This is a genomic window from Stenotrophomonas sp. STEN225 (assembly GCF_056756445.1).
Genome location: NZ_JBRRBV010000019.1, coordinates 1 through 83,237 on the forward strand (window position 1 = coordinate 1; position 83,237 = coordinate 83,237).

76 protein-coding genes are annotated in these 83,237 nt (G+C 66.9%); 34 read left to right on the forward strand and 42 right to left on the reverse strand.

Features of this window, described 5'->3' with window-relative positions:
- Positions 1 to 144 precede the first annotated feature (144 nt).
- A complete protein-coding gene (locus ACVOJ1_RS16285) occupies positions 145 to 1,143 on the reverse strand; it encodes a polyprenyl synthetase family protein (protein WP_065174563.1) in 999 nt (332 codons plus the stop codon).
- A 215-nt stretch (positions 1,144 to 1,358) separates the two neighbouring features.
- On the opposite strand from ACVOJ1_RS16285, the gene ACVOJ1_RS16290 reads away from it, so the two are divergent.
- Entirely contained in the window at positions 1,359 to 2,972 is a 1,614-nt protein-coding gene (locus tag ACVOJ1_RS16290; protein ID WP_065174564.1) for an alpha-glucosidase family protein, read from the forward strand.
- Positions 2,973 to 3,220: 248 nt separating this feature from the next.
- Here the strand turns inward: ACVOJ1_RS16290 and ACVOJ1_RS16295 are convergent, their stop codons facing one another.
- Together ACVOJ1_RS16295 and ACVOJ1_RS16300 are read right to left on the reverse strand one after the other, a co-directional pair.
- The gene (locus ACVOJ1_RS16295; protein WP_346480649.1) at positions 3,221 to 5,977 is read right to left on the reverse strand and encodes a TonB-dependent receptor; all 2,757 of its coding nucleotides are present in this window, start codon (positions 5,975 to 5,977) and stop codon (positions 3,221 to 3,223) included.
- A 225-nt stretch (positions 5,978 to 6,202) separates the two neighbouring features.
- A complete protein-coding gene (locus tag ACVOJ1_RS16300; RefSeq protein WP_346480650.1) occupies positions 6,203 to 8,257 on the reverse strand; it encodes a glycoside hydrolase family 97 protein in 2,055 nt (684 codons plus the stop codon).
- A gap of 237 nt (positions 8,258 to 8,494) precedes the next feature.
- On the opposite strand from ACVOJ1_RS16300, the gene ACVOJ1_RS16305 reads away from it, so the two are divergent.
- From ACVOJ1_RS16305 to ACVOJ1_RS16320, 4 genes are all read left to right on the forward strand, one after another.
- On the forward strand, positions 8,495 to 10,687 hold the full coding sequence (locus ACVOJ1_RS16305; protein WP_346480651.1) for a glucosidase family protein: 2,193 nt from the start codon (positions 8,495 to 8,497) through the stop codon (positions 10,685 to 10,687).
- The gene (locus ACVOJ1_RS16310) at positions 10,684 to 12,171 is read left to right on the forward strand and encodes an MFS transporter (RefSeq protein WP_164151764.1); all 1,488 of its coding nucleotides are present in this window, start codon (positions 10,684 to 10,686) and stop codon (positions 12,169 to 12,171) included. Before ACVOJ1_RS16305 ends, ACVOJ1_RS16310 begins: the two co-directional genes overlap by 4 nt.
- Positions 12,171 to 13,892 carry an alpha-amylase family glycosyl hydrolase gene (locus ACVOJ1_RS16315; protein WP_481558716.1) on the forward strand — a complete coding sequence of 574 codons (1,722 nt, stop codon included), beginning with the start codon at positions 12,171 to 12,173 and terminating at the stop codon, positions 13,890 to 13,892. Before ACVOJ1_RS16310 ends, ACVOJ1_RS16315 begins: the two co-directional genes overlap by 1 nt.
- Before the next feature lie 151 nt (positions 13,893 to 14,043).
- The gene (locus ACVOJ1_RS16320) at positions 14,044 to 14,430 is read left to right on the forward strand and encodes an SseB family protein (protein ID WP_053516683.1); all 387 of its coding nucleotides are present in this window, start codon (positions 14,044 to 14,046) and stop codon (positions 14,428 to 14,430) included.
- A gap of 101 nt (positions 14,431 to 14,531) precedes the next feature.
- Here ACVOJ1_RS16320 and ACVOJ1_RS16325 read toward each other — a convergent pair whose 3' ends face one another.
- Entirely contained in the window at positions 14,532 to 15,563 is a 1,032-nt protein-coding gene (locus ACVOJ1_RS16325) for a LacI family DNA-binding transcriptional regulator (RefSeq protein WP_053516684.1), read from the reverse strand.
- Positions 15,564 to 15,878: 315 nt separating this feature from the next.
- On the opposite strand from ACVOJ1_RS16325, the gene ACVOJ1_RS16330 reads away from it, so the two are divergent.
- The 5 genes from ACVOJ1_RS16330 to ACVOJ1_RS16350 all read left to right on the forward strand — a co-directional run bounded on the left by ACVOJ1_RS16330 (position 15,879) and on the right by ACVOJ1_RS16350 (position 20,587).
- Positions 15,879 to 16,418 (forward strand): single-stranded DNA-binding protein, encoded by a 540-nt coding sequence (locus tag ACVOJ1_RS16330; RefSeq protein WP_197571102.1) that lies wholly within the window; start codon positions 15,879 to 15,881, stop codon positions 16,416 to 16,418.
- Positions 16,419 to 16,619: 201 nt separating this feature from the next.
- Complete coding sequence (locus ACVOJ1_RS16335; RefSeq protein WP_180875414.1) at positions 16,620 to 17,510, forward strand: hydroxypyruvate isomerase family protein; 891 nt, start codon at positions 16,620 to 16,622, stop codon at positions 17,508 to 17,510.
- Between the two features lie 29 nt (positions 17,511 to 17,539).
- Entirely contained in the window at positions 17,540 to 19,225 is a 1,686-nt protein-coding gene (locus ACVOJ1_RS16340) for a GMC oxidoreductase (protein ID WP_111186020.1), read from the forward strand.
- Positions 19,225 to 19,800 (forward strand): gluconate 2-dehydrogenase subunit 3 family protein, encoded by a 576-nt coding sequence (locus tag ACVOJ1_RS16345; protein WP_346480652.1) that lies wholly within the window; start codon positions 19,225 to 19,227, stop codon positions 19,798 to 19,800. Before ACVOJ1_RS16340 ends, ACVOJ1_RS16345 begins: the two co-directional genes overlap by 1 nt.
- Before the next feature lie 43 nt (positions 19,801 to 19,843).
- Positions 19,844 to 20,587: a 3-keto-disaccharide hydrolase gene (locus tag ACVOJ1_RS16350; RefSeq protein ID WP_065182393.1), complete on the forward strand. Its 744-nt coding sequence runs from the start codon at positions 19,844 to 19,846 to the stop codon at positions 20,585 to 20,587.
- 13 nt (positions 20,588 to 20,600) lie between these two features.
- On the opposite strand, the gene ACVOJ1_RS16355 is transcribed toward ACVOJ1_RS16350, so the two are convergent.
- Genes ACVOJ1_RS16355 through ACVOJ1_RS16375 form a run of 5 tightly spaced genes read right to left on the reverse strand, consistent with a single transcriptional unit; the run spans position 20,601 to position 25,236 of the window.
- On the reverse strand, positions 20,601 to 20,897 hold the full coding sequence (locus tag ACVOJ1_RS16355) for a c-type cytochrome (protein ID WP_053516691.1): 297 nt from the start codon (positions 20,895 to 20,897) through the stop codon (positions 20,601 to 20,603).
- Between the two features lie 18 nt (positions 20,898 to 20,915).
- Positions 20,916 to 21,782, reverse strand: a complete 867-nt coding sequence (locus tag ACVOJ1_RS16360) for a sugar phosphate isomerase/epimerase family protein (protein WP_346480653.1) — start codon at positions 21,780 to 21,782, stop codon at positions 20,916 to 20,918.
- Positions 21,783 to 21,801: 19 nt separating this feature from the next.
- Complete coding sequence (locus ACVOJ1_RS16365) at positions 21,802 to 22,926, reverse strand: Gfo/Idh/MocA family protein (RefSeq protein ID WP_346480654.1); 1,125 nt, start codon at positions 22,924 to 22,926, stop codon at positions 21,802 to 21,804.
- Positions 22,927 to 22,938: 12 nt separating this feature from the next.
- Positions 22,939 to 24,156, reverse strand: a complete 1,218-nt coding sequence (locus ACVOJ1_RS16370) for a nucleoside permease (protein ID WP_346480655.1) — start codon at positions 24,154 to 24,156, stop codon at positions 22,939 to 22,941.
- 27 nt (positions 24,157 to 24,183) lie between these two features.
- Entirely contained in the window at positions 24,184 to 25,236 is a 1,053-nt protein-coding gene (locus tag ACVOJ1_RS16375; protein ID WP_065174573.1) for a sugar phosphate isomerase/epimerase family protein, read from the reverse strand.
- Between the two features lie 95 nt (positions 25,237 to 25,331).
- Between ACVOJ1_RS16375 and ACVOJ1_RS16380 the strand changes: the two genes are divergently transcribed.
- From ACVOJ1_RS16380 to ACVOJ1_RS16400, 5 genes are all read left to right on the forward strand, one after another.
- Positions 25,332 to 26,339: a LacI family DNA-binding transcriptional regulator gene (locus ACVOJ1_RS16380; protein WP_279942309.1), complete on the forward strand. Its 1,008-nt coding sequence runs from the start codon at positions 25,332 to 25,334 to the stop codon at positions 26,337 to 26,339.
- A gap of 142 nt (positions 26,340 to 26,481) precedes the next feature.
- On the forward strand, positions 26,482 to 27,507 hold the full coding sequence (locus ACVOJ1_RS16385) for an AI-2E family transporter (RefSeq protein ID WP_322522849.1): 1,026 nt from the start codon (positions 26,482 to 26,484) through the stop codon (positions 27,505 to 27,507).
- 101 nt (positions 27,508 to 27,608) lie between these two features.
- A complete protein-coding gene (locus ACVOJ1_RS16390; RefSeq protein ID WP_346480656.1) occupies positions 27,609 to 29,339 on the forward strand; it encodes a GGDEF domain-containing protein in 1,731 nt (576 codons plus the stop codon).
- 127 nt (positions 29,340 to 29,466) lie between these two features.
- Positions 29,467 to 29,589 carry a hypothetical protein gene (locus ACVOJ1_RS16395; protein ID WP_258391157.1) on the forward strand — a complete coding sequence of 41 codons (123 nt, stop codon included), beginning with the start codon at positions 29,467 to 29,469 and terminating at the stop codon, positions 29,587 to 29,589.
- A gap of 14 nt (positions 29,590 to 29,603) precedes the next feature.
- The gene (locus ACVOJ1_RS16400; protein WP_346480657.1) at positions 29,604 to 30,104 is read left to right on the forward strand and encodes a GNAT family N-acetyltransferase; all 501 of its coding nucleotides are present in this window, start codon (positions 29,604 to 29,606) and stop codon (positions 30,102 to 30,104) included.
- Positions 30,105 to 30,188: 84 nt separating this feature from the next.
- On the opposite strand, the gene ACVOJ1_RS16405 is transcribed toward ACVOJ1_RS16400, so the two are convergent.
- The gene (locus ACVOJ1_RS16405; protein WP_262219203.1) at positions 30,189 to 31,568 is read right to left on the reverse strand and encodes a DUF2867 domain-containing protein; all 1,380 of its coding nucleotides are present in this window, start codon (positions 31,566 to 31,568) and stop codon (positions 30,189 to 30,191) included.
- 11 nt (positions 31,569 to 31,579) lie between these two features.
- Positions 31,580 to 31,897: an ArsR/SmtB family transcription factor gene (locus ACVOJ1_RS16410; RefSeq protein WP_196768758.1), complete on the reverse strand. Its 318-nt coding sequence runs from the start codon at positions 31,895 to 31,897 to the stop codon at positions 31,580 to 31,582.
- Positions 31,898 to 32,156: 259 nt separating this feature from the next.
- Between ACVOJ1_RS16410 and ACVOJ1_RS16415 the strand changes: the two genes are divergently transcribed.
- The 5 genes from ACVOJ1_RS16415 (at position 32,157) to ACVOJ1_RS16435 (ending at position 37,080) form a co-directional block, all read left to right on the forward strand.
- The gene (locus ACVOJ1_RS16415; protein ID WP_065174736.1) at positions 32,157 to 32,624 is read left to right on the forward strand and encodes a DUF2975 domain-containing protein; all 468 of its coding nucleotides are present in this window, start codon (positions 32,157 to 32,159) and stop codon (positions 32,622 to 32,624) included.
- Between the two features lie 13 nt (positions 32,625 to 32,637).
- Positions 32,638 to 32,862 carry a helix-turn-helix domain-containing protein gene (locus ACVOJ1_RS16420; RefSeq protein ID WP_065174577.1) on the forward strand — a complete coding sequence of 75 codons (225 nt, stop codon included), beginning with the start codon at positions 32,638 to 32,640 and terminating at the stop codon, positions 32,860 to 32,862.
- Positions 32,863 to 32,906: 44 nt separating this feature from the next.
- A complete protein-coding gene (locus ACVOJ1_RS16425) occupies positions 32,907 to 34,445 on the forward strand; it encodes a TerC family protein (RefSeq protein WP_065174578.1) in 1,539 nt (512 codons plus the stop codon).
- A gap of 111 nt (positions 34,446 to 34,556) precedes the next feature.
- The gene (locus ACVOJ1_RS16430; RefSeq protein WP_346480658.1) at positions 34,557 to 35,684 is read left to right on the forward strand and encodes a metallophosphoesterase; all 1,128 of its coding nucleotides are present in this window, start codon (positions 34,557 to 34,559) and stop codon (positions 35,682 to 35,684) included.
- A gap of 115 nt (positions 35,685 to 35,799) precedes the next feature.
- Positions 35,800 to 37,080 (forward strand): MFS transporter, encoded by a 1,281-nt coding sequence (locus tag ACVOJ1_RS16435; RefSeq protein WP_065182383.1) that lies wholly within the window; start codon positions 35,800 to 35,802, stop codon positions 37,078 to 37,080.
- 4 nt (positions 37,081 to 37,084) lie between these two features.
- On the opposite strand, the gene ACVOJ1_RS16440 is transcribed toward ACVOJ1_RS16435, so the two are convergent.
- Positions 37,085 to 38,032, reverse strand: a complete 948-nt coding sequence (locus ACVOJ1_RS16440; RefSeq protein ID WP_065174581.1) for a nucleoside hydrolase — start codon at positions 38,030 to 38,032, stop codon at positions 37,085 to 37,087.
- Between the two features lie 152 nt (positions 38,033 to 38,184).
- Between ACVOJ1_RS16440 and ACVOJ1_RS16445 the strand changes: the two genes are divergently transcribed.
- Positions 38,185 to 38,481: a hypothetical protein gene (locus tag ACVOJ1_RS16445; protein ID WP_065174582.1), complete on the forward strand. Its 297-nt coding sequence runs from the start codon at positions 38,185 to 38,187 to the stop codon at positions 38,479 to 38,481.
- A 65-nt stretch (positions 38,482 to 38,546) separates the two neighbouring features.
- Here ACVOJ1_RS16445 and ACVOJ1_RS16450 read toward each other — a convergent pair whose 3' ends face one another.
- The 11 genes from ACVOJ1_RS16450 to mqo form a co-directional block, all read right to left on the reverse strand.
- A complete protein-coding gene (locus ACVOJ1_RS16450; protein WP_065174583.1) occupies positions 38,547 to 39,266 on the reverse strand; it encodes a GntR family transcriptional regulator in 720 nt (239 codons plus the stop codon).
- A 59-nt stretch (positions 39,267 to 39,325) separates the two neighbouring features.
- Positions 39,326 to 40,681 (reverse strand): SLC13 family permease, encoded by a 1,356-nt coding sequence (locus ACVOJ1_RS16455; protein ID WP_053516216.1) that lies wholly within the window; start codon positions 40,679 to 40,681, stop codon positions 39,326 to 39,328.
- 106 nt (positions 40,682 to 40,787) lie between these two features.
- Complete coding sequence (mdcH, locus tag ACVOJ1_RS16460; protein ID WP_346480659.1) at positions 40,788 to 41,708, reverse strand: malonate decarboxylase subunit epsilon; 921 nt, start codon at positions 41,706 to 41,708, stop codon at positions 40,788 to 40,790.
- Positions 41,705 to 42,562, reverse strand: coding sequence for a triphosphoribosyl-dephospho-CoA synthase MdcB (mdcB, locus tag ACVOJ1_RS16465; RefSeq protein WP_262100219.1), 858 nt, complete (start codon positions 42,560 to 42,562; stop codon positions 41,705 to 41,707). Before mdcB ends, mdcH begins: the two co-directional genes overlap by 4 nt.
- Complete coding sequence (gene mdcG, locus ACVOJ1_RS16470; RefSeq protein ID WP_346480660.1) at positions 42,559 to 43,200, reverse strand: malonate decarboxylase holo-[acyl-carrier-protein] synthase; 642 nt, start codon at positions 43,198 to 43,200, stop codon at positions 42,559 to 42,561. Before mdcG ends, mdcB begins: the two co-directional genes overlap by 4 nt.
- Positions 43,193 to 43,903 (reverse strand): biotin-independent malonate decarboxylase subunit gamma, encoded by a 711-nt coding sequence (gene mdcE / locus ACVOJ1_RS16475; protein WP_053516205.1) that lies wholly within the window; start codon positions 43,901 to 43,903, stop codon positions 43,193 to 43,195. The genes mdcG and mdcE overlap by 8 nt, the downstream gene beginning before the upstream one ends.
- Positions 43,900 to 44,808, reverse strand: coding sequence for a biotin-independent malonate decarboxylase subunit beta (locus tag ACVOJ1_RS16480; RefSeq protein WP_053516203.1), 909 nt, complete (start codon positions 44,806 to 44,808; stop codon positions 43,900 to 43,902). Before ACVOJ1_RS16480 ends, mdcE begins: the two co-directional genes overlap by 4 nt.
- Positions 44,805 to 45,125: a malonate decarboxylase acyl carrier protein gene (gene mdcC / locus ACVOJ1_RS16485; RefSeq protein ID WP_053516201.1), complete on the reverse strand. Its 321-nt coding sequence runs from the start codon at positions 45,123 to 45,125 to the stop codon at positions 44,805 to 44,807. Before mdcC ends, ACVOJ1_RS16480 begins: the two co-directional genes overlap by 4 nt.
- 10 nt (positions 45,126 to 45,135) lie before the next feature.
- Positions 45,136 to 46,779 carry a malonate decarboxylase subunit alpha gene (gene mdcA, locus ACVOJ1_RS16490; protein WP_346480661.1) on the reverse strand — a complete coding sequence of 548 codons (1,644 nt, stop codon included), beginning with the start codon at positions 46,777 to 46,779 and terminating at the stop codon, positions 45,136 to 45,138.
- Positions 46,780 to 46,910: 131 nt separating this feature from the next.
- Positions 46,911 to 49,100, reverse strand: coding sequence for a TonB-dependent siderophore receptor (locus ACVOJ1_RS16495; RefSeq protein ID WP_283218922.1), 2,190 nt, complete (start codon positions 49,098 to 49,100; stop codon positions 46,911 to 46,913).
- A gap of 266 nt (positions 49,101 to 49,366) precedes the next feature.
- Entirely contained in the window at positions 49,367 to 51,058 is a 1,692-nt protein-coding gene (mqo, locus tag ACVOJ1_RS16500) for a malate dehydrogenase (quinone) (RefSeq protein ID WP_346480662.1), read from the reverse strand.
- Positions 51,059 to 51,272: 214 nt separating this feature from the next.
- On the opposite strand from mqo, the gene ACVOJ1_RS16505 reads away from it, so the two are divergent.
- Positions 51,273 to 52,388 carry a PAAR domain-containing protein gene (locus ACVOJ1_RS16505; RefSeq protein WP_346480663.1) on the forward strand — a complete coding sequence of 372 codons (1,116 nt, stop codon included), beginning with the start codon at positions 51,273 to 51,275 and terminating at the stop codon, positions 52,386 to 52,388.
- 65 nt (positions 52,389 to 52,453) lie between these two features.
- On the forward strand, positions 52,454 to 52,861 hold the full coding sequence (locus ACVOJ1_RS16510; RefSeq protein ID WP_346480664.1) for a hypothetical protein: 408 nt from the start codon (positions 52,454 to 52,456) through the stop codon (positions 52,859 to 52,861).
- Between the two features lie 27 nt (positions 52,862 to 52,888).
- Here ACVOJ1_RS16510 and ACVOJ1_RS16515 read toward each other — a convergent pair whose 3' ends face one another.
- From ACVOJ1_RS16515 to ACVOJ1_RS16525, 3 genes are all read right to left on the reverse strand, one after another.
- Complete coding sequence (locus ACVOJ1_RS16515; protein ID WP_065182375.1) at positions 52,889 to 53,335, reverse strand: GNAT family N-acetyltransferase; 447 nt, start codon at positions 53,333 to 53,335, stop codon at positions 52,889 to 52,891.
- A gap of 44 nt (positions 53,336 to 53,379) precedes the next feature.
- A complete protein-coding gene (locus tag ACVOJ1_RS16520; protein ID WP_346480665.1) occupies positions 53,380 to 53,964 on the reverse strand; it encodes a hypothetical protein in 585 nt (194 codons plus the stop codon).
- A gap of 67 nt (positions 53,965 to 54,031) precedes the next feature.
- Positions 54,032 to 54,937, reverse strand: coding sequence for a LysR family transcriptional regulator ArgP (locus ACVOJ1_RS16525; RefSeq protein ID WP_053516191.1), 906 nt, complete (start codon positions 54,935 to 54,937; stop codon positions 54,032 to 54,034).
- Between the two features lie 138 nt (positions 54,938 to 55,075).
- Here ACVOJ1_RS16525 and ACVOJ1_RS16530 point away from each other — a divergent pair, with 138 nt between their 5' ends.
- The gene (locus tag ACVOJ1_RS16530; RefSeq protein WP_053516190.1) at positions 55,076 to 55,711 is read left to right on the forward strand and encodes a LysE/ArgO family amino acid transporter; all 636 of its coding nucleotides are present in this window, start codon (positions 55,076 to 55,078) and stop codon (positions 55,709 to 55,711) included.
- A gap of 162 nt (positions 55,712 to 55,873) precedes the next feature.
- A complete protein-coding gene (locus ACVOJ1_RS16535) occupies positions 55,874 to 57,862 on the forward strand; it encodes a prolyl oligopeptidase family serine peptidase (RefSeq protein ID WP_197600829.1) in 1,989 nt (662 codons plus the stop codon).
- A gap of 45 nt (positions 57,863 to 57,907) precedes the next feature.
- On the opposite strand, the gene ACVOJ1_RS16540 is transcribed toward ACVOJ1_RS16535, so the two are convergent.
- On the reverse strand, positions 57,908 to 59,662 hold the full coding sequence (locus ACVOJ1_RS16540; protein WP_346480666.1) for a peptide MFS transporter: 1,755 nt from the start codon (positions 59,660 to 59,662) through the stop codon (positions 57,908 to 57,910).
- 88 nt (positions 59,663 to 59,750) lie between these two features.
- A complete protein-coding gene (locus tag ACVOJ1_RS16545) occupies positions 59,751 to 60,899 on the reverse strand; it encodes an acetyltransferase domain-containing protein (RefSeq protein WP_346480667.1) in 1,149 nt (382 codons plus the stop codon).
- 200 nt (positions 60,900 to 61,099) lie between these two features.
- Between ACVOJ1_RS16545 and ACVOJ1_RS16550 the strand changes: the two genes are divergently transcribed.
- The 3 genes from ACVOJ1_RS16550 to ACVOJ1_RS16560 all read left to right on the forward strand — a co-directional run bounded on the left by ACVOJ1_RS16550 (position 61,100) and on the right by ACVOJ1_RS16560 (position 66,747).
- Positions 61,100 to 63,064 (forward strand): OPT family oligopeptide transporter, encoded by a 1,965-nt coding sequence (locus ACVOJ1_RS16550; protein ID WP_053516183.1) that lies wholly within the window; start codon positions 61,100 to 61,102, stop codon positions 63,062 to 63,064.
- Between the two features lie 232 nt (positions 63,065 to 63,296).
- A complete protein-coding gene (locus tag ACVOJ1_RS16555; protein WP_065182372.1) occupies positions 63,297 to 65,375 on the forward strand; it encodes an alpha/beta hydrolase family protein in 2,079 nt (692 codons plus the stop codon).
- Between the two features lie 127 nt (positions 65,376 to 65,502).
- Positions 65,503 to 66,747, forward strand: a complete 1,245-nt coding sequence (locus ACVOJ1_RS16560; protein WP_053516181.1) for a DUF819 family protein — start codon at positions 65,503 to 65,505, stop codon at positions 66,745 to 66,747.
- Positions 66,748 to 66,941: 194 nt separating this feature from the next.
- Here ACVOJ1_RS16560 and ACVOJ1_RS16565 read toward each other — a convergent pair whose 3' ends face one another.
- From ACVOJ1_RS16565 to ACVOJ1_RS16585, 5 genes are read right to left on the reverse strand one after another with little or no spacing between them, the layout of a single operon-like run.
- Entirely contained in the window at positions 66,942 to 67,421 is a 480-nt protein-coding gene (locus ACVOJ1_RS16565) for a hypothetical protein (protein ID WP_111186566.1), read from the reverse strand.
- A 47-nt stretch (positions 67,422 to 67,468) separates the two neighbouring features.
- Complete coding sequence (minE, locus tag ACVOJ1_RS16570; RefSeq protein ID WP_053516176.1) at positions 67,469 to 67,729, reverse strand: cell division topological specificity factor MinE; 261 nt, start codon at positions 67,727 to 67,729, stop codon at positions 67,469 to 67,471.
- 2 nt (positions 67,730 to 67,731) lie between these two features.
- Complete coding sequence (minD, locus tag ACVOJ1_RS16575) at positions 67,732 to 68,541, reverse strand: septum site-determining protein MinD (protein WP_053516174.1); 810 nt, start codon at positions 68,539 to 68,541, stop codon at positions 67,732 to 67,734.
- A gap of 37 nt (positions 68,542 to 68,578) precedes the next feature.
- Positions 68,579 to 69,427: a septum site-determining protein MinC gene (gene minC / locus ACVOJ1_RS16580; protein ID WP_053516171.1), complete on the reverse strand. Its 849-nt coding sequence runs from the start codon at positions 69,425 to 69,427 to the stop codon at positions 68,579 to 68,581.
- On the reverse strand, positions 69,373 to 69,969 hold the full coding sequence (locus ACVOJ1_RS16585; RefSeq protein WP_053516169.1) for a GNAT family N-acetyltransferase: 597 nt from the start codon (positions 69,967 to 69,969) through the stop codon (positions 69,373 to 69,375). The genes minC and ACVOJ1_RS16585 overlap by 55 nt, the downstream gene beginning before the upstream one ends.
- A 138-nt stretch (positions 69,970 to 70,107) precedes the next feature.
- On the opposite strand from ACVOJ1_RS16585, the gene ACVOJ1_RS16590 reads away from it, so the two are divergent.
- From ACVOJ1_RS16590 to ACVOJ1_RS16605, 4 genes are all read left to right on the forward strand, one after another.
- Complete coding sequence (locus tag ACVOJ1_RS16590; RefSeq protein WP_053516166.1) at positions 70,108 to 71,310, forward strand: sensor histidine kinase; 1,203 nt, start codon at positions 70,108 to 70,110, stop codon at positions 71,308 to 71,310.
- On the forward strand, positions 71,310 to 71,951 hold the full coding sequence (locus ACVOJ1_RS16595; protein WP_053516165.1) for a response regulator: 642 nt from the start codon (positions 71,310 to 71,312) through the stop codon (positions 71,949 to 71,951). Before ACVOJ1_RS16590 ends, ACVOJ1_RS16595 begins: the two co-directional genes overlap by 1 nt.
- Positions 71,952 to 72,184: 233 nt before the next feature.
- A complete protein-coding gene (locus tag ACVOJ1_RS16600; RefSeq protein WP_053516163.1) occupies positions 72,185 to 73,258 on the forward strand; it encodes a polyketide cyclase in 1,074 nt (357 codons plus the stop codon).
- 108 nt (positions 73,259 to 73,366) lie between these two features.
- Positions 73,367 to 73,738 carry a DUF423 domain-containing protein gene (locus ACVOJ1_RS16605; RefSeq protein WP_065182368.1) on the forward strand — a complete coding sequence of 124 codons (372 nt, stop codon included), beginning with the start codon at positions 73,367 to 73,369 and terminating at the stop codon, positions 73,736 to 73,738.
- Between the two features lie 19 nt (positions 73,739 to 73,757).
- Here the strand turns inward: ACVOJ1_RS16605 and ACVOJ1_RS16610 are convergent, their stop codons facing one another.
- The 6 genes from ACVOJ1_RS16610 to ACVOJ1_RS16635 are packed head-to-tail and all read right to left on the reverse strand — an operon-like array spanning position 73,758 to position 77,741.
- Positions 73,758 to 74,567 carry a M15 family metallopeptidase gene (locus ACVOJ1_RS16610; protein WP_128989322.1) on the reverse strand — a complete coding sequence of 270 codons (810 nt, stop codon included), beginning with the start codon at positions 74,565 to 74,567 and terminating at the stop codon, positions 73,758 to 73,760.
- Between the two features lie 9 nt (positions 74,568 to 74,576).
- On the reverse strand, positions 74,577 to 75,170 hold the full coding sequence (locus ACVOJ1_RS16615; protein ID WP_283220054.1) for a PH domain-containing protein: 594 nt from the start codon (positions 75,168 to 75,170) through the stop codon (positions 74,577 to 74,579).
- Entirely contained in the window at positions 75,167 to 76,456 is a 1,290-nt protein-coding gene (locus tag ACVOJ1_RS16620; protein WP_346480668.1) for an alpha/beta hydrolase, read from the reverse strand. The genes ACVOJ1_RS16615 and ACVOJ1_RS16620 overlap by 4 nt, the downstream gene beginning before the upstream one ends.
- 2 nt (positions 76,457 to 76,458) lie before the next feature.
- Positions 76,459 to 76,638 (reverse strand): DUF4177 domain-containing protein, encoded by a 180-nt coding sequence (locus ACVOJ1_RS16625; protein WP_053516154.1) that lies wholly within the window; start codon positions 76,636 to 76,638, stop codon positions 76,459 to 76,461.
- Complete coding sequence (locus tag ACVOJ1_RS16630; RefSeq protein WP_053516152.1) at positions 76,635 to 76,814, reverse strand: type II toxin-antitoxin system antitoxin; 180 nt, start codon at positions 76,812 to 76,814, stop codon at positions 76,635 to 76,637. The genes ACVOJ1_RS16625 and ACVOJ1_RS16630 overlap by 4 nt, the downstream gene beginning before the upstream one ends.
- Positions 76,815 to 76,859: 45 nt before the next feature.
- A complete protein-coding gene (locus ACVOJ1_RS16635; protein WP_053516150.1) occupies positions 76,860 to 77,741 on the reverse strand; it encodes an SPFH domain-containing protein in 882 nt (293 codons plus the stop codon).
- Positions 77,742 to 77,871: 130 nt separating this feature from the next.
- Here ACVOJ1_RS16635 and purT point away from each other — a divergent pair, with 130 nt between their 5' ends.
- On the forward strand, positions 77,872 to 79,059 hold the full coding sequence (gene purT / locus ACVOJ1_RS16640; protein ID WP_053516148.1) for a formate-dependent phosphoribosylglycinamide formyltransferase: 1,188 nt from the start codon (positions 77,872 to 77,874) through the stop codon (positions 79,057 to 79,059).
- A gap of 66 nt (positions 79,060 to 79,125) precedes the next feature.
- Here the strand turns inward: purT and ACVOJ1_RS16645 are convergent, their stop codons facing one another.
- Together ACVOJ1_RS16645 and ACVOJ1_RS16650 are read right to left on the reverse strand one after the other, a co-directional pair.
- Complete coding sequence (locus ACVOJ1_RS16645) at positions 79,126 to 80,331, reverse strand: endonuclease/exonuclease/phosphatase family protein (protein ID WP_111186571.1); 1,206 nt, start codon at positions 80,329 to 80,331, stop codon at positions 79,126 to 79,128.
- Between the two features lie 38 nt (positions 80,332 to 80,369).
- Positions 80,370 to 81,125: an arginyltransferase gene (locus ACVOJ1_RS16650; RefSeq protein ID WP_180875430.1), complete on the reverse strand. Its 756-nt coding sequence runs from the start codon at positions 81,123 to 81,125 to the stop codon at positions 80,370 to 80,372.
- A gap of 155 nt (positions 81,126 to 81,280) precedes the next feature.
- Here ACVOJ1_RS16650 and ACVOJ1_RS16655 point away from each other — a divergent pair, with 155 nt between their 5' ends.
- On the forward strand, positions 81,281 to 81,844 hold the full coding sequence (locus tag ACVOJ1_RS16655; protein WP_065182363.1) for an EF-hand domain-containing protein: 564 nt from the start codon (positions 81,281 to 81,283) through the stop codon (positions 81,842 to 81,844).
- 50 nt (positions 81,845 to 81,894) lie between these two features.
- On the opposite strand, the gene ACVOJ1_RS16660 is transcribed toward ACVOJ1_RS16655, so the two are convergent.
- Positions 81,895 to 83,112 (reverse strand): RNA polymerase sigma factor, encoded by a 1,218-nt coding sequence (locus ACVOJ1_RS16660; RefSeq protein ID WP_346480669.1) that lies wholly within the window; start codon positions 83,110 to 83,112, stop codon positions 81,895 to 81,897.
- Positions 83,113 to 83,237 lie beyond the last annotated feature (125 nt).

Here is an 83,237-nt window from a genome sequence, read left to right on the forward strand (position 1 = left end):
GCGCCGGGCCATGCCCGGCGAGCGCGGCGGCATCAGGTAGCGCCGGGCCATGCCCGGCGAGCGCGGCGGCATCAGGTAGCGCCGGGCCATGCCCGGCGAGCGCAGCGGCATCAGGTAGCGCCGGGCGATGCCCGGCGAGCGCGGTCAATGCGTGCGCTGCACCGCGTAGCGGGCCAGTCCACGCAGAGCGGCGACGGCATCATTGTCGCCCAGCCCGTCGAGCGCACGCTCGGCGCGCTCTGCGTATTCCTCGGCCCGGCGACGACTGTAGTCCAGGCCGCCGGTGGCGTGGATCGCGGCCAGCACTTCCGGCATTGCCGACGCATCGCCTTCCTGCACGATGGTGCGCAGGCGCTCGCGGGTGGCGTCGTCGGAGTGGGCCATGGCATGGATCAGCGGCAGCGTTGCCTTGCCTTCGGCGAGGTCGTCGCCCAGATTCTTGCCCAGCTCCTCGGCGTTGGCCGAGTAATCCAGCACGTCATCGGCGATCTGGAAGGCGTAGCCCAGATGCATGCCGTAGTCGTACAGCGCCTGCTGGGTGGCTTCGTCCACGCCGCTGGCCAGCGCGCCCAGGCGGGTGCCGGCAGCGAACAGCACGGCGGTCTTGCGCTCGATCACGCGCAGGTAGGCCGCTTCGTCGGTATCCGGGTTATGCACGTGCAGCAGCTGCAGCACTTCGCCTTCGGCGATGCGATTGGTGGTGTCGGCCAAGATCCGCATCACCGGCATGCGGTCCAGCTCGACCATCAGCTGGAAACTGCGCGAGTACAGGAAGTCGCCAACCAGCACGCTCGGTGCGTTGCCCCACAGGGCATTGGCGGTGCTGCGGCCGCGCCGCAGGCTGGATTCGTCCACTACGTCATCGTGCAGCAGGGTGGAGGTGTGGATGAACTCGATGATCGCCGCCAGCTGGTGGTGCTCGGGGCCGGCATGGCCGACCGCATGACCGGCCAGCATCACCAGCATCGGCCGCAGGCGCTTGCCGCCGGCGGAAATGATGTGGTCCGCGATCTGGTTGATCAGCACGACGTCCGAGGACAGCCGGCGCCGGATCAGGGCGTCGACGGCGGCCATGTCGGCCGCAGCAAGCGACTGGATCTGGGGCAGGCCCAGGGCGGGGCGGGTGTCTTCGGTGATGGTCATGCGATCAGGCTTTCAGGCTCGTCGATGATTATAGGCGCTGCCCGTGAATTCGGGCGCAAACCGGCCTGCGGGTCTGATCGCCCCGGCCGTCCGTGACTGCCTGGCGTGAATACGTATGCAGGTGGCGCCATCCCCGGGGAGGCACCGCTAAGCTTGCGGGACTTGGTTTTCGGCCCGCTTCCGGCGGGTCCCGCATGCCCGGAGGGGGGCTGTCGATGTCGCACTATCCATGGTGGCGCGGAGCCGTCATCTACCAGATCTATCCGCGCAGTTTCCTTGACGCCAACGGCGACGGGGTCGGTGACCTGCCAGGGATCATCCAGCGCCTGGACCACATCGCCACGCTGGGTGTGGATGCCATCTGGATCTCGCCGTTCTTCAAGTCGCCGATGGCCGACTTCGGCTATGACATCGCCGATTACCGCGACGTCGACCCGCTGTTCGGCAGCCTGGAGGACTTCGACCGCCTGCTGGCCAAGGCCCACGGCCTGGGGCTGAAGGTGATGATCGACCAGGTCCTCAGCCATACCTCGATCGAGCACGCGTGGTTCCGCGAGAGCCGCCAGGATCGCAGCAATCCGAAGGCCGACTGGTACGTCTGGGCCGACCCGCGTGAGGACGGCACGCCGCCCAACAACTGGCTGTCGCTGTTCGGCGGCTGCGCCTGGCAGTGGGAACCGCGCCGCGAACAGTACTATCTGCACAATTTCCTGGTCGACCAGCCGGACCTGAACTTCCACAACCCGCAGGTGCAGCAGGCCACGCTGGACAACGTGCGGTTCTGGCTGGACCGTGGCGTGGATGGCTTCCGCCTGGATGCGATCAACTTCTGCTTCCATGACGCGCAGCTGCGCGACAACCCGGCCAAGCCCGCTGACAAGCGCGTTGGCCGCGGCTTCAGCCCGGACAACCCGTACGCATACCAGTACCACTACTTCAACAACACGCAGCCGGAGAACCTGCCGTTCCTGGAGCGGCTGCGCGCGCTGCTCGACCAGTACCCCGGTGCGGTCAGCCTGGGCGAGATCTCCTCGGAGGATTCGCTGGCCACCACCGCCGAGTACACCCGCGATGGCCGCCTGCACATGGGTTACAGCTTTGAACTGCTGGTGGACGACTACAGCGCGGCCTACATCCGCGAGACTGTCTCGCGCCTGGAAGCCGCGATGACTGAAGGCTGGCCGTGCTGGGCGGTGTCCAATCACGATGTGGAGCGCGCGGTCACCCGCTGGGGCGGCCATCCGGCCGATCCGCGCCTGGCGCGCATGCTGGTGGCGCTGCTGAGTTGCCTGCGCGGCTCGGTCTGCCTGTACCAGGGCGAGGAACTGGGCCTGGCCGAGGCCGAGGTGCCGTTCGAGGCGCTGCAGGATCCCTACGGCATCACCTTCTGGCCGAACTTCAAGGGCCGCGATGGCTGCCGCACTCCGATGCCGTGGACGGATGCGCCACTGGCCGGTTTCACTACCGGCCAGCCGTGGTTGCCGATTCCGGCCGGGCACCGGGCAGCGGCCGTCGCGGTGCAGGACGCTGACCCGCAGTCGGTGCTGGCGGCCTTCCGGGCATTCCTGGGCTGGCGTCGCCATCAGCCCGTCCTGCAGCATGGCAGCATCCGGTTCCTTGACAGCAGTGAGCCAGTGCTGCTGTTCGAGCGTATGCTTGCAGATGAAACCCTCCTGCTGGCCTTCAACCTGTCGGGCGAGGCGGTGACCCATCCGCTGCCGGCCGGCCGTTGGCAGCAGATGGATGTGCCGGGCCCGGATGCGGGCACGGTGCAGGGTGGCGAACTCCAGCTGCCGCCGCGTGCGGTGTTCTGCGCACGACGCAGCTGATCAATTTCTCCGGTGGCGGTACTTGCGGGGACGGGGCCGAAGCGCCCCGTCCCTTTTTTATGGGCCGTGCCGTGGCTGGCGGACCCCGCCCAAAAGAAAACCCGCTGCTTAGGCGCAGCGGGTTTCCGGTCATGCCTGCGGTCCTCGCCGCCGGGCATGGCCCGGCGCTACCGATGGAGCGGTTGCCGGGCAGCGTCCGGCATTCGATGGGCGGTTGCCGGCCCGGGGCCGGCATTGCCCGGTGAGGGTCAGAACTTGTAGTTCACACCCAGCACGTAGGTGCGGCCCCACTCGATGTATTCCAGCGGGCGATCCTTGGTGCCGGCGTAGGTGCGGTACGGCTCGTTGGTCAGGTTGCTTCCCTGCAGCAGCAGGGTCAGCCCGCGCAGGGCGCTGCTGTCGCTGAAGGTGTAGCTGATCTGTGCATCGGTCACGTTCTCGCCCACCACATAACGCAGGGTGCGGTTGCCGTTGAAGTTGCCGATCTCACCGATGAAGTCCGAACGACGGCGCTGGCTCACGCGGGCCTCGAAACCATTGCGCTCGAAGTACGCGGTGAAGTTGTACACACGCTTGGACAGGCCCGGCAGGCTGATGGGATCGGTACCCACGCTGGAGGCGCTTTCCGGGTCGAGGATCTTGATGTCGCTGTCGTTGAACGTGGCACTGGCCTGCACGCCGAAGTCGCGCAGGCTGTCGGTGAGCATCTCCAGCGGGAACGAACCGGTCAGCTCGAGGCCGCGCAGGGTACCGCCCTCACCGTTCACCGGCGTGGAGAAGGTGCCGGTCGGCAGCACGGGCACCACCATGCCCGGCGGCGGCACGTAGTTGCCGAGCAGCCCGCTGAAGTCGTAGTTGTCCACCGACTGCGTGTAGACGTAGCTCTTCAGGTCCTTGTAGAAGATCGCCGCAGCGACGTAGGCCTTCTCGCCGAAGTACTTCTCATAGGACAGATCCAGCGCGGTGGCGCGCCACGGGTCCAGCCGCGGATTGCCGCCGCTGCCGCCGGGGCGACCGGTGGAGGTATCCACGCCGAACTCCAGGCCGGCGCGCATCTGGTCCACGCGTGGGCGCGCGACCTGCTTGGCTGCCGCGAAGCGCAGGGTCTGTTCGTGCGGGAACATGAATGCCAGATTCAGGCTCGGCAGCCAGTCGTTGTACTTGCGACCGTCGGAGTAGGGCTGCACGTTGCTGCCGGCGGGCTGCGACGCGTCCCAGTAGCGGGAGTCCGAACTCTGATCGGTGCGCTGCATCTGCACGCCGATGTTGCCGCGCACGCCGACCACGCCGATGTCGGTGTTGATGTTCAGGCGCGCCCAGGCGGTGGTGATCTTCTCCTGCACCGTCCACGACTTGGGAATCAGGTAGTCCAGGTTGTCGACCGGATCGAAGGTCATGTAGCGGGCGACCGCCGCCGGCACGTTCCAGGCCGGGATGGTACCGAGGCCGGCAAAGCCCAGGTTCACCGGGTCGTACTGCAGGTCCGCCGCGATGTTGGCATCGCCCTGGGCACCGAGCAGGATGTTGCCCTCGGACTGGGTCTTGACCTTGCGGCGATCGGCATAGTTCACGCCGATGTCCAGGTCCGGTGCCCACGACGCCATCGCTTCGGGCAGGGCGATGGTCGCCGCCAGCTTGCCGCCCTTCAGGCGATCTTCCACCTTCGGCACCTTGCCGTAGCCGGACCCATAGATGGTGTTGGTCAGGAACAGGGCATCGGGATTGGAGTAGTTCAGCCCCGGGCTGATCTGCGAGAAGCCGTTCTGGCGGATCTGCACGCCGACCGTATCCAGCTGCGGCATGGGCGTGAGCTGCAGATTGTTCTCCAGGTTCAGCTCGTCACGCGTGGCCTTGGAGTAGTTCAGGTCGGCGACCAGCTTGACGCTGCCGAAGTTGAATTCGTTGTTCCAGCCGAACGCGTCGATCTTGTCCTTGCGCTTGTTGTACATGCCGCGCACCAGCGGGTACACGCCGCTGGCGGTACCGCCGGTGAAGGTGCCATCGGCGTTGATCTGCGGATTGCTGATCAGCAGGCCCGGCAGGTAATTGCCGTTGTAGTTGCTGAGGTTCAGTTCGAACTGGTTGGCGGTGTCGATCTGCTCGGCTTCGGTGTGGAACGCATCGAAGGTGCTGCTCCAGCTGTTGTTGGGCCGGAACTGGATCGTGGCCATCACGCCATCGCGCTTGTTGTTGCCGGTACGGCGCAGCGCCTTGATGCCGTCGGAGAAATAGGTGCCTGCAGCAACGCCGGGACGTTTTCCGTCCGTGGTGTACTGGGTGGTCCACGGCTCGTACAGGCCGACCTGGTTTTCCTGGATCGGGTTGTCGCTGTGCGCGTAACCGATGGCGATGCCCAGGGTCTTGTCGAAGAACTGGTCGATGTAGCTGGCGCTGAAGCGGTTGCCGAACTCATCGACGTTGGCCGCATCGCCGAGCGAGCTCTTCTGCAGGCGCCCGCTGACGGCGATCACCCGGTCGGGGAAGCTGAGCGGACGGGCGGTCTGCATGTCGATGGTGCCCGACAGGCCCTGGCCGACCAGTGCCGCATCGGGCGTCTTGTACACCGTCACGCCGTTGACCAGCTCGGATGGATACTGGTCGAACTCGACGCCACGGTTGTCGCCGGTGCTGACGACCTCACGGCCGTTGAGCAGGGTGGTGGCGAAGTCCGGTGACAGGCCGCGCACGCTGATCACCTGTGCACGCCCGGCGACGCGCTGCGCGGCCAGGCCGGGCAGCCGCGAGATGGATTCGGCAATGCTGACGTCGGGCAGCTTGCCGATGTCCTCGGCGGAGATCGCTTCCACCACCGAGGTGGCGTCCTGCTTGATCGCGATCGCGTTCTCGATGCCGCGGCGGATACCGGTGACCTGCACCGTATCCAGGTTGGTGGCGGCGGTGCCGGCCGGCGTGGTGGTGCTCTGCGTGGTCTGTGCCGCCGCCAGTGACGGCGCCAGGACAACGGCCAGCGCGATGCTCAGCGCGCTGCGCTTGTGGTTCAACATTTTCCCCTCCCAGGCAATGTTGTTGTTCATTTCGAGGTCGTTCCGGCAACGCCGTGAACGTGCGACGCGGTGGCCGCTGTCGTCGCCGCTATGGTAGGCAGCGGGTTCTCCGCGGGAATCACCCTGCATACGTATTCAATGACGTTTGCAGGGTTGTAATCGCTTTCAGATCCCCGCCACGGTAGCGCCGGGCCATGCCCGGCGAACATCACGCGGGGGCATCCATCACTCCAATGGCGTGAACCGAATGGCCTGCCCGCCGCCCGGCGCCAGCATCAGGGGCAGTGCATCGGCGCTGGTCACTTCACGCGTCTGCCGCGTGAACGCGAACGGATTGCTGCGGTAGTCCGCACCGTCGCCATCGCGATAGATTTCCGCGCGGTAGCGCACGCCCGGCTCCAGGAAGCCCAGCGACACCGGCAGCACGCGGCCATGCTCGTCGGTGATGCTGCCCAGGAACCAGTCACGGCTGTTGCGGTCGCGGCGCACGATCGTCACGTAGTCGCCCACTTCACCATCGAGCACGCGGCTCTGCTCCCAGTCCACCGCCACGTCTTCGATGAAGCGGAACGCCTCCCGATGCTGCAGGTAGTGTTCGGGCAGATCGGCGGCCATCTGGATCGGGCTGTACAGCACCACGTACAGCGCCAGCTGACGTGCCAGGGTACTGGGGATGGCCTGGCCGTGGCGGCCCTTCAGGCTGAGGATGCCGGGGGTGTAATCCATCGGTCCGGCCAGCATCCGGGTGAACACCAGATTGACTTCGTGTTCGGGCGGGTTCGGCGGCTGGCCCCAGGCGTTGTACTCCATGCCGCGCGCGCCTTCGCGGGAGATCCAGTTGGGATAGGTGCGGCGCAGGCCGGTGTCCTTGATCGGCTCGTGCGGATTCACCGACAGGTGCCGGCGCGCGGCTTCCTGCACGACATGCAGGTGGTGGCGCGCCATGAACTGGCCGTCGTGCCACTCTCGCCACAGCGGGCCACCCGACGGGTTGCGGCGGTCGACCTGGCCGTCGTCGCAGACGTAGCCGGTCTTGAACTGGTCCACGCCCAGCCGCGCATACAGGTCCAGCGCGGCGTCGAGCTGCGCCTCATAGTGTTCGATGGCACAGCCGGTTTCATGGTGGCCGATCAGGTGCACGCCCTTCTTCAGTCCATATGCCGAAAGCGCTTCAATGTCGAAATCGGGCGTGGCGCGAGTGAAGTCGAAGTCGTAGCCATTGCCCACCCACATGCCGTCCCAGCCGGGATTCCAGCCCTCCACCAGGACGCCACGGAAGCCGTGCGCGGCGGCGAAATCGATCACCTTCCTGGTCTTGGCGGTGGTCGCCGCATGCTTCGGTCCGGTCGCCCAGCTTTCGTTGTCCAGGTGCATCGACCACCACACGCCCAGGTACTTGGCCGGCTTCACCCAGCTCACATCGCCCAGTGCATTGGGCTCGTTGAGATTGAGGATCAGGTCGGACTCGACCAGGCTGCCGGCGCGGTCGGCGATCTGCAGCGTGCGCCAGGGCGTGACGAAGGGCAGGGCACGGCGCACCTTCCACCCTTCGGCCGAGGGCGAGAGCTGCGCGCGCAGGCGCTGGCCGTCGGTGCGGCGCAGCCACATGCCGGCGTAGTCCACCAGCGCAGCCTCATGGATCGCAACGTGCAGGCCATCGCGGCTGCGCAGCGTCATCGGCGTGTGCACCAGCGGGATCTCGCGCAGCGGCGTGCGCTGGTAGAGATACTCGTAGTGGATCGGTTCGCCGGCGGGGATCCACCATGCTGTGGAGTCTGCCGCGATGGCGAATTCGGTCAGCTCGTCATCGATGATCGCTTCGCGCAGGTTCGGTTGCTCAGGGAACACATAGCGGAAGCCCAGGCCGTCGTCGTAGACGCGGAACACCACATCCAGCCGGCGCTTGCTGCCGGTGGTTTCGGCCAGCTGCACGGTCAGCTCGTTGAAATGGTTGCGGGTGAGGCGGCGTTCCCCCCACGGCTGTTCCCACGTCTCGTCGACGCTGCGCCGTTGCTGCCCGAGCAGGATGAAATCCCGGTCCAGGCGGCCATCGCGCAGTTCGAAGCCAAGCCTGGAATCCTCCACCACGGCTTCACCGAAGCGCTCCACCCGGTAGCGGGCGGTGCCGCCGTCCAGCACCAGGCTGACCTTGAGCACGTCGCCGGGCGATTGGACGCTGGTGATCTGGGGGGCGGCCTGCGCCAGCGTGGCCAGGCCCAGCAGCGCAACGCCCATGATTCGCGCGAACACCGCACGTACAACACTGGATGACATCGGCATTTCCCCTCCCAAGGCGCCGTTGGCAGACCCGGACCATAAGCCAGCCCGGCGGGCGTACTGCTGCGTCGGTGCATGAATACGTATGCAGCTGGACGCAGGCGACAGCCCCGCGTCTACCATGGGCCCAAGGCACCTTGAGGGAGGTGCCGCGCCCGCGCGCCGGTCACGGCTGCGCGGACCTATAAACGGTGCAGAGAGGGAGGGAGGTCGACGGGCGCAAGCCGGTCTGCCGCTTCGATGCTGAAGATCATTTGCCTGACCGCTGCCCTGGGGGCAGCGCTGGGGACGACCGCGCATGCGGCCGACCTGGAATTCGACGGCCGCCATGCGCGCGCCGAAGCGTCTGCCAAGGGCAGCTTTGTGCTGCACACGCCGAACGGCGCTGTGCCGATTGCCGCCACGCCGATGCGCAGCCAGACCGGAAGCGTGATGTTCGACGCGCTGTTCGCGCTGGCCCAGCAGGAGATGGCGCAGGACCGGGTCGATGCGATCCGCGACCCCGCCTTTGACGAAGGACGGCCGGTGCCATGCGACTGCTTCCAGACCGGTGCCCGCTGGCCCTACGTGTGGACCCGCGATGTCAGCTTCGCCGCCGACCTGGCGTTGGCGCGGCTGGATCCGCAGCGCACGCGTCAGTCGCTGCAGTTCAAGTTGTCGGCTGCCCGTGATGGGCGCACGCCCGGCCTGTTCGTCGCGCAGGATACCGGCTCCGGCGGCAGCTGGCCGATCAGCAGCGACCGTGTGGTGTGGTTCCTGGCCGCACGCCACCTGCTGGATGATCCTGCTTTTGCCGAACAGGTCTGGCAGGCGCTGCAGGGCACGCTGGCACAGGACCGGGCGATGGTGTTCGACTCACAGATGGGCCTCTATCGCGGCGAGACCTCGTTCCTCGACTGGCGTGAACAGACGTATCCGGACTGGACCCGGGAGAACGTGCGCTTCATCGGTGATTCCTACGCGCTGTCCACCAACGTCCTGCACTACCAGGCACTGCGGCTGGCAGAGCAGATGGCCGCGCAGCGGGGCGATGATCGCCGTGCGCAGTACAAGGCGTGGGCCGATGAACTGGCGGTACGGATCGATGCGCGCTTCTGGCGCGACGACATGGGCCAGTACATGAGCTACATCGGTGAGGCGGCGCATCCGGTGCCCTACGCCAAGGTCGACCTGCTGGGCCTGTCGCTGGGCATCCTGGCCGACGTGCTGCCCGAGGCGCGGGCGCGCCGCGCGCTGGCGAACTACCCGATGGGGCCGGCCGGCAGCCCGGTGGTGTGGCCACAGGAAGCCCAGCAGCCGATCTACCACAACCGTGCGATCTGGCCGTTCGTCAGTGCGTATTCGCTGCGTGCTGCGCGACAGCTGGACGACGCGCCGCGCATCGCCGCCGAGATCCGCTCGCTGATGCAGGGGGCGGCACTGGCTGGTTCCAACATGGAAAACTACGAGCTGGTCAGCCAGTCCGTGCATGTGGACGAAGGCGCGCTGAGCGGGCCGGTGGTCAATTCAGAGCGCCAGCTGTGGTCGGTGGCCGGCTATCTGGCCATGGTCACCGAAGGCGTGTTCGGCGTGCAGGACGATGGCCGCGTGCAGCCCAAGCTGCCGGCCGCGCTGGTGCCGGAACTGTTCGGCACACATCCCCGTATCACGTTGGAAGCCAACGGCAAGCGCTATGTGCTGGAGCGCCCGCAGAACGTGGGCGATGGCCTGCTGGTGGCCGGCAGAACCACCACGCGTGGCAGCACCACGACGGTGCAGCTGGTCGCCGCCCCGGCAGCAACCGGTTTCGCTGCCACGACTGCGGAGGCCAACGTGCGTGCGCCGGCCACGCCGGTTGCGCCGCAGGCCCTGCGCAAGGGCGCGGGCTGGAACGTTCCGGTGGCAGCCGATCAGGTGCTGTGGAAGGATGGCAAGGCGGTCACCGACAGCAAGGGCGTGGCGCGCATCAGCGACGATGGCCTACAGCATTGCCTCAGCCTGACCCGGCGCGAAGGCACGTTGGAATCGCTGCACAGCCCGATGCTCTGCGTCGGTCCGCAGCAGGTGCTGAAGGGCGAGGAACGCTGGCAGTTCACCTCGGCCAAGGCCGGGCAGGTGCGCCTGCGCCTGCAGTACCGCAACCCGAACGGGCCGATCAACACCGGCGTCACGGCTGCGGTCAAGCAACTGGTGCTGCAGTGCCCGGGCCAGCCATCGCAGCGGCATACGGTTGCGATGCCGCACAGCGTGGCCGTGCAGGACTCGACCTCGGCAACGTTCGCTGTGCCCAAGGGGCCGTGCACGGTCGTGCTTGAAGAAGGCTTCAACATGAGCGCACTCGAGCATTTCGCGCACTACACCGGCGGAAAGGGCGGGCGCGAAGGCGTGCTCAACCAGGCGCAGGTGAAGGCGCTGACGCTGGCGCCGGTCGTCACGGCGGAGGACGCACGATGAACCGCCCTGCCAAACCGCAGCTGTCGTTCTGGCAGATCTGGAACATGTGTTTCGGCTTCCTCGGCATCCAGTTCGGTTTTGCCCTGCAGAACGCCAACGCCAGCCGCATCTTCGAGACGCTTGGCGCGGACATGGAGTCGGTGCCCGGGCTGTGGATCGCCGCACCGTTGACCGGCCTGCTGGTGCAACCGGTGATCGGTTATCTCTCCGACCGCACGTGGACGCGCTGGGGCCGGCGTCGCCCGTTCTTCATGATCGGCGCGGTGCTGACCACGCTGGCCCTGCTGGTCATGCCCAACTCACCTGCCTTGTGGATCGCGGCGGGCACGTTGTGGGTGCTGGATGCTTCGATCAACGTATCAATGGAGCCGTTCCGGGCCTTCGTGGGCGACCAGCTGGCACCGCGCCAGCGACCGGCCGGTTACGCGATGCAGAGCTTCTTCATCGGTGTCGGTGCCATCGTCGCCAGCTTCCTGCCATTCATCCTGGCCCACTTCGGCGTGGCCAACACAGCCGCTGCCGGCGAGGTGCCGGATACGGTGCGCTATGCGTTCTATTTCGGTGCGGCAGTGCTGCTGGCGGCGATCACCTGGACCGTGGTCAGTACCCGCGAGTATTCACCGGCAGAACTGGCCGGGTTCGAAGACGCCGAGCCGCCGGCGCACCATGCCGCCGCCGCTGCGAGTGGCCCCGCACCGTGGGCGCAGGTGGCGTTGTGGCTGGGGGCGGGCGTGCTGCTGGCCGCTGTGATCGCCGCGCGCCAGGGCGACAGGATGCTCTACGTGCTGGCGGGTCTCTGCGCGGGCTATGGTGTGCTTCTTGCGCTGGCCCGTACGCTGCCGCGGGCGCACATGCTGGCGGCGATCGTGGGTGATCTGCGGGCGATGCCGGTGACCATGCGCCGGTTGGCCTGGGTGCAGTTCTTCTCGTGGTTTGCGTTGTTTGCGATGTGGATCTACACCACCGCAGCGGTGGCCGGCACGCATTTCGGTTCCACCGACCCGCAGTCGGCGGCGTACAACGAGGGTGCCAACTGGGTCGGTGTGCTGTTCGGCGCCTATAACGGCTTCGCCGCACTGGCCGCCTTGCTGATCCCGCCGATGGTGCGCGCCATCGGCTTGCGCTGGAGCCACCTGGTGAACCTCTGGCTCGGCGGGCTGGGTCTGATCTCGCTGATGTTCATCAAGGATCCCACCTGGCTGCTGCTGTCCATGGCTGGCGTTGGCTTCGCCTGGGCCTCGATCCTGTCGCTGCCGTACGCCCTGCTGTCCGACAGCGTGCCGGCGGCGAAGATGGGCATCTACATGGGCCTGTTCAATTTCTTCATCGTCATTCCGCAGCTGGTCGCGGCCAGCGCGCTGGGCTTCGCACTGCGCGAGTGGCTGGGCGGAAATCCCCTGCACGTGCTGGTGCTGGGTGGAGTGAGTCTGTTCATTGCCGGGCTGTGCGTGCTTCGCGTGCCGGCCCATCAGGAGAGTGCGTGATGCATGTGTATTCCAGAATGTCGCTGGGGCTGTCGCTGGCCCTGCTCGCCACGGCGGTACAGGCCGCATCGCGCCCGGACTACGTGGGCACGCTCGAACCGTTCGCCAGCGATGCCGTGTACTTCGTGGTGACCGATCGTTTCGTCAACGGTGATCCGTCCAACGATCATCGCGATCAGGGGGGCAGCCACCGCACGTTCGACATTCCGGTGCCCTGCCCGGACAAGGTGGACGGCAACATCGGCTACCTCGGCGGCGACTTCAGGGGCGTGCTCGACAACGCCGACTACATCCGTCAGCTCGGCTTCGGTGCGGTGTGGATCACGCCGATCGTCGACAATCCGGATGAGGCGTTCACCGGCAGCAAGCCGATCAGCTGCACCAGCACGCTGACCGACCGCGGCAAGACCGGCTACCACGGTTACTGGGGCATCAACTTCTACAAACTCGACGAGCACCTGCCCAGCAAGGACCTGGACTTTGCAGGCCTGACCAAGGGCCTGCATGGTGCCGGCCTGAAGGTGGTGCTGGACATCGTCGGCAACCACGGTTCGCCGGCCTGGACCATGCCGACGCGGCAGCCGCAGTTCGGCCAGATCTTCGACAAGGATGGAAAGCTGATCGCCGACCACCAGAACCTGCCCCCGCAGAAGCTGGATCCAAAGCACAACCCGCTGCATGCGTTCTACAACACCATCGGTCCGGTCGACAGCAAGGATGGCTCGATCTTCGATGGCAACCTGGCCGAGCTGTCCGACTTCAACCAGAACAACCCGGCGGTGATGGACTACCTCGTCGGCGCGTACCTGCAGTGGACCGCGCAGGGCGTGGACGCACTGCGCATCGATACCATCGGCTGGCTGCCGCACCCGTGGTGGCACGAGTTCGTGAACCGCATCCGTGCCGAGCATCCGAACATGTTCATGTTCGGCGAGGCCTTCGATTACGACGCCAGCAGGATTGCCGAGCACACCTGGCCGGGCAACGCCAACGTGAGCGTGCTCGACTTCCCGCTGCGTGGCGCGCTGGAACAGACCTTCGGTACCGCCGGCAAGGGCTTCGAGACGCTGGACGAGCCGCTGCACCTGACCGGCGGCCCCTATGCCAATCCGTACGAGCTGATGAGCTTCTACGACAACCACGACATGCCACGCCTGCAGGCCAGCGACAACGGTTTCATCGACGCGCACAACTGGCTGTTCACCGCCCGTGGTATCCCGGTGGTCTACTACGGCTCGGAAACCGGCTTCATGCGGGGCCGTGCCGAGCATGCCGGCAACCGTGCCTACTTCGGCCAGGCGCGGGTGGATGCCGCACCGCAGAGCCCGATCTTCGCGCCACTGCGGCGCATCGCCCAGCTGCGCCAGGCCACCCCGGCGCTGCAGCGCGGCCTGCAGGTGAACGAGCGCCTGCGTGGTGACGAGGCGGTGTTCTTCCGTGTGCTGCAGCAGGGGGATGTGGCACAGACCGCACTGGTGCTGTTGAACAAGGGCGACAAGGCGACGGTTTTCCAGGTGGAGCGCTACCTGCAGGCGGGCCGCTGGCGCGACGCGCTGGACGGCGGTTCGTTGCAGGTGGATGCTTCCCTGAAGGCCGAAGTGCCCGCGCATGGCGTGAAGGTGTACGTGCTGGATGCCTGCGTGCAGCAGCCAGCGCTGCAGGCAGAGCTGGACAGGGCGATGGCCGACCAGAAAGCTCGGGACCAGCGTCTGGGACGGTGAGGGCGCCGCCGGGCATGGCCCGGCGCTACCGCTCTGGTGGGTGCCAACCTCGGTTGGCACTCCCGCTCTGGTAGGTGCCAACCTTGGTTGGCACGCTCTTCGAGCAGGCTCGACCCTACAATAGGCACCCCTCACGCCGCGCCGTACCGCCATGTCCGACCTCGCCCCGCAGACCCCGATCGAAACCCTGCTGAAGGCGGCGATGGACGGGGCGGTGCCGATCCGCGCCTTCATGGAGGCCTTCGTCGCCTCCGAGGTGCTGCTGCTGACCGGCAGCCTGGTCACCCCCGACGGCAGCGGCTTCGACCCACTGCTGTTCGACAAGCAGGGCACGCTGCACGTGGCCGTGTTCACCGATCCATCGCGGGTGGGCATCTACAGCCAGCAGGCCGAACACCAGATCCGCTGGCTGATGCTGGACGTGCTGCGCCGCGTGCCGGGGGGCTACGGCGTGGTGATCAACCCGGGTACCTCGCTGGGCTTCGAGATTTCGCCCAGCGGCATTGGCGAGATCCTGAAGGATTTCGCCCAGGGCTGAGGCCACCCGACGGGGCCGTCCACCTGCGGGCCTTGCGGCACCCGGTCCGGTGCCCGCAGGCCGGGTTCACTGCGTAGTCCCGTCCGATCACGTCCGTTGTTTCAGCCGCGCAGCGATGATTCCCGCACCACCAGCTTCACCGGGATGCTCTGGCTCTCCACCGGCTGCCGGCTGATCGAGGCCAGCAGCCGTTCCACCAGCAGCTGCCCGGCCTGCTTGGTGTCCTGCTGCACGGTGGTCAATGCCGGCGATACAGATGCGGCCAGCGGGATGTCATCGAACCCGGTGACCGCCACGTCCTGCGGCACCCGTAGCCCGGCCTCGCGCAGTGCACGGATCGCACCGATGGCGATCAGGTCGCTGGCGGCGCAGATCGCATCGATCGGTTCGCCTCGCGCCAGCAGCGCCTGGCAGGCTTCCTGGCCGGACGCTTCGGTGGTGATGGCATCGTGCTGCAGGGCCGGCTCGGCATGCAGCCCGTGATCGCGCAGGGCTGCCACGTGACCGCGGTAGCGCTCCTCGAATTCCGGGTAATGGCTGGAGGCGTGGCCGAGGAAGGCAATGCGCCGGCAGCCCTGCTGCAGAAGATGGGTGGTGATGTCGTGCCCGCCCTGGAAGTTGTCGCTGCCGATCGACACCCCGGGCTGGCCGGGCAGGGCCGCACCCCAGCGCACGAAGTGGGTGCCCTGTTCGACCAGCCGCTGCAGGCGGTCGCGCGATTCGTGGTAGTCGCCATAGCCCAGCAGGATGATGCCGTCGGCCTTGTTGCTGTCCTCGTAGTCGGCCTGCCAGTCGGTCGACAGCTGCTGGAACGACACCAGCAGATCCTGCCCGTGCAACGCGCAGGCGCGGGTGATCGAACCCAGCATCGAGTGGAAGAACGGGTTGATCAGCGAATCGTCGTTGGTCGGGTCCTCGAAGAACAGCAGGGCCAGCGTGCCGGCATTGCGCAGGCGCAGGCTGGAGGCGTTCTTGTCCACCTTGTAGTTCAGCTCGCGGGCGATGCGCAGGATGCGTTCTCGGGTCTCCGCATTGACCATCGGGCTGCCGCGCAGGGCCCGCGACACCGTCGGCTGGGAGACGCCGGCCAGATGGGCGATGTCCAGGGAGGTGGCTTTGCCTTTGATGGTCATGGGGGAAGCGCGCGAACGAATGAGTAGATGCCCCGGCATGATGCCATGGGGGCGCCATCGCAGCGCCGGCTGTCACTGCGGCCGGCCGCGCCGGGATGTCCGGCGCGGATGGCTAAGTCATTGCCTTACAAGGATTTCAGTAGGATCTTTCGGTGTCTTTCGTCGCTTCTGGCCGGGCACGGAGCGGCGGCAGTGCTAAGATGCGGTGTTCTTGCATTCCCCCAAATTCATCGGGGGCGGCCCAGTGTCCTGCACCCCCGGCCGGGGCTGTGCCATCACTGGTCGACTGCCCCTGGACAACGGACGAAGGTACCTATGGCGCGCGGCATCAATAAAGTCATCCTGGTCGGCAATCTCGGCAACGACCCGGACGTGAAGTACACCCAGAGCGGCATGGCGATCACCCGCATCAGCCTGGCCACCACCAGCGTCCGCAAGGACAAGGATGGCAACCAGCAGGAACGCACCGAATGGCACCGCGTGGTGTTCTTCGGCAAGCTCGGCGAGATCGCCGGCGAGTACCTGCGCAAGGGCAGCTCGGTCTACGTCGAAGGCAGCCTGCGTTACGACAAGTACACCGGCCAGGACGGCGTGGAGAAGTACTCCACCGATATCGTCGCCGATGAGATGCAGATGCTGGGCGGCCGCGGTGAAGGCGGTGGTGGCGGTGGCGGCAACTACGGCGGTGATCGTCCGCAGCGCCAGCAGGCACCGCGCCAGGAGTACGGCGGTGGTGGTGGCCAGCGTGGTGGACAGGGCGGTGGCTATGGCAACCAGGGCGGCAACCCGCGCCCGCAGCCGCAGCAGTCGGCGCCGCCGATGGACGATTTTGCTGACGACGATATTCCGTTCTGATCGGACGCGCGTCCGCAGGAAACAGAAAGCCCCGCCGATGCGGGGCTTTTCTTTTTTCCACGGCAGGCCGGCGTTGTGCCGCGCAGCATGGATTTTTCGTGCACCGCGTCTTGCAAAAAAAAGAATTCCTCCCTTATGGTGCAATCGATTGCATTGCTGTGAATCGTTGCGTTTGATACCGGTTGGGAGGCCGGCAGATGGATGTCCATCCATTCGATCGGACCGGCATCGGGGCTTACGCGGCGCGATGCGTTGCGCATGGCGTTCGCTGGCGGCCTTGGCCTGGCTGCGGCAGCCGCGCTGCCCTCGTTCGCCGCCCAGGCCCCACTCAAGGGCAACCTGAAGCATTCCGTCGCCCGCTGGACGTTCCCGCAGCAGTCGGTCGCCCAGCTCTGCCAGACGGTGAAGGATATCGGCTTCGCCGCCATCGATCTGGTGGGGCCGGCGGACTGGCCCACACTGAAGGCGCATGGCGTCTACAGCTCCATGTGCAACGGCGCCGAGATCAGCCTGACCAAAGGCTTTGCCGGCCGCCAGTATCACGATGCACTGGTGGAGCGCTACGCGCGGCACATCGATCTGGTGGCCGATGCCGGCTACCGCAACCTCATCTGCTTCTCCGGCAATCGTGACGGCATGGATCCGCGGGAAGGCCTGGAGAATGCCGAAGCCGGGCTGAAGCGCATCCTCGGCCATGCCGAGAAGCGTGGTGTCGTGCTGGTGATGGAGTTGCTGAACTCCAGGGTCGATCATCCCGATTACCTGTGCGATCACTCCGCATGGGGCGTCGAGCTGTGCCAGCGGCTCGGATCGGACAATTTCGGCCTGCTGTACGACATCTATCACATGCAGATCATGGAGGGCGACATCATCGCCACCATCGGCAGGCATCACCGCTTCTTCAAGCACTACCACACCGCAGGTGTGCCAGGCCGGCACGAGATCGGTGACCAGCAGGAACTGCATTATCCGGCCATCTGTCGCGCGATCCGCGACACCGGCTTCGAGGGGTATCTGGCGCAGGAGTTCATGCCTGCGGCACCCGATCCCGTCGGCTCGCTGCGCGAGGCGATCCGCCTCTGCGACGTCTGAAACGATATCCACCCAGGTGAAGTAGACCCATGGCAGACAATCATTACGACGCCATCGTTGTTGGCTCGGGAATCAGTGGCGGTTGGGCGGCGAAGGAACTGACCGAGAAGGGCCTGAAGGTCCTGATGCTGGAACGCGGGCGCAACATCGAGCACGTCAAGGACTACGTCAATGCGATGAAGGAGGCGTGGGATTTCCCGCACCGCAACCGGCCGACACAGGCGATGAAGGCCGCCTTTCCCGTATTGATGCGTGACTACGGCCTGGCCGAGAACCTGGAAGGGATGTGGGCCAATGAGCAGGAATCGCCGTACGTCGAGACCAAGCGCTTCGACTGGTTCCGTGGCTACCACGTAGGCGGCCGTTCGCTGATGTGGGGGCGGCAGAGCTACCGCTTCTCCGACCTGGATTTCGAAGCCAACCTCAAGGACGGCATCGCTACTGACTGGCCGATCCGCTACGCCGACATCGCCCCCTGGTACGACCATGTGGAGAAGTTCGCCGGTATCGCCGGTACGCGCGAAGGACTGGACGTGCTGCCGGACGGTGAATTTCTGCCGCCGATCCCGCTGAACATCGTCGAGAAGGATGTGGCCGCGCGGATCAGGAAGGCGTTTGGCGGAACGCGGCACATGATCCACTCGCGTACCGCCAACATCACCCAGCCCATGCCCGAGCAGGGGCGCGTGAACTGCCAGTACCGCAACAAGTGCATCCTGGGCTGTCCCTTCGGTGCCTACTTCTCGACCCAGGCGGCGACGCTGCCGGCGGCGATGAAAACGGGCAATCTGACATTGCGGCCCTTCTCGATCGTCAAGGAAGTGCTGTACGACAAGGACCGCAAGCGCGCGCGCGGTGTGGAGGTCATCGATGCCGAGACCGGGTTGACCTATCAGTACACGGCCAAGGTCATTTTCCTCAACGCATCCTCCTTCAACTCGACCTGGATGCTGATGAACTCGGCCACCGATGTCTGGGAGGGCGGTCTGGGGTCGTCATCCGGCGAGCTGGGGCACAACGTGATGGACCATCATTTTGGTGCCGGTGCCTCCGGCCGGGTCGAGGGTTACGACGACAAGTACTACTTCGGTCGCCGCCCCTGCGGCTTCTACATTCCGCGCTTCCGCAACGTCGCTGCGGACAAGCGCAGCTACCTGCGCGGATTCGGCTACCAGGGCGGTGCCAGCCGCACCGGGTGGTCGCGCGAGATCGCCGAGCTGAACATCGGTGCCGACCTGAAGGAGGCGCTGACGCTGCCGGGCGACTGGCGCATCGGCATGACCGGATTCGGCGAGATGCTGCCGCACCACGACAACACGATCCGCCTGGATCCGCAGCGCAAGGACAAGTGGGGGTTGCCGGTGCTGGCGATGGACGTTTCGATGCGCTCGAACGAACTGGCGATGCGCAAGGACATGGCGGCCGATGCTGCCGAGATGCTGGAGGCAGCCGGCGTCAAGGACGTGGAGATGCACGACAACGACTACGCCCCGGGCAAGGGCATCCATGAAATGGGCACGGCCCGCATGGGCCGCGATCGCAGAAGCTCCGTGCTCAACCAGCATAATCAGGTCTGGGATGCGCCGAATGTCTATGTGACCGATGGCGCCTGCATGACCTCCAGCGCGTGCGTGAATCCATCGCTGACGTACATGGCGCTGACGGCACGGGCCGCCGACCATGCCGTACGCGAACTGAAAGCGGGGAACCTGTGATGGACCGTCGCGAACTGTTGAAGATGATCCTCGCCGCCACCGGCGCGGCCATGGTGGGCCTGCCCGCACTGGCCGCAGGGCAGAGCGCGACGACAGGATCGAAGGCCGCGTTCTCTGCCGCTGACATCAGCATGCTGGACGAGATCGCTGAAACCATCCTGCCGCGAACCACAACGCCGGGCGCGAAGGATGCCGGCGCGGGCCCGTTCATGGCGCTGTTCGTCACCGATTGCTACACCCCCCGGCAGCAGGCGATATTCCGCGCCGGCCTGGTCGATATCGACAAGCGTGCCGGTGGCCGCTTCGTGTCGCTCCCCTCGCAGGCCCGCAGCGAACTGTTGCGCACCCTGGATGCGGAAGCCCGGGCGCACGTCGTCGAGGTCACCGAGACCGGTGCCGCGGAAGAGGGGGAGGCTGCGCCGCACTACTTCACGATGATCAAGCAGCTGGTCATCTTCGGCTTCTTCACCTCGAAGGTCGGTGCGACCGAAGTGCTGAAGTACGTTGCGGTGCCGGGTCGCTATGACGGCGATCTTGCCTATACGCCCGGCACGCCGGCGTGGGGGACCAGCTGATGGACCTCCACGCCTCGACCCTCCACCTTGATCCGGAAGCACGATGAACCGACCTCTCCTGACAGTGGCCTGCCTGCTGGGCACCGCACCCGTGTTCGCGCAGGACGGCGGCGACCCTGCGCGCGATCCGGCGAAGACCGAGGTGTGGACGCCGGTTCCCGCGGTCGTGGCGACGCCGCCGGGCCGCGCGCCCTCCGATGCGATCGTGCTGTTCGATGGCAAGGATCTGTCGCGCTGGGAGTCGGAGCAGGGCGGACCCGTGCCCTGGACCGTTGCCGATGGCGCGCTGACCGTGGTGCCCGGCAGCAAGGGCATCCGCACCAGGCAGCGCTTCTGCGATGTCCAGCTGCATGTCGAGTGGCGCACGCCCACCGCGACCGCCGGATTCGACGGTCAGCACCGCGGCAACAGTGGCATCTTCCTGCAGGAGGTGTACGAACTGCAGGTGCTCGACAGTTACAACAACCCGACCTATGCCAACGGCCAGGCCGGATCGATGTACAAGCAGGCCATTCCGTTGGTGAATGCCTCGCGTGCGCCCGGCGAGTGGCAGGCCTACGACATCATCTGGAAGGCCCCGCGCTTCTCGGCAGGCGGCGGGCTCACCTCGCCGGCCCGCATCACCGTGCTGCACAACGGTGTGCTGGTGCAGGACGACACGGTGCTGGCGGGCAAGACCGAGTACATCGGCGCGCCTTCCTACGCGCCACATGCCTGTGCGCCGCTGTACCTGCAGGAGCACGACGCCAGGGTGAGCTACCGCAACATCTGGGTGCGCGAGCTGTAGCGCACCCTCATGCCTACTTCGCCAGGTAGCTGGCGATGTTGTCGATCTCCTGCTGCGACAGCTGCGGGAAGGGGGGCATCAAGCCGCCGCCCTGCTTGATCTTGTCCTTGATCTGCGCAGGCTGAAGCCGTTTGCTGACGTCGGTGAGCGCAGGGAACGTCGGTGGCACGCCGGCGCGCTCCGCACCGTGGCAGGCCACGCAGTGCGTTGCGTAGAGCTGCGCTCCGGCAGCAGGGTCTTCCTTGCACCACGCCGCAGCGGCCAGCAGGGTGCCGCACAGCGCGACAGTCACTTTCAGAATCGTTTTCAAGCAAGGCTCCTTCGCGGGCTAGCGCTGTGCACCGGCAGGTACGCGGGCAGTCAGGTGTTCACGCAGATAGTCCGCACCGGTGCGGATGACGGTGGCTGGATCGCGGGGTTGGTCATGCTCGAGGATGTACCACTGCACGCCGGCCGTGGCGGCGGCGGGCAGGATCGCTTTCCAGTCCAGGACGCCCTGGCCCACGGCGGCGAAGCCGCCTTCATCCTCAGCCTGGCCCTTCGGGGCATTGTCCTTGGCGTGCACCGCGAACAGGCGGCCTTTGAATCGGCCCAGCATCACCACCGGGTCATGGCCGGCCCGTGCGACCCAGGCCAGGTCCAGCTCGGTCTGCAGATCGGGGCCGGCCGCGGCGAACAGCAGTTCCAGTCCGGTCGTGCCATTGAAGTCGACCAGCTCGAAGTCGTGGTTGTGATAGGCCAGACGCATGCCCTTGGCACGGGCCTGCTTCGAGAGCTGGCCCAGTTCCTTGCCCAGCGCCGTCCAGCCGACAGCGTCGGTGGGGCGGTCTTTCTCGGCCAGATAGGGCACCACCAGCGTGGTGTTGCCGATGGCCCGGTTGAAGGCGACCACGCCATCCAGGTCACTGCGCAGATCGGCCAGCTGCGTGTGCGAGGAAATCGCCTTGATCGAATACTTGTCGAGCAGCTGCTTGAGTTCGGCAGCGCTGACATTCTGCGTACCGACTGTTTCCACGGCGCGCACGCCGGCGTCGTGGACGATCTTCAGCTGCTGGTCGAGCGAGCCGGCATTGCGCAACGTGTACATCTGCACCGCGATGGGCGTGTGCAGGTCGGTGGCATCGCGCGCGAAGGCGGGCAGGGCAACGAGCAGCAGCAGTGCAAGGCTTGCGGTCCTGCGGATACGGATGTTCATCAGGCAGTCCTCCGGGAATTCAATCGATGGCCGTCCAGGCACGTGACCTGGCGGATGCGATGACACGTGTGACGATCCGCGCCGAGCGCAGGCCGTCATCGAAGGTGGGCAGGCCCTCCGGCTGCTCGCCTGCAATGGCACGGTAGGTGTCGGCGACAAACGCTTCGAAGCAGTTGCCATAGCCCTGCGCGTGTCCGGCCGGCAAGACCGACAATCTGCGTTGTTCGGCGCTGCCGGCACCGGGCCCGCGCACGAAGCTATCCTCGCGCTGGTCGGGCCGGCCGATCCACAGCCGCTCGGCATCTTCCTGATTGAAGGCCACGCTGGCCCTGGCGCCGTCAATCTCGAACCACAGCCGGTTGTGGCGTCCGGCCGAAACCTGGCTGACCGTCAACGAGGCGAGCGTACCCGCACTCGTGCGCAACATCGCCGTGGCCACATCCTCGCTGGAAACAGCGTGCGTCGTGCCGCCGGCGGCCGGCGTGGTGAAGCTCTGCCCGGTGACCGCGCCGCGCTCGGCGATGACGGTGGCGAACGCGGCACTGACCTCGGCGAAGCGTTCGCCGCTGACCCATTCCACAAGGTCGCACCAGTGCGAGCCGATATCGGCGAACACGCGCGAGGTGCCGCCCAGCGAGGGGTCGACACGCCAGTTGTTGCTGGCCGGATCCAGCAGCCAGTCCTGCAGGTAGCTGCCGTGGATCAGGTGCAGTGGCCCCAGCTCGCCCTGCGCGATGCGTGCGCGTGCCTCGCGGACCACCGGGTGATAGCGGTAGACGAAGGGGACCGTAGCGACCAGACCGGTCCTGGCGGCCAACGCGGCCAATGCCTGGGCGTCGTCCAGGGTGGTGGCCAGTGGCTTCTCGCAGATCACGTGCTTGCCGGCTTCCAGCGCGGCCTGCGCCATGGCGCGGTGCAGATGGTTGGGCGTGCACACATGCACGACCTGCACCTGCGGATCGCTGACCACCTCCTCGATATCGCGGTAGGCATGCGCGACGTTCCACGCCTGCGCCACCTCCTGTGCGCGCTGCGGGGAAGAGGCCGCCACGCCGCGGACCTCGGCCCCGGCCAGCAGTGCCGCGCGGCGATGCACCGCACCGATCATGCCCGTGCCGACGATGGCGATTCCAAGCTTGGACATCCGATGGGTTCCTCAGGGTGCGGTGGGAGCGGGCGCGACAGCGGGGCGGTCGCGGAACAGCAGCAGGAAGGCGATCAGCACCACCAGTGCGACGCCGGCCGGGAACAGCCAGATCTGCTGCCAGTCCGGACCCGCCGCCGTGGTGAAGTGCTCCACCACCGCACCGGACAGGAACGTGCCGATCAGCATGCCTACGCCGTACGTCGCCAGGGTGATGAAGCCCTGGGCGCTGCTGCGCACGTCGGGGCCGGCGTGTGCGTCGGTATAGATCTGGCCGGTGACGAAGAAGAAGTCGTAGCAGATGCCGTGCAGCACGATGCCGATCACCAGCAGGGAGAACGCACCGCCGGCGTCGCCAAAGGCGAACATCACATAGCGCACCACCCACGCAGCCATGCCTACCGCCAGCATGGTCTTTACCCCCAGGCGGACGAACAGGAACGGCATGGCCAGCATCAGCAGCACTTCCGAGACCTGGCCCAGCGACTGCAGGCCGGCCGCGCCGCGCACGCCGAGGTCGTTGAGATACGGATTGGTGAAGTTGTAGTAGAACGCCAACGGAATGCAGATGGCGATGGAGGCGAGGAAGAACACCAGATAGGAGCGCGACTTCAGCAGCCGCAGCGAGTCCAGGCCCAGGATCTGCCCCAGTCCCGCATCGCGCTGCCTGGCCAGCGGCGGTGTGTGCGGCAGGGTGAAGGCATACAGACCCAGGGCCAGCGACGCCATCGCCGCCATGCGGAAGGTCAGTTCGAGCCGATGCGCCTGCTCCCAGCCCAGCCAGCCGATCAGCACGCCGGCCACGATCCAGCCGACACTGCCGGCCACGCGCACCAGCGGGAACTGCTTCTCAGGCGACTGCATATGGCGCATCGCCACGCTGTTGGCCAGGGCCAGCGTCGGCATGAAAAGCAGCATGTAACCCATGACACAAGCGAAGAACGTGTTGAAGTCCGTCGCCGTGGATGCGAACCACATCAGCACCGCACCGGCCAGGTGCAGCACCCCGAGAATGCGCTGCGCCGCAAAGTAGCGATCGGCTATCAGGCCGACCAGGAACGGGGCGACGATGGCACCGATGGACTGGCTGAGGAAGGCGGTGGCCACCTGGCTGGCGCTGGCCTGCAGCGGGCCCTGCACCAGATACGTCCCCAGGGTCACGAACCACGCGCCCCAGATGAAGAACTGCAGGAACATCATCGCGCCCAAGCGCGACATGGCGTGCGTCATGGCTTGCCCTCCCGGGGCGGTAGTGGCTCAGAGTCCCAGCATGCGGCGCAGTGATTCCGGCGGCGTGCCGCTGCCGGCGAAGTCGTCGAAGGCATGTTCGGTCACGCGGATGATGTGGTCACGGACGAAGGCGGCTCCCTCGCGTGCGCCGTCCTCCGGGTGCTTCAGGCAGCACTCCCACTCCACGACCGCCCAGCCCGGGAAATCGTACTGCGCGAACCGGGAGAAGATCGCCTTGAAGTCGATCTGGCCGTCGCCGAGCGAGCGGAAGCGCCCCGGCCGGTCGATCCAGTCCTGGTAACCGCCATAGACGCCGCTGCGCGCGCTGGGCCGGAATTCCGCGTCCTTGACGTGGAAGATGCCAATGCGATCGTGATACCGGTCGATGAAGCCCAGGTAGTCGATCTGCTGCAGCAGCAGGTGGCTGGGGTCGTACAGCATCTTCGCGCGTGGGTGGTGGTCCACCACATCGAGGAAGCGCTCGAAGGTGGCACCGTCGTGCAGATCCTCACCCGGGTGGATCTCGAAGCACAGGTCCACGCCGCTGGCGTCGAACGCCTCCAGGATGGGGCGCCAGCGCCGGCCGAGTTCGGCGAAGGCTTCTTCCACCAGTCCCGGTGGGCGTTGCGGCCAGGGATAGAAGTAGGGCCAGGCCAGCGCGCCGGAGAAGGTGGCATGCGCGGTCAATCCCAGGCGTTGGCTGGCGCGGGCGGCCAGCTTCAACTGTTCCACCGCCCAGGCTTGGCGCGCGGCGGGGTTGCCGCGCTTGTCCACCGGCGCGAAGCCGTCGAACAGGCTGTCGTAGGCGGGGTGGACGGCGACCAGCTGTCCCTGCAGATGGGTAGACAGCTCGGTGATCTGCAGGCCATGGTCGGCCAGCATGCCGCTGATGTCGTCGCAGTACGCCTGGCTGCGCGCGGCCTCGGCCAGATCGAACAGATGCGGCGCGTTCGTCGGCACTTGTACGCCACAATAGCCCAGGCCCGCGGCCCAGCCGGCCAGCGTGTCCAGCCGATCAAAAGGAGGTGTTTCGCTGATGAACTGCGCCAGGAACAGCGCCGGACCCTTGAGCGTCTTCAACGTGGTTCGCCCGCGATGCAATCGATTGCATTACCCTAGCAGGGTCTCCCGCAAACCCTGTTGTGCACTGCACAGCGGAAACAAGAACTGACGCCATGGCCACCATCTACGACATCGCCAAGCACGTCGGCGTCTCCGCCGGTACGGTGTCGCGGGCGCTGTCCCGGCCGGACAAGGTGCTGCCGGCGACGCGCACGCGCATCGAACAGGCCGCCGCCGCGCTGGGCTATGTGCCCAACACGGTCGCCCGCACGCTGAAGACGCAGCGCAGCGGCAAGATCCTGGTGACCGTGCCGGACATTGCCAACCCGTTCTTCGCACAGATCCTGCAGGGTGCCGAAGACGCGGCCCAGGCCGTCGGCTACGCGGTCCTGCTGGGCGACACCCAGCATCGACCCGACCGCGAGGAGCGCTATGCGCAGATGCTCCGTCGCAACGAGGCCGATGGCCTGATCGTGCTGGGCCATCGCCTGCCGCCTACCGCGCGCGCGATCGTCGAGCAGCAGGGCGCCGCCGCGCCGGTGGTCAACGGCTGTGAATTCGACCCCGCGCTGGGCCTCCCCAGTGTCCACATCGACAACGCTGCCGCCGCGCGTGCGGTGATGGAGCACCTGTACGGACTGGGACATGAGCGGATCGCCGTGGTGGGCGGGCCCCCCGACAACCCCCTGCACCAGCAGCGGCTGGAAGGGGCACGGGCGGCGGGCAGGGCGCGCGGCCGACTGCGCCAGTTGAGTGTTGTGCCGGGTGACTTCTCCGTCGAATCCGGCCATGCGGCGGCGACGGCACTGCTGGCCGCCGCATCGGCGCCGACCGCGATCTTCTGCTTCAGTGACCAGATGGCGCTGGGAACCCTGGCGGCCTGCCGGGAACTGGGCGTCCGCGTGCCCGAGGAACTGTCCATCGTCGGTTTCGACGATCTGGCGTCGTCGCGTTACCTCACGCCGCCGTTGACGACCATCCGGCAGCCCATGCGGGAGATCGGCGACCGCGCAGTCAAACTGCTGCTCGCCATCATCGAAGGTGTCGATGTCCCGCTTCAGCAGACGCTGGATTTCAGTCTGATGCTGCGCGGCTCGACAGCACCGCCCGGGCGCAGGTGAAGGCAGCAGGCAGGAACCCCGGCAGGCCTGCGCCTGCCGGGGATGTTTCATTGCCTGTGATCAGAAGCGCTGGCCCCAACTCCATTCATTTCGGTGTCCGGAGCGTTCCACTACCATGGGCCACCCCGCCCGGACCCATGCCATGCAAGACGCCCTCGTTGCCCAGCCCCGGCCCCCCGTTGCAAGGATCGCGGCCTGGTCATTGATGCTGCTGGGGATGTGGCTGGTACTGAAGCTGGGCCTGGTGGTGACGCTGCTGTCGGGCCTGCTGGTGTTCCAGTTGACCCACCTGCTGGCGTCGACAGTGGAGGGGCGCCTGCCGCCCGGGCGCGCGCGTGCGATCGCGGTGATCGTGCTTTCGGCCGTCATCATCGGCGTGCTCGTGCTGGCCGGCATCGGCGTGGCGTCCTTCTTCCGCACCGAAACCGGCGGGCCGGATGCGCTGCTGGCGCGCCTGATGGACATCCTCAACACCTCGCGCCACCAGGTGCCGGCGCTGCTGCAGCCCTATATTCCCGAGGACATGCCGGCACTGCGTGCGGCATTGAACGAGTGGGCGGCAGAGCACCAGCGGCAGCTGGGCGTCGCCGGCACATCGGCGGTGCAGATCGGCGTGCGCGTGCTGATCGGCATGGTGCTCGGGGCGATGATCGCGCTGTACGACGAGCTTCCGTTGCCGACGATGGGGCCGCTGGCGCACGAACTGATCGGCCGTACCGGCCGCCTGGCGACCGCATTCCGCCAGGTGGTGTTCGCGCAGGTGAAGATCTCCCTGCTCAATACCGTGTTCACCGCGATTTTCCTGCTGGGGGTGCTGCCGCTGTTCGGCGTGCACCTGCCGCTGTCGAAGACGCTGGTACTGATCACGTTCATCGCCGGCCTGCTGCCCGTGGTGGGCAACATCATCTCCAATACCGTCATCACCATCGTTGCCCTGTCGGTATCGTTCTACGTTGCGGTGGTGGCGCTGCTGTACCTGGTGGTGATCCACAAACTCGAGTACTTCCTCAATGCCCGCATCGTCGGTGGCGAGATCCAGGCCCGTGCGTGGGAACTGCTGCTGTCGATGCTGGTGATGGAAGCCGCCTTCGGCCTGCCGGGGCTGGTCGCTGCGCCGGTGTTCTATGCCTATGTGAAACGGGAACTGGTGGACCAGCGCTGGATCTGACGGTTGCCGGTGCCAGCGGGCGCCACTGCAGCGCCACGGTGGACGCTTGTGGGTGCCGCCAGCCGGCAGCTACAGTGACCCGCACTTCAGGGGAATGGTGAATGGCCCGCAAGGTGTCGCCGATCGGGTTACGGACCTGGGTCTGGATCCTGGCCGGGCTGTTCGTGGTCTGCACGCTGCCCTTGATGGTCATCGCCCTGGTCCAGGGCACGCTGCGCTGCACCGCAGCGGAGGACAACCTCGTCAGCCTGCACCGGTTGCGACAGACCTTTGATCTGGCCAATCTGGCCTCGGCCGAGCGCGGGCCTGCCAACAGCCTGCTCGGCAGCGATTGCGCCGATGCCGGCGAACGCGCGCGGCTCGCGGCGGGGCTGGCACAGGCGCGAAAGCGGGTCGATGTGGCGATGACGCAGATGGATGCCGTGATCCTGTCCGGGCCCTCCCTGCCTGACGAGCGCCGCACCCTGTTCGAGGCCCAGCATCAGCTCCGTCAGGCGCGCGCGGCGGTGGACCGGGTCGTGGCCAAGCCGGCAGACGCGCGGACGGTCGACGACGTGGAGCATGCGATCAACAGCATGTTCATGGTGACCGATCGCCTGCATCGCCTGGGTTCGGCGCAGATCAACGTGCTGGTGGCCACCGGCCGCGAAGCGGCGATTCCGGCGATCCAGGGCCAGATCCTGATGGACCTGCGCGAGCATGGCGGCCGACTGGCGTCGAATGTGATGGCACCGGTGGCGGTTCCCGGGGCCTGGCGCGTCCGGCAGGTACGCGCGGCGCAGCAGACCGAGGGCCGCCTGCTCGAGCTGTGGCGGCTGGCAGCCAGCCACGAGTCGGTGTTCCGCAGTGATCCTGAGCTGTCCTGGCACTGGGACATGGCACGCCGACAGTTCTTCGCCGAGTCGCTGCCGATGATCGAACAGCTGATCGAGGACGGTCGCCATGGACGGCCTCCGCCGTGGAGCACCGCGGAATTCACTGCGCGCTACGTTCCGACGCTGCAGTCACTGGAGGCGCTGCGCGACGGCTACCTGAGCATGTCCATCGTTCGCTTCGAACAGGCACGGAATCGTGAGGCGACACGGCTGGCCGTGTTGTGGGCCACCGCGCTGGGCACGCTGGCGGTGCTGGGCGTGGCCCTGCGCATCGCCCACCGGCAGATCCTCAGGCCGCTGCTGCAGGCACAGGAACAGGTGGTGCAGATTGCGTCCGACGCGCCGGGCCCTGCGCAGCACGTCACTCATCCATTGGCAGAGATGCAGCGGCTGTTCGACGCGATTGAAGTGCTGCGCGAGACCTCACGTGAACGTTCCGCACTGACCAGCGAACTGCGCCAGCTGGCCGGCACCGATGCGCTGACCGGGTTGCTCAATCGGCGCGCGCTGGACGAACACGTGCAGCAGCGGCACGCCGCAGGCAACGTCATGGCGGTGGTGATCCTGCTCGACGTCGATCATTTCAAGGCAATCAACGACGGCCAAGGCCACGCCGCAGGCGACGAGGTACTGGTGCAGGTTGCGCAGCTGCTGCGCAGGCACCTGCGGCACACCGACAGCATCGCCCGCTACGGTGGCGAGGAGTTCCTTGTGCTGCTGGCGGATGGGGATCTCGGCGCGGGTGGCCGGTTGGCCGAATCGCTGCGCGTCGCACTGCAGCAGTCGGATATCGTGCTGGGCAATGGCAACGTGCTGCGTGTAACTGCCAGTTTCGGTGTGGCCGAGGGCAGTACCGATGCACTGGGCTGGCGTTCCCTGCTGCGTGCTGCCGATGCCGCCATGTATCGGGCCAAGGCGCAGGGACGCGATCGGGTAGGGATTGCCGGTGCACGCTGAGTGCCACGGCGCTGGCGACGCCGGTCATGGCGGTACATCAGGGGCAGCATGCCCCCTTGCGCCGCACTTCATCTGCATCGCACAGGGCGCGGCCTAGACTTGCAGCCTGACACTGCAGGAGCCCGCCATGTCCGTCGATCCCGCCTTGGCCAGCGCGCAGCCGGCGTCCGTGCTGGCGCGCACCGACGCCGATGCGCCACGCCCTCCGTCGCTGCGGCGCCGCGGTGATGGTCGTGTGGCTGTGCAGTGAGATCGGCCGTGGCGATGCTGGAGATTCCCACGCTGCATACCGCACGGTTGCGCCTGCGCCCGCAACGGCTGGAGGATTTCAACACCTATGCGAGCTTTCTTGCATCGCCCCGTGCGCGCGGCATGGGCGGTCCATTTGGTGAGGTCGCGGCCTGGGGACAGTTCTGTCACGACCTGGCCAGCTGGCCCTTGTTCGGCCACGGCGCGCTGATGATCGAACGGCGCGACAGCGGCGCCTGCATTGGACAGGTCGGCATCAATCACGGCCCGTTGTTTCCGGAAAAGGAACTGGGCTGGCTGTTGTACGACGGCCACGAAGGGCAGGGCTTCGCCAGCGAGGCCGCGGCCGCCCTGCGCGACTGGGCGTTCACATCGCTGCAGTTGCCGACGCTGGTGAGCTACATGGCGCCGGACAACCTCGCGTCGCAGGCCGTGGCCCGGCGGCTGGGCGGGGTGCTGGATGCGGACGCGCTGCGCGTCGATCCGGACGATCTGGTGTTCCGCTACGCGCGTTGAGTTCGGACAGTAAACCCCTCGGCAGTTTGCGGAACACGGCAACGGCGTTTCATCCCGCCTTCTATGGACTCAGCGAAGCGAGGCTTAACCGGTCCAGGCACCGGGAACCGCCAGTTCGGGCGCGAGCGCATGTTCGACTGCGCGCCGCAGCAGTGCAGGGGCGATGTAATGCCGGTGCACGCCATCGATCAACGCCATGTAGACACGCCCGAAGATGTTGCGGGTCTGCACACGCGTGCCAAGGCTGATATCGATGCGGCCGTCGGTATGCCGCTGCACGCGGACACTGCTGCGGAAGCGCAGGTGGCGATCGTCGGCGCCCAGCAGTACTTCGGCATAGCGGCCATGTGCATCGACCTGTGAATCCAACACGGGATAGCGGCCCGCAAAGAGCTGCGTGTGATCGCTGCATGCCAGCGACGAGACCGGGCAGCCCAGCCGCGCGGTGCGCAGCCCCAAAGGAGCCACCAGCCAGTTGCGCACCGCCATCAGCTGGCTGACGCCGCCCGGTGGGTTGCACAGGAAGCCTTCCAGCACGTTTGCCAGCAACTGCGAAACAGGTGGCTGCTGCAACTGAGCACCGTCCAGCCGGAGCACCGTCAGATCATGGTAGTTGCTGGACTGCAGTGCTTTGCCCAGCAGTCCGTCATCGCTGGGCGCGCGGGACTCGATGGTAAATGGAAGGGGGGCACGTTCGACGAAGCCACGCAGTGGACGCAGATTGATCCGTCGCAGCGGGCCGAGCAACGCCCGGGTACGGGCGCACAGGGACGCGCACAGGCTGGGAGGTGCGGCCTGCAGCGAGAGACGCAGCAGCGGGGTGGCCGCCAACGTGGCCATGGTGGGCCAGTGCACCTCGGGAAGCACCTCAGTCAAGCTGGGAATATCAGCACCGTTGCGTTGCACCTGCGCTCTTGTTTCAGCGCTCATCGCACCGGCCAGTTCGTTGCTGTGGCAAGACAGTGCGAACAGGGCAGGGTGGCCAGGATGGTTCGATACAAACTGGTGCCAGGTACCTCCGCCAAATCGAACGGTGAAAAGGCAGTCCGGTGGGATCTGGACGCGACGCAGCGAGCGCAGGAGCGCGACGGGATCGATTGCGAGCTGTGCATCGGAGGCCATCGCGAAACGCAGCTCAGCGCCTGCGCTGCCGGCGATGGCGGTGAACATGCGTGGGCCGGCGTGGCGATGGAACGGATGTCCGCCTTCGCCGACCATGAAACTGTACAGCGAGGACGCATCGCCGTACTGCAGATGCATGCCACCGAGCCGTGCAGAGGGCTCATCGAGTGCATCGATGAAGGCGGGGTGGTGGCGCTGACGCTGGCTGGCATCAGCCACCAGCGCGTCTCCGGCACCGATGCCGAGCTGTGCGATCAGTGTGACTTCAACGGGGCCGCCGCCCTCCTGAGCCGCAAGCTGTACACCTGGAAACGAGCGGCTGTCGTGGGTCGGTCCAGGCATCGGGCGGCTCCTCAGGGGGCGGGTGACTTGCGGCGTGCGCGCGCTTCGCGCTTGAGTGGGCCGCCCACCGGGCAGACTTCGGCAGCCCACGAGAACAAGGTGTTGGCAAGCCGGTCGGGCACCTGTCGGAAGTACACGTACTGGCCACGCTTCTCGCGTTCGATCAGACCTGCCTCTTCAAGGATGCGCAGATGGTTGGACAGTGCCGGCTTGCTGAAATCGAAGCGCTCGGACAGTTCGCCCGCACTGAGTTCACCGGCGCTGAGATAGGCCAGGACCTGCCGCCGGGCGGTTGAGGCGAGTGCTTCGAAGATGCGATCCATGAGAATGTGATTAACTAATTAGTTAATTAATAATCAAATCGTCACTGGGGTGTCAAGTGCGGAGGCGGGTTCGAAGCTCGCGTGCAACAGCGCCGACGTTCAGCCTTTCACTTCGGGATGTGGTATATCGTTTATCGATAAATCCACCCCGGGGCGGCAGGGCCACCCCAATACCGGAGGCCGCTTGACCGCTCGTCCCGCCCGCGCCAGACCCGCGCGAGGCTTGTTCACCCTGGCCCAGACCGCCGTGCAGGCCGTGCGGGCCATGTGCTGGCTGGGCATCCTGGCCGCACTGCTGGCCGTGCCGCTGGTCGCCTACGACCGCCGCTGGCTGCTGGATGCCGTGCATGATGCACGTACTGCCGCCGCCCACGGAGGCGATCTGTTCCTGCACTTCTGCATCGGCCTGGGCACCATCGTTGCCCTGCTGGTGCTGTGCCTGGTGTTCCTTCGACACCTCGCGCGGATGCTGAGGTCCGCTGCCCGCGAACGCCCCTTCACCCATGCCAATGCCCGGCGCCTGCAGCGCATGGCCTGGTTGATGCTGGCGATGGAACTGCTGTCGATCGTGATCGGCCTCTACGCTGCCTGGATGGGGCCTGATTTCGCCTGGATGGAGGTGGGCGGAGGCATGTCCATCACCGGTCTGGTCGCGGTACTGATGCTGTTCGTGCTGGCGCGCGTGTTCGCGGTCGGCGCGGCGATGCGCGACGACCTGGATGGCCTGATCTGATGGACCTGACCTGATGGCCGTAGTGATCACGTTGGACCGCATGCTGCAGGCGCGTGGCATGACCCTGTCCGAGCTGGCGGGGCGCATCGACATCACGCTGGCCAATCTGTCCATCCTGAAAACCGGCAAGGCCCGCGCCATCCGCTTTTCCACGCTGGATGCCATCTGCCGGGAGCTGCAATGCACACCCGGCGACCTGCTCGGCTACGACCCGACGCAGGCGCACGATGGCGGCTGAAGCTTTTGTTTTTCCCCCTGACCTACTGACGAAACGGACCCGAAATGGAATGGTTGGCTGACCCCTCGATATGGATGGGACTTGCAACCCTGGTAGTGCTCGAGATCGTGCTCGGCATCGACAACCTGGTGTTCATCGCGATCCTTGCCGACAAACTGCCGCCGCACCAGCGCGACCGTGCGCGGGTGATCGGCCTGACGCTGGCGCTGCTGATGCGGCTGGTGCTGCTGGCCGCGCTGGCGTGGATCATGAAGCTGACCGAGCCGCTGGTCACGCTGTTCGGTCACAGCTTCTCCGGACGCGACCTGATCCTGCTGGGCGGTGGCCTGTTCCTGCTGTTCAAGGGCACCATGGAGCTGCATGAGCGGCTGGAGGGCCGCAGTCACCAGGAAGACGGCAAGAAGGTCTACGCCAGTTTTGCCATGGTGGTGGCACAGATCGTAGTGCTGGACGCCGTGTTCTCGCTGGACTCGGTGATCACTGCCGTGGGCATGGTCGACAACCTGGGCGTGATGTATGCCGCGGTGACCATCGCGATGGCACTGATGCTGGTGGCCAGCAAGCCGCTGACCCGCTTCGTCAACAAGCATCCCACGGTGGTGGTGCTGTGCCTGGGCTTCCTGTTGATGATCGGCTTCAGCCTGGTCGCCGAGGGGCTGGGTTACAAGATTCCAAAGGGCTACCTGTACGCGGCGATCGCGTTCTCGATCCTGGTGGAAGCCTTCAACCAGTGGGTGCGCTTCAACCGCGAGCGCAACGAGCGTCGCCAGCCGTTCCGTCAGCGCACTGCCGATGCCGTGCTGCGCCTGCTGGGCGCCCGTCCGGCCAATGGCCACGACGATGCCAGCGAAGAAGACCACGGTGATCCGGAGGAACGCCTGCAGCCGGCCGAGCACGAGATGATCCGCAGCGTGCTGGGCCTGGCTGACCGGCCTGTGTCCAGTGTGATGACCGTGCGCGCCGACGTGCAGTGGATCGATCTGGCGCGCGGCCAGGACGACGTGGTGGCGCGCCTGGTGGCGTCGCCGCACACGCGCCTGCTCGTGGGCGAGGGTGATCTGGACAGCCTGCGTGGTGTGGTGCAGAGCCGCGACCTGCTGGCCGACCTGCTGCAGGGCAGGCCGCTGCAGCTGGAAGCCAACCTGCGCCAGCCGCAGTACGTGCTGTCCAGCGCCAGCGCGTTGCAGGCGCTTGAACTGATCCGCCTGCACCCGGTACCGCTGGCGGTAGCGGTGGACGAGTACGGCAGTGTGGAAGGCCTGGTGACCGCCAATGACCTGCTGGCGGCGATCGCGGGCGATCTGGTCGATACCCAGGACGAGCGTTACGGCGTAGTGGCGCTGGACGAGGGCCAATGGGAGGCCGACGGCGCGTTGACGCTGGATGACCTGCAACGGCTGGCCGGCGTGTCGCTGCCCCGCAGTGCCGACTACATGACCATCTCCGGCCTGGTGCTGGATCAGCTTGGCCGCCTGCCGGATGTGGGCGATGCGGTCGAAGTAGCGGATGCCCGCATCACCGTACTGGCCATGGAGAAGCGGCGCATTGTCCGCCTGCGGGTGGAGCGCCTCGGGCTTCCGTAGCGTCCAGCGTGCTCGACTGCGAACTGAGCAGCCGGGCATGGCCCGGCTCTACACAACGCTGTCCGCAGCCGTCACCATGGCGGGCTCTTGTCTTCGTCCAGGAACGTCGCAGTGCTGAGTACGATTGGTTTGCTGATGGGCGTGTATGTGGCCCTTCGCCTGTTCTGGCCGCTGCGCCTGCCCGTGTGGTTGAAGGTACTGCTGTCCCTGCTGCTGGTCGCCATCGCCGTCCAGCTGCGGATCGTGGCCACGTTCTGGGGCACGATGGCCTCGCCGGAAATCCCCAAGCTGGCCATCGCCGTGCTCGCCACCGGCTCCACTGCGGTACTGCTGCTGGCACTGGTGATGCTGGTAATGGACGTGGGCCTGCTTGGCGCGTGGGTTCTGCGCAGGCCCCGTGTGACCGCAGCGCTGCGCGCGCCGTGGCTGCGCCCGGGCGCAGGCCTGCTGGCTCTGCTGGTCAGTGCCTGGGGCGTGAGCCAGGGCATGGCGGTGCCCAAGACCCGACAGATCGAGGTGGCCGTTGCCGGCCTGCCTGCCGCGTTCGAGGGTTACCGCGTACTGCAGCTTACCGACATCCACGCCAGCCGCCTGCTGACCGGCGACTGGGTGCGTCAGGTCGTGGCCGAAAGCAATGCCCTGACGCCCGACCTGGTCGTCATCACCGGCGACCTGATCGATGGCACCGTGCAGGCACGGCGCAATGACTTCCGGCCCCTGGGTGAACTGAGGGCGCCGGACGGGGTGATCGCCATCACCGGCAATCACGAGTACTACGCCCAGTACAGCGAATGGATGCAGGCGTTCCGTGCGCTGCACATGCAGGTGCTGGAGAACAGCCACGTGCAGGTGCGGCGGGGGGATGCAACGATGACGATCGCCGGTGTCACCGATCCGGTGGCCGCGCGCTATGGCCTGCCGCTGCCCGATCTGGAGGCGGCGCTGGCGGGTGCGGATCCGGCCGCCCCGGTGATTCTGCTCGACCACCGCCCACGCAATGCGAAGGACGCGGCCGCACGCGGGGTCAAGCTGCAGCTGTCCGGCCATACCCATGGCGGCCAGATCCTCGGCATGGACCAGCTGGTGAAGCGTGCCAACGGCGGTTTCGTCTCCGGACGGTACCGCGTCGATGACATGACGCTGTATGTGAGCAACGGTGCGGGACTGTGGGCCGGCTTCCCGGCACGCATCGGCGTGCCCTCGGAGATCACCCTGATCACCCTGCGCCGCGCACCCTGAGCCGTCTGCGGTCCGCGCCCGTCGTGCAGCGGATCCACCGTGCCGTCACCCGCGTGGTGGCACCCTGCGTGCAGACCGCAGACAGGGAAACGACGGTGCCGAAGGCGAACAGGCGATGAGTGCGACACAGCAGCGCTCGATGTGGGTCGCCGGCCTGTCCACCGTGGTGGAGTGGTACGACTTTACCCTGTACCTCTATTTCGCCACGGTGCTGTCGCGGGTGTTTTTCGGCGGCGGCGAACAGGCGATGCTGGTCACCCTTGCGGGATTTGCCGTGTCCTACCTGATGCGCCCACTCGGCGCGCTGTGCTTCGGTCACCTCGGCGACCGCTTGGGGCGGCGCTGGATGCTGCTGGCCTCGATGGCGCTGATGGCTGCAGCCATGCTGGCCACCGCGCTGCTGCCTACCGCCGCGACGGCGGGCACGACGGCGGGTGTGCTGCTGCTGGTGCTGCGGTGCGTGATGGCATTTTCGGTGGGCGGTGAATACACGGGCGTAGTCGCCTATCTGCTGGAAAGCGCTCCGGCACGCCGGCGTGGACTGGTGACCTCGTTGGCCTCGGCGGCCAGCGAAGTGGGCGCGCTGCTGGCGGTGGCGATCTCCGCACTGACGGTCGCGCTGCTGCCGCAGGTACAACTGGACAGCTGGGGATGGCGCATTCCGTTCTTCGTCGGTGCTGCACTGGCGCTGGTCATCCTGATCGCGCGTTCGGGCATGCATGAATCGCCGGAGTTCGAGCGGCAGCGTCGCGAGGGCAGCATTCCTGCCACGCCGCTGCGCCACGTGCTGCGCCACCATCCGCAGGCGGTAGCGCGTACCTTCGCCATTTCCGCGCTGGGCTCGATCACCTACTACGTCGGCATCACCTATGTGCCCGCGTTCCTGCACGCACAGGGGCACGACGAGGGCGATGCCCTGTGGCTGTCGACGATCGCGGCGGTGGCCGTGATCGCCATCACTCCCTTGTGCGGTGCGTTGTCCGATCGCTTCGGCCGGCGCCCGCTGCTGTTGGGCCTGACGGTACTGGCGGCGTTGCTGCCGCTGTCGTTGTTCGGCTGGATGGCGCATACCACGCCGTTGGGTATCGCGGTGGCTGCGGTGCTGCTGGCCTGCGTGGCCGGTGGCGTGAGCGCGGTCGCGGCACCGGCCACGGCCGAGCAGTTTCCGGGCGAGGGCCGGGTAAGCGGGCTGGCACTGGGCGTGACCATGGCCACGGCGGTCTTCGGCGGTGCGACACCGTGGCTGGCGCAGTGGTGGGTGGAGCGCAGCGGCTGGGCGGCGGCACCGGGCGCGATGATCGCGCTGGTCGCATTGCTGGTGTTGCCGGTGCTGTGGACGCTGCCGGAAACGGCATCGACGCGGAAGACCCGCCCTGGCAAGCAGGGCGGATCCTAGCCGGTCACACCTTCAGCGTCTGCTCGATGTCGGCCAGCACGGCGGCGGCATCCACGCCAATGGCAATCGACTGCACCACGTGGCCGTCCCATACGCTGGGGCCGAATGCCAGGCCTTCAGGCTTGGGAATGGTCATGCCACGGGCGACGCCGTCGGTGGCCACGCGCACGCTTGCGCGCTCGAAGCGGAACAGCTCCGGGCGGGTGAGCGCGATGCAGGCGCAGCAATCGTGCACGACCATGCCCTTGTGGCCGGCCTGCAGGTAGAAGTCCACGTAATCCTGCGACAGCGCACGCACCAGTTCGGCATCGGCACCCCCGACCGCAGCCAGTTTGTCCAGGCCGTCACGGTCCATCTCGACGCGGGTGGTCACGTCCAGGCCGATCGCGGTGACCGGCCACTGTGCGGTGAACACCACGTCGGCGGCTTCCGCATCGCCCCAGATATTGGCCTCGGCGGCCGGGGTGATGTTGCCGTTGACGTGGAAGGCGCCCCCCATGATGACCACGCCACGCACCAGGCCGGCGATCTCCGGTGCCTGCTGCAGGGCCAGGGCCAGGTTGGTCATGCGGCCGACCGCGACCAGCGTGACCTCGCCTGGATGGGCCCGCACCAGATCAATGATCAGCTGGTGCGCAGGACGAGCGTCGGCGGTCACGTCCAGCTGTGCAGGTACCGGGTGATTGCCCAGGCCATTGTGGCCGTGGATGTGCACCGGCCAGGCTTCCGGCGTGGCATCGGGCTGCAGGGGACCCGCGGCGCCACGCGCGACCGGCGCAGTCAGCGCCCAGGCCTGCTTCAGGTACAGCGCGTTGTGGGTGGTGGACTCCACCGAGGCGTTGCCGAAGGTGGTGGTAACGCCGATCAGGTCGATCTGCGGATGCTTGTGCAGGTACAGCAGGGCCAGGGCGTCGTCGACGCCCGGGTCGGTATCGAAAATGACTTTCAGCATGTTGTTGTTCTTCTTCTTCCGTGTGGTGCGGGGGGCCCGGCGGCCAGGAGGCAGGCCGGCGCGCGCTACATTGTCCCATCTTCATGACAGGCAGGGCCATTGGCGGGGCGGCGGGCCATAATGGCGTCGATATCCATGCCGGGAGACGCCTGGTGCTGATCGTGACCCTTCTGCTGGTCCTGCTGGTGCTGGGCCTGAATCTGCTGGCGAGCTGGGTCATTCTGCGTCGGCAGGAATTGTCGTCGGGCAACCGGGCCGCGCAGGTGCTGGTGATCTGGCTGCTGCCGCTGATCGGCGCCGTCGTCTGCCTGCTGGTGGCAGCCGCCGAGGGCCCGCTCGGACTGCAGGCACGCAGCCAGGACGGCGCGATCTGGGCCAGCGATGGCGCCCACGAGGGCAATGCCCCCTCTGCGGACTGTGGCAGCGACGGCGGCAGCTGCGGCGATTGACGCCACAGGAACAGGGTCAGCCACCGCCCGCAATGCGGGCCACGCCCGGCGGGGCGACAGCTCGCTCAGGCACCGCCTTCGGTCGGCAGCGGCGCCGGTACGTTCAGCAGGCCCCCGGCCGCCACGTAGGCGGCCAGTGCCTGGCCCTGGCTGAGCAGGTGCCGTTCCATCGTGCGCTCTGCCGCGTCGGCATCACGGCGACGGAAGCACTCCATCAGCTCGCGGTGCTCGGCCAGCGACTGCGCAGTGCGTCCGGGCGTCAGCAGCTGCCGGCCGCGATGCATCTTCAGGATGCGGTGCAGGTCGTGGGTGATGCGGATCAGCCACGGATTGCCGGCATAGTGCTGCACGGTTTCGTGGATGAGGTAGTTGTTGCGGTAATACTCGGCGATGTTGCCGTCAGCCGCCGCCGCTTCCATCGCGGCATGCAGGGATTCCAGCTGGGCCACGCCCGCATCATCGATATGCCTGACCGCCTCATGCGCGCAGCGGCCCTCCAGCATGGCCATCACCGGGAACAGCTGGTTGAGGTCCTCCAGCGTCAGCCGGGTTACCCGGCTGCCGCGCCCGGCGTCGATCTGCACCAGGCCTTCGGCTGCCAGCAGCTTCAGCGCCTCGCGCAGCGGGGTGCGGCTGATGCCCAGTTCACTGCACAGCGCAGGCTCGTCGATCCATTCGCCGGGGGGCAGGCGATAGTCATAGATGCGCTCACGCACATGTTCGGCGACCTCCTCGTACAGAGGGGCGCGCTTCTTCGGGGACCGTGGAGCAGGGGCGATGGCCATTGGCAGAGTGTACCCGCTGGCGGTAGTGCCGGCCGTCAGCCGGCACGACCGGTCATCGCCTACATCCAGCCCGGCACCACGAACACCAGCCAGGCCAGCAGCGGCCCCAATGCCACCACCAGGCCGCTGTAGACCAGGAAGCGGCGGAACAGCGTCTCGCGTTCTTCCTTCGCCGCCGATGCCACGACCAGTGCACCGTTGGTGGAGAAGGGGCTGACATCGACGATGGTGGACGACACTGCCAGTGCGCAGATCACGCCGGCTGCACCCAGGTGCCCCTGCATCAGGAACGGCACCGCCAGTGGAATCGTTGCGCCGAGCACCGCCGCGGACGATGCGAATGCGGAGACGATACCGCCGACGTAGCACACCAGCAGAGCGCCCAGCAGCGGAATGCCGATGTTGGAGACCCCGTTGCCGATGAAGTCGACCGCGCCCGCATGCTCCAGCACGCCGATATAGGTCACCACGCCACAGATCAACAGAACGGTCGACCAGCTGATGCCATCCACCGCACCCTTCTGGCTCTGCGGCGAGAGCAGTGCCAGCGCCACTGCGACGGTGATCGACACCAGGCCGACGTTGAGGTTGTAGATCAGTGCCGCCACGCCCAGGCCGAGCAGGCCGACCAGGGTGAACAACCGCTCCCGGGTCAGACCCACTGCATCCAGCGCCGCCGGATCGTTGCTCAGGGTGCCGCCGCCGGCCGCCACCAGCGCGCCATGGCCTTCGATGGCGAACTGCCGCGACGACGCCTGCGGACCACCGGCCATTGCCAGTTCCGCACCGCCCGCGGTAATCGAGCCACGTCGCATCAGCGCGATGCCGCCGAAGGCGAGGAAGCAGATGATCGCCATCATGAAGTTGAAGCCGAGGCTGGTCAGGAACACTGCCATCTCGGTGACCTCCAGCCCGGCCTTCTGCACCACGCCATTGGTGATGCTGCCGTACACGCTGATCGGCGAGAAGCCGCCGGCCTGCGCACCGTGGATGACCAGCAGGCCCATCATCAACGGGTTGATGTTGTACTGCTTGGCGAAGCGCAGCGCGACCGGACCGATGATCGCCACCGCTGCCGGGCCGAGGGCGCCGAAGGCGGTCAGCACCGCGGTGACCACGAACATCACCCACGGAATGGCCACGATGTGGCCGCGCACCGCGCGTACCGCCCAGTGCACCAGCAGGTCGATGGTGCCGTTCTTCTGCGCGATGGCGAACAGGTAGGTGATGCCGACCAGGGTCAGGAACAGATCGCCGGGAAAGCCGGCGAGGACTTCCTTGCCACCCATGCCGACCCAGACACCACCGATGATGAAGGCCAGTGCGAAGGCCACTGCGCCCATGTTGATCGGCAGTGCGGTGGCGACGATGAACATGATCACCAGACCGATGATCGTTGCGATTTGTGGACTCATGCGCCCTCCCAGACACGTGGCTCACGTACAGCGCGGATGGAGACCCGCCATCCCCGGGGTAAGGCGACGTACTGCAGTGTTGCGTGATACGTACTGCTCGAACCCGTTACTGCAGGCGCTGCAGCGCACTGCGGACCCATGCCGCAGCGCCATGCAGGCTCTGGAACTCTTCCACCGCGCGGAACTCGCAGCAGGGGTAGGACGGCGCGACCATGCGTGCGAGCGCATTGCCCGGGCCCAGCTGCAGGAACACCCGCGCACCGCGTTCGAAGGCCTGCCGCATCACCTGTGCCCACTCGATGGTCTGTGCCAGCTGTGCCGACAGGCTGTGCACCGCCGTTGCGGCATCGCGCACGGGCCGTGCATCGATGCCCGCCAGCAGCGGCAGGCGGGGTGCCCGCATGCCCGAGCGCTCCAGCGCGGCGGCGAAGGGCGCCACCGCAGCCGCCAGCAGGGGCGTGTGGGCAGCGACGTGGACCGGCAACGGACGCACCTGCGCACCGAGCGCGTGCGCCGCATCGGCCAGCGGCTGCAGGGTGTGCCGGATGCCTCCCACAATGAAGTGATCCTCGCCGTTGACGATGGCGATGTGGGTACCCTGCGCATCGCACAGCGCTTGCAACGTCGTACGATCCAGGCCCAGCACCGCCAGCATGCCGGCGCCTGCCGCGCTGGCACCGTCCATCAGATGCGCGCGCTGTGCCGACAGGGCCAGGCAGCTGCCAGCGTCGAAGGTGCCGGCAATGGCATGCGCCGCCAGTTCGCCGATGCTGTAGCCGGCCACCACGGTCGGCACCGGCAATGCATCGCGCAGGGCGTGCCACTGCGCCAGACTGGCCGCGCACAGCAGCGGTTGTGCCTGCGCATTGTCGAACCGGTCCTCGGCCGCAGCAGCGGTGAACACGTCGCGCTGCAGCACCTCGCTGGCGGCGAGCAGCACGCCATGCGCGGCGTCGTTGTCGCGCACGTGATCGAACATCGCAGCATGCTGCGTACCTTGTCCCGGACAGAGCAGGGCCAGCATCACGCCTGCTCCTGCAACAGCAGGAAGACGCTGCAGGCCAGCAGATCGGCGCTGCCACCCGGGCTGAGCCGGCGTGCGACGAAGGCATCGCCGATGTCCTGCAGGCGGGGTCGCCAGCCGGCGGCAAAGGCACCGCCGGCGTCGAGGAATCCGCGTGCCTGCTGCTGGGCCCAGCGCAGTCCGGCAACACCGCCCCGATGCAGCAGGTTCAGATCCTCGACCTCTGCGACCAGATGCATCAGGGTATGGGCCAGTGCAGCTTCGCGTGGCAGCCCTGCGCCCAGCGCATGGCGCAGTGCCGGCAGGGCCAGCCCACGCAGCAGGGGATATCCAGCGGCCGCCTGCTCGCGCACGCCGGGTACGCCGTGACGCGCGCGCGCGCGCTGCCCCGGACTGTTCACATCCAGGGGCGAGGTGGCGAAGGCGTCCGCCCATTGGCAGACCGCCTGGCATACCTGTTCACCGGTCGCGGCTCGGCCCAGACGCGTGCGGCACGAGGCTGACGCTGCCACCAGCAAGCCCAGGCTGAAGATCGCTCCGCGGTGGGTGTTGACGCCGCCGGTGGCGCGCAGCATCGCCGCTTCGGCGGCCAGGCCGTGGTCGCGCAGCCGATGGAACGGCGCTTCGGCGGCGCCATCGCGGGCAACCGCAGTGAAATAGTGGCGCAGGGCAAACAGGCTGCGCAGGAACGTACCGGCATCCATGTCGTCATGGCTGCCGCTGTCGAACGGCGTGACCAGGCCGGGCTTGGGCGCACAGGCCAGTTCGGCATGCAGCGCGGCGATCGCCATGCGGCCTAGGCGTGCACTGTCGGGCGCGGTGCTGCGGCCGGCAAGGCGCGGCGCGACGGCGTTCATGCGGCCACCCCGGTGTCCTCGAATAGACGGTGGCGTGCTTCCAGGGCTGCGCCGTCAAGGCGTTTGACCAGCAGTTGACGGCTGCTGCCGGCGTACTCGCGCCAGTTCACCGCAGCACCGCGGGCCAGGCACAGCTCGCCGTCGACCCGCTGCGGATGCTGCGCTTCCCACGCCCGCAGCCGTGTCACCAGCGCATCGGCCCGTGCCGCATCCGGGACCTCCCAGAGCAGGTCGATATCGGAACGGTCATGCACATAGGGCAGGCCAGTAACGTGCTGCCAGGCGAATGCGCCGAACACACGGGCCGGCGCGAGCGTGGCGAGAGCGTGCAACGGTGCCTGCCAGGCGGGGCATACGCCTGCCGCCAGGATGTCGCTCAGTGCCGGCGGCGCCTGCCGACGCTGTACATCCTGCAGCGGCACCCGCAGTGCAAGCCGCTGTTTGCCTTCGCCCGGTGGCAACGGCACACCCAGCCGCAGGCGGGAATCGGGGTCGTCTGCCGCGCGTCGCGCGACCATTGCCGGCAATCCCTGCGCGAACCATGCGGCGAGCCGCGGTTCCTGCGCAGCCACATCGGCCCGCCAGTCGGCGTGGGCCGACAACCAGACCAGCGTGTGGCGGGCCAGACGCTCAGGCATCGCCGTTGGCCACCGCGCCCGCGACGGCAGCCGCCTGCAGGCGGCCCCCCCGTTCGGCACCCAGTGCGGCACGGTGGTCGCCGTCGGCCGGCGCGCGCAGGGCATCCAGCAAGGCCTGCGCCAGCTCGCCCGACCACAGCGACCGTACCGCACCCATCGCCACGTAGTTTTCCACCCCGGGTGCGAACACCGGCGAAGTCAGGCTCAGCGCCTGGAGCTTTTCCAGCGGTTGCTTGGTCACGCGAGCCATCGCCCGCAGGTCCATCACCCGAACCTGGGCATCCGGCAGCGCATGAATGGTGTCCGCCATCAGGCCGAACGAGAGGAAGCCACCGCTGACCGACTCGCCATGGACCAGGGTCACCAGCCGTGCGCCGCGTCGCCGCGCGACGTCCAGGCATTGCGCGAGGTGGGCGAAGTAACCGTTGATGCCGAGCAGTTCGTCGCGGCGCGAAAGGCGTTGGCCTGCGGTATCCACCAGCATCACGATCGGTCGCTGCGGATGTGCGGCGGTGCTGGCGAGTACTGTTGCCGCCAGTGCCAGCGCATGATCGACACCGACTTCCAGCTTGTCAGTGGTGCCGATGACCGTGACCTCGCCATCTTCGGTACTGGCGCTTCCCGTCAGCACGGAATCGTGCACGGTTACGTCGTGGCCGCGCGGGAACAGCGCGTCAAGCAGGGGCTGCAGCGGCGCGGTCATGGCAGTTTCCTGTGGGCGGTGGCGGCGAGGAACGCGTCGGTGTCCAGCAGCGGCAGGCGCTCGGGATCATCGATTCCCTGGCGTGCCCAGATCTCCAGACCATCGCGGCAGTCCCCCCAGGCCTCTGCCCGGGCCTGCAGGGCGGCATGTCGCTGCTGCAGCGCGGCCAGCGCGGCATCGGCGTCTGCGCTGGCGGCGTCTGGCTGCAGCGCCTCGAATGCGGCCTGGGCGAATGCGTCGATGGCATCGGGAACCAGAACCTGCGCCTGGTCGATGAGGTAGCGGTGCTTGCCGCCTGTCACCCGCCATACGAGGGCACGGTCACGCGAGTCGAACTCCTCTACGCCGCGCACGGTCTCGATCACTTCCGGCCCGGACAGCGACAGTCGCCCTTCCTCGGACATGATCACCGTGGTGCAGCAGCGGGCGACGATGCCCATGCCGCCGAAGGCGCCGTTGCCGCTGCCGATGAGGGCCACCACCGGCACGCCGGTGGCGCGCGCGTCCAGGGTCGCGCGCATGATCTCGGAGATGGCGATCAGGCCCGCATTGGCTTCATGCAGGCGCACGCCGCCGGTGTCGAGCAGCAGCAGCACACCGTCGGGCCTGTGTTGCGCGGCCCGGCGCAGCAGGCCGGTCAGCTTGGCGCCATGCACTTCGCCGACACCGCCCCCCATGAATTCGCCCTGCTGTGCAGCAATCAGCACACGCCTGCCACGCAGCGAGGCCGCACCGACCACGATGCCATCGTCGAACGCGGCGGGTTGATCCAGCTGTGCCAGGTGCGGGCTCATGGCGCGCCGGGCCGGCCCGAGATACTCGGTGAACGATCCGGCATCGACCAGCCCGGCGATACGGGCACGGGCATCGGCCTCGTGGTAGCTGCGTCGTGGCATCGGATTCATCGCGGTTCTCCGGCGAGCAGTGTCTCCACCGCCTGGTCCAGGCGCAGGCTGACCACCGCTGGGGTGGCACCGGCATCGTTGATCGATACGCGCACGTCGCGCAGCGGATGCCGCCGGGCGAAATCACCGATGACCGCCTGCCAGATGGTGCCGAAGCCCTGCGCGGCGGTGACGACATGTACGGTCATTGCGCCGTCCTGCGCGGCAGGTTCCAGCAGGACTTCCAGATTGCCGGACGCCAGCACGCCCACCAGCACCGCGTCGTGCGGGAACCGCACCGGGGTTCTTCCGTCGAATCGATAGTCGAGGGTTTCCATCGCGTGCCCCTTACCAGTTGCGGAAGCGCTTGGGCGGGTCGTAGAGACCGCCGGACCAGCGCACCAGGTCTTTCACCGAGCGCGCGGCCAGCAGGTCACGACTGGCGTCGCGCACCGAAATGCCAAGATCTTCCGGTCGCCGGATCACGCCCCGGTCGCGCAGGTTCTCCACCATCGCGCGATCGCGGCCCAGACCGACCGTGGTGTAACCGGCCACGCCGCGGATCGCCTGTTCGCGCTCCTCCGCGGTGCGGCACAGCAGCAGGTTGGCGATGCCTTCCTCGGTCAGCACATGGCTCACGTCATCGCCGTAGATCATCACCGGTGGCAGTGGCATGCCAGCGCGTTCGGCCAGCGCCCACGCATCGAGGCGGTCAACGAACGCGGGTGCCATGTGTTCGCGGAAGGTCTCCACCATCTGTACCACCAGCTTGCGCCCGCGTGGCATCTCGCCCGGGCGTGCGGCCTGCTGGCCGGCCTTGATCCAGGCGTCGCTGGCATGACGGCGGCCGCGCGCATCCGAGCCCATGTTCGGCGCGCCACCGAAGCCGGCGATGCGGTCGCGGGTGGCGGTGGAGCTGTTGCCCTGCAGGTCGACCTGCAGCGTCGAGCCGATGAACATGTCGCACGCATACAGGCCGGCGGTCTGCGAGAACGCGCGGTTGGAGCGCATCGAGCCATCGGCGCCGGTGAAGAACACATCACCGCGCGCGGCGATGTACTTCTCCATGCCCAGTTCCGAACCGAACGAGTGCACGGACTTCACGAAACCCGACTCGATCGCGGGAATCAGCGCCGGATGCGGATTGAGCGCCCAGTGCTGGCAGATCTTGCCCTTCAGGCCCAGCGATTCGGCATAGGTCGGCAGCAGCAGTTCGATCGCGGCCGTGTCGAAGCCGATGCCGTGATTGAGCCGGTTCACACCGTATTCGGCGTAGATGCCCTTGATCGCCATCATCGCCATCAGCACCTGGATCTCGGAGATCTGTGCCGGGTCGCGGGTGAACAGGGGTTCGATGTGGTTCGGGCGCGGTGCCTGCACGACGAAGTTGACCCAGTCGGCGGGGATATCGACGCGGGGGAGGGTGTCGACGATCTCGTTGACCTGGGCGATGACGATGCCGCCACGGAAGGCGGTCGCCTCGACGATCACCGGCGTGTCTTCGGTGTTCGGCCCGGTGTAGAGGTTGCCGTCGCGGTCGGCGGCCTGCGCTGCGACCAGGGCCACGCGCGGCGTGAGGTCGATGAAGTAGCGGCCGAACAGTTCCAGGTAGGTGTGGATGGCCCCGATCTGGATCCGCCCTTCGGCCACCAGGTTGGCCAGTCGCACCGATTGCGGGCCTGAGAAGGAAAAGTCCAGCTTCGAGGCAATGCCCCGCTCGAACACGTCCAGATGCGAGGGCAGCGACAGCACCGACTGCACCATGTGCAGATCATGCACGCGGGCGGGGTCCAGCCCGGCAAGGCATTCGGCCAGGAAGTCGGCCTGCTTCTGGTTGTTGCCCTCGAGGCAGACCTTGTCGCCGGGTTCAAGCAGGGCGTGCAGCAGCTCGCCCACATCGTTGGCGGCCACTGCACGGCCTCTGCTCCAGGGCGCAGCCCGCTGCAGACGTGCCTGGCGGCTGCGTTCCAGCGTGTCCCAGCTCGGGTTCATCGACCGGCTTCCGATTGGCGTTGAGATAATTACGCCATAATTACGGAAGGCGACGCAACCTGCAGCGCAGCAAAAAGAAGGGCCCGCCAATGGCGGGCCCATTCAGGTTGCAGGCTTTCAGCCGGTCGTTCTCAGAACTTCCAGCGCAGGCTGGCGGCGACGAAGCGCGGTTCGCCGTAGTTGTTGTAGTCCAGGTTCGCCCAGTAGGTCTTGTCCAGCGCGTTGCGCACGCTCAGCGTTGCCGTCCAGTTGTCGCTGATGCGGTAGTTGGCGTTGAACTGCACGAGCGTGTAGGCCGGCTGGTTCACGGTTACCGTGCCGCCCAGCGGGTAGGGGATGTTGTAGCCCTGCACCTTGCTCTGCCATTGCACGCCGGCGCCCAGGCTCAGGCGTTCCAGTGCACCGCGCAGGCGCACCTGCGTGTTGAGCTGCAGCAGGTCTTCGGGCGGGTTGGCGTACAGCAGGTCGGTGGCGGCGCGGGTCACTTTGACATGGGTGAAGCCGGCGTTGACCGTCCAGCCCGGCAGGATCTCGCCGTTGACGTCCATTTCCCAGCCACGCGACTTGGTGCCGTTGACGCCGATGTAGGCCGAGGTGCCATCGCTGAGCGAGCCTTCCGGCACTCCCATGTCGCGCACGGCATAGTTGTCCTGCTTGGCCTCGAACACAGCGGCGTTGGCGGTCAGTCGCCCATCGAACCACTGCGTCTTGATGCCCGCTTCCAGATTCGAGCCCTGCACCGGCGCCAGCAGGTTCTCGTTGCGGTCCTTGAAGTTCTGCGGGTTGAAGATCTCGGTGTAGCTGGCATAGACCGAGAACTGCGGCGTGACGTCGTAGACCAGTCCCACGTACGGGGTCACTTCATCACTGACCTTGTAGGCCCCGCTGGTCCCGGTATACGCACCGGCCACGCTGTAGGAGCGGCTGAGGGTTTCCCAGCGGCTCAGGCGCGCACCCGCGATCAACGACAGCGGATCGGCCAGGCGCAGGCGCGCGGCCAGGTAGACGCCGCTCTGCGTGGTCTTCTGCACGCGGCGCGCGCCGGTACGGGTGTAGGTCACCTCGGGGATGTCGCCGTTCCAGTCGTACACGTTGGGGATGTAGTAGCAGCGTTCGCGGCCGCAGGTGGCCCAGTCGCGCGGGTAGTTCAGGGCAACGGTGTGGGTGGTGCCTTCCAGATCGGACCACTGGGCACCCAGGGTGACGTCATGCTCGCGGCCGAACAGCGGGAACGTGCCGGTCAGGTAGGCATCGATGTTGCGGCGGGTGTCCTCGGAGTCGCCAGCGGCAGTGCGCAGGTAGATGCCCGCACCGGTGGCCGGATCGGGATTGCCGGTGCCGTACAGGCGCATGTTCTGCACATTGCCACGGGTGTGGGCGGTGTTGATCTTCAGCAGCCAGTCCTCGCCGAAACGCTGCTCCAGGTTGGCGAACACCGTGCTGGTCTCGCGCTGCCAGTAGCTCCATTTCGGTGCCAGGTTGGTCGAGCGCGGCAGGTGCGCGAAGTCGCCGCGGCTGTCGAAGAACGGCACGGTACCCCAGGTCGAACCGACCGGGTTGTTGTCCTGTGTCTGGTAGCCGAGGGTGACCGTGGTGCTGTCGGTCAGGTCGCCCTCCAGCACCGCCATGCCGGCCATCTTGTTCTCCTTGTAGCGGTCGTAATAGAAATCACGATCGGTATAGGCGGCGACCACGCGGCTGCGGAACCGGCCATCTGCGGTCAGCGGCGCGGTGACGTCGGCCTCCATGCGCCGGTAGTCCCAGCTGCCGGCGCTCACCGAGAACGAGGCGTCGAAGTCCTTGCCGGGGCGCTTGCGCAGCAGGTTGACCGTGGCCGAAGGCACCCCCGCGCCGCTGAGCAGGCCGTTGGCACCGCGGATCACTTCGATGCGGTCATAGAAGGCGGTGTCGTATTCCTGGTTGGTGGAGCCGCTGTAGGTCGGAATGCCATCGACCTGGAAGTCCGTGATGGCAAAGCCGCGGGCGTAGTACAGCGGGCGCTGGGTGTCATAGAAGGACACGCTGACGCCGGTGACGTTGCGCAGCACGTCGTTGATGCTGAACAGCGATTCGTCCTGCAGGCGCTGCAGGCTGATGGCCGTGGCCGACTGCGGCGTTTCCTGCAGGGTGATCGGCAGGCGGGTGCTGCTTGAGGGCGGCGCAGCCTGGTCGGCGCGCACGCTGACGCGGTCCAGGGTCTTGGCATCGGCTGCGGCATCGCCGGCGGCGAATGCTGACGGTGTCGACAGGGCCAGGGATGCGAGCAGCGCGGCCGGCAGCAGCGCGCGACGGAGCGGGCGGGTAGGGGAGTGCAGGGACATCTTGGTGGGCTCGATGCGGGAGAGTCGGAAGGGCGGCAACAGCCGGGCGGTACCCGGGGCGGCGGCTTCGGGCTGGGTCAGGTCCGTCTGGTGAGCGCGGGCGGTCCGCGCGAGGCGCAAATGTAAATCGTTCTTAACAACATTACAATTCGCCCGGGCTGGTCGATGCCTGGGACACGCACCGCGAGCCCCGGCGAAGCCGAGCTCCCTGTATGCGAACGGCCACCCGAAGGTGGCCGTCCGTAGGTGTCATCGAAGACCCGGGCTCAGAGCGCCTGCAGTTCCTCGTTGGCGTTGCGCTTTTCCTTGCCCGGCGTCGGCGTCGGCGTCGGCGGTGTGGCCGGTGCAGCCGTGGCATCGGCCGGCACTTCCAGGTAGGGCAGCTTCAGGGTCTGGCTGGTCATCGAACGAATCTCGTTGACCAGTGCCGCACTGTCGTTGAGCTTGCGCCCGTAGGAGGGCACGATCTCACGCAGGCGGGCTTCCCAGCCGGCCTTCATCTGCTCGGGGAAGGCCTTGGCCATCAGATCCAGCATGATCGGCGGCGACGTCGAGGCACCGGGCGAAGCGCCCAGCAGCGCAGCGATGGTGTGGTCCTTGTCGGTCACGATCTCGGTACCGAACTGCAGCACCGCACCCTTCAACGGGTCGCGCTTGATGATCTGCACGCGCTGGCCGGCGGTGACCAGCTTCCAGTCGCCCGGCTTGGCATTGGGGAGGTACTTGACCAGTTCGGCCTGGCGGTCGGCATCATTCAGCCGCGCCTGGCTCATCAGGTACTGCACCAGGTCCAGGTTGTCCTTGCCCACTTCCAGCATCGGCGCAACGTTGTTGTGGGTCACCGACGAGTACAGGTCCCACCACGAGCCGTGCTTGAGGAACTTGGTGCTGTACAGCGCGAACGGTCCGAACAGGACCACCGGCTTGCCGTCCAGCTTGCGCGCATCCAGGTGCGGCACCGACATCGGCGGCGAACCGGTCTCGGCCATGCCATAGGCCTTGACGCCATGGCGCGAGGTCACGTCCTGGCCCTGGAAGGCGAGGAACTGGCCGCCCACCGGGAAGCCGGCGTAGTCCTTCGACTCGGGAATGCCTGACATCTGCAGCAGCTTCAGCGCGGCGCCGCCGGCACCGATGAACACGAAGCGGGCGTGGGTGGTGCTCTCGGTGCCGGCCTTGAGGTCCTTCACCGTGACGTTCCAGCTCTTGTCCGCGTTCTGCCGCAGTGCCGAGACTTCGTGGTTCAGGTGCAGGCTGAAGTTCGGACTGCGCTGCAGGCCGGCGGTCAACTGGCGGGTGATCACGCCGAAGTTGACGTCGGTACCCAGTGGCATCCAGGTCGCAGCGACCTTCTGCTTCGGATCGCGGCCTTCCATCATCAGCGGAGCCCACTGCCGGATCTGTGCCGGGTCTTCCGAGTACTGCATGCCGTAGAACAGCGGGTTCTTCACCAGCGCCTGCTGGCGCTTATGCAGGTAGGCGATGTTGTCATCGCCCCAGACGAAGCTCATGTGCGGCGTGGGGTTGATGAAGTCGCTGGGCTCGCTGAGCCGGCCTTCCTTCACCTGGTGCGACCAGAACTGGCGCGAGACCTCGAACGATTCGGCGATGCCGACCGCACGCTTGGTCTCGATGCTGCCGTCGGGCAGTTCCGGGGTGTAGTTCAGCTCGGCGAATGCCGAGTGGCCGGTGCCGGCGTTGTTCCAGCCGTCGGAGCTTTCGCCGGCGACGCCGTCGAGGCGTTCATAGACCTGGATGTTCCAGTCCGGCTGCAGTTCCTGCAGGTAGGTGGCCAGGGTGATGCTCATGATGCCGGCGCCGACCAGCACAACGTCGACAGGCTTGTCGTTGCTGGCGGCGGGTACGGAGCGCTGGGTCAGCGGCCAGTACAGGAACACGGCGGCAGCCAGCAGGAACAGCACGAGCAGGGCGAGCAGGGCCTTGCCAAATTTCTTCATGGGGGCGGGATCGTTGGCGGAGGGGAGGAGATCAGGATGCGCGCTGGGCAGGGGAAGGGCGTGAAGAAACAACGCCTTGCAGCATCCTTGCAGAGGATTCTACCCGGAACGGGTCCGGTTTTTGTGCAATGCATCATCCTGCTGGCGGTCGCTCCGGGGTAGACTTGTCGGCTGATTCCAGAACGACCACCGGCCACGGAGGGGCCGCGCAACGATGTCACGGATGCTGATCGTGGTGGGTGACGCCCTGCAGACGGGCGGTTCGGTCCTTACAGGTTCCCCGCATACCGATATCGAAGGGCGCGCCGTGGCGCGTGTCGGCGACCGTGTCATCTGTGCACGCCATGGTCCGGGTTCGATCGTTTCCGGCGATGCCACCCTGGTCATCGATGGCCAGCCGGTCGCCCGCGACGGCGACAGGGCCAGCTGCGGTTGCGCACTGGTATCGGGCAAGCAGCAGCGCGCCCACGTGGTGGCCGGCGGTGGAGGGCGCGCCGGTGCAGGCGCCGGAGTGGCGGCGATCGCAGCGATCGTCGCGCCGTTGTTGAAGCCGACCCTGCAGACACCCCCCTTCGCAGCGCCCGGCACCGCCGTGCGCGACGAGGACGCGCCGCAGTGCTGGGTGGCGGACCATGATGCGCAGATCGACCGTGACGTGGACGGGCGCTACTACGAAGCCTATGACGTCAATGGCGACAAGCATGACTATCCTTTCCAGGTCAGCTACCGCATCGATGTTCCGCTGCAGGCCCAGGGCGAGGTGGTGGTGTCGATCAAGGTGCAGGTGATGCCCAAGCCCGGCGTCACCGCTGCCGAGGTGGCGGCGGTCAAGGCGTGCATGGAGCGCGGCATCGATCAGTTCTGGAACGGCCGGTTCACGCTGGACGTCCATGATCCCGCGTGCGGCACCCGCAGCTTCCCGATCCGCTACGAGGTGCGGTGGGTGCAGGGCGGCAGCGACTACAGGCTGATCGTTCATCGCACCTATGACCGGGAGCAGGTGGAATTCCCGGATATCGATGTCTCCGTGTCGACCACGGCCTGGACCTTCGCCCACGAGTTCGCCCACACCCTGGGCGTGCCGGACGAGTATTCGTACAACGACCCGGACGAAGAGACCGTGCGTTACGTCCAGCCCGATGGCACTCTGGATCCGGAGGTGCTGGTTGCCGTTCCGGATTCCCGTGAGCTGACCGATCCGGCGGCGACCATCATGAATTCCGTGGACTGCGCGGTGACCCGGCCGCGTCATGCCTGGAACATCGCGCGGGAAGTACGTGAACTGCTGAGCCGGGAAATCGGCCGGGAGATAACATGCACCGTCAAGTGATTTCGTTGATTGCCACTTTTGCCGCTGCCGCAGCGCTGCCGGCCCACAGCAAGGAGCTTCCTCCCATGATCGAACTTCATGCGCGCTGCGTGGACGATGCCCAGTGCCGTTTCCGCGGTGACACCCTCAACGTCGAACTGGAACTGCGCAACAGCGGCAGCGAGCCTGTGTCGCTGCCGCTGGAGTACATCCGCAGCCGTGGCCCGTCGGTCAGGGTGAAGGACAACCACTCCGAGAAGACCACGGCGTTGCGCAGCGGCATGGCCTCGGCCGCGCTGCGGCAGCAGACGCAGGAGCTGCGCGCGGGCCAGTCCCTGCGCATCGGTTTCCCGATCAAGCCGCAGGAGCTGACACGCTTCGCCCTGCGCCCGATGGATGTGACCCTGCAGTTCTCGATCAATCTGACACCCGGTTCCACCGGCGCCGAGGCGCAGGTGGTCCAGGCGCAGCTGCACGTGGTCGACGCCGACTGACCGCAGCGGCCGGCACTCCGCTTGGGGTCAACGCAGTTCGAGAATCTCGTCGCCGGTTTCGTCGATCTCGCCCGTCGGGCACCAGCCGAGATGGCGGTAGAAGCCATGCGAGCGCGAGCGCGGGTCGGCCGAGCACGCAAGGAACAGCCGGTGGTGACCGGCATCCCGGGCCAGGCTGACCACATCCTGCAGCAGACGTCGGCCGATGCCCAGATTCTCGTACTCCGGCAGCAGGGCCAGAACCAGCACCTCGCCGCTTTCGCGGTCGGCAAACCCGTAGCCGGCCATGCGCTCGCCGTCGCAGGCGATGCGTCCGATGAAATCGCCGTTGCAGATGCCTTCGGCCCAGCTCTGCGTCGTGATGCCCAGCTCGGCCAGCTGCGCTGCACTGAAGGCATTCTCGCGGGTACGCCCGCGCAGGTCGATGCAGGCGGCGGCATCGTCGGGGTGGGCATCGCGGTAACGGATGGTCATGGCACCTCCTTGTGACCGGGCGCTGAAGGAACTGCCCGTCTCGTTCAATCGTTGCCGATTGTGAAGTATTCGGCGGTGAAATAGCCGATCTGGTAGAGCAGGGTGGCCGCGGCCAGTCGCAGCTGTGCCCGGCCGGAGTGCAGTTTCCAGCCCAGCAGGACCACCAGCAGCATCAGCAGGGTGTGGACCGGATACGCCGCGCCCAGCAGATGCCACCGGCTTGTGCCCTTGATCGCGGTGTCCACCAGATCCAGCAACGTCAGCGCGCCGATCACGCCGAATATCCAGCGTCGGCGCTGCATCAGGTAATTGCCGTAGCTGCCGTAGTCGCGCAGGTCATCCGGGAACAACAGGGCGCAGAGCAGGAACCAGGTCGCGCAGTAGCAGATCACGAACAGATAGGTCTCGAACGTCCAGCGGTGGACTTCGATCAGGCGGAACTCCCACCACCAGAAGGTGACCAGCGACACCAGCGTCCATGCCACCCAGCACAGATGGAGTGCCGAGCAGCCGCGTCGCTGCGGATGCTCGATGATCTGCGCAATCCCTTTCAGCAGGGTCGTGATCGACAGGCCCAGGATGATGCCCATCACTACGCGGATATGCAGGAACAGCGGATCGGTCTGCATCGGCCCGTCCTGTCATCGGATTCCGCACAGTAGAGGCATGCCCGCTGTGGAGGGGATGCATATGGCGTCAGCGCCTGCGCCGCACCAGCGTCGAGGACGCCTCCAGCACCGCGCGGGTCAGCAGGGCCATGGTCTGTACATCGCCCTTCCAGTGCTGCCAGTACAGCGGCACGTCCTCCCACGCGCGCTGTCGCACGTAGACCAGGCGGCCGGCATCCAGGTGCCGCTTGACCAGCGGCAGGGGGTTCATGGTCCAGCCCATGCCGCCCAGGTTGGCCTGCACGAAGGCACGGGTGGAGGGAATCCACCAGGTCGGCGCGGTGCTGGGCAGGTCATCGCCGGCCATGCGCCGGGCAAAGCGCGACTGCATTTCGTCCTTGCGGTTGAACACCAGTACCGGTGCCTGCGCCAGCGCCTGCGCGGTCACGCCCTTGGCGAAGTGCCGTTCGCGGAACTCCGGCGTGCAGGTGGCCGCGTAACGGATGCTGCCGAGTGCATGGATCTGGCAGCCCTGCACCGGCTCGTCCAGGGTGGTCACCGCGCCGAGCACCGTGCCTTGCCGCAGCAGCTCCACGGTGTGGTCCTGGTCTTCCACGCGCAGGTCGAGCGTGGTGCCGGTACCCAGTGCGAACTGCTGCGCCGCCTGCGGAAACCAGGTTTCCAGGCTGTCGTGGTTCACCGCCACCGGAATGCTGGCCTGGGGCAGATCCTCATCGGCCAGGCCCATCCGGTGCAGGGCGTCATGCTCGAGCAGGGCCGTCTGCTCGGCCAGCTGCACCAGCACCTGGCCTTCGGCGGTGGCAGTGGCGGGGGCGCCACGCTTCACCAGAAGGCGTCCGACACGATCCTCCAACGCCTTGACCCGCTGCGAGATGGCCGAGGGGGTGACATTGAGCGACTGCGCCGCGCGATCAAAGCTGCCTTCGCGGATCACGGCGGCGAGCGCGCGCAGCTGGGCATGGTCGATGCGCATGGTATTAAGTTCCGCTAATGTTGGTTTAGGAAGTTTAGCTCGTCTTTTCTATGTTGCGGCGCGACAATGGCGCCCGTACCCGGTGCTGTCCGCCTTCGCGAGGCACCCTCCCCCCAGCAAGACAAGGCAGTGAATCCCATGTTTTCGGTCATCTCCGCCGGCACCGGCCTCGGTGCCTGGTTCTCTGGTGCAGCCACCGGTATCGGCCTGTTCGCCGTGGTCGGTGCCCAGAGCGCCTTCATCCTGCGTCAGGGCATCCTGCGCAAGCACATCGTGCCGGTGGTCGCCACCTGCGCGGCCATCGATGCGTTCTTCATCTTCGCCAGCGTGGCCGGCCTGCGCACGTTGACCTCGGCGCTGCCGTGGCTGACCTCGGCCGTGCTGTGGACCGGCGTGGCTTTCCTGGCCTGGTACGCGATGAAGTCGGCGCGCCGCGCCATTGCCGGTGGCGGTGGCATGGGTGAAGCCGACAGCGACGACGGCAGCCGCCGCGCGGTGCTGATGGCGGCGGTCGGCTTTTCGCTGATCAACCCGCACTTCTGGCTGGACATGATGGTCATCGGCTCCATTGCCGAGAACTTCGGCCACGCACGCATGGCCTTCGCGGCCGGCGTGGTCACCGCGAGCTGCCTGTGGCTGACCGCGCAGGGTCTCGGTGCGCGCCTGCTGGCGCCGCTGTTCACCAAGCCCAGCACCTGGCGTGTGCTTGACGGCACCATCGCGGTGATCCTCAGCATCCTGGCCCTCACCCTGGCGGTGCGCGGGGTCCACTGACCCGGCGCACGCCCCCGAACCCACGTCCTGACTCTCTCTCCAAGGCAGTGGCAACGACGGCACCGGCAACGGTGCCGTCGTCTTTTCCGGCTCTGGCGGGACAGACGGCGCCTGCCTAGAATCCGTGTACAGGACAAGGTGTCCATCGGAGCAGGGGGAAGGATGCGCAGGACGATGTTGACGGCCGCACTGGTCGTCGTGGGTAGCGTTGCCGCGGGCAGCGCATGGGCGGTGGATCTGACGCAGTTCCTGCGCCAGGAGACCTTCACCGACATCAAGATATCGCCGGGGGGCGAGTATGTCGCTGCCACCGTGCCGATGGAGGACAGCACCGCGATCGCGGTGATGCGGCTGGCCGACAAGCAGCTCGTGGGCAGCTTCCGCCCGCCGCAGAAGAATCACGCCTACGAATTCGACTGGGTCAGCAACGAACGGCTGTTGATCGGCCTGGCCGAGAAGTGGGGCGCGCTGGATAAGCCCAATCCCACCGGCGAGCTCTACGCCATCGATGCCAACGGCAATCGCGGCGAGCTGCTGGTCGGTTACCGCGTCGAAAGCAAGGGCCCGGGTACCCGCATCCAGCCGAAGAAAGTCGAGGCGGTCGCGGCGTTCCTGGCCGATGATCTGCCCGGCGACGAACGCAACGTGCTGGTGACGGTATGGCCGTTCGCGGAGGATCCGTTCACCCGCGTCGAACGCATGGACGTGGCCAGCGGCAGGCGCGTGCGCATGGCCTCCTCGCCGGTGCGGCGCGGTGAGTTCACCACCGATGGCCAGGGCGAAGTCCGGTTCGTCCACGGGTCCGGCAGCGACAATGTCAACAAGCTGTACTACCGCGAGCGATCGGGCGACAGCTGGAAGATGATCAACGATGAGGCAGTGAGCAAGCGCATCGAGACCGCGATCGGCTTCTCCGCGGATGGCAGCCTGGCGTACCTGCAGGCCGAGCAGACGCAGGGGCCGGATGCCATCGTCAGCTGGAATCCGCAGACCGGTGAGCGCGCTGTCGTGCTGCGCGACGAGGTGGTCGATCCGTACCGCATCATCCACCGGCCCGGCACCCATGTGCCGGTGGGCGCCCTGTACATGGGCGACACACCGCGGACCCGGTTCTTCGACGAGAAGTCGCCGGAGGCGCGCCTGTACCGCAGCCTGGAGGCGGCCTTCGGGGGGCCGGTCTACATCACGTCCAGTACCCGGGATGGCCGCGTGGTGCTGGTGGAGACCTGGTCAGGCACCAATCCCGGCGACTTCTATGTGTACGACACGGAGGCCCGCAAGGCTGATCACCTGATCAGCCGCAGCGACTGGATCGACATCGATCGCAGTGCAACGGTGCGTCCGGTGGCACTCAAGGCGCGCGACGGCCTGCCGCTGCACGGCTTCCTCACCGTGCCCTCCGGCAGCGACGGACGCAACCTGCCGATGGTGGTGATGCCGCACGGTGGACCGTTCCACGTGTTCGACAATGGCCAGTACGACCGCGAGACGCAGATATTGGCCGCCGCCGGCTACGCCGTACTGCAGGTCAACTTCCGTGGCTCGGGGAACTATGGCCGCGCGCATGCCCAGGCCGGCGCCCAGCAATGGGGCGCCGCGATGCAGGATGACGTCACCGACGCCACCCGCTGGGCGATCGCGCAGGGGATCGCCGATGCCAGACGCATCTGCATCTACGGTGCCAGTTACGGGGCCTACGCCGCGATGATGGGCGCTGCCCGCGAACAGGGGCTGTACCAGTGCGCGGCCGGCTATGTCGGCGTGTACGACCTGCCGCTGATGTTTGCCCGCGGCGATGTGCAGGAGCGCGACTCGGGCGTGACCTTCCTGCGCGAATGGCTGGGTGATCCGGCCAAGCTGGGCGCGGTTTCGCCGGTGAACCTGGCCACGCAGATCAAGGTGCCGGTGTTCCTCGCGGCCGGTGGCGAAGACAAGCGTGCGCCGATCCAGCACACCGAGCGCATGGAAGCGGCACTGAAGCGTGCCGGGACGCCGGTGGAAAGCCTGTACTACAAGACCGAGGGGCACGGCTTCTACACCCTGGCCCATCGCACCGAGTACTACGACAAGCTGCTCGCATTCCTGTCGCGCAGCCTGGGAGGCAAGACCGCCCAGGCATCGGCGCCGGCAGGGAAGGGCAAGGCGCCGTAAACGCAGAGTGGCGGCGGATCCACGATCCGCCGCCGCGCAGTGCAGTTACCTGACCCCGTGCATCATCCGCTTCAGCAGCGGCGCGGCGATGAAGGCCAGCAGGGCGCAGCCCAGGCCGATCCACATCAGCAGCCAGAACAGGTGCGCATACGCACCGGCCGCCGCCGCCATGTCCAGCGTGCCGCCTTCGGGCACGTCGATGGCCGCCAGCTTGCCGAACAGCGCGGCAAGCGTCTCGGAGAACGCTGTGGCCAGGAACCAGGTGCCCATCATCAGGCTCATCACCCGCGGCACGGCCAGCTGCGTTACGGCCGACAGGCCCACCGGCGACAGGCACATCTCACCACTGGCCAACAGGAAGTAGGCCAGGACCAGCCACCACACGCTGGCCATCTCGCCGGTGGCGCCGACCTGCTGTGCGGCCAATGCGAGCGGGACGAACGAGAGCGCGCCGATCACCAGGCCCCAGGCGGATTTGACTGGCTTGCCCGGCTCCCAGCCGCGACGGTCCATCCAGGTCCAGAGGGCGGCGAAGGCCGGCGCCAGCAGCACCAGGAACAGTCCGCCCAGATAGGTCAGGGAGCCGGCGGTCTGCGGAATCACCAGGCAGTCGCGCACCAGCAGGACCAGCATCAGCGCGACGATGGCAATGAAGAACCGGCGTGGCGCGGCCGAACCCGGCCGACGCTCGGTCAGGCGCGCGCTGACCACGAAGCCCAGCGGCGCCAGCAGCAACGACAGGATCGACCAGGGCAGCGGCGTGCCGTCGGTGATCACCAGCGAGGGAACGATGTCCTTGGTCAGCAGGCGATCGGTGAACGTCACCCACGAGCCATAGGACTGCTCGTACAGGGTGAAGAACACCAGCGCCAGGAAAATCAGCACCATCAGTGCGATCATCTGCTGGCGCTGCACCGGCGTGCACTGGCTGCCGGTGAACCAGGCGAACCAGACCAGCACGCCCCCCAGCACCACCAGCATCAGCATCAACGCCAGGCTGATTTCGCCGCCCAGAGCGAACGCACCGTTACCGGCGGCCCACATCAGCCACGCCAGTGGCAGCACCGCGAGCACCGCGCACAGATAGATCAGCCATTCACGCGGCAGGCCCAGCACCCGCTGTTTCAGCGCGGCCGGCTGTGGCGGCTCGGCATGCCCGTGCAGGTACTGCTGCCCCCACAGGAACATCGCCAGCCCGGCCAGCATGCCGATGCCCGCCGCGCCGAAGCCATACTTCCAGCCATAGGCCTCGCCGAGGAAGCCGCACACCAGCGACGAGAACAGCGCCCCGAGGTTGATGCCGGCATAGAACAGCGAGAAGCCCGAGTCGCGGCGCGGGTCGTCCTTGGCGTACAGCTTGCCGACGATGGTGGAGATGTTCGGCTTGAGGAAGCCCACGCCCATGATGATCAGCGCCAGCGACAGATAGGTCACCGCCAGCGCCGAGGTGTCGCGCACCACTTCACCGTTGACCCGGTATGCCGCGTGGCCTTCGAAGGCCATGCCGAGATGGCCCAGCACCAGCAGGATGCCGCCGAACAGCACTGCACGGCGCATGCCCAGCCAGCGGTCGGCCAGCATGCCGCCGAACACCGGGATGCAGTACACCAGGCCACCGTAGGCGCCAAGCAGGTCCAGTCCGGCCTTGTCGCCGAACAGGTGGTACTTGGTCAGGTACAGCAGCAGCAGCGCCTTCATGCCATAGAAGGAGAAGCGCTCCCACATTTCGGTGAAGAAGCAGACGTAGACGCCCTTGGGGTGGCCAAGGAAGTCGTCGGAAGCGGGAGCGGCAACGGTCATCGACGGCGGGCACTGCGGAAAGGGCGCGATTATAGGCCCGCCGCCACGCCCGTGGCGGGCAGCATCAGGCCGCGCCCGGCGAGCGGGGTCACAGGTATCGCAGCCAGCCCAGGTCGCGCCGACGCGCCTTGAACCGCGCGAATGCCCGCGTCGGCGGGTACAGCACCACCGCCAACGCACAGGCCACCAGGATCAGGCCGGCGACCGAATCGAGAGCGTACAGGCTGCCGTGGGTCGGCCCCCAGAACCCGAGCGCCGCCAGATACAGCAGCTTCAGCAGATACAGATGCAGCAGGTAGAAGAACATCGGTGCCGCGCCGATGTCTGCCAGCGGCCTCAACGCCCGTGCCATCGCAGGCCACTCAAACAGGCGCAGCCACAGCAGGCCAACGCCCAGGGTCAGCAACAGGAACTGCAGTGATGGCGGATACTTGGTCACGTTCAACACGCTCATCCAGGTGCGCAGCGCGCCCTGCTGGAACTGCCAGGGCGTATCGCCATAGCCGTTGCCGAACCGCAGCAGGGCGAACATGCCCAGCGCTGCCAGCCCAGCCCACACCAGCCAGCGGTGACGCTGCGCTGGCATGCGGTCCGCCGCGAACCAGGGCCCCATCAGATAGCCGAGCGCGATCACCCCGATCCACGGCAGCACCGGATAGGACGTGCGCAGCCGGAGTGCACCGGCCTCGATCCAGTCCCGCTGGTGCAGCACCTTCCACAGCACCGGCAGCACACCGTCGCCTGCCACGCGCACGCCGTCGAGCAGGTTGTGGCCGGCCAACAGCAGTACCGCCAGCGCCAGCAGCGCCGCGCGTGGCAGCCACAGCAGGCCGGCCAGCGCGACCATGCTCAGGCCGATCGCCCAGATCACCTGCAGGTATACGGTGTCCGGAGGCAGCTGGAAGGTCCAGGCGAAATTCACCAGGGTCAGTTCCAGCACCACCAGGAACAGCCCGCGTTTGAGCAGGAACGCGGCCGTGGCCCGGCGCGGATCCGCCTGGCGCTGGCCATACAGCCAGGCCGACAGGCCGGTCAGCAGCACGAACACCGGTGCGCACAGGTGGGCCAGCAGGCGGCACGCAAACAGCGCGGGGGAGACCGTGGATACGTCCATCGGGTCGCTGACCTGGTGCTGCAGGAAAAAGGTCTCGCGCACGTGGTCGAGCAGCATCAACAGCATGACGGTGCCGCGCAGCTGGTCGATGGAGGTGAGGCGGGCCGGTGGCGGAGAGGGCATGCGGACGGCGATGTCGTTCAATCGAAAAGATATAACATATCGTTTGCGGAATGCCCAGCCGGAATGTGCCGGATGCGTCTGCTGCCTGTGCCTGATCCGTGTCCTGCCTGATCCGCTGGCGCTTGTCATGCTGCGGTGTGCTGGACTTGCCGCCCCCTGAACGCTAGCGTGGCAGGGATTTTTTGCCAGCAGGGGCTCCCATGAACCACGACGCTGCGCCCAAGCAGCTCACCTTCCGCGCAGTGGCCCTGGCCATCGTGCTGGCGGTGGTGCTGTCCGCGGCCAACGCCTACCTCGGTCTGTTCGCAGGCCTGACCATCGCCACCGCGATTCCCGCCGCAGTCATTTCCATGGGCGTGCTGCGCCTGCTGGGCGGTGGCTCGATCCTCGAGAACAACATCGTGCAGACCGGCGCCTCGGCCGGTTCCTCGATCGCCGCCGGTGTCATCTTCACCATCCCCGCGCTGGTGATCATGGGCTACTGGCCGGACTTCAAGTACTGGTGGGTGCTGGGCATTGCCGGCCTGGGCGGCCTGCTGGGCGTGCTGTTCTCGGTGCCGCTGCGCCGCTCGATGATCGTCGAAGATCCGCTGCCCTTCCCGGAAGGCAAGGCGGCGGCGGAAGTGCTCAAGGCCGGTGAGAACCCGGGTCCGGGCCTGAAGATCCTGGGCCTGTCGGCGGTGATCGGCGCGTTCGTCAAGCTGGCCGCGGAAAGCGGCATGCGCCTGATTCCCGATGCCTGGGCCACCTCGGCCTACGTGGGCAGTTCCAAGGTCACCGCGTTCATCGGCACCAACCTGTCGCCGGCACTGCTGGGCGTGGGCTACATCGTCGGCCTCAACGTCGGCATCGTGGTGGTGTCTGGTTCGATCCTGACCTGGCACATCGCCATCCCGCTCTACCAGGCGTTCTTCATGAACACCGATCCGGCACTGGCCGCGTCGGTGGCCGCTGCATCCTCCACCGAGGCCGCATTCGCCATCTGGGGCGCGAAGATGCGCTACCTGGGTGTCGGCGCAATGCTGATCGGTGGCATCTGGACCCTGATTTCGCTGCGCAAGTCGCTGCTCAACGGCGTCAAGAGCGGTTTTGCCGCCGCCCGCAAGAGCGGCGGACCGGTGCTGGCGCACACCGAGCGCGACCTGCCGATGAAGTGGATGCTGGTCGCCCTGGTGGTCTTCGTGCTGCCGCTGCTGGCCCTGTACCAGGCCATCGTCGGCCAGTGGCACGTGTCGATCCCGATGACCATCATCATGATCGTCGCCGGCTTCCTGTTCGTGTCGGTCTCGGCCTACCTGGCCGGCCTGATCGGTTCGTCCAACAACCCGGTCTCGGGCATCACCATTTCCACCATCCTGTTCGCCTCGGCGGTACTGGTCGTGCTGCTGGGTGCCGATGGCCTCAAGCCGGTCGGTACCGGCGGTGCACCGCTGGGTGCGGTGGCGGCGATCATGATCGGCGCGGTGGTGTGCTGCGCTGCCGCCGTCGGTGGTGACAATCTGCAGGACCTCAAGGCCGGTTACATCGTCGGCGCTACGCCGTGGAAGCAGCAGCTGATGCTGGGCATCGGTGCGTTCTCCTGCGCGCTGATCATGGCCCCGGTGCTGAACCTGCTGGCCACCGCCTATGGCATCGGCGTGAAGACCGAGCTGCACCCGAACGCGCTGGCTGCGCCGCAGGCCAACCTGATGGCGTCGGTGGCCAAGGGCCTGTTCGGTGGCGAGCTGCCGTGGACCTTCATCGGCATCGGTGCCGTGGTCGGCGCCGTCATCATTGCCTTCGACAGCTGGCTGAAGGCGCGCAACGCGCGCTTCCGGGTGCCGGTGCTGGCGGCCGCCATCGGCATCTACCTGCCGCTGGAGCTGATGGTGCCGATCTTCCTCGGCGGCCTGATCGCTTACCTGGTCGAGCGCTTCCACAAGGTGCGTGCCGATGATGAAGAGGGCCGCGACCGCGTGCACAAGCCGGGCGTGCTGTTCGCCGCCGGCCTGATCACCGGCGAGGCGCTGATGGGCATCGCCATCGCCATTCCGATCGTGGTCAGCAGCCGCGCCGACGTGCTGGCCGTGCCGTTCCATCTGCCGGCCGCGCAGTGGATCGGCCTGGCCGTGCTGTTCCTGGTGGGCTGGCTGATCTACCGCACCGGCAAGTACGCCAAGGCGTAAGGGATGGGTCGGATCCCTCCCGGAAGGGAAGGGCTCTGACCCCACGCCGGCGGCGCCCGGGGCAGAGCCGATTCCTGCGGAATCGGATCCGACCCCGGGTCCACCCACAAACCGCGCTACGGCGCGGTTTGCTGTTTCTGGCGGCTGCCCGATCACGGCCATGACCGATGGCCTTGGCAGCCCCGGGCTGCGGGGCCTACCATCGCTTTTTTGCCGTCCTGCGGAGATCCCGATGAAACTGCGTCATGCCCTGCTGCCACTGAGCCTGCTGGCCGCTCTGCCCAGCGTCGCCGCTGCCCGTGGCCTGGAGATCCGCGACATGGTGGCCATGGATCGCGTTTCCGCGCCGGTGCTGAGCGCCGATGGCGGCACCGTGGTGTTCGCCAAGCGCAGCACCGACGCCAACCTCAAGGCCAGCACCGCCCTGTACGCACGCAACCTGCGCACGCGTGACGCGGCACCGCCGAAGCAGATCACCCCGGCCGGCTGGAACGTCAATTCCGCCTCGCTGTCGGCGGACGGCCAGACGGTGTACTTCCTCAGTGCCAAGAACGGCAGCCAGCAGCTGTACGCGCAGGCGATCAGCGGCGGCGCCCCGCGCCAGCTGACCGATTTCCCGGTGGATGTGGACAGCTACCACGTCTCGCCACAGGACGACCGCGTGCTGTTCAGCGCCGGCGTGTTCCAGGCCTGCGCGTCGGACCTGGCCTGCACCGAGAAGAAGCTGAAAGAGAAGAAGGACGCCAAGGCCAGTGGCCAGGTCTGGGATTCGATGTTCGTGCGCCATTGGGATACCTGGAACGACGGCCGTCGCAACACCCTGTTCGTCGCGCCGCTGCCGGGCGCCCAGGCCGGCCCGGTCAAGGGGGCTTCCGCGCTGAGCGCCACCCTCGATGGCGATGCGCCGTCCAAGCCATTCGGTGGCAATGATGACTTCGTGTGGTCGCCGGACGGCAGCAGCGTGGTCGCCAGCATCCGCGTGGCGGGCCGCGAGGAACCGTGGTCGACCAACTTCGACCTCTATCGCTTCGATGCTGCCGGCCGTCAGGCACCGGTGAACCTGACCGCCTCCAACCCGGCATGGGATGCGGGCCCGGTGTTCAGTGCCGATGGCAAGACGCTGTTCTACCGTGCGATGAAGCGCCCCGGCTTTGAAGCTGATCGCTTCGGCCTGATGGCGATGGATCTGGCCAGCGGCAAGAGCCGTGAGATCGCCCCGCAGTGGGATCGCTCGGCGGGTGGCATCGTGCTGTCCGCCGATGGCGCCAGCATCTATACCACCGCCGATGATCTGGGCGAGCACCCGCTGTTCCAGATCGATGTCGCCACCGGCAAGGCCACCCGCCTGATCGGCGATGGCAGCGTGACCGCCGTCGATGTGGCCGGCACCAGCGTGGCGATCACCCGCAACAGCCTGAAGAGCAACGACCAGGTACTGGTCGGCCTGCTGCCAGCCGCCGGCCAGCCGATGGGCGAGCTGCGTGCGCTGACACCGTCTGCCGGCGACGTGCTGAAGGACGTCAGTTTCGGCGATTTCGAGCAGTTCTCGTTCAAGGGCTGGAACAACGACACCGTGCACGGCTATGTGGTCAAGCCGCACAACTACCAGGAAGGCAAGTCCTACCCGGTCGCGTTCCTGATCCATGGCGGTCCGCAGGGCAGTTTCGGCAACGGCTGGAGCTACCGCTGGAATCCGCAGACCTATGCGGGCCAGGGCTACGCGGTGGTGATGATCGATTTCCACGGCTCCACCGGCTACGGTCAGGCATTCACCGATGCGATCAGCCAGCACTGGGGTGATCGTCCGCTGGAAGACCTGCAGAAGGGCTGGGACGCGGCACTGAAGAAGTATTCGTTCCTCAACGGTGACAAGGCCTGTGCTCTGGGCGCCAGCTATGGCGGCTTCATGGTCAACTGGATCGCCGGCAACTGGAACGGCCCGTTCAAGTGCCTGGTCAACCACGATGGCGTGTTCGACCAGCGCATGATGGGCTACGCCACCGAGGAGCTGTGGTTCACCGAGTGGGAGCAGGGCGGCACGCCGTACCAGAAGGCGGCGAACTACGAGAAGTTCAACCCGGTCAACCACGTGGCGGACTGGAAGAAGCCGATCCTGATCATCCATGGCCAGCAGGACTTCCGTATTCCGGTCGAGCAGGGCCTGGCGGCATTCACGGCGGCGCAGCGGCAGGGGATCGAGTCGAAGTTCCTGTACTTCCCGGACGAGAACCACTGGGTGCTCAAGCCGCACAACAGCATCCTGTGGCATGACACGGTCAACGGCTGGCTGAAGCAGCATATCGGCGAATAAGCCGGTCCGGCGCCGCCCCCCAGGGCGGCGCTCTGCTTTTTGTAGAGCCGAGCCATGCTCGGCTGCTCTGTGCCTCCTTTCCCGCCAACAGCAGCCGAGCATGGCTCGGCTCTACCCGAGCGCCCGCATGACTTCGAACGCCCTGATCCAGAACGACATCGTGGTCTTCGGCCTGATCGCCGCCACTTTGGGGGCCGTGTTCTGGACCGCCTCGCGGGAGCAGGGGCCGTGGAAGCGCTTCTACACCTTCGTGCCGGCGTTGCTGCTGTGTTATCTCATTCCTGGCATCTACAACACCGTCGGCCTGATCGACGGGCAGAACACCGCGCTGTACAACCCGGTCGCGCGTGACATCCTGCTGCCGGCGGCGCTGGTGCTGCTGACCCTGGCCGTGGACATCAAGGGCATCCTGCGGCTGGGACCGAAGCTGGTACTGATGTACCTGGGTGCCTCCGCCAGCATCATGCTCGGTGCCGTGGTCGCCTTCCTGCTGATGCGCGCGCTGCACCCGGAAACCGTTGCCGGCGACACCTGGGCCGGCATGGCCGCACTGGCCGGCAGCTGGATCGGCGGTGGCGCCAACATGCTGGCGATGCGCGAAGTATTCGACGTCAACGCCACCACCTTCGGCCAGTTCGCCGTGGTCGACGTGGGTGTCGGCTACGTCTGGATGGCGGTACTGATCTTCCTCGCCGGGCGCGCCGCGAAGATCGACGCACGCAGCGGTGCCGATACCTCGGCCATCGACGAACTGAAGGAACGCATCGCGCGCTTCCAGGCCGAACACGAGCGCATTCCCAGCCTGACTGATCTGATGCTGATCGTCGCCGTTGCGTTCGGTGGCGTCGGTCTGGCGCATGCAATCGGCGCGCCGCTGGCGGCCTGGTTCAAGGCCCATGTCGGCTGGGCATCGCAGTTCAGCCTGGATGCTCCCTTCGTCTGGGTGGTGGTGCTGTCGACCACGCTGGGCCTGGGCCTGAGTTTCACCCGCGCGCGCACGCTGGAGGGAGCGGGAGCGTCACGTCTGGGGTCGCTGCTGCTGTACTTCCTGATCGCCTGCATCGGCATGCAGATGGATCTGCTGGCATTGCTGGACCGTCCGTGGCTGTTCCTGCTCGGCCTGATCTGGATCGCCGTGCACATCGTGCTGCTGTGGTGCCTGGGCCGGTTGCTGAAGGTGCCGTTCTTCTATTTCGCCATCGGCTCGCAGTCGAACATCGGCGGTCCGGCCTCGGCGCCCGTGGTGGCCGCCGCCTTCCATCCTGCATTGGCACCGGTAGGCGTGCTGCTGGGAACAATGGGCTACGCCACCGGGACCTACCTGGCGTACATCGTCGGCATTACCCTGCGTGCGCTGGCAGGGCAGGGGTGATGGGGTCAGATCCCTTTTGCGCAGCAAAAGGGATCTGACCCCGTTTCGCGGCGCGTCACGCTACCGGCAATCCACGTTCGATCAGCCAGGCTCTCGCGTCTTCGGCGTCCTGCTCGAACCGCGCCGAGTGAAAAGAGGGGCGCCGCAGAGTTCGGCGCGTCGCCACGCGCCCGTGGTCAACCGCGCCCGCGGCCTTACGCCACTGGCAACCCGCGTTCGATCAACCACGCCTTCGCGTCTTCGGCGTCCTGCTCGAACCACGCTCTCGTCGATCCCAACCGGTACGTATACCCCCACGCATCCATGTCGGCCATCAGCCGTGCGCTGCCGACGCCGGGCAGCTGCGCGGCCAGCACGATCTGCAGGTAGCACGTGGCATCTTCCTCGGCGACCGAATCAGTGGCATCGGTATGCACCTGCGCGCGCCGCTCCGGCGGCAGCACGATCAGATGGCAGGCCTCGTGCAGCATCGAATGCACGGGCGTGTCGTCGCGCACATACACGTTGCTGGCGATGATGCCTGCTTCAGGTTCACCCCAGTAGCTGCCGGGAATCGGCTCGCCGGCGGCGACGTGGTGCAGATCGAGCCCATGCGCGGCAAGCAGGCGCTGTGCATCGGCGAAGGCGATATCGCCCACGCAGGTGATGTCCACGGCGGTTGTCGTGTCAGTCATGCGGAATCGTGCAGCCCCGCCCATGCAGGCACGGGCGGGGCAGGGGGTCAGGGCTTTTCCGGGCCTTCCGGCAGCGCCACGGAGATGTCCAGCACGTCGTGCTGGCCATCCTTGACCAGGTCGACCTTCACCGCGTCGACGTCGATGTTGACGTACTTCTTGATCACTTCCAGCAGCTCGCGCTGCAGCAGCGGCAGGTAGTCCGGACCACCGCGATGGCTGCGCTCCTGCGCGATGATGATCTGCAGGCGGTTCTTGGCGGTTTCGGCGGTGGTCTTCTTCGCTTTGAGGAAATCAAACAGGCCCATGCTTACCCTCCGAACAGCTTGCTGAAGAAGCCCTTCTTCTCCACGGTGGTGAAGCGCATCGGCCGCTCCTCGCCCAGGATGCGGCTCACCGCATCGTCATACGCCTGGCCAGCAATCGATTCGCCATCGAGGATCACCGGCTCGCCCTTGTTGGAGGCGTTCAGCACGTCACCCGATTCGGGAATCACGCCGATGGCCTTCAGACCCAGCACTTCCTCCACGTCGACGATGCTCAGCATCTCGCCGGTTTCCACGCGCGACGGGCTGTAGCGGGTCAGCAGCAGGAAGGCCGGCACGTCCTGGCCGGATTCGGCCTTGTGTGTCTTCGAATCCAGCAGGCCGATGATGCGGTCGGAGTCGCGCACCGAGGAAACTTCCGGGTTCACCACCACCACCGCGCGGTCGGCGAAGTACATCGCCAGGAAGGCACCCTTCTCGATACCGGCCGGGGAGTCGCAGATCACGAAGTCAAAGCCGTCGGCGGCCAGGTCCTTCAGCACCTTGCCCACGCCCTCCTGGGTCAGCGCGTCCTTGTCGCGGGTCTGCGAGGCAGCCAGCACGTACAGGTTGTCGAAGCGCTTGTCCTTGATCAGGGCCTGCTTGAGGGTGGCTTCGCCGTGCACGACGTTGACGAAGTCGTACACCACGCGGCGTTCGCAGCCCATGATCAGGTCGAGGTTGCGCAGGCCGACGTCGAAGTCGATCACCGCCACCTTCTTGCCGCGCCGTGCCAGGCCGCAGGCCAGGCTCGCGCTGGTAGTGGTCTTGCCGACGCCGCCCTTGCCGGAGGTGACTACGATGATTTCAGCCAAAGGACTTCTCCTGGTTCTGCATGATGTTGGGGCTGCGTCAGTCCAGCGCAGCGATCTTGACCTGGTCCTGTTCCAGCCACACCTGCACGGCCTTGCCGCGCAGGTTGTCCGGGACATCGTCCAGTACCTTGTAGTGGCCGGCAATGGCCACCAGTTCCGCATGGAAATCACGGCAGAAGATGCGTGCCGCGGTGTTGCCCTGGGCACCTGCCAGCGCGCGGCCGCGCAGGGTGCCGTAGATATGGATGCTGCCGTCGGCGATCACCTCGGCACCGGCGCCGACGGTCGCCATGACCGTCAGGTCGCAGTTCTCCGCGTACAGCTGCTGGCCGGAACGTACGTTGCCGAGCTGCATGCGGCCCGGTTGCGGTGCCGAGCCCTCGGCCACCCTGGCCACCGGAGCGGCCGGGGCCGGCTTCGGTTCAGCGCGGGCGGCGCGGCGCGGCTCCGGCGCAGGTGCAGGCGGCGGGGCCGGCTCGGTCTCGACACGCTCGTACTGGGCGCGGAACTTGGCCAGCAGCGGCAGGCCGAGCTGCTGCGAGAGCTGGTCGACCGCACTGGTGCCATAGGCCAGCGCCACCGGCAGCACGCCGGCGCTGCGCAGGCCATCGACCAGCGCCTGCGCGGTGGCCACGTCCGGTACCTGGCTGAGGCCGCCGAAGTCCAGGATCACCGCGGCACGGCCGAACAGTTTCGGGGCGCGGGTCACCCGTTCGCGCATTTCCTGCACGAGTCGTTCGACATCGAGGGTCCGCACGCGCAGGTTGGCGATGCCGACCTGGCCGATCTTCAGTTCACCTGCCTGTTCGTAATCGAAATTCACCGCCACGCTCAGGTCCCCGTCGGCCGCTGTGCCTGCGCCGGCAGCTGCCGGTCGCGTGTCCATGCCACATCCGGCAGCTTGCCGCCGTAGGTCTCCTGTACCCACGGGTAGCTGCACAGTTCCTTGGCCAGCATGCTGGCGCGCACATCGACCTGCGGCATGGTGTTCTGGCCCAGCTCGCGGAAGCCGAAGCTGCCGTGGAACAGCAGGGCGGCATCGGCACCATGGTCGAGGAAGACTTCGCAGGTCATCTGCGGGTAGCGCAGCTCGGCGAAGCTCTGCGCATCGGCGTAGAACGCCCGGCCGACGCCACCACCGCGGCGGCGGCTGGCGACCACGATGCGGTCGATATAGAAGAACGGGGTGTCCAGCTGCTGCTTGAACCAGGCGAAGTTGCTGCTGTCGTGCTGGCTGTCGCTGCCGAAGCCGATCAGGAACCCGGCCAGGTTGCCGTCGCGCTCGGCGACGCGGAAGTACTCAGCGGTTTCATAGAACAGGCGCAGGCGTGCGGCATCCAGCGGAAGGATGGCCAGGCCAGCGTTGTTGTTCAAAGCCAGGACGGAATCGAGCTCGTGCTCGCGCACGTCGCGGATAACAATCGACATTGTGACTCCGTGGGGTAACGCGGTTGGTCCTGCAACGGACCCTGCGCACGATTATTGCATGGGTGGCTGGCGGGGGCACGCCCGTCGCCATGACTTCTGCCCGGGGGCAGGAGCGCTGGTTCAGCCTAAGATGCCTCCATGTTGGGATATCTCAGCCAAATCCGAGTCCTGCGCCTGGCCGGCCTGTTCACCTGGGTCATGGTCGGCCTGCCCGTGGTGTATTCCCAATACGAGTCGATGCTGCGGCACGGCGGCAGCGGCATCGACAGCTGGTCCCTGTGGCTGTTTGCCGCCTACCTGTTCTTCGGCGCCGGCTACTTCTGGCTGACCCGTGGCCTGCGCGACAGCAGCCAGGCCGCCTGGTACGACCGGGTGGTGCTGGTGGTACTGACCGGCTCGGCCCTGGGCGTCAGCTACCTGAGCGGTTCGGGCCTGGGCAGCATCCTGATGATGGTGGCCGCCGGGGTGATCCCGTGGATGCTGCCCGTGCGCAGTGGGGTGATCTGGTTGCTGCTCAGCCAGCTGGCGGTGCTGCCGGTCTACTATCTGATACTCGACATGCCGTTGTTCGAGGCACTCATGCAGTCGCTGCTGTATGGCGGCTTCTCCATGTTCATGTTCGTGACCAGCCTGGTCGCACGGCAGCAGACCGACGCCCGCGACGAGCAGCGCCGGCTGAATGCGGAGCTGAGGGCAACCCGCGCCCTGCTGGCCGAGAGCGCACGGGTCAACGAGCGCACCCGCATCTCGCGCGAGCTGCATGACCTGCTGGGGCATCAGTTGACCGCGCTGACCCTGAACCTGGAAGTGGCCGGCCATCTGGCCGAAGGCAAGGCGCTGGACCACGTGAAACGCTCGCACACGCTGGCCAAGCTGCTGCTGGGCAATGTGCGCGAAGTGGTCAGCCAGCTGCGCGAGACCAGCGCCATCGACCTGGCTGCCGCGCTGCGTCCGCTGACCGAGAATGTGCCCTCGCTGGACATCCAGCTGGACATCGAGGACCCCCTGAACGTGGAGGACCCGCAGCGGGCCCACGTGCTGCTGCGCTGCACCCAGGAAATCATCACCAACACGGTGCGCCACTCCGGGGCCCGCCATCTGTGGATCCGGGTGTACCGTGAGGCGCCGGACCGGGTGGTGGTCGAGGCGCGCGACGACGGTGTCGGCGCGGAAATGGTCAATGTGGGCAATGGCTTGCGCGGGATGCGCGAGCGCCTGCAACAATGCGGTGGCCAGCTGCAGGTGGAAACCCGCCCCGGCGAAGGCTTCTGCCTGCGTGCGACGGTGCCGGCAACCGTGCTGGTGGCCGCCCTTACCAAGGTTCCTGAAGGAGTGCGTTGATGATTCGCGTCTGCCTGGTCGACGACCAAACCCTGGTGCGGCAGGGAATCCGCTCGCTGCTGGCGCTGGACGACGGCATCGAGGTGGTGGCTGAGGCCGGCGACGGCCGGCAGGCGGTCGAACTGGTGCCCCAGGTCCGTCCGGATGTGGTCCTGATGGACATGCGCATGCCGGTGATGTCCGGGCTGGAGGCGCTGCAGGTCCTGTCGCGGCTGGAACAGCTGCCGCCGACCATCATCCTGACCACCTTCGACGACGACCAGCTGGTGCTGGCGGGCCTGAAGGCTGGCGCCAAGGGGTATCTGCTCAAGGACGTGACCCTGGACCAGCTGGTCGGCGCCATCCGCACCGTGGCTGACGGCGGATCGCTGGTGCAGCCGGCAGTGACCCAGCGGCTGCTGTCCGGGCTGGAACACATGCGCAATGATTTCGTCAGCCTGGACCGGCCGGACCCGCTGACCGACCGCGAGACGGAGATCCTGCGGCTGATGGCCAGCGGCTTCTCCAACAAGGAGATCGCCAATTCGCTGGGCGTGGCCGAGGGCACCATCAAGAACCATGTGTCCAACATCCTGTCCAAGCTGGGCGTGCGCGACCGTACGCGGGCCGTCCTGAAGGCGTTCGAACTGCAGCTGGTCTGACGAAAAGCCTTTTGCGGCAAAGGTTTGGCCGGCATTCCCGGGCCCCGGGACGGGCTGCCCCCTACATGCGGGGCGGCCGGATGCGCTACCCTGCCAATCCTTTGTCCATACAAATACGCAGCCGGCAGGGAAACCGGTGCGCCAATCGCGATAAACAATGCCCGCGAAGCCTGCTAGGATTGGCGCTTCGCTTCAATCAACCCGGCCGTGGGATCGGCCCCGGAGACTCCTGAATGACCCGTATTATCGAGTTCCTGATCGCCTTGGGGATCGTGGCTGGCCTGTTCGTCATCATTGGCGTATGTCTGCCGGGCGAGCGCCACATCACCGAAAGCATCGAGACCAACCGCAAGATGACGATCGTGTACGACACGGTCAGCAGCCTGCGCCGCTTCAAGGACTGGAACCCGCTGGTACTGCGCGATCCCGCCGTTGAACTGAAGCTGTCCGGCCCGGCCTCCGGCGTCGGTGCCACCCTCGACTTCTCCTCCAAGGACCTGGGCAACGGTTCCTGGAAGGTGACCGAGGCCGAAGAGAACAAGCGTGTTGTGATCGCCATCGAAGACCCGACCAAGGGTCACGACAAGGTCACCACCTTCAATCTGGAGCCGACCGGCAAGGGTGGTCGCAACGTCAAGATCACCCAGGACTACTCGGTGAAGTACGGCTTCGACCTGTTCGGTCGCTACGCCGGCCTGTATGTCAGCCGCCAGATCGGCGACGACATCAAGCTGGGCCTGTCGCGCATGGCGAACATGCTGGCCACCGTGCCGAACGTCGACTACCGCACCCCGGAAGCGCCGCTGACCGATCTGGGTATCGTGCAGGTGCCGGCCGAAGACCTGCTGGTCGTCAACGCCGGCAACGTCGACCGCGGCCAGGACACCATCACCAAGTCCATCAAGGACAACCAGGAGTGGATCAAGCGCGTGATGGAGGCCAATGGCCTTGAAGCCGCCGGTCCGTTCCGCATCATCACCACCGATTTCGGTGCCGAGAAGTACGCCTTCGACATCGCACAGCCGGTGAAGAAGAAGGGTACCGAAGGCGCCACCGGTGAGGAGCTGACCGTCAAGATCGACGGTGGTGCCCCGGTCAAGTACGTGCATGTCGCCCCGCATCGTTCGGCGCATGCGGCCTACACCGGTCACATGGCCGGCCTGGACGTGGCCCGCAACGGCCTGCGTGCATGGGCAGTGACCTCGGGCAACGAAGTCATCGACCGTCCGTACGAATCGTGGAAGGACGGCGTGGACAAGTCGTTCACCCAGGAAGGCACCTACGACATCTACTGGGCCGTCAAGTAAGCGCTGGCTGACCCATGTAGTGTTGGACACGAAAACGCGCCGCTTCCTGCGGCGCGTTTTTTTTCATCCCGCGTCCGCCGCCGGGCGGGCGCCGCGCAAGGAGCAGTCATGTTCAATCTGGAACGACGTGCGCGTAAGCCCTCGCTGCTGGCCTGCATCGGTGCGCTGTTGGCGGCCGCTTCGATCGGCCTGTCGGCCTATGCCTCGCATGGCGTGTCCGATCCGCAGGCGCAGCAGCATCTGAACATGGCGGCGCTGTATGCGTTCGCCCATGGTGCCGTGCTGGTTGCGGTGGGACGGCGCGCGCAGGGCGTGATCGCACATCTGGCGCTGTACGTGCTGCTGCTGGGCGTCGTGCTGTTCTCCGGCAGCCTGGTGGGCAGCGCGCTCTGGCAGTGGCCTACCCGGCTGGCGCCTGTGGGCGGCACCAGCCTGATGGTGGGATGGGTGCTGCTGGCGATCGACGCCCTGCGGCGGTGAGGGCAGTGCGGGGAGGGGCTCAGCCGTTGGCCGGTTTCCAGCACCAGTGCCAGGGCTCGTAGACGATCCCGTGCGGGTTGCCGCGCGGGTAGCTCAGGTGGAATCCATGCCCGCGGGCGTGCGCCTGCAGCCACGCGAACGCATCGGTACGCTCGAACGATTCCTCTGCAGGTGCATCGCCCGGGGTGCCGATATCCAGTGCGTGCCCGCTGTGGTGCTCGCTGAAGCCCGGCGCGGCGTTGACCTTCAGGATCTCCGCCACGCTCAGGCCGCGGCCGCGCTTCCGCTCGAAGATTCCCAACTGGTACGCATGGCTGCGGAAGCCGGAAATGGCATCCAGGGCAACGCCATCGCGGGCCGCGTGCAGGCGCATCCGCCGCCACCCCTGCGCCGCGTCGCGGCGCAACCACAGGGGCCGCGAAAAGCGATCGCGGCCGGCGAAATGCAGCAGGCACGGCTCGGCTTCCAGCGGCAGCCCGGTGTCATCCGCGTAACCCTGCGCATCCAGGCCAAGGTGCTGCAGGCGTTGCTGCAAGCCCGCCAGGGGCAGCCATCGCTGCTCCAGTGCCGCAGCGAAAGGGCGTGACGCGCGGGCATCCAGCAGTGCCAGCGCCTCCTCCACGCCAGGCTCGTGCGGCAGACGCGGCACCAGCGAATGAACGCCCTGCGCCAGCACGGCGGCCAGATAGCGGCCATCGCGCTTGCGCCGCAGCACCCAGCGGGCCCGCGCCAGCAGGCGTGCATCGAGGTTGCTGCGCGCGCGCAGCAGATCGGCCGGCCACAGTTCGATGGCCTCGGTGTTCAGCAGCAGCAGCGGTCGGCGATGCATGTCCGCAGCTTACTGCCGTGGCGCGGCTGCGGCCACCTTGCGCAGGGCGTCAAGCAATGCCTGTGGGCGTTCCATGCTCAGCAGCAGGGTGCTGCCGCCGCGCACCGGGATCGCCAGCGTGCGGTGACGGTCGGTGACCAGGGCAAAGCCCTTGCCGCCGCCCTGCAGCCGCATATGCCCGGAATAGAAGCCGGGCATCGAATAGCCGTTGGTCTTGAAGCGGATGCCATAGCGGCGGTCCTGCGCCAGGTCCACCACCTCGGCCTGGTCCAGCAGCATGTCGCGCACCGGTGTACGCCGTCGGTACAGCGTCGAGCGCACATCCAGCACGCCATCCACCAGCTCCACGCGGCGGCGGAAGAACGAAGTACCCAGGCCCACGCCGATCAGCACCAGCACGGCGATGCTCCATGCCGCGCTGCCGTTCATCAGGAAGAACGGCGGCGACAGGGTGACTTCCATCCATGGTGCAGGCGCACGCGTGCGGCTGAACTGCACGTACACGCTGATGACCAGCACGGCCAGCACCGGCAACAGCACCCACAGCACGCGCAGGGGTGAACTGCCAGCCAGCTCGAACGGACGGGCTTCATTGGGGCTCATCGTTGTGCCTCCACCCATCGGGCGATGTCATCGATCAACCCCGCATCGACATGGCCGGGCCGGGTGTACTCCTTCAACGAACTCGGGCCGCTGCCAGCGATGCCGATGTGGTTCAGCGCCGGATAGGTCCGCCACTGCACATCGTCGCGCCGGGCGAGGGCCTTCTGCCAGAGTGCCCAGTCGGCATCGGGAACCTGGAAATCGCGCCCGCCATGCAGCATCAGCAGCGGTGCGCGCAGCCGCTGTGCATCGGCGCGCGCATCTACGGCTTCGATGCTCTTCCAGAAGGACTGCGGAACGCCGAGTGGCAGTTCGCTGGCGGGTACCGGCGTGCTGCCACGTGCTGCGGCGATCTGGCTGTCCAGTTTGTCCAGTAGCGCCTGACCGGCCGCGCTGATGTCGCCGTCCAGGCTCAGCAGGTAGCGGTTCTGTTCCGGCAGCAGGTCCAGCAGCGTGCGCGCGGGAGCGGCCCACAGGATGGCGCCACGCGCCTGTGGCCAGCGGCTGGCGATGCGTGGCGCAAGCATGCCGCCCTGGCTGTGGCCGAGCACGAACACGCGGCGGCCGTCGATGCGCGGGTCGCTGGCGACGGCCTCCAGTGCCGCCACCGCATCGTCGGTGGATTCGTCATCGACAGTGAAGGTGCCGCTCTGGAAATCCTGGGGCCGGGCGAGAGTGCGCTTGTCGTAGCGCAGTACCGCGATTCCGTGCGCGGCGAGGCCACGGGCGATATCGAGGAAGGGACGGTTGCCGCCGATGGTTTCGTCACGGTCCTGCGGGCCCGAGCCGTGCACCAGCACCACTGCCGGGAACGGGCCTTTGCCCTTGGGCAGCGCCAGCGTGCCGGGCAGCGCACCGCGTGTCTGCGGCACACTGAAATCAACTTCGCTGTAGGTCGCATCGGCCGGCGGCGGCGGTGCCTTGGCCGCGGGGGCGGGGCGCAGCAGCAGGCCGGCGACCTTGTCCTGTGCATCCACGGCCACCTGCGCGATCACCGCGCCACCGGTGAACTGCAGCGGAACTTCCACCAGGTGCAGGCCCTGCTGCTCGCTGCTGCGGGCCTGGCCGCGCTGCTGCAGTTCGCCCAGGGACCGCCACACGCTGTCGAGCTTCTCGGCGGGAACGGCACAGGCCATCTGCGGGGTCAGCATCGCCTCCGCATCGGCGATGCGGCCGGCCTGCAGGTGGTCCAGCAACCGGGCGGCAACCTGCTGCGGTTCGGCGGCGAATGCGCCACCGCTCAGCAGCGCCAGTGACAGAGCGAACAGCGAACGGCGGGTCTGCATGGTCAGAGCTCCTTCTTGAAGACCAGCACCGCTGCGCTCATCGGCGCGGGGATCACGATGTTGACCAGCTCCCAGCCAAGCTGGCCCTGCTTGTTCAACGCCTCCTGCACGGCTTCGGTCTTCATGCTGCCCATCAGCGTCGAGGGCACTTCCAGGGTCTGGTACGTCCAGCGCTTGCTCATTCCTTCTCCTCCTGAGGTGGCTTGGGATGCGGCAGCCTGCCGGCCTTGCGCAGCGCGTCGCGCAGCAGGTACTCGATCTGCGCGTTGAGGCTGCGCAGTTCGTCGTCGGCCCAGCGCTGCGCCGCGGCCAGGACGTCGGCGTTGATGCGCAGTGGATAGGCTTTCTTCTCGCTCATGGATGCTCCTGGCGGGGCGGTGGGGCGCCCCGTTGCGAGGGTGATTCAGTACAGCGAACCGGCGTTGACGATCGGCTGCGTGCCCCGGTCCGAACACAGCACGGTCAACAGGTTGCTGACCATGTGCGCCTTGCGTTCCTCGTCCAGCTGCACCACGCCGTTCTTCTGCAGTTCGCCCAGGGCCATCTCGACCATGCCGACCGCACCGGCAACGATGCGCGTGCGTGCCGCGATCACCGCGTTGGCCTGCTGGCGCTGCAGCATGGCCTGGGCGATTTCGGCAGCATAGGCCAGGTGGCTGATGCGTGCGTCGATCACCTGCACGCCGGCGTCGGCCAGGCGCTCGGCCAACTCGTTCTTCAGGTGCTGGGAGATCTCGCTGGCGTGGCTGCGCAGCGCCAGCTGGCCCTCTTCATGCTGGTCGTAGGGATAGCTGGTGGCCATCGCGCGCAGCGCCGATTCGGACTGGATGTGCACGAAGCTCTCGTAGTCGTCCACGTTGTAGACCGCTTCGGAGGCATCGACCACCTGCCAGACGATCACTGCGGCGATCTCGATCGGGCTGCCATCGAGCTCGTTGACCTTCAGCTTGCCGCTTTCGAAATTGCGCACGCGCTGGCTGACGTGGCGCTTGCTGTAGAAGGGGTTGTTCCAGCGCAGGCCATTGTCTTTCACGGTGCCGACGTACTTGCCGAACAGGCTCACCACCGCGGCCTGGTTCGGCTGCACGGTGTACAGGCCCGCCAGCGCGAACAGCGCCACCACCGCGACCAGCGCGCCAACCAGCATCATCAGCAGGTTGGGGGAGCCGGTCGACGCCTTGGCGGCGATGCCCAGCACGAACAGCACACCGCCGAAGACGGCGACGAGCAATGCGCCCGCCAGAGTGCCCAGGCCGTTGAGGGAGGACAGCGACTTCTCTTTCATGGCAGTACGTCCTTGAGGGTTCGAGGCGACGATATCAAATTGATATCAGATGGCGACTACCGTTCGTCGGGAACCGCCGCTGGACCGGCTAGAATGCCCACCCGCCTTCACATCACTGCCGGACCCCTCCATGGCCAAGCTCGGAACCCCCCTCTCGCCCTCCGCCACCCGTGTGCTGCTGCTGGGCTCGGGCGAACTCGGCAAGGAAGTGGCCATCGAGCTGCAGCGGCTGGGCGTGGAGGTGATCGCCGCCGACCGCTACGCCGATGCGCCCGCCATGCAGGTCGCGCATCGTTCGCACGTGATCGACATGCTGGATGCGATGGCGCTGCGTGCGCTGATCGCCCAGGAACAGCCTCATCTGGTGGTGCCGGAGATCGAGGCGATCCACACCGAGACGCTGGTACAGCTGGAACAGGAGCAGGGCCTGCGGGTGATCCCCACCGCGCGTGCCGCACGCCTGACCATGGACCGTGAGGGCATCCGCCGCCTGGCTGCCGAGACGCTGGGCCTGCCAACCTCGCCCTACCGCTTTGTCGATACCGAGGCGGAGTACCGCGCCGCCGTGGCCGCCATCGGCCTGCCGTGCGTGGTCAAGCCGGTGATGTCCTCCTCGGGCAAGGGACAGAGCACGCTGCGCAGCGAAGCGGACATCGCGCCGGCCTGGGAGTATGCGCAGACCGGCGGCCGCGCGGGCGCCGGCCGCTGCATCGTCGAGGGATTCATCGATTTCGACTACGAGATCACTCTGCTGACCGTGCGCCACGCGGCAGGTACCTCGTTCTGCGCGCCGATCGGTCATCTGCAGAAGGACGGCGATTACCGCGAGAGCTGGCAGCCGCAGCCGATGTCGGACAAGGCGCTGGCGCGCGCGGAGGAGATCTCGCGTGCGATCACCGATGACCTGGGTGGCTGGGGCCTGTTCGGCGTGGAGCTGTTCGTGAAGGGCGATGAAGTGTGGTTCAGCGAAGTGTCCCCGCGCCCGCACGACACTGGCCTGGTGACGCTGGTATCGCAGGAACTGAGCGAGTTCGCGCTGCACGCACGCGCCATCCTGGGCCTGCCGGTTCCGGTGATCCGCCAGAGTGGTCCGTCGGCATCCTGTGCATTGCTGGCGCAGGGCGAAGGCGTGCCGTACTTCAACAACGTCGCTGCCGCACTGCAGGTGCCGGATACGGCCGTGCGCCTGTTCGGCAAGCCGAGCGTGCACGGTCAGCGCCGTGTCGGCGTCACCCTGGCGCGCGCCGACACCATCGACGAGGCGCGCTCGATCGCCCGTGATGCCGCCGACGCCATCGGCGTCGAGCTGCGTCCGTAAGCCGGTAGCGCCGCGTCGCGCCCGGCGGCTTTCTGCAAGGCAGAGCAGCGCGCCTGGCGCCTGGGGTCACTTCACATCCACCCACACCAGGTGGTGGTCGCTGCCGTCGGCAATCTTCGCGTCAGGGCTGTTGCTGGCTGGCCAGAACACGCCACTGCCCACGTACTGGAACCCGGTGGAAGGCAGCACGTAATCCAGTCGCAGGGTGCCGGACTTCGGGCCAAAGTCGCCGGTGGCGTGGAAGGGCGCACCCTTGCGCACGATGCCCTTGGCGGCATAGGCGAGGCTGGTTTCCTCACCCCCCGCGCTGCGCGGGGTGGGGTAGCGCAATACGCGTGCGTTCTCGATCAGTTCGACGATCGCCTCGTGGCGGCCATCGCCGTCGACCGGGTCGTTGTTGAGATCGCCGAGGATCACGAAGCGTGCATCCTGCGCCAGACCTCCGCACTGGCCCTTGTCGTCGCACAGCCAGGGCTTGTCACCCGCGGTGAGATACTCCTGCCACAGGCGCAGTTCGTCGTGGTTGCGCGCCGCGTTGCGCTTTTCCGGGCCGTCGAACACCGGCGGCGTCGGGTGCGAGACCAGCGCATGCACCACGCCTGCCGGGGTCTGCACCGGTACATCCCAGTGCGACTTCGACGACAGGCGCAGCTTCGACCACACGGCGTCGCTGTAGAAGCTCTGCCCGCTGCGCGGATCGACCGGACGGATCGCGCCCGGCATCGTGCTCCACTTCAGCAGCTGGAAGCTGCGTACCCTGGCTTCATCGATCGGGTAGCGCGACAGCACCAGCATGCCGTACTGGCCCGGGTGCAGGCCGTAGCCCCAGGCATCGTTGCCACGGCTGCGACCTTCGCCGCCGACCACGCCGTTGTTGTCCAGGTCCAGGCCACTGGGCACGCCGGTGTTGACCGGGGCCAGGTAGCGGTAGGCGAAGTGCAGCGGCGCGCCGCCGCCCGGCTGCGCCACTTCCAGGTAGCGCTTCTGGAACAGGTCGGCGGCGCGATGGGCGTCGTCGAAATCGAATTCGTTCAGCAGCACCAGGTCCGGGCGCACCTGCTGCAGCACGGCGGCAATCTTGCGCGCATGCGCGCTGTCGCCTTCAAGCTCCCGGATCAGGCCGCCGGCCTCATCGGAGTACAGCGACGTGTTGTAGGTGGCCAGGCGCAGCGATGCGGACGGTGTTTCGGTCATCGCAGGGGTCCTGGCAAGAGCAGGGGCCGCAGCGCCACACAGCAGGGCCAGGGCAAGAATCAGGGGTTGGGTGTTCATGCCGCCTATTGTGCACCCCGCCCGGTGTCAGCGGTTTGTCAGCGGCCGTCCAGATCGCGGTCGAAATCGTGCCAGCGACGGCCATCGTAGGCCTCCAGCGGACGGAAGCGGCGCTTGTAGTCCATTTTCTGGTGTTCACGGATCCAGTAGCCCAGATAGACGTGCGGCAGTCCTTCGCGACGCGCCCATTCGATCTGCTGCAGGATGGCGAACGTGCCCAGTCCCCGCGCTGCGTGGTCTGGATCGAAGAAGGTATAGACCGCCGAAAGGCCGTGCTCGGTGACATCGGTGACGGCCACTCCGAGCAGCTGGCTGCGCCGGCCATCGTGGCCCGGCAGGCGCATCTCCAGGAAGCGGGTGTGCGACCAGCTGCCGATCAGGAACTGCTCGAACTCGTGCGGGCCATGATCGTCCATGCCGCCGTTGGCGTGGCGGTGCACCAGATAGCGGTGGTAGAGGGCAAACAGGTCCTCGCGCGCAGTGGCGGCGGTGATCCGCACTTCCAGGTCGGCGTTGCGGGTGGCGCAGCGACGCTGGCTGCGGTCCGGTGCGAACCGGGCCACCGGAATCCGTACCGCCACGCAGGCATGGCACTGCGCGCAGTGGGGCCGATAGACCAGGTCGCCGCTGCGGCGGAAGCCCCAGCTGAGTGCGAGGGGATACAAGCCGCCCAGGCGACGGTCGTGGGGATCCATCACCAGGTCGCGCGCCACCCGGTCCGGCCAGTATCCGCAGGGGTGCTCGCCGGTCTGGAACAGCCGCAGTTCGTCGTCTCTGTCGCCGTGGATCGCCATGGCCACAGCATAGCCCCAGCGTGTCGCAATGAACGCGACTGTCCGCCGGATGAACGGAACTGGCGACCGCGTCAACCGCCGTCGCGGCCGGGCGTTGTTGTCATTCGAGGGTGAACTGATCACCCCGACGCAACCTCATCCCCAGGAGTGACCTCATGATCCGTACCCCCCTGCTGCTGGCCCTGCTGCTTGCCACGTCCGCCTCCGGTGTCGCGCTGGCGGCGACTCCCCCGACCGCACCGGCACAGCGTCCGGCCAAGCTGGACACCAACGGTGACGGTGTCATCGACCGCAGCGAGGCCGCTGCCAACCCACGTCTGGCGGCCAAGTTCGACGAACTGGACCGCAACAAGGACGGCAGGCTGTCGCGCGATGAAATGCCGCGCTGGCAGCATGGTCGTCGTGGCGGCCATGGCGGCGAGCGCTGGGCCAGGCTGGACACCGACAAGGACGGCCGCATCAGCCGCGAAGAGGCCAAGGCCGATCCGCGCCTGGCGGCACGTTTCGACCAGCTCGATCTCAACAAGGACGGCTATCTGGACAAGGCTGATCGCGAGCTGCGCATGAAGCAGCATCGCGACGCCTGGTTCGCCGCTGCCGACACCAACAAGGACGGCCAGTTGAGCAAGGCCGAATTCGATGCGGCGAAGGGCCCGATGCATGGCGGCCCGCGCCACGGGGGCCCGCGTGACGGCGCCGCACCGAAGCCGCAGCGCTGATCACGGCGCAACCTTCAACGACGACGCCGGCAGACTGCCGGCGTCGTCCGTTACAGGCGACCGCTGTCGAGCAGCGTATAGGCCACCAGGGCGATCACCAGCAGGTTCATCGCGATGATGGCGCTGCGGCCGTACATCGCTTCGTACTTCCAGTTGATGCCCTGCCGCCCGCGCCGCGCTGCGTCGCGCACGATCAAGGGCCGCATCAGGCGCTGCAGCGGTCCCAGGCACTGGTAGTTGACCGCACCCAGGCCGATGGCCATGACCACCAGGTGTGCCCATACCGGCGTCTGCAGCAGCACGACCAGCAGTATGGACAGGCAGCAGGCCATCACGGTCCAGGTGTTGAGATGGACGAAGCGCCGGACCTGGGCCCGCTCCGGTTCCGTTTCGGCGTAGGACAGCAGGAAGCGACCGCCCAGGTAGCTGCCCAGCACGCCGCCCAGCACGGCACCGGCGATCGCTGCCCAGTTGTGGGCCGGGACCAGATGCAGGTGCCCCAGCGCCGCTGTCAGCGATCCCATCGCGGTACCGCCGGCTGCGCTGGCGCCGCCCAGCCCCAGCTTGCTGCCGCCAATGCCCACACCGGTGCCGAGCAGGATCGCGGCACTGGCCGTGCCGGGCGCAGCAATCAGCACCATCGAGACCACGGTGGTTGCGAAGGCGGCGCTGGGTGCGCTGCTGCGCGCGAATTCGCCGAAGCGCTGCAACAGTCCCTCGCGGACCTGCGCGCGGGCCCGCGACAGGCGCTTGCGCACCGCCGCATCACTCAGGCCCAGCAGGTCCGCCACCTGCTGCGAGCGCTGACCTTCCCGGTAGTAAAGCAGCAGGACTTCGCGGCTGTCGGTGGGCAGCGCCGAGATGATGTCCTCGGCGGCAACCTCCTCTTCCAGTCGCTGCAGGCGGTCGGCGGCAGTCGGCGAGGGGTCGGCCGCCATGCCCAGCGCAACTTCGGCGGCCTCGCCGCTCAGGGGCCTGCCGCGTTGTGCACGCAGCCAGTCGCGCGCGAGGTTGCGGGTGATCTGCCGCAGCCAGGGCAGGAAGCTGGTGGAACTGCGCAGCTGGTGCAGCTGCTGCCAGCCCTTCACGAACGCTTCCTGCGCGATGTCCTCGCTGGCCTGGCGATCGCCGGTGATGGCCAGGGCGATGGCGGTCACGGTGTTCTGGCAGGCGAGCACGATGCGCCCATAGGCGTGCTGGCAGCCACTGCTGGCCGCCGGCAGCTCGCGTTCAAGCGTCTCGTCGATCGTTGCAGCGAAAGTCGTCATGGCGGCAGCTCCTGCTGGATTGTGTCCCAAGACGGAGCTGCGCGCCCGATGTGACCGGCCCGCCTGCCGGTAGCGCCGGGCCATGCCCGGCGGCTTTTCTGTCCGCTGCGCTCGCCGGGCATGGC

Bases quoted from the DNA above. Each gene is read 5' to 3' on its own strand.
- ACVOJ1_RS16530 (WP_053516190.1), top strand. From the start codon at position 55,076: ATGTTTTCGGTCATCTCCGCCGGCACCGGCCTCGGTGCCTGGTTCTCT.
- ACVOJ1_RS16540 (WP_346480666.1), bottom strand. From the start codon at position 59,662: ATGACCGTTGCCGCTCCCGCTTCCGACGACTTCCTTGGCCACCCCAAG.
- ACVOJ1_RS16320 (WP_053516683.1), top strand. From the start codon at position 14,044: ATGTCCGACCTCGCCCCGCAGACCCCGATCGAAACCCTGCTGAAGGCG.
- ACVOJ1_RS16315 (WP_481558716.1), top strand. From the start codon at position 12,171: ATGCATGTGTATTCCAGAATGTCGCTGGGGCTGTCGCTGGCCCTGCTC.
- mdcB (WP_262100219.1), bottom strand. From the start codon at position 42,562: ATGAACGCCGTCGCGCCGCGCCTTGCCGGCCGCAGCACCGCGCCCGAC.
- ACVOJ1_RS16550 (WP_053516183.1), top strand. From the start codon at position 61,100: ATGAACCACGACGCTGCGCCCAAGCAGCTCACCTTCCGCGCAGTGGCC.
- ACVOJ1_RS16450 (WP_065174583.1), bottom strand. From the start codon at position 39,266: ATGGCCATCGCCCCTGCTCCACGGTCCCCGAAGAAGCGCGCCCCTCTG.
- ACVOJ1_RS16350 (WP_065182393.1), top strand. From the start codon at position 19,844: ATGAACCGACCTCTCCTGACAGTGGCCTGCCTGCTGGGCACCGCACCC.
- ACVOJ1_RS16605 (WP_065182368.1), top strand. From the start codon at position 73,367: ATGTTCAATCTGGAACGACGTGCGCGTAAGCCCTCGCTGCTGGCCTGC.
- ACVOJ1_RS16390 (WP_346480656.1), top strand. From the start codon at position 27,609: ATGGCCCGCAAGGTGTCGCCGATCGGGTTACGGACCTGGGTCTGGATC.
- ACVOJ1_RS16365 (WP_346480654.1), bottom strand. From the start codon at position 22,926: ATGTCCAAGCTTGGAATCGCCATCGTCGGCACGGGCATGATCGGTGCG.
- ACVOJ1_RS16360 (WP_346480653.1), bottom strand. From the start codon at position 21,782: ATGAACATCCGTATCCGCAGGACCGCAAGCCTTGCACTGCTGCTGCTC.
- ACVOJ1_RS16400 (WP_346480657.1), top strand. From the start codon at position 29,604: ATGCTGGAGATTCCCACGCTGCATACCGCACGGTTGCGCCTGCGCCCG.
- mdcG (WP_346480660.1), bottom strand. From the start codon at position 43,200: ATGCCTGAGCGTCTGGCCCGCCACACGCTGGTCTGGTTGTCGGCCCAC.
- ACVOJ1_RS16435 (WP_065182383.1), top strand. From the start codon at position 35,800: ATGAGTGCGACACAGCAGCGCTCGATGTGGGTCGCCGGCCTGTCCACC.
- ACVOJ1_RS16420 (WP_065174577.1), top strand. From the start codon at position 32,638: ATGGCCGTAGTGATCACGTTGGACCGCATGCTGCAGGCGCGTGGCATG.
- mqo (WP_346480662.1), bottom strand. From the start codon at position 51,058: ATGAAGAAATTTGGCAAGGCCCTGCTCGCCCTGCTCGTGCTGTTCCTG.
- ACVOJ1_RS16650 (WP_180875430.1), bottom strand. From the start codon at position 81,125: ATGGCGATCCACGGCGACAGAGACGACGAACTGCGGCTGTTCCAGACC.
- ACVOJ1_RS16300 (WP_346480650.1), bottom strand. From the start codon at position 8,257: ATGCCGATGTCATCCAGTGTTGTACGTGCGGTGTTCGCGCGAATCATG.
- ACVOJ1_RS16405 (WP_262219203.1), bottom strand. From the start codon at position 31,568: ATGCCTGGACCGACCCACGACAGCCGCTCGTTTCCAGGTGTACAGCTT.
- ACVOJ1_RS16595 (WP_053516165.1), top strand. From the start codon at position 71,310: ATGATTCGCGTCTGCCTGGTCGACGACCAAACCCTGGTGCGGCAGGGA.
- ACVOJ1_RS16415 (WP_065174736.1), top strand. From the start codon at position 32,157: ATGTGCTGGCTGGGCATCCTGGCCGCACTGCTGGCCGTGCCGCTGGTC.
- ACVOJ1_RS16335 (WP_180875414.1), top strand. From the start codon at position 16,620: ATGTCCATCCATTCGATCGGACCGGCATCGGGGCTTACGCGGCGCGAT.
- ACVOJ1_RS16305 (WP_346480651.1), top strand. From the start codon at position 8,495: ATGCTGAAGATCATTTGCCTGACCGCTGCCCTGGGGGCAGCGCTGGGG.
- ACVOJ1_RS16600 (WP_053516163.1), top strand. From the start codon at position 72,185: ATGACCCGTATTATCGAGTTCCTGATCGCCTTGGGGATCGTGGCTGGC.
- ACVOJ1_RS16330 (WP_197571102.1), top strand. From the start codon at position 15,879: ATGGCGCGCGGCATCAATAAAGTCATCCTGGTCGGCAATCTCGGCAAC.
- ACVOJ1_RS16290 (WP_065174564.1), top strand. From the start codon at position 1,359: ATGTCGCACTATCCATGGTGGCGCGGAGCCGTCATCTACCAGATCTAT.
- ACVOJ1_RS16610 (WP_128989322.1), bottom strand. From the start codon at position 74,567: ATGCATCGCCGACCGCTGCTGCTGCTGAACACCGAGGCCATCGAACTG.
- mdcC (WP_053516201.1), bottom strand. From the start codon at position 45,125: ATGGAAACCCTCGACTATCGATTCGACGGAAGAACCCCGGTGCGGTTC.
- ACVOJ1_RS16560 (WP_053516181.1), top strand. From the start codon at position 65,503: ATGACTTCGAACGCCCTGATCCAGAACGACATCGTGGTCTTCGGCCTG.
- minE (WP_053516176.1), bottom strand. From the start codon at position 67,729: ATGGGCCTGTTTGATTTCCTCAAAGCGAAGAAGACCACCGCCGAAACC.
- ACVOJ1_RS16480 (WP_053516203.1), bottom strand. From the start codon at position 44,808: ATGAATCCGATGCCACGACGCAGCTACCACGAGGCCGATGCCCGTGCC.
- ACVOJ1_RS16495 (WP_283218922.1), bottom strand. From the start codon at position 49,100: ATGTCCCTGCACTCCCCTACCCGCCCGCTCCGTCGCGCGCTGCTGCCG.
- ACVOJ1_RS16630 (WP_053516152.1), bottom strand. From the start codon at position 76,814: ATGAGCGAGAAGAAAGCCTATCCACTGCGCATCAACGCCGACGTCCTG.
- ACVOJ1_RS16505 (WP_346480663.1), top strand. From the start codon at position 51,273: ATGTCACGGATGCTGATCGTGGTGGGTGACGCCCTGCAGACGGGCGGT.
- ACVOJ1_RS16545 (WP_346480667.1), bottom strand. From the start codon at position 60,899: ATGCCCTCTCCGCCACCGGCCCGCCTCACCTCCATCGACCAGCTGCGC.
- ACVOJ1_RS16620 (WP_346480668.1), bottom strand. From the start codon at position 76,456: ATGCAGACCCGCCGTTCGCTGTTCGCTCTGTCACTGGCGCTGCTGAGC.
- ACVOJ1_RS16615 (WP_283220054.1), bottom strand. From the start codon at position 75,170: ATGAGCCCCAATGAAGCCCGTCCGTTCGAGCTGGCTGGCAGTTCACCC.
- purT (WP_053516148.1), top strand. From the start codon at position 77,872: ATGGCCAAGCTCGGAACCCCCCTCTCGCCCTCCGCCACCCGTGTGCTG.
- ACVOJ1_RS16310 (WP_164151764.1), top strand. From the start codon at position 10,684: ATGAACCGCCCTGCCAAACCGCAGCTGTCGTTCTGGCAGATCTGGAAC.
- ACVOJ1_RS16645 (WP_111186571.1), bottom strand. From the start codon at position 80,331: ATGAACACCCAACCCCTGATTCTTGCCCTGGCCCTGCTGTGTGGCGCT.
- ACVOJ1_RS16555 (WP_065182372.1), top strand. From the start codon at position 63,297: ATGAAACTGCGTCATGCCCTGCTGCCACTGAGCCTGCTGGCCGCTCTG.
- ACVOJ1_RS16385 (WP_322522849.1), top strand. From the start codon at position 26,482: ATGCAAGACGCCCTCGTTGCCCAGCCCCGGCCCCCCGTTGCAAGGATC.
- ACVOJ1_RS16525 (WP_053516191.1), bottom strand. From the start codon at position 54,937: ATGCGCATCGACCATGCCCAGCTGCGCGCGCTCGCCGCCGTGATCCGC.
- ACVOJ1_RS16590 (WP_053516166.1), top strand. From the start codon at position 70,108: ATGTTGGGATATCTCAGCCAAATCCGAGTCCTGCGCCTGGCCGGCCTG.
- ACVOJ1_RS16425 (WP_065174578.1), top strand. From the start codon at position 32,907: ATGGAATGGTTGGCTGACCCCTCGATATGGATGGGACTTGCAACCCTG.
- mdcE (WP_053516205.1), bottom strand. From the start codon at position 43,903: ATGACCGCGCCGCTGCAGCCCCTGCTTGACGCGCTGTTCCCGCGCGGC.
- ACVOJ1_RS16625 (WP_053516154.1), bottom strand. From the start codon at position 76,638: ATGAGCAAGCGCTGGACGTACCAGACCCTGGAAGTGCCCTCGACGCTG.
- ACVOJ1_RS16565 (WP_111186566.1), bottom strand. From the start codon at position 67,421: ATGACTGACACGACAACCGCCGTGGACATCACCTGCGTGGGCGATATC.
- ACVOJ1_RS16370 (WP_346480655.1), bottom strand. From the start codon at position 24,156: ATGACGCACGCCATGTCGCGCTTGGGCGCGATGATGTTCCTGCAGTTC.
- ACVOJ1_RS16515 (WP_065182375.1), bottom strand. From the start codon at position 53,335: ATGACCATCCGTTACCGCGATGCCCACCCCGACGATGCCGCCGCCTGC.
- ACVOJ1_RS16295 (WP_346480649.1), bottom strand. From the start codon at position 5,977: ATGTTGAACCACAAGCGCAGCGCGCTGAGCATCGCGCTGGCCGTTGTC.
- minC (WP_053516171.1), bottom strand. From the start codon at position 69,427: ATGGACACGCGACCGGCAGCTGCCGGCGCAGGCACAGCGGCCGACGGG.
- ACVOJ1_RS16660 (WP_346480669.1), bottom strand. From the start codon at position 83,112: ATGACGACTTTCGCTGCAACGATCGACGAGACGCTTGAACGCGAGCTG.
- ACVOJ1_RS16535 (WP_197600829.1), top strand. From the start codon at position 55,874: ATGCGCAGGACGATGTTGACGGCCGCACTGGTCGTCGTGGGTAGCGTT.
- ACVOJ1_RS16655 (WP_065182363.1), top strand. From the start codon at position 81,281: ATGATCCGTACCCCCCTGCTGCTGGCCCTGCTGCTTGCCACGTCCGCC.
- ACVOJ1_RS16345 (WP_346480652.1), top strand. From the start codon at position 19,225: ATGGACCGTCGCGAACTGTTGAAGATGATCCTCGCCGCCACCGGCGCG.
- ACVOJ1_RS16380 (WP_279942309.1), top strand. From the start codon at position 25,332: ATGGCCACCATCTACGACATCGCCAAGCACGTCGGCGTCTCCGCCGGT.
- mdcA (WP_346480661.1), bottom strand. From the start codon at position 46,779: ATGAACCCGAGCTGGGACACGCTGGAACGCAGCCGCCAGGCACGTCTG.
- ACVOJ1_RS16520 (WP_346480665.1), bottom strand. From the start codon at position 53,964: ATGCAGACCGATCCGCTGTTCCTGCATATCCGCGTAGTGATGGGCATC.
- ACVOJ1_RS16510 (WP_346480664.1), top strand. From the start codon at position 52,454: ATGATCGAACTTCATGCGCGCTGCGTGGACGATGCCCAGTGCCGTTTC.
- ACVOJ1_RS16635 (WP_053516150.1), bottom strand. From the start codon at position 77,741: ATGAAAGAGAAGTCGCTGTCCTCCCTCAACGGCCTGGGCACTCTGGCG.
- ACVOJ1_RS16325 (WP_053516684.1), bottom strand. From the start codon at position 15,563: ATGACCATCAAAGGCAAAGCCACCTCCCTGGACATCGCCCATCTGGCC.
- ACVOJ1_RS16395 (WP_258391157.1), top strand. From the start codon at position 29,467: ATGTCCGTCGATCCCGCCTTGGCCAGCGCGCAGCCGGCGTCCGTGCTG.
- ACVOJ1_RS16340 (WP_111186020.1), top strand. From the start codon at position 17,540: ATGGCAGACAATCATTACGACGCCATCGTTGTTGGCTCGGGAATCAGT.
- ACVOJ1_RS16455 (WP_053516216.1), bottom strand. From the start codon at position 40,681: ATGAGTCCACAAATCGCAACGATCATCGGTCTGGTGATCATGTTCATC.
- ACVOJ1_RS16285 (WP_065174563.1), bottom strand. From the start codon at position 1,143: ATGACCATCACCGAAGACACCCGCCCCGCCCTGGGCCTGCCCCAGATC.
- ACVOJ1_RS16440 (WP_065174581.1), bottom strand. From the start codon at position 38,032: ATGCTGAAAGTCATTTTCGATACCGACCCGGGCGTCGACGACGCCCTG.
- ACVOJ1_RS16585 (WP_053516169.1), bottom strand. From the start codon at position 69,969: ATGTCGATTGTTATCCGCGACGTGCGCGAGCACGAGCTCGATTCCGTC.